Genomic DNA, 115,343 nt, shown 5'->3' on the forward strand with positions numbered 1-115,343 from the left:
GTTCCTTCTCTGTCTCCTGTCCGTATTCCGGGTTCTGGATTACCGGATCGTGCTGGCCGTCACCGTCGTCTGTCTCCTGCTCTTTGACAGAAAGCTGTTTCTCACCGCGGATTACCTTCTGCTCCTCACCTTCGTCTGCTTCTTCCTGTTCGCAGGCAACATGGGGCAGCTCGACTGGTTAAAGCGCTTTATGGCAGAGATTCTGAACCGGAATCCAGTGCTGTTCTCCGCTCTGACGAGCCAGTTTATCAGCAATGTTCCGGCGGCGGTGCTCCTCTCCGGTTTTACTAACGACTGGAAACCGCTCCTGCTCGGGACAAACCTGGGAGGTCTGGGAACGCCCATTGCCTCGCTGGCCAGCCTGATTTCTCTGAAATTCTACATAAAAGAACTGCCAGATAAGGTTTCCCATTATCTGGCAGTGTTCACCGCAGTCAATATAGCATTTTTTCTCATTCTGTACGCGGCGGCCAGCTTCCTTTAGAAGCGGCCGCACGCAGTTCTACATAAGTGGTGCAAACAGCCGCAGCACGCGCCCCGCAAACTTCTTATACCACGGATAGTGCCGGCACTCCTCCAGAGTGATTACCTGGCTCTTGGCCAGCGTCTCCTTAAAGTCCCTCTCCACATCCTTAATCACCTCGTTGCGGTAAATATAGGCCGCACACTCAAAATGCAGATACAGGCTTCTGTAATCCATATTGATCGTGCCGACCACCGCCTTCTCGTCATCGCTGGTAAAGACCTTGGCATGGACAAAGCCCGGCGTGTACTCGTAAATCTGCACACCCGCACGGATCAGCTCCTCATAATGCGCCTTGGCCAGCAGGAACGCGTACTCCTTGTCCGGAATATGGGGCATAATGATGATCGTCTCGACGCCGCGCTTGGCCGCAAACTGCAGGGCCTGTACCAGTTCGTAGTTGAGAATCAGATACGGCGTCATAATATGCACGTAGTTTCTGGCCGTATTGATGATATCGAGGTACACCAGCTCTCCCACGGTCTCCTGATCCAGGGGACTGTCGCCGTACGGGATCACGAAGCCCTCCATGGACAGCTCCGGCGGATAGAAAAATTCCGGATCCCTCAGATACCGGCCGTAATCCTCCGGCTCCTTCTCCGTAATATTCCACATCTGGAGAAACATCATCGTAAAGCTGGTGACCGCGTCGCCCTTCACCATGATGCCGGTATCCTTCCAGTGGCCGAAACGCACCTTCCTGTTGATATACTCATCCGCCAGGTTAATGCCGCCCGTAAATGCCGTGTGCCCGTCTATCACCAGGATCTTTCTGTGGTCCCGGTTATTCTGATAGGTGGACAGGGCCGGTCTGATCGGCGCAAACATCTTGGCCTTTAAGCCCTTGGACCTCAATTCTTTGGGGTAGCTGTACGGAAGGAGGACGAGGCAGCACATGCCGTCATACATAAACCGGACTTCCACACCTTCTGTCACCTTACGCTCCAGAATCTCCAAGATGCTGTCCCACATCTCACCGCGTTCCACGATAAAATATTCCATGAAAATGAAGCGTTTCGCCTTCTCCAGCTCCTTCTTCATGTCCTCGAACATCTCTTCGCCTACCGGATAATACTTCACATTGGTGCTGCCGTAGACCGGATAGCTGCCCGAGTTCTCGATATAAGCGGCCAGATTGGCGTTGCTCCTGCTTGTTTTTGCCAGCTGCTCCATATAACGGGGATTCTGTTTCAGATACGGCTGCGTATCTGAGATATTCTCCCGCAGCCTCCTGTTTATGATCTTCCCTTCCCACTGCAGCTCCAGAAAGAGATAGAGCAGCGTGCCGAACACGGGAATCACCGTAATCGGAATGATCCACGCCAGCTTAAAGCTTGGATTCTCATCCTTATTTACGACATAGAGGATTACAAATGCGCTGAGCAGCGTAAATCCTCCGTAAATATAGACCATGTAATGACTCAGGAAGCGGAAACCTGCAAGCAGTATCGATATCTGCAGCAGCAGTGACATCACCACAAACGCAGTTCGCCCGAATATGATCCTCAAAAGTTTTCTAGCCTTCTTCATCCTTTGTCTCCTCTCCTGTATAAATCATTACACATTATACACCATGTGACTTTAATGTGCAACAATCCCAGAGAGAAGACCGCCTGCCAGCCCCCTTGAAGTTACAGTTCACTCCCCACCAGGGGCACCGCAGTCCGTCATAATCCGTATAATCTCCCGATCCGTCTCTTTCATACCGTCTTTGCCCAGACGGCCGATATTCCGGATCGTGTTTTCTACCCCTTTTGAGACAATTCCATCCCCGCCGTAAAACTGCTGGCCGTTTAAATACATGGAATATCCCAGGATACCGGCATCCACAGAGGCCGCGATCTTCGCAGCGCAGGATGGCTTCGCCCCGTCACAGACAATTCCTGAAACAATAGCCAGGCTGTTGACCAGCGTATGTGCGATCGCCTTAAAATCCGCGCCTTTCAGCCATACGATGCCGCATCCTGCCCCGCTGCCGGCACTGACGGCACCACAGTATGCGGACAGGCGGCCCAACCCCGTCTTCAGATGGATGGCAATCAGATTGGAAAGTACCAGTGCCCGGTAGAGCCGCTCTTTGCTGCACTTCAGTTCCTTCGCGTATTCGATTACAGGCAGCGAGGCAGCCAGACCCTGATTCCCACTTCCCGAGTTAATGACGACCGGCAGCTCATAGCCGCTCATCCTGGCATCAGAAGCCGCCGCGGCCGCCGCCCTGGCTCTCACCTCAACTCTATTTCCGTATGCTTTTAAGATGGTCCTTCCGATGTTGGCTCCGTAGCTGTTCCTGAGCCCTTCCTTTGAGATTGCCGTATTATATTCAATCTGGCAATCCAGAATTTCACTGATTTCCTCCGTATCCACCGAATTGGAAAACTCACAGATGGATTCCACACTCAAAAGAGTCCGGTCATAGTCCGGTCTTCTTGCGGCTTTCTGTTCAGCTATTTCCCACAGGACTTCTCCATTCCGTTCCATCAGCACAATCTTTGTATGGCAGCCGGTAATTCTTACCCTGGCCTGATTAGATCCGCAGTATACGGTCACCGCCATATCCAGCACCTCCTCTGTCTCCAGAGGCCGCACCTCGATATGGTTCTCTTCCAAATAGGCTTTGATCTCCAGCTTCTGCCGCGCGGTCACATCAGAGAGTACCTCCAGTTCCCGTTCTTCATTCCCCGCCACGATCCCTGCCGCTGCCGCTGCCTCAATCCCTTTCAAGCCGCCCGTATTGGGAACTACGACGCTTTTTACATTTTTAATGATATTTCCGCTGGCCTCTACCACACATCGGTCCGGTACGGCTCCAAGAACCGCTCTCGCCTTCGCGCAGCAGTATGCCAGAGCAATCGGCTCCGTACAGCCCATAGCCGGCACCAGCTCCTCCCGCAAAATCTTCATATATGCCTGATATCTGATATCGTCTTTTGTCATCTCCAGGTTCCTCGCATTTCATCTCTTTATTATTTTTGAATCTCCCCATGTACTGTTTCCCATCTGTCATTCAGACCGTACTTTACCTATCCGGTCGCATATCCGATTTCCTGCTTTACAAGAAGAAATGGACAGAGTATGATAGTTATATTGTTACTTAAAACAGGAGATGGGCCCAATGTTCCAGTATCACGGTTATTTAGTCGAATTAGAATACAGGGAATACAAACTTCCCGAAAGCTTTCCCTGCATAGCTCTTCTGCAAGGCGAATTCTCCTTCTCCCCCGGAAGCAGCGGTCCCCTGACCTACCTCCATTTCCACAACTGCGTGGAAATCGGAATCTGTCACGCCGGCGGAAAGGACCTTTATGTAGAAGACAGTCATGAGCGCTTCTGCACCGGTGATATCAGTGTAATCCCGCCTTATACCATCCATATCTCTCAAAACCGGGAGGGGCAGGAAGGGGAAGACTGCGAATATCTCTATTTCAGTCCCGAGGAACTTTTAAAGCCGTTCTATCCAAATGGTATACCGGAGCATCTTCTCTGGTATAACAGAAATCAAGGCTGCTCCTGTGTATTTCCCATGGAGCGTTTTCGTGTTCTGTATCAGTTGATCATATCTGTCTTCGATGAACTGCGCCGAAAGCGTCCCTACTATCATAATACTGTCCGCGGACTGATTCTGGCCATGATGGTAGAGCTATCCCGGATCAACGGACTGGAAAATACCGTTCATTCCTTCGAGAGACTGCGGGATATGACGCCGATTCTTCCGGCGCTGGAGCTCATTGGCAGCAATAACGCCACTTTTATAACTACCGCTCAGCTCGCCGGCGCCTGCCATTTAAGCGTCGCCCAGTTTGGCAGGATCTTTAAACAGATAATGACACAGAGTCCTGCGGATTACATTCGAATGGTAAAGCTCCAGAAGGCGTGCGAACTGCTCTACAGCACGGAAATGAGCATCCTGGATATCGCATTGGAATCCGGTTTTCAGTCTCTCTCCGCCTTTAACCGCGCGTTCCTCAAGTCTTACCAGAAAAGTCCCAGTAAATGGCGCCAGGAAAAGTGCAGCGTCCGGAAGAAAAATGTCAGATATTCCCCCTATCTTCCCAGCGTACGCTCTAACCTTTGATGCCGCCCGCATTAGCCATTCCTTTAATAATCTGCTTCTGTGCCATCACGTACACGATCAGGACCGGAATAAGCGCCATTAAGGTGCCCGCCATTAAAAGTGCAAACGAAGTACTGTGTTCCGCCTGGAAGTATTTCAGTCCCAGCTGGAGCGTTCTTTTGCTGTTGGAGGTAAGGAAAATCAGTGGGGCCAGGTAGTCGTTCCAGCAGCCCATAAATGTGAATATGGTCAGTGCCGAAAGCCCCGGTTTTACCATAGGCAGGATGATCCTGAAACAGATTTCCAGATGGGTACAGCCATCAATTTTTGCCGCCTGGGAGTACTCCTCCGAAATCCCCATAAATGCCTGTCTGAGCAGGAATACTCCAAATGGAGTGAAGCTCTGGGTCAGGATTAATGACAGATGGGTATCCGCCAGCTTCAGCTTCGAGATTACCATAAACTGAGGGATCATGATGACCTGCCACGGCACCATAAGTGTGGCCAGATATAAAAGGAATAGCTGGTCCCGTCCGCGATAGCGGAGTTTTGCAAAGGAATAGGCTGCCAGCGAGCTGGTCAGCAGTGTCAGTACTGTAATAATGACCGACAGCCTGATTGAATTCCAATAGTAATTTAAATACGGAATTTTCGTAAATACATCCTGAAAATTCTTCCAGCGGATCGAGGAAGGAATCCACTCGATGGGAAACCGGAAAACGTCCTGCTCGAATTTAAACGCGGTGGAGGTCATCCACAGAAATGGCAGGATTGTCACTGCCGCAAAACAAAAGAATACGAGGTAAGATAATACCTTACCGGTAATGCGTTCTGCTGTACTCTTGTTCATAGGAATCTCCTCTCTAATAATTTACCCATTTTTTCTGTCCCTGGAACTGAATCATAGTCACAATAAATACAAGTACAAATAACACTACGGCATAGGCCGAGGCATAGCCAAACTTGTAGTTCTGAAAAGCTTCCTGATAAATCCTGTATACCAGAACATTGGAGGAACGTCCCGGACCGCCGTCTGTCATAATATTTACCAGGTCGAATACCTTGAAGGAATTGATGATGCACATGACAGTACAAAGAAACGTGGTTGGTGATAAAAGAGGCAGCGTAATGCTTTTAAACTTTTTCCATGGACCTGCCCCGTCAAGGGAAGCCGCCTCATAAAGTTCTTCTGAGACAGACTGTAAGCCCGACAGAAACAAAACCATATAATACCCCATATTTTTGATGATTGAGACAATGGTAATCGTCGTCATGGACCATGCTGTCGAAGTCAGCCATTTCGGCGGATTTGCCATTCCCAGTATGGTGAGAACACTGTTCACCGGGCCTTCTCCGCGAAACAGCGCCATAAAGATCACGCCAAAGGCCACGCTGGACGTCAGCTGCGGGAAGAAAAAGATTGTCTTAAATACTTCGCTTCCCTTTAGCTTCTGCTGAAGCAGCACGGCCAGCAGCAGCCCAAATAATAGTGTGAGTGTCACACTGACTATGGAATAATAAATATTATTTCGCAGCGATGTATAAAAATAGTCGTCGCGAAACAGCTTCTTAAAATTAGCAAGACCTACAAATGCCGCATCACTGAATCCGTCGTAATTTGTCAGTGACAGCAGCAGTCCCCATACGACCGGTACCAGTGTAAATATGAAAAAACCGATCATATTTGGCAGCAAAAACAAGTATCCGGCTATTTCCTCTCTCCTGGCCATTTTCGAAATTTTGATTTTTGTTTTCTTCTGATTCTTCAATCGTACCACTCCTTCCTGCGTAAACCCGTGCAGACGGATATCCGGCTTATCAGCCGGACATCACGTCTCCCACACGTTTAATTGATCACATCAGCTCTTCTCGATTCAAAATTTTTCATCGTGGTATCGATATCCTGCTCACCTACCATATACAGCTCCATCTCCTCCTTCAGAATCGTCTCTACCTCAGCATACTTGGGATGGTATTTTGTATCGATGGCATTGTTTTCCGAGAATACAATTTTTGCAAGAGTGTCGTCGGACTGCTCCGCTGCCTTTAAGTAAATATCCTTGATCTCGTCATCATTGTACGCGGTCAGCGTACTGTTTTCTGCAATGATCTTAGCTCCGTCATGGGTGCACATCCACTGAATAAAATCGTAAGCCTCGGCCGGATATTTGCTGGTTTTTGATACAGAGAGAAAATTCATGGAGCACGGCGCCGTATAGTCCCTGGAGCCTTCCGGAATAGGCATTGGCATTACTTTATACTTGAATGGCATTTCACCGCTCTCATACTTTAGATTGTAAGCAGCGACACCCCATGTACCATTCTGGAACATGGCGACAGTCTCAGCCGGAGCTGTGGTGAAAAGTGATCCCACATTCTGCCCCATCTCCAGTTTTTCCTCAAACGGTACGTGACTTCCATCCTCGTGGAGCGCTTTCCAGAGTTCCAGATTTTCCCGGATAATTGTGGTGTCCTCATCCATAACACTTCCGCCCATCTGCTGCATATAGACAAAGTTATCCATGCCAACCAGGCCGCCGTACGTTTTGTCCTTCGTCAATTTTTTTGCCAGCTCCCGGTACTCGTTCCAGGTAAGCTGCTCTGTAGGAACGTCTAATCCGGCTTTCTCAAACAGTTCCTCATTGATAAAAAGCAGCCATACCGCCTGACGGTAAGGAAGGCCGAAGATCCCCTCCTGATTGCACTCCTCGAATACCTGTCCGTATACAGAGGTATCCAGACCGGACTGCTCTACGTAAGAAGTGATATCCTGAATTGTCTTTTTATTCTGATAATCTCCGTAGGGAGCAATTCCATTGACACCCAAAACGTCGAACTCCACCCCGCTGGAGAAGGACGCCAGTATCTTATCCGCGTACTCGGTCGGCGGGAAATAAACCACCTCCACCTCGGCCACGTCGCTCTGGGCATTATACGCCGCCACGGCAGGATCAAGGTATGACTGCTCGTCACTCCAGTCATAGAATGTCAGCTTTACTTTTTCACCGCCGCCCCCGGCGGTCCCATTCTCAGTCCCCGCCTCAGCCTCGGTTTTGCTCTCCGTCTTCGCGCCCCCCTCTGTTCCTGCGCTGCCGTTTCCCGATCCGCATCCTGCCAGTGAGAATGCCATCACGCCTGCCATGCCAAGTGCCAGTAATCTTTTTTTCATCATCATATACCTCTCCTTTTTTTATTTGAGGATCTCTTCGATCCGTCTTTTCTCTTCCGATGTAAATTCCCTGTTCTTCAGTGCAGCCACATTTTCCTCCAGCTGTGCCAGTCTGCTGGCCCCCAGGATCACGCTGCTCAGCCTCCCCGCTTCCAGAGCCCATACCAGAGCCATCTGAGCCAGAGACTGCCCACGCTCCGCAGCTACTTCATTTAATGACGAGGTCATCTCCAAAGTCTCAGGCGTAATCTGCTTCTCAGACAGGAACACACTGTGTCCGGCCGCTCTGGAATCCCCTGGAATCCCGTTTAAATATTTACCGGTCAGAATACCTTGTTCCAGAGGACAGAATGCGATCGCCCCCATCCCCGACGCCTCAATGACAGGCAGCAGTTTTTCATTTTCTCTGTACACCATAGAATAGTGATGCTGATGAATGGTGCACGGAACCTTCAGTTCCTTCAAAATTGCCACTGCTTCCATAAGCTCTTCCCGGTTGTAGTTCGACAATCCTATGTAAAGTGCTTTCCCCTGGTGCACCAGCCCAGCCAGCGCATCCATTGTCTCCCACAACGGCGTCTCTTTGTCGGGCCTGTGATGGTAGTAGATATCCACATAATCCAGTCCCATGCGTTTTAAGCTCTGGTCTAAGGAAGCCGTCAGATATTTTTTGGAACCGCCGTCTCCGTAAGGACCAGGCCACATGTAGTACCCTGCCTTTGTGGAAATAATCAGTTCATCCCGGTATTTTCCCAGATCGCTCTGCAAAATCTTTCCAAAGGTCTCCTCTGCGGATCCCTCCGGCGGCCCATAATTGTTGGCCAGATCAAAATGTGTAATTCCCATATCGAATGCGCCCAGCACCATTTCCCTGGCATTGCTGTATGTGCTGCCATATCCGAAATTATGCCAGAGGCCAAATGACATGGCCGGAAGCTTTAATCCGCCCGCTCCGCACCGATTGTAAACCATGGTGTCATAGCGGGTATCCTTTGCCGCATAATTCATAACCTATTCTCCTCTCCCATATTTCCCGACTGCTTCGACTACCCAGGAAATCCTGTTTAAATCAATATTTCTCGGAAGTGTACAGTCGGCGCCGATAACCACTCCTCTGGTTCCGTGTTTTTCAAGAAGTGCTGCGGTATACGCCTCCACTTCCTCCTTCGTCCCGGAGCAAAGCACTCCCTGAGGCCTGTTATCAAATCCGCCCAGCACACATCTGCCGCCGAAGAATGCCTTTCCCTCTGTCAAGTCCATGTCTTCGATGAAGGTGGCCCAGTTGATCACCTTTGCCGGATAATCCTGCCACACCTCCACCCGGTTTTTATCCCCGGCCCATCCACAGCAGTGCAGAATATTACTATCACTGAACCGGTTAGCGTGCTCTAAGACCTTTAAATCCCCCGGTCTCACGTACTTACGGTACTCCTCCGCCGTAAAACGGTACTCCTCCGCATTCTGTACACAGTAATAAATTCCCGTACAGCCAGCTTCCCGGATCAGCAGTTCGGACAGAAGCGCCGCATCCTGGGCGATGACGTCCATGGCATAAAGTACTGCCTCCGGATTCTGCCGCAGATGATTCATCAGCAGTTCATCGGATGTCGCGAACCGCAAATATGACATGGGGCAGAATACGTTATAGAAAGCGCACGCCTCTCCGTCCAATCTCTTCACAATCTCCTTCGCCCGTTTCACCTGACCGGTAATAAATGGATGATCCTGACCCATGGGGATCATTTTAAACCAGTCTTCCGGCTCTTTTATCTGGGAAATTATGGAATTCGGATAATCAAAATACCCATCGCACATAATTTTCACCATATCTACATTACATCGATGGAAATAATCAATATGTGCATCCACACACTCCTGATCCAACTCCATATCTTCCGGCAGATGGAACCAGAATCCCACTGGTACCCGGTCTGCTTTCTCATTCTCAAATGCCTTCATCAGGCGCTCTGTCTTTGTCATACTTTCCTCCAATTTTCTGTCTTAATTATTTATATAACCACATACACAGCTGCAGGCAGTCATATATGTCTGTCTAAGTCAATCAGGCACATGGTATAAATGGCCATGGCTTCCAAAAGCTGGCTGATACAGATCGACTCGTCCGCCTGATGAAAGTCACCGACCGGCCGTGCCGGATCCGGACGGTATACCTTCTTTCCCGGCAGCGCCATGCCAAACCCCAGACCTCCCGGCAGTTTTCTTGCATAGGTACCGCCGCTCATCGTGTATGCCGGATTATCATAGCCAGAATATTTATGGTAGCTGTCTGTCAGACACTGCACCACCGGATTATCAGCAGGGCAGTACATGGCTCCCGAATTCTTCCTGACACACAGCTTTAGACCGTAACGGCGGGCCGCCTCCCGCATTTTTTCCAGAGTCTCCGAACCGTCGGAGCAGGCGCCCCGGCTGTCCAAAACAGGATACCGGTAGTCTGCTGTGATTTTAAGCCTTCTCTCACTGCCGTAAGTGACTGCCAGGCCGGTAATTCCCCCCACCAGACAGCCGGATACCGTGTCCGATACCGCAGCGCCGATTCCTGTCCCATAGCCGTCGCGTCCGCAGTCACGCAAAAACTCTATCCATTGATTTTCTCCGGCACTCCTCTCATTCAGGCCGCAGGCCATCAATTCTTTCGCCAGATTTGTCACCGCACTTTTTCCCTGCTCCGGACTGATGATGTGGGCCGCTCTTCCGGAAGCTTCCACTACAGTTCCATGTTCCCCATCCATAACCGTTATTTCAGGAGATAACCGGAGACGCTCCTTCTGCTCTTTTGTCACTACGCCGGAGCGATATACGATACGAGCCTGATCGGGGATCGAGTTGGCACTGCTGCCCCCTTCCACGGAAATGATTGTTTCGGGCAGAAGCTCCCGTGTCTCAAACACCAGACTTAAATTCCCCTTTTCCCCATGGCAGACCGGAAATCCGCAGTCGGCCACCAGAGACACCTCCGGCATTGGCACATGAGCAATCATATAGGCGGCATCATCCATCGTATTTTCCTCACTGCATCCCACATAGAGACTGTAATTACAGTTAAGGGAAACGAATTCTTTCAGATAGAGCAGCACATAGAGGATTCCCACTGCCGATGATTTATTGTCCTGAACGCCTCTCCCTATGAGGAAATCATCCACAACAGTCATTTCATAGGGCGGATAGGTCCAGCCGTTTCCCTCCGGCACCACATCCAAATGAGACCAGATTCCAATTTCCTTCCCACTGCCGGAAGCAAACGATATTTTCCCGCCGTAATAATTGAAGCAATCCGTTTTAAAGCCTTTCCCGGCCGCCAGTTCCAGCATGGTATCCAATACCTTCCGGCATCCCTTTCCAAACGGAAGCACATCGGAGTCCGGTTCTGAAACACTGCGGATATTTACAATTCTTCTCATATCTTCTATAATGTCATTGCGATGACTCTCCATCCATCGCCTTACAGCATCGATTCCAGTTTCCGTCATATAACCTCCTTTCCTTCTTTTACAGGTATCATTCCTTTCATTTTTGCAGGAAGGATTGTCTGTACTGATATGAGAAGTATAGCGGATGTAATATAAAAATTCTTTGCATGAAGGAGCGAAAACTATGCAAAATCGATCACCGTCATCGACTGATCTTCAATATCGCCATTATAATCTTCCATTGGAATTCCCTTCCTTTGCTTTCCTGGGAGACCGGTGGATTCTTCCCGATCATGCCGATTCCATGCATTTTCACAACTGCATGGAGATCGGATACTGTTTAAGCGGTCATGGCACATTCTACGTCGAGCAGAAGGCTCTTGCATTTTCTGAAGGTGATATCTGCATCATTCCAGAAAATACAATTCATATTTCCTGCAGTGACAGCCGCGTGGTCAGCCACTGGGAGTATATCCTTTTCGATCCCAAGCTTATGTTTCCTACCGGCGATTTTCACTTAATCGCAAAAGACAGCCGCCTTCTCTTTGACGATCCGCAGTTCTCCAATTTATTTTCGAAACAGGAGCATCCCGCTCTGATTTTCTTTGTATGCAGGATGTTCGAGGAATTCTATCACCATGAAACCGGGTACCGGGACGCCTTAAGAGGCCTTTTCATGGCCTTTATTACAGAGTATCTCCGCATCTGTCCCGATCGGAAAATCAGCGGCGAGGCCAGGCAGAATCTGCGTATCTATCCAGCTATTCTGCACATCCGGAGCTTCTACAGCCAGAAAATAACCGTGCCCGGTCTGGCGGCACTCTGCGGACTGAGCGAGCCACATTTTCGCAGGATCTTTGAGGAAATCATCCATTTGCCGCCGCTCGACTATATCCATCATCTGAGGATCCGGCAGGCGTGCTACTTTCTGGTACATACAAATACACCCGTCAGTGAGATATCCAAAATGGTGGGGTTTTCCACACTCTCCAGCTTTAACCGCCAGTTTCAGATGGTAACGGGCACTTCACCGCGGAAATGGAAGGCAAAAAACAGGGACAGCATGGAATCCCACCGGATAACGTCACTTGATTCCGGAGAAGATATGGGCTTTTTTGCGAGATAACTAGTACAGCATTCACTGTTAATTACGCAATGCTGTACTAGAGCTCCCGGCGCACAAAAAGAACCCGGCAGGCATAAAAATCATGCCTGCCGGGTTCCTCTGTACCGACCAGATACCTTATTCTTTTCGTTTCTGCCGCCTGTCTCTATTCCAGTGCCTGGCGGATATCTTCAATAATATCATCCACGTTCTCGATTCCAACACTGAAGCGGATCATAGAAGGATCCACGCCCGCTTCCACCAGCTGCTCATCGGTCAGCTGTCTGTGGGTATGGCTTGCCGGATGAAGCACGGAAGTACGCGCATCCGCAACATGAGTCACGATGGCGGCCAGCTTCAGGCGGTCCATAAATGTAACGGCCGCGTCGCGTCCCCCCTTCAGTCCAAAGGAAATTACGCCGCAGGTTCCGTCCGGCATGTACTTCTGAGCCAGATCATAGTACTTGTCCCCCTTTAATCCCGGATAGTTTACCCACTCCACGTCATCGCGGGTTTTTAAGTATTCCGCCACGCGCAGCGCGTTCTCACAGTGGCGCGGCACACGTAAATGCAGCGTCTCCAGGCCAAGATTTAAAAGGAATGCGTTCATCGGGGACTGGATAGAGCCAAGATCACGCATAAGCTGAGCCGTCGCTTTCATAATATAGGCCATCTTTCCGAATTTCTGTGTATAAACGATGCCGTGATAAGATTCATCCGGAGTGGTCAGTCCGGGGAACTTCTCCGCATTCGCTTCCCAATCAAAATTGCCGCTGTCCACGATGCAGCCGCCCACGCAGGTTGCATGGCCGTCCATGTACTTTGTGGTAGAATGGGTCACAATATCGGCGCCCCACTCAAACGGACGGCAGTTGATCGGAGTTGCAAACGTATTGTCAATAATCAGCGGCACGCCGTGTCTGTGTGCTGCCCTCGCAAACTTTTCAATATCCAGAACCACCAGGGCCGGATTGGCGATAGTCTCACCAAATACCGCCTTCGTATTCGGCTTAAATGCCTTCTCCAGCTCTTCCTCTGTCGCATCCGGATCCACCAGAGTCGAATCAATTCCCAGTTTCTTAAGTGTCACGGTAAAGAGATTGGTCGTTCCGCCATAGATTGCCGCAGAACTGATCACGTGATCTCCCTCCCCGCAGATATTTAAAATAGAGAAAAATGACGCTGCCTGTCCTGAGGATGTCAGCATCGCAGCCACGCCGCCCTCCAGTTCACATATTTTCGATGCCACCGCGTCGTTCGTCGGATTGGCTAAGCGGGTATAGAAATATCCCTCGTCCTCCAGATCGAACAGTCTGCCCATCTTATCGCTGTCATCATATTTAAATGTAGTACTCTGATAGATCGGAAGTACTCTGGGTTCTCCGCTCTTCGGCTGCCATCCACCCTGAATACAAACTGTCTCTCTGGAACGCTTATTCTGGCTCATGATTCTTCCTCCTGTGTTGTTAAGTCATATTTTCTCCCTAGTTTATCACAAAATTTTCCATAATTCAATATCCTGTCTGCGGAGTGTAACAGTTCAGCCTCCGCCGGCCTTTGCTGCGGAGTTACGGAAACAAAGAAAACATCTTGAACTCCTCACCCATTTACAGTATAATATCTAAATGGAAATTTTTATCAATCACGCACAGGAGGTGCACATGGATAAATCAAAGGTTTACTATACGAATTTTCACACCACATTTTCAGAAAATCTGCCGCAGAAGCTAAAGAGGCTTATTAAAACTGCCGGCATGGAGGAGATTGATTTTCAGAACAAATACGCGGCAATCAAGATTCATTTTGGAGAACTGGGCAACTTATCTTTTCTCCGTCCAAACTACGCAAAGGTCGTCGCAGACCTGGTTCGTGAAAACGGCGGAAAACCGTTTCTGACCGACTGCAACACGCTGTATGTCGGAAGCCGCAAGAACGCTCTGGATCACCTCGACACCGCTTACGAGAACGGTTTTTCCCCCTTCTCTACCGGCTGCCACGTTCTGATCGCCGACGGTTTAAAGGGCACCGATGAGGCTCTGGTGCCCATCGATGGTGACTACATAAAGGAAGCAAAGATCGGACGCGCCGTCATGGATGCCGATATCTTCATCTCCCTGACCCATTTCAAGGGCCATGAGAGCACCGGTTTCGGGGGCACCTTAAAGAACATCGGCATGGGCTGCGGTTCCCGCGCCGGCAAGATGGAGATGCATAACGCCGGGAAGCCCCACGTCGCGCAGGATACCTGTGTCGGCTGTCACGCCTGCGAGAAAAACTGTGCGCACGGAGCCATCTCCTTCCAGGAGAAAAAGGCCTCTATCGATCATAATCGCTGTGTCGGCTGCGGGCGCTGTGTCGGAGTCTGTCCGGTGGATGCTGTGGAGACAGACTGTGATGAGTCCAACGACATCTTAAACTGCAAGATCGCGGAATACACGTATGCAGTCGTGAAAGACCGTCCCTGCTTCCATATCAGCCTCGTTACAGACGTCTCGCCAAACTGTGACTGCCACTCCGAGAACGATATCCCGATTATTCCCAATGTCGGCATGTTCGCCTCCTTCGATCCGGTGGCCCTCGATATGGCTTGTGTGGACGCCGTCAACAGCCAGCCGGTTATTGCGGGAAGCATTCTGGAAAAGCACGGCAGCGAGCACCACGACCACTTCACAGACGTTCACCCGGATACCAACTGGAAAACCGCAGTAGAACACGGTGTAAAAATCGGTCTTGGAAATAAGGAATACGAGTTGATTAAAATTTAAATACGGAATGCCTTGTAATCAGTGGAATCGCAATAAAAAGAATGCCTGAAGCAGACCGGATCAACGTATGATCCCTGGGTTTGCTTCAGGCATTCTTTTTTTAACAGATTGATCTTCGACCAATTTCCAGCCTGTTTCCTCTCCTACATCCCCCGCTTATACTTCCCGCACAGCTCTCCTTTTTGCAGCACATGCCCTTCCATCGCCTTCAGAAGCTCCTTTTTTCCCGCAGTTCCCTCCAGCGGAAGAAGGCAGTCAAGGACGTAAAACCGAAAAACATATCTGTGCGTATTCCTTACAAAAACAGGCTGCTTCGGTCCCCGGTATCTGTTTTTTCCATACCCGCGCCCCTGCACGGCATTTCCCAGTTCTTTTACAACCGCTCCACAGGGGATATTTTCCGGAATCACGGCCATTGCCGGAAGGTTCCAGATCAGCCAGTGATTATAAGCCGGGATAAACGGGATATCCAGATCATCCATAATCACGGCAATCGAAACCGCATTGTCACAGAGATTCTCTAACTCAAACCCCGGTGATATATCTCTGCCAAAGCCGGTATACTCCCTGGGTATATTTCCATTATTCTCAAATGCCCGGCACACTGCCTTCAATTCCCTGTTGTCGCTCATGATCCTTTCCCCTTTTCCCTGACTCCCTCTCCCAGCGGAATCTTGTCCCTTCCGATCTGCCAAACCGTAATATCAGCATCCGTGACTTTTTTCTCCGGAATATTCCTGGCAATGATCAGTTCCGGCCACACGAATGTGGTCTCCACCGCCTTTCCGTCCAGGCAGATTTTGGAATACGGTGTAAAATTCTCGCCGTACACCAGAATATTGGAATCGTTATACACAATATCATCAATGGTGATGGGATCGATTCCCATCTGTAAATCTGTGGTCTGGTAGGGATTTTCCCTGCCATACACCTCCCTGTCTCCGTACAGGATATCGTATTCCAGCGCCTTCATATCGGCCAGATACGTCTCCTCATCCTCCATGCCGCCATCCAGATAGTTCTGATGGAACCGCATCATGGTTCCCTCATGAATCCCCAGCATATCCAGCACGTGGGCGGCCAGCTGATACGCCTCCACATCCACCTTCTTCTTCGGAAGATTCATGTTGTTCCAGACCACATACTCCGTCTGGTACAGGGATTTGTTGATCATCTCATCTTCCGTCCATTCGAAACTGGGAAGATGGTCACCATACATGACAAGCACGATCGGTTCCTCCCGCGTGCGGAGCGTATTGACAAGAGAACGGATAAAATCATCCATCTCATTAATCTGCTCACAGTAATACTCAAAATCTGGATACTTTCCGTGACCCTGAACCGATATGGTATAGATAAAGTCCGGTCCTTCTGTGGAATCCAGCGTCTTAATGATCTCCTTGACCAGGATCTTATCCTTACACCAACCGGCCGGATTTCTCTCGATATTGTTCATGTACTCAATGGGCGTAAACGTATCAAATCCGATCTGGGCAAACACATTGTTCCTGTCATAGAATGTCGCCTCATTGTTATGGATGGCATGAGCCGTATATCCGAGATTTTTTAAATCGAAGGCTACGCTCTCACAGGAGGTCTTCTTCAGCACGGTTTTATAGGGATACTCTCCCGGTCCGAAGAAATCCAGATTCATCCCGGTGATGGCTTCAAATTCCGTATTGGCTGTGCCCGCCCCAACGGATGGCACATTTAAATATCCGTGTGGATAGCTCTTCTGAAGACGGTGAAAAAATGGGATAGGATCGTAGTCCTCCCCCGTACCGGATTTAAGATTGCCCGTCACCGGATTCTTCTTCCACAGAAGCGGGTCGAAAAAGGACTCCAGCTGGATCATAATGACATTCGGCTTCGTACTGGCCGAGACCGCATATGTATTTTCCGGAACCAGCTCCTCCGCCTTAATCACCTCGATCGTCTCCGTACCATAGTCCTCCGGCTTGGAGATTCCCGTGTTGAACATGGAATTGGCAAAGCAGTAGGGGAACCCGTATGCCTGAAACGCCGCTCCGATATTGCCGAAACGCACCGCCACCAGCCCGGTGTTCATGGCAGCTGTCGTCAGTCCCAGAACCACCGCCGCGCTGATCCCCACAACCGCCGTGCCCTTGACGTAATTGACCTTTTCCCGGCTGACCGGTGCAATCCGCCACACAAACACGCAGAATACCGTCACCACCACCAGGGCCGCCGCTATCATAACCAGCTGCATCCAGGTGAAATACGTGGTCGCAATATTGGCCGCGTACTTGATCAGCCTGAAATCCGCCGCCGTAAACGGAGTCGTCCGAAAAATCAGGAGTATTCCGTTCACGACTCCCATTCCCAGCCAGACAATCGACAGCACGATTGCCCCAAACACCCTGCGCCTCGTAAGAAACAGCACCGTAAACGGCAGGGCGATAATGCATGTATTCAAAAGGAAGACCAACGGACTTTCCAACACATAGGCCAAAAGCACTGCAAACGACTTCCTGCTGATAAACTCGATCAAAAAATTTAAAACAGCTGCCAGAATCACAATCTTCCCCAGCCGTTTCCCATATGCCTTCATGGCGGATCTCCTTTGTACCTCATCGTACTTCATTTCTTTAGAATCGGATTTAGTCTACCACACTTTACTTGAAATTTACATACCTGTTTGCAAAATTTAGGAAAAATGTAAAAAACAGGTTACGGTTCGCGGCCCCTTTGTCCGCTCCCGCCGTCCGGTCTGTTCTGGCGGGAGCGGACAAAGGGGCCGCAAACCGTAACAAAAAACAGAGTGCCATACGGTCCCCCGCACAGCACTCCTGATACCTTCACTCTTTTTAATTATGTTTAATACTCTTCCGTCGGAACAAATGCATCCTCTTCCGCAGCAGGAACGCCTGCCGGGCGCTCTGCTTCTTCCTCAGAAGCCGCCTGTTCTTCCGCAGCAGCATCCACGTCTTCGCTTTCCGCCGCTTCTTCCTTAATCGAAGCACCGCATTTGCCGCAGTATAAGGAATCCTTCGGAACCTTTGCGCCGCAGACTGCACAGATCCGGCTGCCTTCGCTCTGGGTCAGTTCAATCTCCAGGGCTGCTATCCGTTCCCTGCAGGCCTTAACAGCATCGTATACCTTGGCATAGGCCTCTTCCGGCTCACGGTTGGATTCGTAATAAATCCGTCCGATGGCGGCATAGGCTTCCTCCAGCTTCGTCTTCTCCGTGCTGATCTGCGTCTTTAACTGTATCGTCTCCGTAAGTGCCTTTGCCTTTGTGGCCACTTCTTTACCGGTATCCGTAAGGGTCTTTCCCAATTCTTCCAAAAATGCCATACGTAGTTCCTCCTTTGACTTGTCACTCTTACTATTTTATCGTCATTGGAGGAAAAAGTCAATCAGAGACTGTTTCCACTTCTCTGTTAAAACGCTCCGACTCCTTCTTTAAGAATTCCGGCATATCTGCTTTGCGGATGCTGTAATCGTGGCTGATCTGCCCGCTGCTGCCCTTCACCACCGCTTCAAATGTGATCCGGTCATCCCATTCACTGAACGGGTTCATATTCGAATAATCCTCCAGCCTAGCCGTCTCCATCAGAGCTGCCACTTCTTCTTTATCCGTAACCGTAAGCTGAGAAGTAATATCCTTATCGTAGTATCTCGAGTCGTCCTTCTTCGCCAGCTGATAGAGATCAATATCGGCTCTTATCACCTCGCCCGCATCGGTCACAGTAGTCAGCCTGATGCCGCAGTCCTCCAGCAGTCCAATGGTCTTCTGAAAGGACGGGTATACCGGGTAGTAGCCTCTGTCCATCACATTGTTGTATCTCCAGGAATAACCGTTCTTTTCCTTTGATTTTTCCGCCTGCACCTGTATATCAGTCATAAACTGAATCTGGGCGATCGGATTCTGCTGCTCCATCACGTCTGAAGTCAGGCCCGCCATCTCCTCCTGATAGGTGCGGAGTATCAGATCGACGTAATCCATTCCCTCTTTACTGCTGCCCCGTGTCACATCTCTGGTCCAGCTGTTCTGTACTACCTTGATCTTTCCGGTATTCTCCGGAGTCTGTTCCAGCACCGGATAAGCCGCCATGCGGTAATCCTGGCTGTCATAGATCTTCCTGATGAGATCGTACTCCTCATCACCGTAAACAGCATAGGAACGGTACACTTCTCTGCCATTCTTCAGTTTAAACTTCACCGAGAAACTGACGTAATGATCTCTATCCTCAGAATCCCACTGATACTGACGCTTTTTCTCTTTTTCCACCTGGCTGACCGCCTCTGAGACGAGATCCAGCGCCGTGTCCATATCGGAGAGCTGCATACGGGAGAAGATGTATGTGTCGGAAGACTCGTAATCCCAGTAATACTCATCTTCATCGTCCATTTTCGCACTTCCGTAGTCCACCCAGTATTCCATATTCGTCAGGGAGACTGCCACGGATTCCAGATCCGACTGCTTCGGAATGTACTTGTCGTAGCCAAATAAGTCAAAGCGGAACCCACAGAATATCAGCGCCGCGGCAAGTGCGCACACCGCCATGGAAATCCTGCTGGAGAACAGCTTCCTGAAATCAAAGTGGTAAATGATTTCGATTATACAGTGCGACAGCAGCAGGCCGCAGATCAGTCCAAACACCGCCCATCCGATACTGTCATGCAGATACCAGAAGAACAGTCCGCCGCAGAGTGCGGAGAGGATTACAATCGGAATGCGGATGATTGGCTGGCTTACCTTAAACGCCATCGCCTTTCCGGCCGCCTCCGAACCTCTCACACGGTAAAGCAGAACCGCTGCCGCCGTTATCGCCGCGATAACGAGAATCACCGCGCAGATCCTTAATACAAGGCTTCCGCTCTTCGCCCCATCCATAAATGCCGAATAGTTGCTGATATACAGCGTCAGCGCAGAGCATTTATCGAGCAGCCTGTATGTGATACTGCTTCCGCCGTTATAGCTGGTCTTAAAGAATTCCTGATACAGCGCATCCAGAAGCAGGAGCAGCGCCGGAAAATACAGATGGAACACGCCGGTTCCCAGGATTCCCACCAAAATATTGCCGGTCATCACCATGGCCAGCACGGTCACGGAATACAGCATGATAAAGTGAAGCAAAAGGAAGCCAAACGCCCCCAAAGCCTCCGGAACGATATCCCCGGGGACGATTCCGTTCAACAGGGCAACCAGTATGCCCAGCAGTAAATTGACCGCATATGTAGAAAACAGGATCAGCACTCCGTCCAGATAATTCACAAAAAACAGCTTTTCACGCTTTACCGGAAGCGAGTGGTAGAAATCCACTTTTTTTCTGGAATGCAGCCAGGAAAAACTGGTCACGCCCAGAATCAGTGACAGCAGCACGATAATCACTGCTATGAATCCATTTTGAAAGCCGAGGATCGACCGGGCGCCATACATCAGGCCGTAGTACGTTTCCTCCATGTTTCTGCTGCCGCTGAGACTCAAAGCCGTAGCCACCGGCATCGCAAAGAAGAAGGTTAAGAAGGTGAGCGCCACCGCCCAGAGGCGCCGCTTCAAGTCCTCTTTCATCAGATTAAAGAATAAGTTTTTTGATGTCATATCCTGCCACCTCCGTCTCACTGATAAATATCTCTTCCAGGGACAATGGAATAATCTCATAAAATACCGGACTATAGGACTCCATCAAAGCTTCTGCCTCTTCCCGGCTTCCCCTCACGGTGATGGTTATAAGCTTTCCTCTCCGCTCCGTCTTAAGCCGGTCGAATGCCACTAAATCATCCGCGTCCATTCCCTCTCTCAATACGCACTGAATCTTATGAATATTGAGTTTCATATCATCCAAATCCCTGGACAGCAGGATTCCTCCCTTGTGAAGAAGTCCCACATGGTCACAAATATCCTCCAGCTCCCGCAGATTATGGGAAGCAATAATAGGAGTCAGATTCCGCTCCGATATGTCGCCTGCAAATATGCTCTTCACCGCCTGCCTCATCACAGGGTCCAGGCCGTCAAACGTCTCGTCACAGAATAAGTAATCCGTATTCGCACAGATTCCGCAGATCACAGACAGCTGCTTCTTCATACCCTTGGAAAATGTATTGACCTTTCTCCTGCCGTTTAATTCGAAACCAGACAGCAGCTTGTGAAATCTGGTCTTATCAAACTTCGGATAGACACGGCTGTAGAACTCCATCATCTCCAGCGGAGTCGCATTGCTGAAAAAATACTGTTCATCCGATATGTAGAAGAACCGCTGCTTGACGTCCTCCCTCTCAAATACATTCTTCCCATCGATCGTGACGCTTCCCTCATCGGGTTTTAAAACGCCGCTCATCATCCTTAAAAATGTGCTCTTCCCCGCCCCGTTCGTCCCGATTAAACCGAACACGGAGGCGTCCTTAATCTCTGCATTAATATGATCCACGGCAATCATATCATCAAACCGTTTCGTCAGATTCTCCGCTTTTATCACGCTGCTCTTCCTCCCTTACCATAGATTTTTGTCCCTTCCAGTCCTCAGCAACCCAGCAGTGAACCTTATCTTCCGTCACCCCTGCGTTCCTCGCCTCACAGAGCCAGCCGCCCAGCTCTTTCCGCAGCTCGCTCACCTTTAGAGCCCTGATGGAACTCGTATCCGATACGAAGCTTCCCCGCCCCTTTACGGAGTAAATAAAGCCGCGTCGTTCCAGTTCCGCGTAAGCCCGCTGTATCGTGTTGGGATTAATGGACAAATCCGTGGCCAGACTCCTGACCGACGGAAGCTGGCTGTCCTGTTCCAGAACACCGCATATCATCAGGTCCTGCAGCTTTTCCACGACCTGCTCGTAAATCGGCCTGCGGTCTTTGTAATCCAGCAGAATCATATGGCACCTCCTATACTGTATTAATACATCTAATACACTCAGTATACACGAACACCCCCGGTTTGTCAACCGGAGGTGCAAAAAAAACAGTAACAGGAGTCATCCATTAATTTCGTCTGTCTTCCACAATCAGAATCCGGATCGCATCCTGAGAATTGTTCCAGTTAAACACATAGAGTGTATAGGAGACATTTCCTCTGATATAGATATTGGAGGTCAGAAGCGGGCTTCCCGCAAACGCCGAGCTGTTGGAGACGGAAACCGTATAGTATCCGGCCGGCAGATATCGGAAGCTGGTCACCTCGCGGTAATTCACATTGCGGAAGGTAACCGCGCCGCCGTTCAGGGTGACGTTGACGCTGCGGTTCGTATTGGATAAGTTGCATACACGGAAGCATCCTGTATTCACTCCGCCGTTGCAGTTCATATCCGTGATCTCCATTAAATCCAGGCCGGTATTCGTATTGATGATGGCTACGGTAACTGCACCGTTTAACGGAACGTTGATCTGCTTCTGGATGTAGACGTAGCCGTTCTGTCCCGATACGGTGACGGTCTGCATGCCGGCGGATACGCGGCCGTACTGGCTGACCTCCGCGTTGTCCAGACCGTTTACCACCATCTGATTGTTGATGTAAATTATGAATGGATTATATCCGGCGGCGGCATTTAAGAACCGTACGACGCCGTACTGAGTGGTATTGCAGAAGTAACAGGGAATGATCGGTCTCGGGAAAACGGTGATGATCGAACCCCAGATGCCATTGTTCGGTCTCTCGGGAAACGTTGGAATCGGTCCGCCCTCTCCGGGGTTTGGCAGCGGAATCACCGGAGTCTGGCTCTCGTCAAAATCAGGAATCGGCCCGCCTTCGCCTGGATTCGGCAGCGGAGCTACCGGGAAATTTCTCTCGTCTTCTCCATCCGGTACCGGTCCGCCCTCGCCTGGGTTTGGCAGCGGAATCACGGGTGTATCTTCATCATTCTGCATATAAGATAAAGTGTCCATATTGCCCCTCTTTTATGTTTATTATACTTTAAGTTTATTCCACCTTATCTTCCCAGTGCCTGTACCGGAGCAAATTTATCTTAAATTATGTAAAATATTTTCTAAGAGGCCGTAACTGCGTCCCCATTTTGATTATTTCTGCCCATAAGCCTGCGCAGACGCCCCATCACATGGCGATAGGCCGGAAGCAGAAACAGATCCGCCGCCACCCAGGCGATGGGATTGGCAAAGCATACAGCTGCGTATCCAAACACCGGAACGAGACAGAATCCGACAAAGGACCGCGCCGCCATCTCACAGACTCCCGCGATGATGGCAAATTTCGAATAACCCAGCCCCTGAATCATGAATCTCACGATATTGACGAGGGCCAATGGGAAATAGAACAGGCTGTTGGCAACCAGGAACTGCTTCGTATTCGCTAAAATCTCCACTTCCCCCGTATCCACAAACAGCAAAGCCACCACATCGCTGAAGAGCCAGAGCCCGGCCAGCGCAATCACCGAATAGACAGCACCGATGATAATACAGGACTTGATCCCCTTGTCGATACGGTCCAGCTTTCTGGCTCCGATATTCTGGCCTCCATAGGTAGCCATGGTGGCTCCCATGGCATCAAAGGGGCAGCAGAAAAACATACTGATCTTTCCTCCGGCCGTGACAGATGCAACCGCCACCGAACCCAGGGAATTGACCGCGGTCTGTAAGATAACGCTTCCGATGGCCGTAATGGAATACTGAAGTCCCATGGGAATTCCCATGCCGCACAGCGTCATCATGGCATTCTTATCCGGCTTCCACTCGTCCCCCTGCATTTTTAAAATCGTAAACTTCTTTCTCATGTAGAGCAGGCAGAGAACGCCGGAGACGCCCTGAGATATCACCGTCGCCCATGCGGCTCCCGCCACGCCCATATGCAGGACGAGAATCGTAAAGAAATCCAGGAAAATATTCATAATAGAGGACATCAGCAGAAAAATAAGCGGCGTGGTACTGTCCCCCAGAGACCGGATAATTCCGGACAGAATATTATAAAGGTATGTAGCCGGTATTCCCAAAAATATAATAAAAATGTAAGAGTATGCCCCATCGATAATGTCCGCCGGCGTATTCATCCAGATAAGGATATTCCTGCACAGCACACAGACCACGGCTGTCATCACGACCGCAAAGATCAAAGCCAGCCAGCCTCCATTGGCGACAAACCGCCGGAGCGCGACCTCGTTCTTCTCTCCGAACTTCTGTGCCACCGGAATCGCAAAGCCGCTGCATACACCGACGCAGAACCCGATAATCATAAAATTGATCGAGCCGGTGGATCCCACCGCCGCCAGCGCATTCACGCCCAGATACTTTCCAACGATAATGGTATCAACCATATTATACAGCTGCTGAAACAGCAGACCGAACAGCATGGGAATCAAAAAGCTCAATATAAGCTTCATCGGCGAGCCGGTTGTCATATCCTTTGTCTGCTTCTTTGCCATCGTTTTCTGTCCTCACTTGTTTATTCAGATTTTCTGTTCACCGCACCACAAAAGCATGATGCTACATCAACATAATTTACACGCAGTGCGAAGAATTTGCAAGCGAAATTTTTCCATTTTACCCCGTATTTTTCCATTTTCGTGAAATTTATCACATTACACAAAATATCCGCCGGATCCGCCCAAAATATAGGACTTCTTTCGTGTCAAAAAAAACGCCCGGGCATACCGCCCGGGCGCAGTCCTTCAAATCTTATTTATCACCATACAGTGTAACAAGCTTTGTCAGATAATCATATCTTTCCTTCGCATCTGCCTCGTTCTTAGCGAACAGATCAGCTGCTCTCTCAGGATTCTTCATAGCTAAGGAAGCGTAACGAACCTCGCCCTTTAAGAATTCCTGATAATCTCCTGTCGGAGCCTTGCTGTCCAGAGAGAATTTCTTCTCAGCAGCCGGGTTGAAACGGAAGTTATTCCAGTATCCACACTCAACAGCCAGTTTCTCTTCTGTCTGAGCCTTGCTCATGCCCTTCTTGATACCATGGTTGATACATGGAGCGTAAGCAATGATTAAGGACGGGCCCGGATAAGCCTCTGCCTCTGCAATGGCCTTAACGGTCTGTGCATAGTCAGCACCCATGGAGATCTGTGCTACGTATACATAGCCATAGCTCATTGCGATGCTTGCAAGGTCTTTCTTCTTAACTTCCTTACCGCCGGCAGCGAACTGTGCAACAGCGCCTGTCTTGGTAGCCTTGGAAGCCTGTCCGCCTGTGTTGGAGTAAACTTCTGTATCGTATACCATGATGTTGATATCCTTGCCGCTTGCAAGAACGTGATCAACACCGCCGAATCCGATATCGTAAGCCCAGCCGTCACCACCGAATACCCACTGGGATTTCTTTCCTAAGAAATCTTTGTCTTTCACGATGGCTTTGCAGGTCTCACAGTCACAGCCTTCTAATGCAGCAACTAACTTATCGGTTGCAGCACCGTTGGTTGCGCCGCATGTAAAGGTATCTAAGTATTCCTTGCATGCTGCTTTCACTTCCTCAGAAGCTGCTTCAGAGTTCATAACGGACTCAACTTTTGCCTTTAAGCCGTCTCTGATCGCGTTCTGAGCTAATAACATACCGTAACCGAACTCAGCGTTATCTTCAAATAAGGAGTTGGACCATGCAGGACCCTGTCCCTTTTCGTTTACTGTGTAAGGTGTGGACGGTGAAGAGTTGCCCCAGATAGAAGAACATCCGGTTGCGTTGGCGATGTACATTCTGTCACCGAATAACTGGGTAATTAATTTTGCGTAAGGAGTCTCGCCACAGCCCGCACATGCGCCTGAGAATTCAAGTAATGGCTGTTTGAACTGGCTTCCCTTAACAGTGGTAGGTTTGAATTTGTCGATAACTTCCTGCTTGATCGGAAGAGTCTGACCGAAGTCATATACCTTCTGAGATTCTGCGTAGTTTGCTTCCATGTTGACCATGGTAAGAGCCTTCTCGCCCTTCTTGCCAGGACATACGTTCGCACAGGAGCCGCATCCGGTACAGTCAAGAGCGGATACTGTCATGGAGAACTTGTAGCCAGGCATGCCTGTCATATCAAGCATCTTTGTTCCTTCTGGAGCCTGTGCAGCCTCTTCAGCTGTCATGGCAGCCGGACGGATTACTGCATGAGGACAAACGTATGCACAGAAGTTACACTGGATACAGTTGTCTGGATTCCAGTTAGGAATATTAACAGCGATACCACGTTTCTCATACGCGGAAGAACCGGATGGTGTGGAACCGTCTACATACTCTGTAAATGCGGATACTGGTAAGGAATCGCCCTCCTGAGCGCTGACCTTAGCCTGGATGTTGTTAACGAAGTCTACAACGTCCTTGCGGCCGGTGGTTGCGTGAGTCATGTCAAGACCTTCGTCTCCGCAGGACTTCCAGCTCTCCGGAACCTCTACCTTAACAACGCCCTTAGCGCCTGCATCGATCGCTGCCCAGTTCTTCATAACAACATCTTCGCCCTTACGTCCGTAGGTAGCCTTTGCAGCTGCCTTCATCAGTTCATTTGCCTTCTCAGCAGGAATGATTCCTGTCAGCTCGAAGAATGCGGACTGTAAGATTGTGTTGATACGTGTCGGGCCCATGCCGGTTTCGATACCGATCTTAACACCGTCGATGGTATAGAGGTTGATGTTGTGATCAGCGATGAACTTCTTAACCTGTCCAGGTAAATGCTTCTCAAGGCCTTCTGCATCCCATGGGCAGTTCAGTAAGAATGTACCGCCGTCCACTAATTCCTGAACCATGTTGTACTTACGTACATAGGACGGATTGTGGCATGCTACGAAGTTTGCCTTATGGATTAAATAGGTAGATTTAATCGGCTTATGTCCGAAACGCAAATGGGACATGGTAACACCGCCAGACTTCTTGGAGTCATAATCGAAGTAAGCCTGCGCGTACATATCCGTGTTGTCACCGATGATCTTGATGGAGTTCTTGTTAGCACCTACCGTACCGTCGGCGCCAAGACCCCAGAACTTACAGTTGGTTGTTCCTTCCGGAGTAGTAACCAGCGGAGCACCTGTCTCAAGAGATAAATGAGTAACATCATCAATGATGCCGATGGTGAAAGGTGTCTTTGTCTCGTTATCGAATACAGCAACGATCTGAGCCGGTGTTGTATCCTTGGAGCCTAAGCCGTAACGTCCGGTTAATATCTTAACCTGATCGAACTTGGTTCCTCTTAAAGCTGCCACTACGTCTAAGTATAACGGCTCGCCAAGGGATCCTGGCTCTTTTGTTCTGTCTAATACGGAGATCGTCTTAACGGTATCCGGGATTGCTTCAACAAGAGCGTCTGCGCAGAATGGTCTGTAAAGACGAACCTTCACAACACCAACCTTCTGTCCCCGTGCTACCATGTAGTCGATGGTCTCTTCGATTGTATCGTTTACGGAACCCATGGATACGATTACGTGCTCTGCATCCGGAGCGCCGTAGTAGTTGAACAGCTTATAATCGGTACCGATCTTAGCATTGACCTTGTCCATGTATTTCTGAACGATAGCCGGTAATGCTTCGTAATATGGATTACATGCTTCTCTTGCCTGGAAGAAGATATCCGGGTTCTGAGCAGAACCTCTCTGGCAAGGATGGTTTGGATTTAATGCATGACGACGGAACTCGTCCACTGCGTCCATGTCAACCATCTCTTTTAAATCTTCGTAATCCCAGGTCTCCACCTTCTGGATCTCATGAGATGTACGGAAACCGTCAAAGAAGTTGATGAACGGAACTTTTCCTTCAAGAGCTGCCATATGTGCAACAGGAGTTAAATCCATAACTTCCTGAACGCTGGATTCGCATAACATTGCGCAGCCGGTCTGACGGCATGCGTATACGTCGGAGTGGTCACCAAAGATTGATAAAGCATGGCTCGCAACTGCACGTGCGGAAACGTTGAATACACCCGGTAACTGCTCGCCTGCGATTTTATAAAGGTTCGGGATCATTAATAACAGACCCTGGGATGCTGTGTAGGTGGTGGTCAGCGCACCTGCAGATAAGGATCCGTGAACAGCACCTGCTGCACCTGCCTCAGACTGCATCTCTGTAATCTGTACTGTATGACCGAAGATATTGGTTCTTCCGTCGGTTGCCCATTCATCTGAAGCTTCCGCCATAGGTGAGGATGGGGTAATCGGATAGATAGCCGCTACATCAGTAAATGCATACGATGCATGTGCTGCTGCGTGGTTACCATCCATGGTTTTCATTTTTCTTGCCATTTTTGATTTCCTCCTACAAATGTGAATATTGTATAGTTTGGTTCCCCGAAGGGATAGTGACCTGTTTACTATTATAACAATTATTTAACAAATTGCAAATAAGAAAAATGGAAAATTACGTACTATTTTAGGAACAATTCCGCGAAACACCGGGAACTGCCCGCTGCAGGCGGCTGCCTGTCGTTTTTAGGCCAGTAAAAGGACCGGATAAAAATTTTATCCGGTCCATAAATCGTCCTTTAACTCAGCGGACTCGGAGGAACTACGTTCTGTCCCGAGCTGTTTCCGCCCGGCCCCTCCGGCTGTACCGCCTGGGTCGTGGTTGGCTGTGGTGCCGATGTCGGCTGCTCTCCCGGCCCTTGTCCGGGTACCGTATCGGGCTGGGCCGTAGTCGGCTGGGTCGGCGCTGTCGGCGCCGGAGTATCCGTTCCTCCGGAAGGTGATGTCTCTCCCTCCGAGGTGGCGATGGTGCTGCCTCCTGAAGAAGACTCATCCGTGGCAGGGACTACCACGCCTGATGTGTTGCGCTTGATTGTTGCGGGCTTGCCGCGGTATGTGCTGTTGTGGAAGAACTCGTCGCTTACCACAACGCCGTCCTTTTTCGTCACCATATTCGTCACCCAGCGGCTTCCCTTTGTCTCTGCCTTGACAATCTTCTCTTCTCCCGGCTGAAGGGTCTGATCCTCTTCGTAAACCGGCGCCGGAGCATCCAGTTCCGCTGTCTTCTTGGAGGTCATGGAAAGTGTAACTCCCTTTTCCAGAATCGGGATTCCTACAACGGAAATCTTCAGCTTCCTGTCTGCAAAGCTGGCTCTGAGGGCAATTGCCGTCGAAGAGGTGTTGATAAATTTCATATCGGGTCCGCCAAAGCTTACCATAGCGTCCTCGCCCGGCGTTACATAAGAGGGCTCATAGCTGTGCGCATGGCGCTCTGTCGTCGTAAGACCGGAGAAAATGACTGCGTTGTAGAGCGTGGAGGAAACCTGGCATACGCCGCCGCCCGGCTCTTCCACCAATTCGCCGTTTACATAGGCACCGGCCGGCCGATACCCCTTGGCCTCGGAACGCTCTCCCGTGGCCTTATTGAAAGAAAACTCCTCGCCTGGCTGTAAGATCAGGCCGTTAAGCGCTTCGGCAGCCAGTTCGATATTCTTGTTTCTGTCCTTGTTAGCCGTGGTTGTGGTGGTATAGGTTCCAATCACCTGATACAACTCCTTGGCCTGTGCCTCCGTGATCTCTGGAGCCGTCTCCTTGCCGGTAGCTTCAATCACAGCGCTGAAATTTTTATCCTTTAACTGAGCCAGAATATCGGAAACCAGCTTCTCCTGGTCGATCACCAGACCATTCTGCTCTCCCGAGTAGATAAACTTCCCTGCTTCCTTGTCAAAACCGGATACGGAACCGTTCTTGGCCTTCACGTCCCACTTGGCGGCGGCCTTTTTGGCCTCTTCCGCGGCCGCTTCGTCCAGTCCGTTCATATCCAGGGTATAGCTTTCCTTCGGTTCGCCCGTATAGATATCGCCTAAAAGGGTATCCACCTTCGTCTCCAGCAAATCGGCGACCTCATACGTATCATCCTTATACGTAATCTTCATGCCCCACTCATACTTGTCCAGAATCGCCTTTTTCGCCTGTTCTCTGGACATTCCGGTGATGGAGATCCCGTCTACGGAAACCTCCTTCTTAAGCTCCGGCTCCGGCTGGCTCGTCGTCTCGCCCGTCTCCACCTCGGCAGGCCTGCTTCCTACGAACTTCACTGCCGCCATAATCACGATCACGGCAACCACCGCGATAATGATCCCCAGCAGAATCTTCGTGATATCATACTGCGGACGCTTCTTCCGCTTTGACCCCCTTCCCGAACCGCCCCGCGGCTGGTAGGAACTCTTATATCTTGAGGACTGGCCCCTGCTTCCCTGGCTTGTCTTTCTGGAAGCTCCCGTTCCTGTCTTCCGTGTTCCCTGAGAGGAATAAGATCTTGATGTTCCACTCTGTCTGTTGCCTGTCTGACTCATCTATTTCACCTTTTCACATGATAGTGTATATTACATTGAGTAGTATACCATACTTTGTGGGAAATGCTATTACAAATTTATGAATTTTCTTAATTATTTTTCGTCGTTTTTCAACATTTTACAGAACGTAAAAAACATGTTACTATAGTATTACTAAAGTATTTCAAATTGGAGGTAACTCATGGAACTCATCGATCTGCACGTTCATTCTAATGCCTCGGATGGCACGCTATCCCCGGCCGCCGTCGTCGCTCTGGCCGTGGAAAAAGGGCTTACCGCCATCGCTCTGACCGACCACGACACCATTGCCGGCATCCCACAAGCTATGGAGGCCGCCCTAGGCCTTCCCATCGAAATCATTCCCGGCATCGAGCTCTCCTGCCACTATGAGGGCGAAGAGATCCACGTTCTGGGACTGTATGTAAATCCGGATGATCCCGCGTTTCTCCGGGAAACCGACCGTCTCCTCATACTCCGTGAAAAACGCAATGACGAGATGATCCGCCGTTTTTCGGAGAACGGCATGGTACTGACCAGGGAAGAGCTTACCGCCGGCAATCCCGATACGGTCATCACGAGGGCCCATTTTGCCCGCGTCCTGATGGAAAAAGGATATGTCTCCTCCATGGACCAGGCATTTAAAAAGTATTTAAAATACGGCGGCCGCTGGTGTCCAAAGAAAGAGACCATCGAGCCCTCCTACGCGCTCAGGATCCTGACCGACTGCGGAGCGTCTCCGGTCCTCGCCCATCCATACCAGTACCATCTCGGCGATGCAAGGCTGGAAGCACTGGTCGCTTCGTTAAAAGAAGACGGACTGGCCGGCCTGGAAGTCTACCACTCGTCCAACAATCAGTACGAAAGCGGAAAGCTCAAGAAACTGGCCGTCAAATACGGTCTGTTCCCCACCGGCGGCTCCGACTTTCACGGGGCCAACAAGCCGGATATCGACATCGGATGCGGCCGCGGCAATCTGCGCATTTCCGCACTGCTTCTGGACGACATCAGGCAGGCGCGGGCCAAGAACATAAATTCAAGAGCATAAATTCAAGAATATAAATATTGAGAGGATTTTTATTATGGAAGAATTATACAGAACCATCGAAGATACGATCAAAAACTCCGGCTGCCCGTTCCCTGCCAACGGAGAAGAAATTTACAATGAAATCTGCGACGAGATCGAAAACAGGGAACCGGGTGCCTACGTCTTTTTCTCTAAGAAGACGGATGATACATTTTTTGAATACAGACTTCAGATTTTTGAGGACAACTTTAACTTAAGCAGCATCGATATCCATATAGCGGACAAGAACTACCACGTTGATTTCGATTAATTTATCGAATCTGCCGCTGCCAGATCCGCGGTGCTGAGTCCTGACAGCCATAAGTCCGTCAGGGAGTATCGTATCTCCCCCTGATAGCCGACTGTTGTCGACGCCATGGCCAGTGAATTTAATACTGCTTCTTCCACAGCTTCCGCCGCGGCCGTAAAGGCCGTGTCCAGGAGGCTTTCTTTTAAAATCCGGATGGTCAGGATCTCCGGTTCCCTCTCTTCCGAAATCCGGTTTGCCGTCGTAAAACCGATCATTATGTCGCCGCTCCCGTGTCCCATGAAGGATCCGATCCGGCTGAGCCCTACTCCGGCTCTCTTAATCACCCGCTTTAACTGCCGGTCGGAGAGCGGCAAATCTGTCGCAATTACAGTCATGATGGATCCCCGGTCCAGCAAAGCCGGCTTCGTCTTCTTCTCCAGTTCTCTTCCCACCATCGCCCCGCAGATCATTAAATTCTTCGTGCTGCCAAAATTCGACTGCACCAACGCACCAACCGTATACGTCTTTCCTCCGAGCGGAAACTGCCTGGATGCGGAACCGATACCGCCCTTTAAGCCGAAGCAGACGGTTCCCGTTCCGGCACCGACAGCGCCCTCTTCAAAATCCCGTTTCGCCTCCCGGACCGCCGTCCGAACCTCCTCTAAACCGATGATCCGCTCTTTTATCAGATTTAAGCCGGAATCGTTGCACTCTCCCACCACTGGATTGATGGTGGTTACCTGGATTCCCTCCCGCTCACACTGCTCCGACATCATGTCGACCACCGCGTCATGCACCTTGCCCACATTGAGCGTATTGGTCAATGCGATAAATGTCTCTAACGTACCTAGTTCTTCCATCTGAACCAGCCCCTGGCTCTTTCCGAAGCCGTTGTGGATGTAGGCGGCGGCTGTCAGCTTGTTTTTATAAGGGTTGTCTTCACACGGCAGAATCACCGTGACTCCCGTCTTGTGCTCCGCTGTATTCACGGTGGCATGGCCCACCGTCACGCCTGCAACATCGGTAATCTTATTAAGGGGTCCCGGCTCCATTTCGCCCGGAATAATCCCGTATGCGCGGATTCTTTTCATCACTCTTTCCTTTCCAATGCGTATTTTCTGTTCTTATTATACATAAAAGTGACCGGCTAACCGGCATTTTCGGAATCTTTTCACCATGTATCCCGGAAAAACGTTGTTATAATCCAGACGTAAGAAATGGTATGGTTACATAGCATCGAACTCGTAGCCCATGAGCCGGAAGACGCAGACCGCCTGATCAAGTACATGTATCAGGGGGAATAAAACCTGGCCCGTGTATGAAAAGCCTGCCGGATAAAGCGGCCGGAAGCAGACCGATTTTATCGTTCTGCTTCCGGCTGCTTTATCATTTTGCACGTCCGGGCTCCGGCTGCGGCTGCGCCTTTCCACGGTTCTTTTTCTGCTCCTGATTTTTCTTTTCCAGTCTCGCGTAAACCGTTCCGCGGAGCAGAGAATACAGAACCGAACAAAGCGGAATAAAGATCAGCATGCCGGCGATTCCCATAGCGCTGCCGCCGATGGTAACCGCAACGAGGACCCAGATGGACGGAAGTCCCACCGAGTTGCCCACCACATGGGGATAGATTAAATTTCCTTCAATCTGCTGAAGGATAAAGAACACCGCCACAAACAGAAGTGCATCGAGCGGCTTCACCATCAGCATCAGGAACGCTCCGATCACGCAGCCGATAAACGCTCCGAATATGGGAATCAGCGCGGTAAACGCGATCAGCACTCCGACTAACAGCGCATAGGGCAGCCGCAGAACGGACAGCGTGATGAAGAACATGGTTCCCAGAATCACCGCCTCGAGGCACTGACCGGTCAGGAAGTGGGAAAATGTATTGTATGCCAGATCTGCAACTGACAAAATATTTTCCGTGACCCGGTCCGGCAGAAACGCCCGCATCAGCTTCTTCATCTGAGCCGAAAGCGTCTCCTTCTGAAGCAGAATATAGATCGCGAATACCAGGGCGATTCCAAATGTGGTCACGCCGCTGACTATGGAGACCGCCGCTGTGATCGTTGAATTCAGCACTGTGCTGGCTCCTGAGGAGAGAAATCCGATCACATCCTCGGAGAAGGATTTCCAGTCAATCTGGATTCCATTGATATAATCCAGGATTTCCGGATTCTGGGCGAATAAGTCTTCCGCTCCCTTCTTCACCCCTGCCAGGAAGACCGGTATACTGTTCTGCAGACTCATAAATGTCTCGAACAGCTGTGGCATAACGACGAAAATAACTAAAAGCAGCAGACCTACCACAAACAACAGGGTAAGAACCAGGCCGATCGGACGGCGCAGTCTGTTATTTTCCTTCATGGGAAGCAATTTCTCAATCCTGCGCATGGGGACGTTTAAGATAAACGCCATGACTCCGCCCAGTAAAAACGGTGAGATGAACCCGAAAATCATCATAAACACCGCAAAAACACGCCGGTAGTTCACGCCGATCACTACAACCGCCACGGTAAATACGATAAGCCATCGCAGCTTCTTTATGTTGCTGTCATTTAATTCCATAAATTTACTCCTTTACCCGTTCTGTAAATGTTTCCAGAATCTCCTGTTTCGCTGCCTGAAAGGTACCCTGGGCCATCAGGGAGCTTCCGCCGCCTTTTCCGTTTAATTCTTTGTTTAAGTATTTGCTCAATTCCCGCATGTCGGAACTGCTGCTTCCTGCCGCATACTGGTAGCTGCCTTCCGTACCGGAGCAGACCAGGACCACGCTTCCTCTGCCGCCCTCATAGAGCATGGTGCAGTACTGGCGAAGCTGAATCGGCGCCAGCCCCTCCTCGAATACCGCCAGAGGCTTTTGGCTGCGCTCAAGCTGTTCCATTCTGGCCGCAAACAGTTCCTGATACAGCTGGTTGATCTTCCCATCCTTCATACCGCTTTCACTCTTTAACTTCTCCACGGTTTCCGTGACTTTCTCCGGCTTGGCTGAAAGCAGCACGGACAGCTCCGTCACCGTCTTCTGTTTCTTCTGGTAATCCTTAAGGGCGTCCATACCGCAGAGCATGGAAACCCGGATACCGCCTTTGTAGTGAATCATGCCGGTGATCTTAAAGATGCCGATCTCTCCGGTGGTCATGACATGGGTGCCGCAGCATGCGCAGACATCGCCGTCCGGAATCTCGATGATACGCACCTGTCCGGTCAGCTCCTTCTTGCTTCTGTACTCCATGGCGTCCAGCTCCCCGGCGGTTGGATACAGCTCCAGAACCGGCAGATTCTCTGCGATTTTCCGGTTGACCTCATTTTCTACCGCCTCCAGCTCTTCCGCCGTGAGCACTCCGTTAAAGTCAACGGTCACCTCTTCGCTTCCCATATGAAATCCCACATTATCGAACCCATACTTTTTATGTACCAGTCCCGAAAATATATGTTCTCCCGAATGGTTCTGCATGTATCCGAACCGCCTCTCCCAATCGATGGTACCTGTAACGGCTGTCCCTGCCTCTATGGGTCCGTCGGTCTCGTGAATAATCTCCCCCGCCTTTTCATGGACATCCAGTACCTTCACGGATCCCAGGCTTCCGGTATCTCCGGGCTGACCGCCGCCCTCCGGATAAAAGCCTGTCCGGTCCAGAGTTACCTGGAATCTGCCGTTCTTCCCCGTCCGGCAGTCTGTCACCACCGCCTCGAACGATTTTACATAGGGCCGTCTATAATATAATTTCTCCATATAATCTACCTCTTTTCCCGTTTGTAACTAATTATACACAAGTATTGGATAAGTTCAATCATATGAATTCTAAAATTTTACGAAAAATGTGGAAACAGTGGCAAGCAGGGTCACATACATTTAAGTGTAAACAATTTATTTGGAGGAACAAATATGAGTGATCTGGCAGCAACAAATTGTGGATGTGGATGTGGCTGTGAATGCAACAATGGAGGAAGTGGATGCAACTTTATCTGGTTGATCCTGATTCTGTGCTGCTGCGGCGGCGGTGGTTTCGGAGGCGGCTGCGGCTGCGGCGGCGGAAGTAACTGCGGCTGTGGCTGTGGCGGAAGCAACGGATGTGATTTCATCTGGATCATCCTTCTTCTGTGCTGCTGCGGAGGCGGCGGTGGTGGATTCTGCTGCTAATACATGCAGAGAAAACATTTCCACAAAACATAAAGACTGCGGTCCGGATATTCCGGGCCGCAGTTTTTTTGGTGTAACAGGGCAATTTCCTGTTACACCAAAATCCCTTCGGGCAGGATGCGCGCTCCGGGCAGGCGGCGGTATATCACCGCCTCTGATTCTTCTCCTGCCCCGGCGCGGCCAGCGGATTTTCTCCATTTCCCCCGCGGCCGGGATTTCTGCCCTGTTTTCTCTTTACGCACTCGTCGTCAATTTCATATACTGCATTGCCATCTATAATTAAACGATTTCTCATGTTTATCACTCTCCTGTAATACTAATATATGCGGCCGCATATATTGTCAACAAGAAAAGTAAGGATATCATGTTATGAACAACGAAAAAAATTCCCAGCCAGTTGACCTGGATTCCTTAATCGGTGATAACCATTTACAGATGATGAAGGCCGCCCTCCCCTATATGAGCGTGACCGAGCAGCGTTTTATCTCTCTCTTTGTCAAATTCAATGAGCTTCGCCGCACCGTAAAGCTGTTTGAGGACGAGGAGGTGGCTGCCATGGGCATCTGCTCCACAGGAGAAGACACCGAGAAGCCGGCTTCCCCCATCGATATGCTGGGCGCCATCAAACCGTTTGGTACACCGACAGAACAGGATTTAATCGATCTGATTATGAACTTTTTCCAGGGCTTTAAGCTGGCAGGAGCAGTATCCGACGCGGTTCCCGGGTCCATGGTACCGGATCCCGAGCCCACTGAAAATACGGCCAGGCAGGCACAGTCACAGACACCGCCTCCTCACCGCTCCGGCGGACCGTTCGGACGCATGTCCTTCGATCAGATCAAGAACTTTATTCCTCAGGAGCAGCAGTCCCGTCTGGAGACCATGCAGCTCATGATGTCTGCCATGCAGCAGATGAACTAATTCACCGCTACATACAAAGAAAGGAAGTTTACCGCCCTATGAATACCAACTGGAAACAGGATCCCCGCTTAAAAGGCATGGACCAACAGAAACTTGAGCTGCTGACTACATTCGCCCAGGAGGTGGAATCCGCGCCGAAGGAACAGCTGATGTCCACGATCCTCACTCTCAATTTAAAGGCCAATGAAAAAGGCATCCATTTTTCCGATCAGGAGACGGAGCTGCTCGTCTCGATCTTAAGCGGGGGAATGAGCCCCGCCGAACGGAAACGCATGGATACCTTACGCATGATTTCTAAAAATTTGTCAAAACGGAAATAAGACTCACGCCATTACTCCTGCTCCAACTGGCTGATATCGGAAACAATGACAATCCTGGTCTCTTCATCGACGCTCGTCACCAGCTTTTTCATGTACTCCTCGGACACCTTGACACAGCCCGAGGTTCCGGTGTCAGCCGCTCCATTCATGCAGTGCAGAAAGATGGCGGAACCCTTCCCAGGCACGCGGTCACTGTTGTAGTCGAGCGCCAGTCCATAGTTGTAGAACGGAACCATGGCGGCCATATGCTCCGCCGACTTCCAGTCTTTTTTTGTGCTGCTGGAATCCACCAGCTGGTTATAATGGCTGCTGCCAGGGTCATCCACCCAGTAATCGGTATCCGTCAGCTGGTGATACGGCAGAATACTGCCCGGGTTTTCCTTCACGCCAAAGGCCATGGTAAAACGGTACGTTCCGAGGGGAGTCTTCTTATCCCCTTCCTTCTTATCGCCCGTCGCTCCGTTCTTTCCATATCTCCCCGCAGTCACAAATTCTTCCGTCCAGATACCCTTATCATCCTTCGTATGATAGGAAAGGCTGATATCCGCCTCCCCCTGTCCCACCACCAGGATCAGACTGTCCGTTTCCGAGGCGGCCGGTATGTTTCCCATAAGTTCCTGCTCCTTATCGGACGCCTCTGTGTTGATATCCTTCAGGCCGATTCCAGGACCTGTCTCCCCTTTTCCGTTTATTCCCACCATGGCCTGTCCAGTCAAGCGTCCATCCGTCTGACCATACACAGCCGTTCCGGCGGCGCCGGCGTACGCAAAAAGGACCGCCCCTGTCATGACCAGCAAATATTTCTGATATCGTCTCATTCGTAATTCCTCCGATTATCATATCTTATGCTGTCATTATACACGGTACGGTCCCTTTTGTCATGCCTGAACGGCTATTTTGTAACAGTTCATACGGCTTATCTTCTTGACCGAAAAAGCCGGTCAAGAAGCATCGGATTTCCATCCGATGTAAAAATCAGTGCAAAAACGGTCTTATAAGCAAGCTTAACGCCCGCCTTTGCACTGATTTTTCCGCCGTCTGAACTGTTACGTTATTTTAATCTTACAACATGCTGACAATATATGTACACATTCTTAATTTTTTTAGCCTGCTCTCCTTCTTCCCCCAAAATGATCGGCTGTGTGCCGGATGGTGTAATGTACAGCTTAAATGCAATTCCATCCTGACCTACCTTCATCTGCCTGACCGGACGGTACTCGAACGTCCTGCGCTCAATTCCCAGATATTCGTAAATGGCATTCTCCAAATCCTTGTCTTCAAAGCATTTGGCAATATCCTCTTCCGCATTCATATCCAGAATAGCTTTCGCTTCATCAAACGTCAGATTTGCAAACCGGAAATCCCCGTCTCCCAGTATATAGGCCAGAGTCTCATTATCAAGAAGCAACAATGGGTAACCTACGCTCGACTGCTCCATAAAATACCTCCTTATCTCCGTTTATTATAACAAAGTTCTCAATTATCTGCTAGTATTATCATATCTATTTTTCTCTCATTTGTCAATATTTTCTGATTTTTTTATTTTTGTTCGTTAATTATCAAACTATTATGTTTGATTTATTCTCACAACACAAGACACCCTTCGGCTTCCGCCTCCGGGTGTCTGTAACTGCTATTTGCAAACAATATTGATAATTCTTCCTGGCACATAGATTTCCTTGACAATCGTCCCAGTCAATTTATCCGTAACCAGCGCCTTGCCGGCCTCGATCGCATCCTCTTTGGCTGTACCGGCCGGAAGCGTTACGACCGCTTTCGTCTTTCCATTCACCTGCACGGCCACGGAAATCTCATCTTCCTTCATGGCTTCCTCATCGCATACCGGCCACTGGGCATGGAATACCGTATCGCTTCCCCCCAGCTGCTGCCACAATTCCTCTCCGATATGAGGCGCGAACGGAGCAAGCAGAATCACAAAGGTGCGGAGCGTCTCCCTGTCAATTCCTCCGGTCTTCTTCGCCAGCTCGATGAATTTGTTGTTATACTCCATAAATCCGGAGATTACCGTGTTTAAATTGAACTGGTTAAACCGCTGTTCGATATCAAAGATCAGCTTATTGCGGAGACGCACCATCTCTCTCGTCGGTTCGGTCTCCTTATCCTTGCTGTCCATGACGAGATTCCAGAAACGGTTCAAGAAACGGCTGACGCCTTCGATTCCCCTGTCGTCCCATTCCGCGTCCAGCTCCGGCGGACCGACGAAGAGTTCGTACATTCTCAGGGAATCACAGCCGTAATCACGGACCAGTTCATCCGGAGATACCACATTTCCCTTGGATTTGCTCATCTTGATACCGTTCTTGCCGGTGATCATGCCCTGGTTAAACAGCTTAGTAAACGGTTCGTCGAAATCGATGACGCCGATATCACAGAGGAATTTCGTGTAGAACCTGGAATAGAGCAGATGAAGCACCGCGTGCTCCACGCCTCCGATATACATATCGACAGGAAGATATTTATCCGCCTTTTCGCGGGAAACTAGCTCCTTCTCGTTATGGCTGTCCACATAGCGCAGGAAATACCAGGAGGAACCGGCCCACTGCGGCATGGTGTTCGTCTCCCGCCTGGCCGGAGCGCCGCAGACTGGACAGGTGGTGTTCACCCACTCGTCGATGGCAGCCAGCGGAGATTCTCCCGTTCCCGTCGGCTGATAACTTTCCACCTCCGGCAGAGTTAAGGGAAGCTGATCCTCCGGAACCGGGACATTGCCGCAGTGCGGACAGTGGATAATCGGAATCGGTTCGCCCCAGTAGCGCTGTCTCGAAAATACCCAGTCGCGCAGCTTGTAATTGACCGTCTTCTTACCAATTCCGCGCTCTTCAATCATCACGGGGGCTTCTTTCTTTAAGACGGAAGACTCCATTCCGTTCCACTCGCCGGAATTGATCATAATTCCGCTCGCCTCGGTATAGGCCTGTGTCATATGCTCGATCTCCACTCCGTCTTTCGCAATAACCTGAATAATCGGAAGATCAAATTTCTTTGCAAACTCAAAGTCTCTGTCGTCGTGAGCCGGCACGCACATGATGGCTCCCGTGCCGTAATCGGCCAGCACATAGTCGGAGAGCCAGATCGGCACCTTTGCACCATTTAACGGGTTGACGGCGTAGCTGCCCGTAAATACACCCGTTTTTTCCTTATCCTGAAGACGGTCCACATTCGACTTCATGGAGGCTTCATAGATATACTTCTCCACCGCCTCCTTCGTCTCCGGCACGGCGAGACCGGCCGCCAGCGCATGCTCCGGGGCCAGTACCATGAAGGTCGCGCCGTACAGCGTATCCGGCCTGGTCGTATAGACTTTAATCGCGTCTTCCCGTCCGTCCACTTTGAAATCCACTTCTGCGCCGTAGGACTTGCCGATCCACTCTGTCTGCATCTTCTTGACCTTCTCCGGCCAGTCCAGCTTATCTAAGTCATCCAGCAGGCGGTCCGCGTAGGCGGTAATCTTTAACATCCACTGCCTTAAGTTTTTCTTCGTAACCGGTGTCTGGCAGCGTTCACAGCAGCCGTTCACCACCTCTTCGTTGGCAAGGCCTGTCTTACAGGAGGGGCACCAGTTAATCGGGAATTCCTTCTCATAGGCCAGCCCCTTCTTAAACATCTGAACAAAGATCCACTGCGTCCATTTATAGAATCCGGGGTCGGTCGTGTTGACCTCCATATCCCAGTCATATACCGCGGCGATCTCATTAATCTGACGCTTGATGTTGGCTACATTTTCAGCCGTGGATTTGGCCGGATGAATGCCCATCTTGATCGCATAGTTTTCCGCCGGAAGGCCAAAGGCATCCCAGCCCATCGGATGGATGACGTAATGTCCCTTTAAAATCTGATACCTGCTCCAGACGTCGGAGATCACATATCCCCTCCAGTGTCCCACATGAAGTCCGCTCCCCGACGGATACGGAAACATATCGAGACAGTAATACTTCGGTTTCTTCCCGTCATTGATATTTACGGGATTCTTTTTCCAGTTTTCGCGCCACTTCTTTTCAATTGCGCTGTGATTGTATGATGATGCCATAACAAACCATTCTCCTTCCTGATAAAAAATAAAATCCGGCTCCCTGGAATTCCGTAGGACAAACTTTCTTAGAAATAAAAAACGCGTCTCCACCGTCCAGGCCGCTCAGGCCATAACGATAGAGACGCGGATTCCTTCCACGCGGTACCACTCTATTTCATACAGAAGCTGTATGCACTTATCGGATACGCATTCATATCCTTCCCCCGATAACGGCTGGGATGCCGGCTGCACCTACACAAAAGCATCGCTTCCTTCAGTGAGCAACTCCAAGGCGAGTTCAGCCATCCTTCCCAACCGGCTCGCACCATACGCCGGCTCTCTGCATGTTCCAGACCGCTTACTGTTCCTCTTCACAGTATTTATGCTGACCATAAATGTATCACACTTGTGGGAACGTGTCAACCGCTATTTATCATTTCCCTGCAACTCCCACTCCTGCTTATGAAAACAGAAACAGTCCCACGGAGACAAAGAAAAAGAGGATCATGCCCAGATTTAAAAACAGGGTCTCAAACCGCCTTCCTCTCGGGATCGCCAGCATCGCGGGTTTTAAGTGGATCTCACGGCGGTAAAGGATCAGGAATACAACTCCCAGCACAACGGCCGCAATCATGAAGATGCCATAGGCCATGGCAAACCAGATATTATCTGCTGCATGAAGCGCTACAATCGATCCCATAAAATTGATCACCGCATGGAATATTACGGTATAACGCAGCTTTCCCGTGTTGATGTAGACGTATGCAAATACGACCCCCAGCCCGAAGGCATAGAAAAACTGATAAAAATTTCCATGGCTGAGCCCGAATAAGACACCCGACAGAACGATAGCCACCCGGTCGCCGTAATGAGCCACCCGGTCGATCAACAGCTTCCGGTACAGAAGCTCCTCAAATATGGGAGCCGCCACCACCGTCAACAGGAAAATTACCCACGTATCCAGATTCTCGATCAGCTCATTTACCGGATTTAAGAGAGGCTTGCCCTGGATTCCATTCACGATGCTCATGAGGACGGTTCCTATAATATTTCCAATGTACATAATGCTGATGCAGGCAAAAAAAGCAACCACCAGCCGCCCCGCGCCGAACGGCTGCCTCTGCGGCCTGCACGGCGTTCTCATGTCTTTCACAATGAGCCAGCATATCAGCGTTCCGAACAAATACATGGGAATCGAGCCCAGGAGCACGATCCACGTATTCCAGTCCCCCTTCCACCCCATTTTACCAAGAACTCCGAGTATCAGCCCCGCCTCCGCCTGCACCATAAGTCCCACCAGCAGAAATGCCGCGTATCCCACTCCGAGCCTTGAACACGTTTTCTTTATTTCTCTTAAGTAATCCATCCGGTCACTACCTCCTGACTCTTCTTACCATCACGATTCCAAGTTTATCACATCTGTCTCATGTTGACAAGAAATCTCAGGGGAAAGGAGAAAACCTGCGCAGGCCGGGGTAACAGTTCACTCCCCGCCTGGGGCACCGCAGGCGGAAAATGAACTGTTACAAGTCGGGAATGGAAATGAGGCGGAACGATCTTCCGTCCCGCCTCTCAATATCTTTATTCTTTTTCTTATGCCTCGGTTCTGTCAACCTTGGAAGCACGCTCTTCCACTTCACGCTTCTGAACATCGCCAGGAGCCTGCTCGTAGCGGCTGAACTCATATTCATACGTTCCCATACCGCCTGTCATGGAGCGGAGGTCTGTATTGTATCCGAAAAGCTCAGACATCGGAACATCTGCTTCGATGATCTGCTTGCCGTTATGGTTGGAATTCATACCCAGTACACGGCCGCGTCTGCGGTTTAAGTCACCCATAACATCACCGGTGAACTTATCCGGAACAGTAACCTTTAAGGAGGCAATCGGCTCTAACAGAACCGGGTTCGCTTCCATAAAGCCCTTCTTAAACGCCAGGGTGGCCGCCATCTTAAACGCCATCTCGGAGGAATCTACCGGGTGGTAGGAGCCGTCTGTCAGCGTTGCCTTCAGTCCGACAACCGGATAAGCTGCGAGAGGTCCTCTTAAAACACACTCTGCAACACCCTTTTCAACAGCCGGGAAGTAGTTCTTCGGAACAGCGCCGCCGAATACAGTCTCCTCGAATACGTAAGGTGTCTCTAAATCGCCGGATGGCTCAAAGGTCATCTTAACATCGCCGAACTGTCCATGTCCGCCTGACTGCTTCTTATATCTTCCCTGAACCTCAACTTTCTTTCTGATGGTCTCACGGAACGCAAATTTCGGTTTGCTTAACTCGATCTCTACTTTATAGCGGTTTAACAGCTTGCTGACTACAACGTCCAGCTGCTGGTCGCCGATTCCGTATAACAGGGACTGACGGTTCTCTGTATCGGTAACTGCCTTTAAGGTCCAGTCTTCTTCTGTCAGCTTCGACAACGCGCTGGATACCTTATCGTCATCGCCCTTCGTCTTTGTTTTATAGCGCATATACGTATACGGCGTGGAAATCTCCGGCTTATGGTATACGATCGGCGCGGAACGGAGCGCAATAGTATCTCCCGTCTGGGTTACGGATAACTTGGATACAGCGCCGATATCGCCGGCCTTCAATTCCGGAACCTCGATCACGTCTTTTCCTCTGAGCAGATAGATCTTTCCGATCTTCTCCTCTGTATCCTTGTTTACGTTATAGATATTGGAATCCGGTTTTAAGGTACCGGTACAAATCTTCATCAGAGAGTATTTGCCGATAAACGGGTCCACAATCGTCTTAAATACACGAGCGGAAAGTGATACGTTATCGTTATATTTGGCTGTAAAGCGCTCTCCTGTGGATACGTCCACACCGATACACTCGTAACGGTCCGGAGTCGGGAAGTACTTGTCGATTCCCTGAAGCACCATCTTCGCACCCTGTGCGTTAATGCCGGAGCCCAGCATAACCGGTACGATATTGCCTTCTATTACATGTTCCCGAAGTGCAGAAGAAATCTCTTCCTGAGTGAACTCATCGCCTGAGAAGTAGCGTTCCATATACTCTTCGCTCGTCTCCGCAACGGCCTCCATCAGCGCTTCACGCGCAATCCCCAGGTTCTTCTGTGAATATTCAGGAATCTCACATTCTTCATAGTCACTGTTCACCGTGAATCTGCGGCCCGCCATCTTTACGACGTTGACAAATCCGACGAACTTTTCATTCTCACGAATCGGAAGATGGAACGGTGCAATCTTTCTGCCGAACTCTTTTTCCAGTCTCAGCAGCAGTTCACGGTAGCTTGCATGATCGTCATCCATATTCGTTACAAAAATAATACGCGGCAGCTTATACTTTTCACAAAGTTCCCAAGCCTTATATGTACCAACCTCTATGCCTGCCTTGCAGTTCACTACGATAACCGCGGCGTCTGCAACGCTGATTGCTTCTTCTACTTCACCAACAAAATCGAAATAACCCGGCGTATCCAGCAAGTTAATCTTGATCGGACCGTCTTCACCCTGATACTCCAGCGGAATCAGAGTTGTGGAAATGGAGAACTGTCTCTTAATCTCTTCCTTATCATAATCGCTGATGGTGTTTCCATCGGTGATCTTTCCCATTCTGCTGACAGCTCCTGTAATCAGTGCCATCGCCTCTGCGAGTGTCGTCTTACCCGCGCCTCCGTGGCCGAGTAATACAACGTTACGGATTTGTTTGGTTCCATACACGTTCATAAACATTCCTCCTGTTCAGTATTTAAGTCTATGAGGATATTTTACTAAAAGTGTCGGAAAATTGCAAGTAGAATGTGCATTTTGCACAAATAATTTTACTTACCAAAATATGGGTATCCTACAGAGCCGGGCACCAGGCGGCCAGGGGTCTGCTTTCTCCTTTAAAATCAAGGAAAGACGCGTGATACGGGGCTTCATTCTGCTCCGCTTCATTGGCTCTGTTCCATATCTTTAAGGCGGCCTGCAGAGTGATCTCCACATCATGATAGTAATAGATACCGGCCTGAGTATGAGAAACCACGTCCTCAATCAATAGCCTGGCATCCTGGTTTTCAAACATAACTTCATTTAAATTATTCCTCGTCAGCTTCATAGTATTGATCTTCTCCTTCCTGTCAGGTTTTTACTATTTCGAACATACGTTCTTCTACTTGTTTTTATCATATCAGAACATACGTTCTTTGTCAAATCTTTTCGCACCGTCTTTGCTAATCTGCGTTAAAGCGTCGAAGTTTAACGTATAAAAGCGTTGACAACTTCTATTCTTTCGATTACAATGGTGCTTAAGCTGTTTTTGAATACTTGTTAAAGAGAGGAAACCGATATGATTATTATTATGAAACCGAACGCTTCCGAAGAGGCGGTTGGGAAAATAAAAAACCTGATAGAATCCAAAGGCCTCCAGGCTCATCTTTCCAAAGGAACGGAGGTCACCATCGTAGGCGTTGTCGGCGACAAGACGAAGCTCCAGGGCGCCAACATCGAGATGGCGGAGGGCGTGGATAAGATCGTTCCGGTCACCGAGACGTATAAACTGGTAAACAAAAAGTTTCACCCGGAGGACTCAGTGATCGAGGTCGGAAATACCAGTATCGGACCTGGCAGGCTGACCATGATGGCCGGCCCCTGCGCCATCGAAAATCACGACATGGTCATCGAGACAGCGATCGCCGTAAAGAAGGCCGGCGCAGAATTTTTAAGAGGCGGCGCCTACAAGCCGAGAACTTCCCCCTACGCCTTCCAGGGGCTGGAGGAAGAAGGCTTACAGTATATGAAGGAAGCCCGGGATGAGACCGGCCTTAATATTGTCTGCGAGGTCACCAGCTTACGGGCGCTGGAGACTGCGGTGAAATACGTGGACATGATCCAGATCGGCGCCCGCAACATGCAGAATTTTGAGCTGTTAAAGGAGGCCGGACGCGCCGGTATCCCGGTACTGTTGAAGAGGGGCTTATCCGCAACCATCGACGAATGGCTGAACGCGGCGGAATACATCGCCTCCGAAGGCAATCCCCGCATCGTGCTCTGTGAGCGCGGCATCCGCACCTACGAAACCGCAACCAGGAACACGCTGGACATCAGCGCCGTGCCGGTTATCCGCGCCAAGAGCCATCTGCCTATTCTCATTGATCCGAGCCACGCAACCGGTGTCCGCGCCTACATTGAGCCGATCTCCAAAGCCGCAGTCGCAGCAGGCGCCGACGGTCTGATCGTGGAGGTTCACCCGTGCCCGTCCTGCGCGCTGTCCGACGGCCCGCAGTCGCTCACCTTTGAACAGTTTGAGCAGCTTACCGAAAACCTGAAACCTTACGCAGCGCTTGCAGGGAGGATATTTTAATGACTGATTCCACCATTGCCTTTATTGGGCTTGGTCTCATCGGCGGTTCCATAGCCAGAGGGATCAAGCGTGAAAAACCGGATACGAAGATTATGGCATACATGCGGACCCGTTCCAGGCTCTTAAGCGCCCTGGATGAGGGCGTGATCGACGTGATACTCGACGGAGTCAATGAACAGTTATTCGATTGTGATCTCATCTTTCTGTGCACCCCCGTGGAATATAACGCCCGCTACCTTGCCGAAATCAAACCATTTTTAAAGCCGGGCGCCATCATCACCGACGTGGGGAGCACCAAGACCGACATCCACGAGGCGGTCATCCGGCTCGGGATGGAGGACTGCTTTATCGGAGGCCATCCCATGGCCGGATCCGAAAAGACAGGCTTCGAGAATTCCACGGATCATCTGCTGGAAAACGCCTACTACATCATCACCCCCACCCGCACCTCTTCCCCGGAGGCGGTGGATCGGCTGATATCCGTCGCTTCGCTGATCGGGTCCATCCCCATCGTCCTGGACTACCACGAGCACGATTCCGTCACGGCGGCGATCAGCCATCTGCCACACGTGATCGCCTCCAGCCTGGTGAATCTGGTCAGGGATGCCGATAATCCGGAGGGTCTGATGAAACGTCTGGCCGCCGGCGGATTTAAGGATATTACCCGAATCGCCTCCTCGTCTCCCGAGATGTGGGAGCAGATCTGCATGACGAACCGGGCGCCTCTGGCCGCCGTTCTGGAGCAGTATATCGCCTCCTTAAACGGAACTCTGGAAAAGCTCAAAGCGGGTGACAACCAGTATCTCTCCCGGCTGTTCGAGACTTCCAGGGACTACCGGAACTCCATTTCCGAGCGGAACCAGGGCTCTGTCACACCGGAATATTCGTTTACCGTAGACATGGCGGACGAGGTCGGCGCGATCTCCACGCTGTCCGTTATCCTTGCGGCCAAGGGCATCAGCATTAAGAACATCGGCATTAACCACAACAGAGAGCACGGGGAGGGCACGCTCAAGATTATCTTCTACGACAAGGAAACCATGGACATGGCGTGGAAGCAGTTAGAGCGCTACCATTACGACCTGGTGCGTGTCTGAAAATTGATATACGGAGGAACACCATGAAATTTAAAAAGGCAAGCCCGCTTAAGGGTGAAGTACATATTCCCGGCGATAAATCCATTTCACACAGAAGCGTCATGTTCGGATCGATTGCAAAGGGGACGACGCAGATCAGCCATTTTCTTCAGGGGGCAGACTGCCTTTCCACCATCTCCTGCTTTCAGAAGATGGGCGTGGCCATCGAAAATAACGGCGATTCCGTCATCGTCCGCGGCAATGGGCTGCGAGGCTTAAAAAGGCCGGATACCGTTCTGGACTGCGGCAACAGCGGCACCACCACCCGCCTGATATCCGGAATCCTGTCAGCACAGAATTTTGACGTGACAGTGACCGGCGACGAATCCATACAGAAACGCCCCATGAAACGAATCATAGAGCCTCTTTCCCTGATGGGCGCCCAGATTGAGAGCCTCCGTCAAAATGGCTGCGCGCCCCTGCATATTACAGGCAGGCCCCTTCAGGCCATCCATTACCATTCCAGGATACCGTCCGCCCAGGTAAAATCGGCCATCCTTCTGGCCGGACTCTATGCGGACGGTGAGACAAGGGTGACGGAAGACTATGTGTCCCGCAACCATTCGGAGCTCATGCTCCGCTCCTTCGGCGCCGATGTGAGGTGCGAGGGCACGACAGCCATCATCCGGCCGGCCGGGGAACTCTACGGAAAACAGATTACGGTTCCCGGCGATATTTCGTCTGCCGCCCCGTTTCTTGCTGCGGGCCTTTTGGTGCCGGGTTCCGAACTGCTGATCCGCCAGGTGGGAATCAATCCCACCAGAGACGGCATTCTCCATGTCTGCCAGGCCATGGGCGCCGGCATAACGCTGATGAATGAACAGGATGCCTCCGGGGAACCCACCGCTGACATTCTGGTTAAAAGCAGCAGCCTCCACGGCACGGTCATCGAAGGAGCCATCATCCCCACTCTGATCGATGAGCTTCCCATGATCGCGGTGATGGCCTGCTTCGCGGAAGGCACCACCATCATCAAAGATGCGGCGGAATTAAAGGTCAAGGAATCCAACCGTCTTGAAGTCATGGTGAAGAACTTATCCGCCATGGGGGCCGATGTGACCGAAACTGAGGATGGAATGATCATCCGCGGCGGCAAACCGCTGCACGGTGCGGTGATCGACAGCCTGCTGGATCACCGCATCGCCATGACCTTTGCCGTCGCAGGGCTCTGTGCGGAAGGCGAGACGGAGATTCTTGGGGCAGAATGCGTGAACATCTCCTATCCTGGTTTTTATGAGGATCTCATGAAGTTAATGAGATAATACTAGTGCCGCAGTATTTTCAGTTAAAACAGTCAAACAAAAATGAGCAGAGAAGACGCCATGCTTTCCGTCTTCTCTGCTCAAGTTTCTATTCTCTTACAGGACTCTGTTCAGAAGTTGTACTCCGGTACAAGAAGCCTGTCCCTGATACTCTTTCAAAAGCGTTTTCACAGCCTCTTCCGCCTCCATAAACCAGACGTCTCCGGGTGTTACGGACAGGACGAATCCGATTTTCCCTAACAGGGACATCAGATATTTCACCTCTCCGGCCTCTCCCAGTTCCAGATATTTCTTCTCTGACCTGCTCCTTATATGCTCCCGCACGCCAAATTTCCGGCAGTAATAAATATCCTGCCTCAGCTCTCTCCGGTAGGCGGATGGAACCGAAACGCTGTCGTTGACCACAATTCCTGTCACCGTCTGTCTGGTATGGCGGGTAAGGACCTTTGTCTTTGACCGGTTGAGTTCAAAACCCATGGCGTCCAGAAATCCTTTCACCTTCCCGATCACCTCCGCCGCTGCAAAATCCCCGGAAAATGTCATGTCATCACAGTAACGGCTGTATACAATATCCCGCTCCCGGCACCACGCCTCCATGTATTCGTCAAACGGCTTCATCACCAGATTCGATATGGCAGCCGAGGCCGGCGATCCCTGGGGAAGCGTGTCCCTTAAGCAGCAAAGCGAGGTCAGAAGCGTCCCTACCGGGACAGGAAAATACCTGCTGTTAAATGCCCTCTGCTGCACCATGGAAAACGTAATAGTTCCGAAAAAATCTTTGATATCCAGCTTCAGCACCACGTTTTTACCCGTATGGCGCGCTGCATTATCCCGGATAGACGCGCCTCTGTGGTAAGCCGCCGCGCAGGGCGACAGCTCCAGCCCCTCCAGAATATGGTGAAGGATATTCCGCTGTATCGTCTTAAGCAGAGGGTCCGGCGCCTGAATCTGCCTCACGCCTCCGCCCTTCTTCGGAATCCGCAGCCGGTTATAATGTTTTTCTGTATGATTGCTCACGGCATACAGGCAGGATATAACCTTATCATCGGTCCACTCCTCCCCCTCCAGAAGCCGGAAGGAAAGAAGCATCTCCCTGCAGTGCTCCGCCGTGCAGTATTTCCACAAATCCGGTTCGTGCATAGGTAGTCCCTCACTCAAAATGACATGGCAGCTTTCCTGTCTTTCAGCCGGCTGCCCGGATTCAAAAGATAAAACGACAGGAAATCATACGAAAAAGGATGCCGTAAGATGCGAAGATGTACAAGCCGCAGGCGTAAGCACATGAAATGTGCGGATGTACTTCGGAGCAGATTACGGTCTCTTGACCTTAAAATAATGACATTCCTGACAGCGGCTCGCTGCCCGGCCGGATCTCCTTTATGGTTCCGGAAAAGCTATGATTCCCTGCCGTCTTATATTTCTTTATTCTAACACACAATGAGACCGCTTGCAACCGTCCGCCTCCCGGCCCTGCTGTAACACGTTACGATTCTGCGACTGCCTTTTTCAGCATCACGAAATAGAGAATAATCCCGACACCTGTCATAATATGGCCGAGGCCGGCGATTCCCGATATGGATGCATCCATGGCACGGCTCAGCTCTAAGGCGCGCACCTGGGCAATGCCCCTGACAATCAGCATCACCACCGTTACGGCGATGCCCGCATTATAGATTCCAAAGAACAGACCAAACCGCTTCTGCTCAGTCACCGCCGCATGAAACTCAAACAGCGCGGCCACAAGGAAAACTATCATTCCCAGCAGGAATAAGTGAGTGTGCACGAAGGCCAGCGTCGTTCTTCCGGAAAAGCCGTTAAACTTCGTGAATTCACGGTAGAATACGCCTCCCGCCATGGCCAGCAGCGCATAGACCAACGCGGTGTTTACCAGCTTTAATACTGCTTTCTTTTTTCTGTCATTTGTCATATTACTTCTCCTTTCTCTGTCCCGGCTGTTTCATCTCCCGGTATCCCATGACCACGATCCACACGTAAGCGCAGGTCTTGGGGATCATAAGCGCGCCCACCGCCGGGATGGTATCCGCCCACAGCACAACCGGAATATAGAATCCAAAGCTGAGTGCAATCGCCAGCCACATAAAGCCAAAGCCCGAATCCGCCGTCTCCTTTGCCTTCCGGTAAAAGAGGACAATCATCAGAAGTCCCAGAACCGCAAATGGAATATTGCGGTAAATTCCCCAGGAGAGCGGTGCGCTGGCGCTTAACCAGTCATTGCCCGGCATGAAGCACAGGAATATCCTTACAAGGGCCAGCCCCCATACGACGGCAGTCAGACCGTTCTTTCCCTCCACGCGGTACCGCATCTTCCATATGTAGTACAGAATCACATAAAATACGGTCATCGTCACAGAGGTTACCAGCTTTCCAAATCCAAGGGCCGCGGCGTGATTCGCCAGCCCATCCGTACAGAGGGCGTAAGCGCGGGGCACTAAGTGAAATGCGTCGCCGCATCCCAGAACCACTGCCATGATTCCAAACAGCTTAATCTGCTTTCTCTCTCCCGCTCCTGTGATCATACGCACTCCCAGCGCAATCACCGTACATAAATATACAATGTCAAAAATTGTTTCCATTACTGCCTGCATCGTCATACTTCCTTTCCTGTGTCTGCATCTGTCTTATAGATCAGACGCCTCATAATCTCTTCAAAATAAGCCGGATCTTCCTGATTCTTCAGAAGAAGAACCATGTTGGAGAAGGCAAAGGATACGAACCTTTCGGGTGTAAATGTCTCGTTCCAGACCTCCGGTGCCACCCTGTTGTCGCGCTCCAGAATACGGAGCATCCCTTCCTTCATATGTCCTAAGTAAAATGCCTCCAGCTCTCTCCCTCTCTTCTGATCGGTCTTGCTGAGCACCTCCATCTCCTTTAAAAACTCCTCACGGAAGCTTCCCAGGTTTTCGCGCAGGCGGAAATGGATATCGTGGACACTTCCGATAAAATCACCGCTCTCTGTGTCAAAATGACTGCCATGAAACACATTACGCCAGAAATCCTCCATAACCGCCCCTATTAAATCCCCTTTGGAAGGGTAATAATTGTAGACCGTACCGATCGCGATACCGCTCTCTGAGGCCAGACGGCGTATATTCAGATTTCCAATTCCTTCTCTGCCCGCGATCTCTTTCGCAATCGCAAGCAGCTCTTCTTTTGAAGTTGCTGATTTCTTCATATGGACCTCCTTCAATATGAACATTGTTCATTATACTCCGTAACGGCCATTTTGTCAAACAGTTCTGTCGTACTTTTTCTTGACATCCCGTCTTCTTTCGGATAGAATGTAATGAAAGTAAGTACTTGCATGGAGGTGGAATACATGGATGATACCAGCCAGAGAATTGTGGACGCGGCCATGGAGCTGATCCGCGACAAAGGGTATGTCGCCACTACCACAAAAGACATTGCAAAGCAGGCAGGCGTCAACGAGTGCACGCTCTTCCGCAAATTTGCAGGAAAGAAGGACATCGTGCTGGCCGGCATTGACCAGGAAAAGTGGAGGGCGGACGTCACCCCCCTGGCCTTTGAAAACGTCACGTGGGACTTGCGAAGCGATTTAGAGATGTTCATGAACGCGTACATGGACCGGATAACCCCGGATTTCGTCAACCTCTCTATCGGCCTGCGCGCGCCCCAGATCTACGAGGAAACGGCCCCGTTCATCATGATGATTCCAAAGGCCTTCGTCTCCTCTCTCATCCGGTATTTTGAACAGATGGTGGAGAAGGGGAAGCTGAGTCACGGAAGCTATGAATCATGGGCCATGACAATTTTCTCCGCGACCTTCGGTTACACGTTTCTGAAAGCGTCTTTCGACGACAGTCTGTCCAAAATCTCACGTCACGATTACGTCAGAAACAGCGTCACGGTCTTTCTGGAAGGAATCGGCAGGTGGGAAAATCCCGAACAGTGAAGAGCGATCACTCGCACGCTCTGCGTACGAGTCACCGTGACAATCATACACGGTACCGCCATAAAACCGCGGTACCAATTTTATCCCGCATATGACAGCAAGTACTTGCATTCACATTATATTTTAGAAGGAGGCAGTGATCATGCAAATCACAGGCGCACAGCTTTTTGTAAAAGCACTGAAGGAAGAAGGTGTCGAAGTCCTGTTCGGCTATCCCGGCGGGCAGGCCATTGACTTATTTGACGCGCTTCACGGAGAGACCGGCATCCGTTTCATTCTCCCCCGCCACGAACAGGGACTGGTTCACGCCGCCGACGGCTACGCCCGCTCCACCGGCAGACCCGGAGTCTGTCTCGTAACCAGCGGCCCTGGCGCGGCCAACTTAGTGACAGGCATCGCAACGGCCAATTACGACAGTGTTCCTCTCGTCTGTTTTACCGGCCAGGTTCCCACCAGCCTGATCGGCAACGACGCCTTCCAGGAGGTCGACATCACGGGCATCACCAGAAGCATCTGTAAATACGCGGTAACCGTCCGGACGAGGGAGAGTCTGGGGGAAATCATCAAAAAGGCATTCCATATCGCCACGACCGGAAGACCCGGCCCTGTACTGGTAGATTTGCCCAAGGACATACAGAGGGAATACGGCAGCAGCTGCTATCCCGACCAGGTAAAAATCCGGGGATACCGGCCAGGTTTCGCCGTACACGGAGGCCAGATAAAAAAAGCCTTAGAACGTTTAAATCAGGCGAAGCGGCCGGTCTTTCTGGTGGGAGGCGGCGTCAATATCGCCCGCGCGGAAGAAGCCATGACACGGCTTGCCGAGCGTACCGGCGTGCCCGTTGTGACCACCATCATGGGAAAGGGCGCCATCCCGTCCACGCATCCGCTGTATGCGGGCAATATCGGGATTCACGGAAGCTTTGCCGCCAATTCGGCGGTCAGCGGCTGCGACGTCCTCTTCTCCATCGGCACCCGCTTCAATGACCGCATCACCGGTAAGAACGGGGAGTTTGCCAGGCATGCATCCATCATCCACGTGGACATCGATCCCGCTTCCATTTCCAGAAATATCGCCGTCGATATTCCCATAGTCGCCGACGCCGGAGCCGCCATCCGGGCCCTCCTGGAAAAAGCTGTTTTGCTGGACACCGGCGCCTGGAGGAAGCAGATCGATGGCTGGAAAGAGGCCCGTCCCATCACCATGAAGCGGGAGGGACTGACAGCGGAATCCGTCATCCGGTCCATCAACCGCCTGAAGGGCCCGCTCTTCGTCGCCACGGATGTCGGTCAGAACCAGCTGTGGGCAACCCAGTTTCTGGAGCTGAGCGAGGACCGGCGCCTTCTGACCTCCGGCGGGCTGGGAACCATGGGATACGGCCTCCCCGCCGCTCTCGGCGCAAAAATCGGGAACCCGGATAAGACGGTAGTGCTTATCACAGGGGATGGCGGGTTACAGATGAATATGCAGGAACTGGCCACAGCCGTGGTCTGCGGGCTTCCCATAATCATCTGCGTGCTTAACAACGGCTGGCTGGGCAATGTGCGCCAGTGGCAGGAGATGTTTTTCGATCACCGCTATTCCGCCACCTGTCTGCGCCGGAGAAGCAGCTGCCCTGCGGTCTGTCAGGAGCCCGGACCGGACTGTCCGCCGTACACGCCGGATTTCATCAAGCTGGCCGAAAGCTTTGGAATTATGGGGATCAGGGTGACGAAGGAGGAGGATATCCAACCGGCCCTTCAGACCGCAGAAGCCAGCAAGGACGCGCCGGTTCTGATCGAATTTCTGATCGCCTGGGATGACAACGTGCTTCCCATCGTACCACCGGGCAGTCCGATCGACCACATGATTCTGGAAAATGAGAGGGGAAGATAACGATGAAAAAGCGTTGGATCAATCTTTACGTAGAAAATGAACCCGGCGTCCTGGCCTTAATTGCCGGCCTCTTCTCCGGAAAATCCTATAATCTGGAGAGTCTGACCGTGGGACCTGCCGAGGATGAGACGGTTTCCCGCATGACCATCGGGCTGACCAGCGACGACCAGACCTTTGAGCAGATAAAAAAACAGCTCGCCCGGCGTGTGGAGGTCATCAAGGTCGTGGACCTTACGGAGACCGCCACGCACTGCGAGGAGCTGATGTTCTTAAGAATTCATGACTGTTCGGAGGACGATATCCGGGAGCTGTTTCGCATGGCCTCAGTCTTTCATGCCAGTGTCATCGACTACTCCCCGTCTTCCGTTCTGTTGAAAAGTGTGCGGCCGGAGGAGGAAAACAGCCTTCTCATCAGCCGGATGCAGAAACGGTTTCCGAACCGGATCTTTTGTCTCCGCGGAGGCAGCGTCGCCATACAGGCTCTCAGCCCTTCGGATTAGTGCAGATCTTCACTAACGCTGAACTGCTTATACACAGGGCCATGCACCCGGCTGCGGACCTCTTTTTCCTTTTTCGGAGTCCCCTTCTTCCCGATATGGAGGGAGGCAACCGCCAGGCCGCTGACCGCAAGAAAGCCATAGAAGCTGATGCCCCGGCTTAACACCATGACGGGGAGCAGCTGGGATGAGCTTAAGAAACCGCTGAACATCACCAGGAAGCCGCTCTCTGACGCCCCCACCGCTCCGGGCAGGGGGACGGCCGACACTGCAAGGCTCACGATGGACTGAAGCATAATGAAGTTTACCAGACCCACGCTGCCCAGGCCGAGGGCCAGACAGGCACAGTAGGAGGCCATATACAGGAAGGTGAGCTGGCAGAAGGTAAACACCGCCGTCTTCACCGCAGCCATCGGATATTTCCTTAGATATGCGCCGCCCTGGCTGTACTCTTCGATCATGGAACCGGCTTTCTGTGCGGCCTTTTCCCCATCAAAGGAAGGAAAATGGGCAAGCAGACGGAGTACTCTGTATACCAGCCGCTCCACAAGCGGCCTGCAAAACAGAATCAGCAGGATAAATGCCACGGAAATCCCGTTTGCCAGAATCCCGAAACAGATCAGGAGCTTAAGCGCCAGCGGCAGTCCCATGAGATACGAAAACTTAAGCAGCCCCATACCCACACCGTAAGCCAGCGCCATCAGCTGATACATGGCCGTAATCGTCAGCAGCGCGAACGAGCTTCTCGCCGCGCTCATCCCGTCGCGGACCATGTAGTACAGCTGCATGGGCTGGCCGCCTGTGGATGAGGGCGTGATCGAGCTGAAATAAAAGCCTGCGAAGGAGTACTGCATGGCTCTCTTCCACGGCACACTTCCTCCCCACGTCCCCGCCAGGAGCCTGATCACGGCTGCCTCACAGCCGACAAACAGAACCATGAGAAAAAGCCCCAGCAGCACAAATCGTAAGTCCGCGTTCTTTAAAACCGCCCACAGGGTTCCCATGGAATGGTCCTTCAACAGTATGTAACACGTCACTCCCGCCAGCACCACCATGGCCGCCGTGCAGAGGAGTGAATTTTTCCATTTCATGGTTTTCTGCTCCAAATCGATTCTTCCTTTCTTTATCTGAAATCACTTATGTGGCAATCATCTATCTGAATACAGCTTCCGAAGGAAGTATAAACCGGCAGCCCGCCTCTTTTAGCGCGGGGATCACATAAGTAAGCGCTTCCAGCGTCTTCTCCGGAGCTCCGGGCGCGCCTCCCGTACGTCTTCCTCCGTCGTGAAGGCAGAGGATGGATCCGTCCTTTACACGGCTCAGACACTTCTTCCGGATCGAGCCTGTCGTGGCTCCCTTCTCCCAGTCCTCGGCCATCACATCCCACAGAACCATCTTCATCCCGTATTTTCTCACAAAATGCCAGGAAAACAGGTTCGTCAGCCCCCAGGGCGGACGGTACCAGATGTCGGATATGCCTTTTCTCTTCATAAATTCGCTTCCTGTGCGAAAATCTTTTCTCGTGTGCAGATATCCTCTCACCATGGCGTTCTGGTGGTCCATGGAATGAAAGCCCACCACATGGCCTTCGGACAGCATACGGTCGATCAGCGCTTCCTCTTTTACCGCCTCTCTTGTCACCACAAAGAAAGCCGCCTTCACCTCCTCCTTCTTTAAAAGGTCGAGAAGCCGCCCGGTATAATCCGGATCGGGACCGTCGTCAAAGGTGAGCATCACCGTCCCGGGAACTCCGGTTCTTCGCAGTACCGCCGGATTTCTGTGTTTATGATACAAGGACGGAATTACGGAATGCACTGTAAATCCGCCGGCCAGCAGTCCGAGGGCTGCGGCCAGTCTGCTCCATTTCCATTTTCTGTTCCATTTCATCCCGTACATAACGCTCCTTCCGGTCCTTCGATCAGGGCGAGCACCTGGCCAATTACGGTCTGGTCGTACTCTCTCTTCAAACGGTCTACATTTGCCTTCATGGCGTCCAGAAGCGTATCATCCTGTACGATCTTGCTGATCTCCCGGACACAGTCCATGGGATTTTTCTCCAGTATCATCCCGATACCGCGGCCCACGATAAAGCCTGTGTTGTTGATCTCCTGCTGGAGAAACGGTTCAAATACCAGAAGCGGCGTTCCCGCATGAATCGTCTCAAACAGGGTGATTCCGCCCGGCTTCGAGATCACCACATCGGCCTCCTGCATATAGCGGTACACCTCGTTGGTATATCCGATCACATCGATATTCTCGTATTTTCCATGAAGCTTCTTGTAGATTTCCTGATTCTTTCCCGTGATCACCGTAACCCGGATGTGACCGGAATCGTTCAGTTCCTCGTAGAATTCATTGCTCTCAGGCAGAATTCCGAGACCGCCGCCCATGATCAGGATGTGCTTCTTCCCATCCGTCTCTTCCGGCCGCTCTTCCCCGTAATCGAATTCCGGCCTGACCGGGATTCCATAGACGTAAATCTTCGTTTCCTCTACGCCCTTTTCCGTCAGCTTCGTCCTCACCATGCGGTCGGGAACGAGGTAGCAGTCTGTGGCGCCGTTGATCCACTCGGAATGGCTGCTGATGTCCGTAATGCACGTTATTAACGGCATCCGGCTGCCCGTCACCGCCTTATACCAGGACATGATCTGGGAACAGAGGGGCAGGGTTGAGATGACCGCATCCGGCTGTTCCTCCTCCAGCAGATTTTTTATTTTCTTTAAAAACCATGGAAGAAAAACCGGTTTCAAATCGGGTCCCTTACGTTCCATATGATTATAATACTTATTATACGTTCCGCTGCAGTGAGTGACCATGACGCCAAAGGCGTGATAAACCTTGTCGGAATAATAAGGCATTGCATACTCAAAAATATCGCGGATCACGATGTCAGCCTCGGGATTCACCCTCGAAACACGCTCTGCCAGCGAAAAAGCGGCAGAATAATGGCCCATACCAAATTTTCCAGTCAAAAAAAGAAGCTTCATATCCGCACCTCATTTCATTCTTCTTTATCCTGGTTTTAGTATGAGCCATAAATCTTTAGAAACGGCTGTAAAATTTCTGAAATTTTCTTCAGAAATTCTTATCATGTCTGCTGTTTTTTCTTTTTGAAACAGAAAACTGCTCCTCGCTCTATTCTTTCTCCGGAAGCTTCATCGATGTGTGATAGCGATAGTCATGGCTTTCGTAAGTAAAGCTTCCTCCCATCTGTTCAATCATCTGTTCCGACGCCTTGACGCCGATTCCGTAGCTTTCCACCTCGATCTCCTCGTCCCGTATGGGATTCTCGATGTTCAGGCAGACGAAGCCGTCTGAAAGCCTGACCTCCACGGACACGATGCCGTCTCTGCGCGCGTACTTTTCGATATTCGTTCCAATATTATTCAGAACACGTTTTAACTGGACCACATCGGTCTCCACCGTAAACGGCGTCTCAATCTCGTAGCGCACCTCGGTACGGAAGCCGTGTTCCTCCAGGGATTCCGTCAGATCACCGATCAGCTGCCCGAACAGCTCATTTCCGTCGTACTCCTCATTTTTCAGGGAAAAACGGTCTCCTGTGGCATAAGAATAGCTGAATAAATCGTCCATCAGGTTCTTCATATGGTATGCCTGGCGCTTCGCCTTCTCCATATAGAGGACGGACTCATCCGCCGTGCATTTGCCGGCCGTAATCAAATCCAGGTAGAACAGAACCGAGGTGAGCGGTGTCCTTATATCGTGGGACAGGGCTGTCACAATCTCGCTCCGCTCCTGTTCAATCCGGTCCTTTTCCTCGATCTCCTTGTGCAGGCTTTCACTCATCTGGTTGATGCTGTCTGCCAGGGAATAGAGTTCATCCCGGCCTTTTAAGGGAATTTCATACCCTACAGAGCCGGTCTCCAGGATGTGGATCCCCTTCTCGATCTGACGGATGTACGCCAGTTTTTTCTGAAGCAGTACAAGGAATACCACGACGAAGCAGACCGCGCTCATGCCCGCTCCCAGAACGAGAATCAGCGTCCGGAACCTGGCCTCAAAGTAAGCCCGGATCAGGATCTCCCCGTCCCCGTCGGCAAACCTCACCGGATAGGTAACTGCTGTCCCGTGGCGGTATAAATACCCGTACTGAAACCCCGGGTGCTCGTCCTTAAGCTCGGTCTTCAGCTTCTCATTATCCCGGTCCATGGTATTATAGTAGATGCGGTCCCGCTGATATACCGTCAGGAACACATACCAGTTCTCGGAATTCCAGTCACCGATGGTCTCCCCGTCTCCGATCTCCACATGATTTTCCGTGACGAAATCCTGAAATTCCTCTGCCAGAAGCTTCGTATGCCGCTCATAATAGTTCTTCTGGTCCGTCATCATGCCGGCCAGAAGCCCCATGGCGTTCGTCACCGCCACATAGCAGAGAAAGGCGGCCGCCGCCGCGATCACCACATCATACAGCGTGGCAAGGCTTAAACGCGTGGGATTCGCCATTTTCTTAAGGAAATTATTCAATATAATACCCCCGCCCCCACATGGTCTTTATGTATTCCGGATTCTGCGGGTCCTTCTCGATTTTCCTCCGCAGATTCCTGATGTGGACCATCACATTGTTGTTGGCGGAGTAAAAATACGGTTCATTCCAGACACTCTCGTAGATATTTTCCGAGGAAAAGATCTTTCTCCGGTTCTTTAACAGGAGGACGAGAATGCAGTATTCCCTGGAGGTCAGATTCACATCACGGCCTTCCACGGTCACGGTCCGTGTGTCCTGATCCACGGAAAGGTCCCCCAGCACCAGACGGTTGTCCGGCACGGCGAAGCTCTTTCCCTGGTAGACGAGATACCGACGCAGAAGCGATTTGCACCTGGAAAGAAGCTCCGAATAGGAAAAGGGCTTCGCCAGATAATCGTCTCCTCCCGCCGAGAAGCCCATGGATTTATCGGAATCCTGGGTGCGGGCCGTTAAAAACAGGATGGGCGCCATGGACTTTTTCCGGATCTCGGAACATGCCACATAGCCGGACTTAACCGGCATCATCACATCGAGAATAATTAAGTCGATGGTGTCGTCCGCCAGCATGACCGCTTCCTCCCCGTCTCCCGCCGTCACCACCTCGTACCCTTCTCCGGTCAGAAGTATCTGCAGAATCTCGATGATCTCCTCGCTGTCATCCGCAATCAATATTCGCTGTGCCATCGCGCAGACCTCCTTCCCCGATCCGCCGCTTACTGCACGGCAATGTGGCACATCTTCATCGCGTTTAAGGCATTTTTATGGCTCTCCGGCGAGACTCCCGCACAGCATGAGGAATCCACGAGAACCGGCACCTCCGGGATCGCGGCCTTCACCAGCAGCGCGTTGGAGATGACGCAGATATCCGTACAGACTCCGATCAGCATGACAGACTCATACGGCCGTTCCTGAACGTATTCCATAAGGGCGGTGCTTCCGAAGGTATTCTTCTCAAACCGCTTCCCCTGAAATTCCTTTAAGGAGGAATCCAGCTCCCAGCCATCGGTGCCCCTGATACAGTGGGGAACCGGCAGATTCTTTCCTTCCTGGGTCTCCATATACTTTTCATCGTGGGTATCCAGCGTGAAGATCACATCCTCTCCCGCTGCCTGATACTCCTCGATCATCTTTTTTACATTGGGCACAATCGCCTGCGCCTCGGGACTTCCCAGCGCGCCGTCTATAAAATCCTTCTGCATGTCCACAACAATTAAGAGCTTCATTTGTCAAACCTCCATTTTTACAGATATTTGCTTTAGTTTACCACAATTTGATATCCTTAGGAAGATATTTCCTCGATTTTTCCCGCAGGCCGTAGTATACTGAAATCAGAAACGGCTGCTGTGCCGTAACGAACCAGAAAGAAGGATATTTGTATGGAAGAGAAAAAAAATCCCTTTGCATCCCTGTCGGACAAAGAACTGGAGGCCATGTTAAAAAGGCTGGAGGACTCCAACGAACGCCAGGCCTCCTACGCGAAAAAGCAGTACCGGATGTCGCAGATTACCGCGCTGGCCAGCATTCTGATCCTTGCCATCGTCATCTATACCTCTGCAACCATCATCCCCCGTGTCAACCGGCTTTTCGACGATGTGGAGACGGTGATGGACAGCGTGAACGTGGTGGCAAAAGAGCTGGAGGAGGCGAATTTGGGCCAGATGGTAACGGATATCGACAACCTGGTAACCTCCAGTGATCAGAGCGTGAAGGAAGCCCTCCAGCAGATTAATTCCGTGGATATCAAGACACTCAACCAGGCGATTCAGGACTTATCCAACTTAATCAGCCCGCTGGCGCGCTTTTTCGGAAAATAGAGGAAATACGAAGGAATTTAAAAATAGTTGTTGACAAATCCATTTTGACGCATTAATATAATAAGCAATAAAATAAACCGTTGAAAAAGAGGAGTAAGCTATCCCGCAATATTTCAGAGAGTCGCCGCCGGTGTGAGTGCGATATAGAGCAGACAGCTGAATGGACTTTTGAGGGCGGTCCTGAACCATCAGGTAAGTAGGGACCGACGGAGACCACAACCGTTATCTTCGTGGCATATATGTTGGTATATGAAAAGCGGACTTCTATGGAAGTCAATTTGAGTGGCACCGCGGATTTGTTAATTCGTCTCAAGTATGTTTTTAGAACATACTTGGGACTTTTTTTATGTTTAAATTAAAATATATGATTCATGAGGAGGAAACAATTATGAAAAAAACAATGAAAGCACTCTTACTCGCAGCGATGACGGTAACCGCACTCGCGGGCTGTTCTTCCAAACCGGCGGATCCGACGACCGCCGCCACCGAGGCTGTTACGACCACTGCCGCCGATTCCGCGGCCGACACCGCCGCCGATACGACAGCCGCAGAAGGAGCCGCTGCCGAGGACGGCAAGTCCTACACCATCGGCATCGGCCAGTTCGCGGAGCACGGCTCCCTGGACAACTGCCGCGAAGGCTTCTTACAGGGACTGGCAGACGAGGGAATCGTCGAAGGCCAGAACTTAACCATTCTCTACGAAAACGCACAGGCGGACGGCGGAACAGCCAGCCAGATTATCAATAATTTTATCTCCAAAAAGGCCGATTTAATCTGCGCCATTGCGACTCCGATTGCACAGGCTGCCTACGGCGGAGCGAAGAAAGACAACGTTCCTGTCATCTACACGGCTGTAACCGATCCGGTTGCCGCGGCGCTTGCAAACGAAGACGGAACACCTGTCGGCGAAGTAACCGGCACCAGCGACAAGCTTCCGGTAGAGAAGCAGTTAGAGATGATCCGAAAGATTCTTCCGGACGCGAAGAAGATTGGCATTCTCTACAGCACCAGCGAAGTAAACTCCGAAACCGCCATCGCCGAATACAAAGCCGCAGCTCCGGATTACGGATTTGAGATCGTGGAAGGCGCCGTAACCTCCACCGCCGATATTCCGCTGGCTGCCGACAGCATCCTGGAAAAAGTGGACTGCTTAAACAACTTAACCGACAACACCGTCGTAAGCTCTCTCCCGATGATCTTAGACAAAGCCTCCAAGAAAAACATTCCGGTATTCGGAAGCGAGGTGGAGCAGGTCAAGATCGGCTGCCTGGCTTCCATGGGTCTCGATTACGTAGATTTAGGAATTCAGACAGGTAAAATGGCCGCCAAAGTGTTAAAGGGCGAAAAGAAGGCCAGCGAGATGAACTTCGAGGTGATCGAGGAAGCTGCATTCTACGGCAACAGCAAAGTGGCCGGGAACCTGGGCATCACACTTCCGCAGGAATTAACGGATTCCGCGGCTGCTGTCTTTGATGAAATTACACAGTAATATACTACTTCTCCTGGAGGAAAGCTATCATGTCAATCATACTTGGCGTTTTTGAAGAAGGCCTGGTCTATGCCATCATGGCACTGGGCGTCTATATCACATATAAGATTCTGGACTTTCCGGACTTATCCGTGGACGGAACATTTCCGCTTGGCGGAGCCGTAACGGTCACACTGATACTGGCCGGGGTTAATCCGGTGCTCACGCTGTTCGCCGCATTTGCGGCCGGCGTCCTGGCCGGATGCGTGACGGGATTCATTCACGTAAAATTAAAGGTCCGGGACCTGCTGTCAGGTATCATTGTCATGACCGCCCTCTACTCCGTCAACTTAAGAGTTGCGGGTAAATCTAACGTACCGATCTTCACCAGCGATTCGATCTTTGAAAATGATTTTGTAAGCCGTATTTTTCCGGCCGGCATCAGTAATTTCACCGTCGTTATCATTCTCGCCGTGATCGTAATCCTGGTAAAGCTTTTGCTGGACCTCTATTTAAAGACACGGTCCGGCTACCTGCTCCGGGCAGTCGGCGACAACGACACGCTGGTTACCTCTCTTGCCAAAGACAAGGGTATGGTAAAAATCGTGGGGCTAGCGATTGCCAACGGCCTGGCCGCACTGGCCGGCTCGGTCTACTGCCAGCAGAAGGGCTTCTTTGAGATCAGCATGGGTACCGGCACCATCGTCATCGGCCTGGCAAATGTTATCATCGGTACGAAGCTGTTCAAACGTGTGGGCTTTGTCAAATCCACAACGGCTGTCGTCATCGGCTCCATCATTTACAAGGGCTGCGTCTCTCTCGCTATCTATATGGGCATGGAGGCCTCCGATTTGAAGCTGATTACGGCCGCGCTGTTCCTCGTCATACTCGTACTCAGCAACGGCAGGGAAAAGAAGGTGAAGAGTCATGCTTGAATTAAAACAGATCAATAAATACTACAATCAAGGAACCGTCAACGAGATGTGCCTCTTCGAGGACTTCAGCCTGACCATCAAGGACCGCCAGTTCGTCTCCGTGGTCGGAAGCAACGGCTCCGGCAAGACTTCCATGTTAAACATCATCTGCGGAAGCATTCCGTTGGACAGCGGACGCATCATCATCGGCGGGAAAGACATCACCAGCATGCCGGAATACAAGCGTCAGCGCCGCATTGGCCGCGTATACCAGAATCCGGCCATGGGAACGTGTCCGCACATGACAATCCTGGAGAATATGGCTCTGGCCGACAACAAGGGCAAGCCCTTCAATCTCCTTCCGGGTACGAACCGCCAGCGAATCAATTACTATAAAGAACAGCTTCATTCTCTCGGACTGGGTCTAGAAGATAAGCTGCATGTAAAAGTCGGCGTACTCTCCGGCGGCCAGCGCCAGGCCATGGCGCTCTTAATGTCCACCATGACTCCCATCGAGTTTCTGATTCTCGATGAGCATACAGCCGCGCTGGACCCTAAGACAGCCGAGGTCATCATGGAGCTGACGGACCAGATCGTAAGGGAAAAAAACTTAACCACGATCATGGTTACACACAATCTGCGCTACGCCGTGGAGTACGGCGACCGCCTGATCATGATGCATCAGGGCAGCGCCATCATTGACTCTGCCGATGAAGACAAGGCTTCTCTGAAGGTGGACGATATTCTGGACAGATTCAATGAGATCAGCATCGAATGCGGAAACTGATCTCTATTCCAGAAACATTTTTCTTTTTATAAAGCTTTTCATTACAAAGAAATACCGCTGCCAGAGGAATCTTCCATTTGAAGAAATCCTCCGCCAGCGGTATTTTACTTTTTATCCTTTAATCCAGCCTTTCCAGGATCATCATCTCTTCCTCTTCCCCATAAAACGCGATCTGGTTCTTGCCCCGCCCTTTGGCCATATAGAGCGCCTCATCCGCGTGTTTATAGAGTAATTCAAACGTATCCCCGTCACGAGGGCCAAAAGCCATTCCAATGCTGATGGACACGATGCGTTCCTCTTCGTTCAGCGTCAGGGCGTGAACCTGGCGGCGTACTTCCTCAGCCCGTAAACTGGCGCACTCACAGTTCGGTATATGTTCCAGGAACACAACGAACTCATCGCCTCCGAACCGGGCAATTAAATCGTCCGACCGGAACGCACCAGAAAGAATCCGCGCCATCTTCTTTAAGACCGCATCTCCCTCCTGATGGCCGTATTTGTCATTGATCTCCTTGAAGCCGTCTAAATCCAGCATGATCAGACAGGACAGGCTGTCCTCATTTTTCAGGGCCTGTTCTACCTTCTCTTCAATATTCCTTCTGTTGTAGAGACCCGTCAGCGGATCCCGCTCTGAGGAATACATAAGTTCCATCTTCCGCTTCGTCTCCTCATCCACATCCCTCACATAGGCGAATGCCACCGGATTTCCTGAGACCGGCTCCGTCAGCAGGGAAATCGTACACGTCATCCATTTATAGTCCTCCGAGCCGGGGTACGTCGCGCGAAACAGCTCCTTTTGCTCCCGCTCTCCGGTATAATAAGCAGCCAGCAGCCGGTTGGCCTGCATCTGCCCGGCGATCCTGTCATGATCCGCCGGATGGATGTAACAGCACATCTTCTCGATGAATCTTCCGCTGTACAGAAAGCCCTTGCCTCCTTCCAGCCAGTTTTTTCCATGGATGGTACAGGCCATCACCTGCTGCCTTACGAGATCCACGGACCACATGGCGACTGCTTCCGAGAGAAGTGCCGCACGGTACTGCTCCTCCTGGGCGAAACGCCTCCGGATCCGCCGCTCCTCCGTGATGTCCTCCAGCGTTCCAATGGCCTTAGCCACCTCGCCCTTACCGGCTCTCACCGGAGTCACAGACAGCCGGAAATACGTGTCCTCCGAAAAGGAGGTTCCGCCCGCAAATTCCAGTGGTCCCGGTTCCTTGCCCTCGGCGATTCTCTTTAAGATCATCTTCCATTTTTCCAGATCCTCTGCGGCTACCAGTCCTAGGGCGGCCCCTTTGGCTGATATCTGTTTCAAAACAGTCGGAAATTCCACTTCTTTTACAACTGGAGGTGATATAAAGCTGAGGCTGTCCTCTTTCGGCACATACTCGAATGTGGTTCCCGTGGAATGGAGCAGCGCCAGTTCCAGCTTTTTCTTCTCCAATTCCAGGGCCTCCTTCGAGTCCAGAATGATATTTCTCGTCTTTCTTGACCAGAGGATGATAACCGCCAGTTCCGCCAGGAAAAGTACAAACATCTTCACCGTAAGGAATAAGGCTGTCTCTCGAATGTGCTCGCGGTACCAGTTGGAAACCGTATAGGGAACAACGGTAAGCACATACCAGTCGTTGATCTCGGCAGGTGCATAGTATACGATCCGCTTCTCATTCCCGACTGTAAACAGGAAAACGCCCTGCTCTTTTCGTTCCATCTTCTTCTGTAAATCGCTGACAGCTTCTGCATCCATATCCGTATCGCTGCGCAGAAAGCTGAAATATTCACGACCGCTGTACAGGCTGTCTTCATGGCTGGTCTGCATGATCACTGTTCCGTCCGATTTTAACACATAACTGTAGCTTCCAGAATTAAACCCCTTGGTCGTTACCATATCCACCATCTGATCCACGATCATGATTCCGGCGATTCCGCCTTCCACAGTCTTTCCCTGCATAACAGGTGCGTAAAAAGCGAACACCTCCTGCCCCGTTACACTGGAGAGAAAAACGTCCGTCATTCCGCTCTCCCCTCTGCAGATTTCTTCCACATAGCCTCCTACAGACGGAGGAAGAATCTCATGTCCTACGGTATAAAGGCCTCCGTCAGCCGAGACCAGCCTGATATTGGCAAATCCACACTTCTCTTTCAGCTGTTCATAAACTCTTTGACGGGATTCTTCGGTCAGTTCAGGTGTTTCCGACAGAAAGTCTGCCGCATATCTCACTTCTTCAAACACTCTGGTCAGTTCAGTCTTAACCGCAGTCTGGGACTGGTCATTGACGTCCGCAAGGTGTTCTGTCGTCATGTCTGTCATCAGATGATCGACACGCCTGGAAAAGTCATACAGAAACAGATAGATAAACGCCAAAACCAGCACAACGAGCAGCATCACCGCTCTCACATGATTCCTGCTGAAGCTGTTTTCCTTTTTCACATTTTCCCTCCTTGTTTCCAACAGGTCGCCATTTACGAATCAAGCAGCAGAAATATGTCAGGGATGGCCCCTTTAAAAACACTCTGTGAAAGAACATCGTTTGGTCTGACAGCTTTTCTCCAATACACGAAAAAAGGCTTCAGTCAGATTAATCTGGCTGAAGCCCCAACATATCGTAAGGTTTTAGCAGCTGGCTGCCCATACGGCCCTTTAGCTTTGCGTCGCTGCCTTTCGACAGTTTTGCCATTACTTAATATAATAGATTCAGAACCCCGTCTTGTCAACCATAATTTTCCAGTTTTACCGGCTCATTTCGCTCTGCGGGCCTTTCTGGTTGTGCTCACGGATAATCATGTTCATTTCCTCTAAATCCGAGGTCGGCAGGTCGCCGGGGATGGTATTTTTCAGGGCGCTGGCCGCGTTGCCGTAACGCACCGCCTTCATGCAGTCGCCGCCGCTGCTCAACAGTCCGTATAAAGCGCCCGCGATATAGGCGTCCCCGCTTCCGATCCGGTCCACCACGTCTATATTGCGGTAGGGTTCTTCCTCGTAATACTCATCTCTGGCCGCGTCGTAAATCACGGAGCCGAAGGTATGGCTCTTCGGGCTGTGCACCACTCTCTGGGTGGATGCCACGATGGAGATCGGGTAGTCCTCTGTAAAGCTCTTCATCATCTCCCTGGCCGTTCCCGTCTTCTGAAAAGTCAGCCGGGCGGTATCTTCCGAGCAGAAGAAAATATCCACATAGGGAAGAATCTGCTCGATGCACTCTCTCGCTTCCTCTCCCGTCCACAGATTCCCGCGGAAATTCACATCGAAGGAAATGATGGTGCCGGTGGATTTAAACCTGCGGATCATGTCAATGGCAGTCTTTCTCGTGTTTTCACACAGAGCCAGGGTGATTCCCGTCGTGTGGAAACAAGTCGCCGCACGGTACATGTCCTCCGGGAACGAGTCCACACTGATGCCGTAGAAGGAGCTGTTCTTTCTGTCGTAAATAACCTTCGGTTTTCTGGGATGGGCGCCGTATTCATAGTAATAGAGGCCCAGTCTCGCATCGGAGCTGTGGTCATAGACAAAGAAATCATCGCTGATTCCGTAGGAACGCACTTTATTTTTCACGAAATTGCCCATGTCATGGGATGGAAGCTGGGTCACCACGCCGGTGTGAAGTCCTAAAAGGGCTGCGCCGACTGCGACGTTTAACTCTGCTCCGCCCACCTGCTTCTGAAATGAATCACCGCGCACCAGGCGCTCCACTCCGGCCGGAGATAAACGCAGCAGCAGTTCGCCTAAACTTAACAAATCAAATGGTCTGTTACTCATGATCGATCTTCCTCACTTCCAGATTGTTTTGACCTCTAAAAAGGGCCATTCTGCAAAAGCTTATAAAAGCTGATTAGAATGACCCCGCTGTCTTAATTATCTCTGTACACGTCCTGAACCGTCCCCGCCTGCAAGGCTTTCAACGTCTTCTCTTGTAACCAGGTTGAAGTCGCCAGGGATGGTGTGCTTTAATGCTGAAGCAGCTACCGCATACTCCAGTGCACTCTTATAATCCTTGCCGTCAACCATGCCGCAGATCACGCCGGCTGCAAAGGAGTCGCCGCCGCCTACACGGTCTACGATTGGTGTGATGTGGTACTTTCTGGAGTGATAGAACTCACGTGTTGCGCCGTCCATGATGCAGGCTGACCAGCCGTTATCGGAAGCGGAATGGCTCTCACGTAAGGAGCTGATAACATACTTGAAGCCAAACTTGTCGATCATCTGATTGAAGATGTCAACATAGCCCTGTAACTCCAGCTCGCCGGAGGTTACGTCGGTGTTGCCCGGCTTGAAGCCGAGAACCTTTTCTGCATCCTCTTCGTTGCCGATGCATACGTCAACGTACTGCATTAAATTTGTCATGACCTTCTGAGCCTTCTCGGAAGACCATAATTTCTTGCGGAAGTTCAAGTCTACGGAAACAGTAACTCCGTGAGCCTTGGCAGCCTTGCAGGCCGCTTCTGTCAGTTCAGCCGCAGAATCGCTGACTGCCGGTGTAATTCCTGTGAAATGGAACCAGTCAGCGCCCTCAAAGATCTCATCAAAATTGAAATCAGCCTCGGTTGCTGTGGAAATAGAAGAATGAGCTCTGTCATAAACAACCGTAGACGCTCTCATGGCGGAACCGGTCTCTAAGAAGTAGATCCCCAGTCTCTCGCCGCATCTTGCGATGTGCTTTGTGCATACGTTGTACTTTCTCAATGCCGCTACTGCGCATTCACCGATCGGGTTCTTCGGAACTGCTGTCACAAACTCTGCGTCATGGCCGTAATTAGCCAGGGAAACTGCTACGTTTGCCTCGCCGCCGCCGTAATTTACGTCAAATTCATCTGCCTGGATAAACTTCTCATTGTTCGGGGTAGATAATCTTAACATGATTTCGCCCATTGTTACTACTTTTGCCATTATTTAATCTCCTTTTTTAATCTATATTCGTAACAGTTCAGACGGCTCATCTTCTTGACCGAAAAATCCGGTCAAGAAGCATCGGATATTCATCCGATGTGAAAATTAGTGCAGGAAGCCGCTTACAAGCAAGCTTGGCGCTGCTTCCTGCACTAATTTTCCCGCCCTCTGAACTGTTACCCATTTTCTGTTTTGATGCCAGTGCCGGGTATTGTCTTATGCGCGTGCTGCCGCAACTGCCTTTACAAATTCCTGAGCCTTTGCTGTAACTGCCGCGAAGTCGCCTGTCTTGGCGCCCTTTGTCAGGCTGCTGCCGGTTCCTACTGCGTAAGCGCCTGCCTTGATCCACTTGTCCACGTTGTCCACGTCAACACCGCCGGACGGCATGAACTCACCCTGAGGAAGCGGGCCCTTGAAGGAGCTGATGGCTGCCGGTCCCATGATGTTGCCCGGGAAGATCTTGATAACGTCACAGCCGCACTCTAATGCGGTGATCGCCTCGGTTGGTGTCATAACGCCTGGAAGCATCGGAACTCTGTAGCGGTTGCACATTCTGATGGTATCTGCGTTTAAGCCAGGGCTTACAACGTAGTTGGCGCCTGCCAGAATAACGGCTCTTGCTGTCTCCGGATCGAGTACAGTACCTGCGCCGATAACAACGTCTTTGTTATCTCTATATTTTTCAGCCATCTTTGCGATGAATTCAACCGGGTTGCCTTCATCCATGGTCATGGTAATCTCAATAAAGTTAATGCCGCCTGCGATGATGGCGTCAACCACTTTCTCGCCCTGCTCCAGATCCTTTGCACGAACAACGGCTACCAGGCAGTCTTCTTTCATCTTTGCTAAAACCTGTTCTTTTTTCATGATTGCTCTCTCCTTCTTATTCGCATATACGAATGTCTTTCATAATTGCGATTCTTATACTTGAATATTAATCGTTTCTCTTCATTTTGTCAACAGGTAATCTTTATATTTTTCCAAGAAACCCTAACAGTCTTGAAACCTCCTGTCCTTTTTCCGCGACAAGGGCTCCCAGCGCCTCGTAATCCTCGGTCGGCTTATATAAGCTGGACACGCTGATCGCCCCCAGACAGGAACCATCCCGGTCGAATACGGGGGCACCCACACACTGCATATGTTCTTCCATCTCCCGCGCATCGAACGCGTACCCGCGCTCCCGTACCTTCTCCAGCTCCTTTAAAAGCGATTCTCTTCCCAGAATCGTCCGATCCGTATGCCTGACAAATTTGATCCTGTTTATCACCTGCTCTCTCGTCTCCTCGTCACTGTATGCAAGAATGACCTTTCCCAGCGAGGTACAGTACATGGGATTCTTCGAGCCGACCGTCGCCGTGGTAATGATCGGGTTTTCCGGCTCAAACTTGCATATGTAGACAACGTGGTGGTCGGAAGGGATTCCGAAAAACACGGTCTTGCCCACTTCCTTTGAAAATGCCTTGAGCACCGGTTCAATCGTGCTGATAAAATCCAGATTATTCGTATAGTTAATTCCAATGCGGTAGGCCATCAGCCCGATAGTATAGCTCTGCTTCTGCCCCCTGGCCACATTGACCATCCCCATCTCGGCCAGCGTCGTCACAATATCGTAGGCGCTCGTCTTCGGGAGCTTCAGCTTCTCGCAGAGATCATCGAGCGTCGCTCCCTCCGGTGTTCTGGAAATCATCTTTAAAATTTCCACGGTTCTCTGTGTCGTTCTGTTCAGTTTCATGTTATGCCTCCGTTCTTACTCCTCTAGTATACCTCCCCGGGCCTTTAAAAGGCAATATGAAATGCTCTCCTACGAAGTATTTGTAAGTATTTACAAAAATATAACACGTTTCTATGCAAAATGTCAAAATGATTTGGTTACGCCCAAATTCTTGCGGGGAGGGGGAGGCGGGGAAGAGGGCAGACTTCTTGTTTCCTCGGCGGCAGGAACTAAAGCCGGAAGACAGGAAAAAAGGGTGGATCGCGCAAATTACGGAGAACTCCTGAAGGACTTCTCCTCCATGTGCACTTGAAATCTGGCTTGGAGGCCAGATTTCACCACCCTTTTTTCCTGCCTTCCGGCTTAAGTTCCTGCGAGCCTCGGAAAAGGAAGCCTGCCCTCTTCCCCGCCTCCCCCTCCCCACAAGAATTTGGGCTGTGTACTGGCTGCTCCGGAAAAAAAGCAAAAACAAAAACAATACTATTTCATAAATATAAAGCACTAAAACCTCCAACACACCAGCGGGTCTGCCATCCTGGCTCCCGAGGTACACAGCCCCGTGCCATTGCGTCAGGCCCAGGCTGCGGGCGGATAGGGGCGGGAGCGCTATGGTTATTCCAGTGTGCCGGCATCTGGATACGAATCATAAGAAAGTCCGAGCCTGGCGAACGCGCCCGCATTTGGCGTGTACGACAGGTTCGGACTTTCTTATGGTGAGTAGGAAGCAAGACGGACACGGAATAATCATAGCGGTCCCGCCCCTATCCGCCCGCAGCCTGGGCCTGACGCAATGGCACGGGGCGTACCCCCCCATCACTTAACGGAGCCCAGCATTCCTTCTACGAAGCTTTTCTGCATGATGAAGAAAATCGCTGCGGTCGGGAAGGTCGCCGTTACGATGGCTACCATGATCATTCCAAAGTCCGGTGTGTAAGCGGAGTTCATGGCGGATATGATCAGGGGCAGGGTCATCTTGTCGTCGGTCTGAAGGGCAACCAGCGGCCATAAGTAGCTGTTCCAGATGTTCATAAAGGTGATAATGGTGGCCGCCGCGAAGGTCGAACGCATGACCGGGCAGTAAATGAGGAAAAAGGACTTCATTTCTCCCAGTCCGTCTACCCTGGCAGCCTGGAGGATTTCCTTCGAGAAGGACTTCGTGTTCTGACGGAAGAAAAAGATCAGGAACGCGGTCGCCATGGACGGCAGTATGACAGATAAAAATGTGTTAAGCAGTCCCCATTTTGCAAACATGCGGTAGCGGGGTATGAGGAGCGTTGCCATGGGTACCATCATGGACATCAGAAGGAGCGCCATGACCTTATCCTTGATCCGGCTCTTATAAATCTCAAATCCATATCCGGCCATGGCGGCTACCAGGACCGTTAGAACCGTGGCGATTACCGTAATGATCATGGAATTCTTGATGCCCGTCACAATATTCGTCGTGGTAAACAGCGTGTGAATGTTTGTAAACAACTGGTTCCCCAGCATCATCCTGCCGCTTGTGATATCGACGGAGGCATTGGTCGCACTGATGATCATCCACAGAAACGGGAAGATGGACAGAAAAGACGCAATGCATAAGAATACGTATTTTGCTGTTTTTTTAATCATGTTTCTTCCCTCCCGTCACTTTAAACTGGATTGCTGTGAGAACGACAATCATCAGGAGAATTGCATAGGAAACCGCGGAGGCATATCCGAAGTCGGGCGTGTATTTAAAGCAGAGGTTATAGATGTACTGTGACATCGTAATCGTCGCGTTGCCCGGTCCTCCCTGGGTTAAGTTTACCACCTCGTCAAACAGCTGGAGTGTTCCGCTGATCGACGTGATACTGGTAAACAGAATAATCGGCTTTAACAGCGGCGCCGTAATGGAAAAGAACTTCTGGACCACATTGGCTCCGTCGATCTCCGCAGCCTCGTAAATCTCGGGATCGATATTCTGAAGCGCGGATAAAAAGAAGATCATGTTGTATCCGGTCCAGCGCCAGGTGATTGCGATAATGATCGTAATCTTCCCCCAGAAGGCGTCCGTCAGCCAGTGGATCGGCGACTGGATCACATGAAGTGTCATCAGCATCTGATTGATAAAACCGCTGTCGGAAAAAAGGCTCTTAAAGAGGACTGCATAGGCTACCAAAGAGGTAACACACGGCAGAAAGATCGCAATGCGGAAGAAGCTGCGGCATTTCAGTTTCTTATCGTTTAAGAGCACTGCGTACAGCATGGCCAGAAAAAGCATAACCGGCACCTGGACAATCAGGTAGAGAAATGTATTTTTAACTGAGGACAGAAATATGGGATCGACCAGAAGCCGTTTATAGTTAGCCAGCCCACAGAAATGGAGATTCATCCCCATTCCTGTCTGAAATGAATTGGCTAACGCTCCTATCATGGGATAAAAGCAGAATATCACTATAATCAGCGTGCCGAAACCAATGAATAACCATCCCTTTATAACGCTGGATATTTTCTTACTATTCATTGTTTTCCTCCCAAAGGTCTTACCGGGCCTGTGCTTCCGCCTGAACCTGCATGCTCTTCATGGCGGCGTCGATGTCCTCGCCCTGCAGGATTTTCTGGATTTCCGCCATCACGATATCCTGGAACGCATAGGTATAGGTACCATAGTTTACATTCGGAATTTCTTTTGTAATGGAGGCAATCTCCTGGTAAATCTTCTGGTTGCCGAAGAACGGAATTTCTTTATTATAGACATCGCTCTCCTGAGACGGTAAATACGTTCCTACGATTCCCTTCTCATCCAGCAGCTGGTTGTAAAGCTCTTTGTTCTCGCCGAAGGTGGTTTTTAAGAAATCCAGGGCGATATCGGAATTTTCAACGCCGTTTAGGATGTACCAGCTGCCGCCGCCTAAGTTGGAAGCATTGGTTGCATTGGGAACGCTGTCCAGTCTCGGGATCTTTGCAACTCTCCACAAGCCATCCTGACCTTCCCCTTTCATAATAGAAGGAGTAAACCAGCAGCCCTTCATCTGAAATGCCACTTCGCCTTTGTTCACGCCTTCCAGAAGGCCCGCCCAGCCGCTGTACGTTCTGACCAGATCGTCATCGGTGATGGTCTTGATGATTTGCAGGCATTCCTTAAGCGCTGGGTTATTCTCCATGTCTGGAGTCGTTCCATCCTCTTTCGTGAACCAGGTGCCGGCCGACTGCATGGTCAGCTTCATTAACTCGATGTCACTCGGGTCCATGGAGATCATCTTCTTCCCCGTGGCCTCTTTGATCTTTTTGCCCATTTCGATAAACTTGGACCAGGTTAAGTCCTGCATGTCTTCCTCGGTATACCCCGCCTGCTCGATCATGTCCTTGCGGTAGTAGAGGACGGCGGCTCCATTGTCCCACGGAATGCCGTAGGATTTTCCCTCCAGCGTCATCGGTCCCTTTTTATATGCGGCAAAATTGTCGTAATTAATCTCGGAAGTCAGATCCATAAATGCTCCCGGATAAGATTTTAAGAAAGACTGGATCCGGTAATCCTCGATGGGAACCGCATTCGGAAGGCCCTTTAAGGAGCCTGATCCCAGGCCGGTGTTCAGCTTCTGTACCACATCATTCTGGCCGACCTCCACGATGTTGATCTCCACATCCGGATGGTCCGTCTCGTAGATTTCCTTCGCCATCTCCAGCGCGGCAATATTGAATTCCTTATCCCATGCCCAGAAGGTCACCGTCTTTTTGTCCCCCGAGGAGGTGCCGGCAACTTCCTGTTTCGTCGTCCCCTCCCCAGTCTGCGTTCCCGCATTGTCAACCGGTGCCTTGCTCCCACAAGCAGTCAGGCTGGCAGCCAGGGCTACTGCTGCCGCAAACAAATACATTTTTTTCATCTCTGTCTTCTCCTTTTCTATATGATGCCTTTATTTTATCGTTATAACTCACAAAAATATCGTATTTTATTTGGAATAATACAGCATCATGTGATTAAATTCATGCGAAGGCAAAAGGAAAAAAGTACTTTTTTATAATTTTGGTAATTTTTTCGTAACAGTTCAGTCGGCGGGAAAATTGGTGCAGGAAGCGGCGTCAAGCTTGCTTGTAAGCGGCTTTATGCACCAATTTTCACATCGGATGAATATCCGATGCTTCCTGACCAGCCTTTTCGGTCAGAAAGATAAGCCGTCTGAACTGTTACATTTTTTTCAGGTGATAAGGAAGTCTCAGGCTGACCGAAGTGCCGGTTCCGATTACACTGTGTATGGTCACGCCGTACTCCTCCCCGTAGATCAGCCGGAGCCTTTCATGGACATTGGGAATGCCGATTCCGGTCAGATGGCGTCTCCTGTCGCTGCTCAGCAGGTCCGCCGTCTCCTCCTGTGACATGCCGTCTCCCTCGTCGATAATTTCACAGATCAAGTCATCCCGCTGCTTCTTTGCAAAGATCCGGATCTTCCCCTCCTTCTTATTCTGGAACGCATGGAAAAAGGCGTTCTCGATAAATGGCTGCAGAATCAGCTTGGGCACCATGCATTCCATGCCCTCCTCTGCCAGGAAATACTCCACCTCGATGCGGTCGCCGTACCGCACCTGGTTGATAAACACATACTGCCGGACCAGATCGATCTCCTCCCGCAGCGTGATCTCCTCCTCCATGTTTCCGATCGTCTTCTTTAAAATAGCGATCAGCGCATTGATGGTATCCGAGGCCTTCTCCGTGTTGTTCTCCCAGGTGAGATACTTGATGGAGGCCAGAGTATTATACATAAAATGCGGGTTGATCTGCATCTGCAGCGCCTCAATCTCCAGACGCCGCCCCCGCTCCTGCTCCTCCATCAGCTGTTTGACGTAACTGTCAATCTCATCCACCATCCGGTTGTAGACATCCGCCATCTGCCTCACCTCCGAGTTGCCTTTCACAGGGCTCACCTTTTCGAATCTGCGGTTTTTAAATGTTTCCAGCTGCTGGATGAAGAAATTAAGGGGCGATACGATGCGGCGCATGATGAGGAATACCACGGCAATGGCTGTCCCTGTGATTAGAAAGCCAGTCACAAGGATATTGCGGCGGACTCCCGCGTAGGATTTTAAGAGGGCCGCTTCCTCCACCGTGTTGACCATGTACATATCCAGCTCCGGTATGTATCCCGATATCACAATCTCCGGCTTATGGTTCTCCTTAACGGTCCGGTATGTGTCTCCGTTCTCCCTCATCGAACGGACCAGCGAGAGCAGCTTCGTCTCCTCGCTTCCCAGACTGTCTTTCATATTGCCCGACACAATCTGGCCGTCGGAAGACAGGATTACCATGCGGCTGCCCTCCGGAACGGCCTCGCTGAACATCTGATAGAATTCCTCCTCGGGAATCGTAATGTAGGCTGTGGCAAAGCTTTCACTGGAGGACGGAAGAAACAGCCGCCGCGCTGCTATCACACATTTCCTGTCCTTAAAATCATCGGTAATGCCGTAGTCCTGATACGTATACTGGAGCCGTCTGCTGGTCTCGCTGATCTTCAGGGAGCAGGGCATGTTCTCTATCTCTTCCACAGGAACCGATATCCTCTCCCCTGTAAAGGAAAACGCACTGCCTTGATTGCTGACCGCGACCAGGTTCTGAGCCGTGCCGGAAGGCACGGAATCGTGGTAGACCTTCAGGATGTCGTACGTCTTAATAAATTTCTCCGTGCCGCAGGCGTCGGCGGCGAGAAAGTAATTCTTCAAGGCCGGTTTCGTCTCCAGGAGCCTTAAGAGCATTAAATAGGAGTTGTTGTTTTCTTCCACCTTTTTCTTGATGTTGTCCATCAGCTTGGCATTTAAAAAGGTGGACGACTGGATGAAAAGATTCTTCGTGATCCAGTCCGAACTGGCGATGGTGCAGAAATTGGTCAGGACAATGCTGCTCACCACTACCAGAGAAAGCTTAAAAAAGGTACCCCACCGAATCTGACTCTTCATAGTTTTTCCCCCTGGCGCCTCGCCCGGTTCCGATATGTATGCGGAGAGTAGCCGGTCTGCTTCTTAAAGACCTTTCCAAAATAGCTCTGGTCCGTATATCCGATCTCCTGCGCAATCTCCGACAGGGAAAGCTCTGAGGCGGTAAGCAGCTCTTTCGCCTTTTCCACCCGGACCGAGTTTAAGAATTCATTGATTCCCTGCCCCATGTGAGAGGAAAAATACGAGGAGAGGTACGAATAATTCATGTTAAAATCCGCAGCCAGAGTTTTCAGCGTCACCGGTTCGCTGTAATGCCGGTACAGATACTCCGTGATCCTCAAATAAAGGCCGCTCCCCCTCGCCTCCTCCGTAATCTGCCCGATCTCCTGATAGATGGCGGCAATGGCTCCGATGAGTCCCTCCAGGCTGTCGGTGATGCCAATGGCCGTCAGGAAGGACAGCTTGCGCTCTTCCAGCTGGGGCGGACAGAAATCATTTTCATTCAGTTCAAAAATCGTGTTATAGAGCGTACTCTCCATCAGCTTCTTCACGGCCATCTCGCTGACCGCCATGCCCCGCAGAGAGCTTAAGTACTCCACCAGCACGGCTCCCGCGGTTCCCGCCTTCTGCTGGCGCACCAGATCGCACACGGTCTTCTGGTCCAGGGCCGGAAGCTGCAAAATCCCGTTCTCTCTCAGATCGAGATAATCTTTCCGGCTGTCGAAAAACCGGTAGGAGAACAGTTCCGAGAGTTTCTGTGCCTCCGTCTCCAGCGAAACGCCCTTACCATAGGGCGGGCTGATAATCATCTCAATGTTGCGCAGATAGGCGGTGCCCTGCCCGGTCACCGTGCGCAGCTTTTCGTCAAACATTTCCGGGTAAAAGCAGCCGATCGTGTAGATGTACACCTGGCTTTTTTTCAGTATAAAACTGTCAAGATAGAATCGCCCGAACGCTTCCTTTATCATCTCCTCCATGTGGCCGATGGTAAGCTCCTGCTTGTTGGTTGCCCCCTGGAGGATCTTCCCGGGCTGTATGGCGATCAGATAATAGGTGGTGCAGGCGTCCCCCTGCTCCGGACACGCTTCCTCTCCGCCGCTTCCCCCGTGATCCTTGGCATGGATGACCCCCTTCTTTCTGCCTAAGAGGCGGAGCGCCCTAAGCAGATAGTCGGATTCCAGCTCCGGTTTCAGGATATAATCAAAAACACCGTATTTAAACGCACTTTTGACGTATTCAAAATCCTGATATCCGCTCAGAATGATGGTGGACACCTCCGGATACTTTAGATTTACGGCACGCAAAAGCTCCAGCCCGTTCATCCGAGGCATCATAATGTCACAGATCATCATGTGGGGCAAACTCTGTTCCAGAAACTCCAGCGCCTCCTCCCCGTTCGTCACTTCCCCGATGATCTCGAATTCATCGCTCTCCTGTTCGATGATGTAGCGCAGCGCCTTTCTGACCAGCAGCTCGTCCTCCACGATCAGAATTTTACATTTATCACACTCGTATCCCATTTCCCGTATTCCTCCCTGTATTTTCCCATAATGATCACCTGCTTATACTGCGCAGGAGTCACCGCGGCATTCAAACACCCGCTTTTTGCGGAAATATCCCTGCTTTCTAGTATAACTCCTGTAAGTATTTACAAACAACCACAGTTCCTGGTAACCGTTCAGGCGGCTCATCTTCCTGACCGAAAAATACGGTCAGGAAGCATCGGATATTTATCCGATGTGAAAATTGGTGCACAAAGCCGCTTACAAGCAAGCTTGCCGCCGCTTCCTGCGCCAATTTTCCCGCCGTCTGAACTGTTATTTAAAATTATATTCTGGGGATTGTATTATTTATCAGATGATTGTATAATAAAAGCAATATGTAAATACTTACATTTTCCAAGGAGGTGATGTTTTGAATATCTACGATGTTTCAGAACGGGCTAACGTTTCTATCGCTACCGTTTCCCGTGTCATCAATGGAAATCCCAATGTCAGTGAGAAGACGCGGAACCGGGTTCTGGCGGTGATGGATGAACTTGGCTACACGCCCAATGTCTTTGCCAGAAGCTTAGGACTTAACACCATGCGCACCATCGGCATCATGTGCGCGGATTCCTCCGATCCCTGGCTGGCCGGCGCCATCTACTATCTGGAGCAGGAGCTGCGCCGCAGCGGATACGATTCCCTCCTCTGCTGCAGCGGCTACTTGCCGGAGACGAAAAAGAAGTATTTGGAGCTGCTGCTCTCCAAGCGGGTGGATGCCGTCATTCTGGCCGGTTCCCACTACGTGGAGGCCAGGCAGAAGGATAATGCCTATCTAATAGAGGCCTCAAAAGAGCTTCCCATCATGCTGGTCAACGGCTGTCTTGACGGCAAACAGATCTACAGCACGGTATGCGACGACCGGACCGCGGTCTATGAATCGGTCACCAGGCTGATCCGGTCAGGCCGTACTTCCGTCCTCTATCTGTACGCCGGCAGTTCCTACAGCAATCTGCAGAAGCTGGCAGGCTATCACGATGCCTGCGCGGCAGCCGGCTTGAATATCCGCGACGATCTGGTACGCATCTGTCCCAAGGATTTAGACGGCACGGAAGAACTCCTGCGTTCTCTCGCCTCCGCCGGTTTGAAATTCGACGCAGTCTTCGCCGCCGAGGATGTCATGGCGGTGGGCGCTGTCAAATATGCAAATAAAACCGGAATCAAAATTCCGGATGAAATGAATATTATCGGGTATAATAACTCTATTCTGTCCCGCTGCACCGATCCGGAGCTGACGACCGTCGACAACAAGGTGGAATCGCTCTGCACCACTACGGTCACGACTCTGATGAAGGTCCTGGGCGGCGGAAACGTTCCGGTGAAAACCACCATCTCGGCAGAGCTGATCAAACGAGGCACTACTGATTTTTAATGAATGCAACAAGATTTCCCCGCCTCTGCAGGTGATGGGATTCATTGTATAAAGAAGCAAAAAGGAGGATTTTATCATGAAACAGTTTATGGACAAAGATTTTTTACTGTCTACGGATGCGGCCAGGGACCTCTTCCACAACTATGCAGAAAAAATGCCTGTCGTGGATTACCACTGCCACATCAATCCGCAGGAAATTTACGAAGACCGTAAGTTTGACAACATCACTCAGGTATGGCTGGGAGGTGACCACTATAAGTGGCGTCAGATGCGTTCTAACGGCGTAGAAGAACAATACATCACCGGAGATGCCTCGGACCGTGAGAAATTCCAGAAATGGGCGGAGACCCTGCCGAAGCTGATCGGCAACCCGCTGTACCACTGGAGCCATCTGGAGCTTCAGAGATATTTCGGCTTTACGGGATATTTAAACGGCGACACCGCAGAGGAAGTGTGGAACTTATGCAATGAAAAGCTCAGCCAGGATTCCATGAGCGTCCGCAATCTGATCCGTCAGTCAAACGTAACCCTGATCTGTACCACCGATGATCCGGCCGATACACTGGAATGGCATCAGAAGCTGGCCGCGGATGATTCCTTTGAAGTGAAGGTGCTTCCGGCCTGGAGACCGGACAAGGCCATGAACATTGAGAAAGTGGATTTTGCTGCTTACATGGCGAAGCTCTCAAAGGCCGCAGGCATCGAAATCACCGATTTTGCCTCCTTAAAGCTGGCGCTTAAGAACCGTATGGAATTCTTCGCCTCCAGAGGCTGCAGCGTATCCGACCATGCGCTGGAATACGTGATGTACGTTCCGGCCGACCCGGTTGAACTGGATACCATTTTCGCAAAGGGACTGGCCGGCGGACCGGTTACCCGCGAGGATGAATTAAAGTATAAGACTGCATTCATGCTCTTCGTGGCAAAAGAATACAATCGCATGGGTTGGGTCATGCAGCTTCACTATGGCTGCAAGCGCGACAACAACGCGATGATGTATGCAAACCTCGGACCGGACACCGGCTTCGACTGCATCAACAACTACGCTCCATCCGCTCAGATGGCCGATTTCTTAAATGCGCTCAGTGCAACAGACGAGATCCCGAAGACGATCATCTACTCCTTAAACCCGAATGACAACGCCTCCATCGGCACCATCATCGGCTGCTTCCAGAGCCAGTTCCCAGGCAAGATCCAGCAGGGTTCCGCCTGGTGGTTCAACGACCACAAGACAGGCATGACCGAGCAGATGACTTCTTTGGCAAACTTAGGCTGCCTCGGCAACTTCATCGGCATGCTGACAGACTCCAGAAGCTTCTTATCCTACACGAGACATGAGTATTTCAGAAGAATTCTCTGCGAACTTGTGGGCGGCTGGGTAGAAAACGGAGAGTATCCGGACGATCAGAAGGCTTTGAAGGAGATTATCGAAGGAATTTCTTATAATAATACGGTGAAGTATTTCGGATTTGATTTATAAATTCATAGCCTGAAGCTTTGTCTGAAAAGGAAGCTTACGCGCTGGCAGACAGTGTCTGCGGTGCGTAAGCTTCCTTTTTTCAGGTTATATGTATGGAGGCATCATGAAATTGCCTGGAGTTTCCCACTGTGTTCAGTAACAACTATTTTCAGCAGATCAATGTCAGCCTGCATTGCCTCTATTTTATCACTTGTATCTTCATACCGTTTTGAAGCAGGGACGTAATTTTCCAAAATTAAGTTTATATTGGGATTGATTTCATTTTCGATCCTCAGATTGATTTTCCGGATATCCTGTTTTATGTTCTGGATATCCTGCTTCATATCCCGGCTTTCCTGTTTTAATTCCTGGATATCCTGCTTCATATCCCGGACATCCTGTTTCAAAGGTTGAAGCTGTTCTGTCATCTTTTTGTCAATTAAATCTGACATTGCCAGCAGTAACTCATTATCTGTCATGATATCCCCTCTTTCCTATCATACTAACAGTCCAATTGCGGTATAGAAAAGTTTATCACAGTTCCAGGAGGAACACAAGGATTTTTTATCCCTGCAGTTCCCGCACAATGCTCATCTGCCTCTGCAGCAATCCGGTTCCGTGTTCATACATCTCCATGGTCTCATAGCGTCTGTATTCACATTCCAGAGACTGGAGCACCGCCATATAGATATCATACCACAGCGCCCGGCGTTCCTCGGCTTCTGTAAGCGTCTCTTTTCCATATCCTGCCATAAATTCTCTGTTGCTGCCGAATGTCCGGAATCCTACTTCCAGCAGCGGATCGCCCCACAGGCTTCTCTCCCAGTCGATGATTCCAGTCACGTGTTCTCCGTCTGTGAAGATGTTTCCGGCCCAGATATCCCAGTGCACCAGGCGGGGTTCTGTTACCTCTTCGAAAAACCGGCGGTCTTTTTCCAGACGCTCCCGGATCTCGCTGACGGGCAGCTTCAAATCAACCGCTCTCGTCTCCGCGTCACAGAGGCCCATATCCATCATCCTTTTAAAAACGGGATACCACGCATCCCCCTGGCATTCCGTCTGTCCCTGAAGGCCGAAACGGGAGCAGGTAATCTCATTGATTCTGCGGTTTATCGCACCAGTCTCCCTCATGAGCGCATGTACGGTTTCCTCCGGCAGCTTCTGACTCTGTGAATAGAGACTGTTTCCCCTCCGTTTCTCCATAAAGAAGTAGAAGGACGAACAGATACTCCTGCTGTCATCATAACCATATATCTCGGGAACCGGAATGAGCGGGTCTGCCGCCGCCATCTTCATGGCTTCCACTTCGGCAAACATGATATTTTTTTCGTAGGACATCACAGGGACGCCTTCCGGGGGCGCCACTTTTAAGATTACACGTCTACCGCTCTCAAGCGCCACTTCGTATGCCACATTGAAGTAGCCTTCCGTCAACTCCTCATAATCCTTCAGAGGATCATATGGGAAATACTTATCTGCTATCTTCCGAATCGTCTCTCTGCTCTGTTTATTCTTTGTCAGACTCTCCAAATCCCGTTTTCCTCCCTGAACTCTCCCATGAAACAAGGAACTCTGCAATCAGATCGATACATCCTTCCACATCCTTTTCATCAGCCATCTCGGCCGGATGGTGCATGTAGCGGAGCGGAATCGACACCAGCACAGTGGGAATTCCTTCTCCTGCAAAATGAATCTTGTCCGCGTCGGTATAGCTCAGTCTGCTGGCTGCCTCCGTCTGCACTTTCACTCCAATTCTGGAAGCGCATTCCCTCATCTTACGGTTCAGCCGTTTGGAGACGATGGGGCTGTTGCAGAGTGCCGGACCCCCGCCTAAGGTTACCTCGCCGGAATCCGCGGCGTTCATGCCGATACAATCGCTGGTATACGTCACGTCCACCACCACAGCCAGATCCGGTTTAACGCGGCTGGCCGTCCAGTACGCGCCGTTCTTCGTGGTCTCTTCCCCCACGGTGGCCGCGCTGTACACGCCGCAGGCGCATCCGCGCTTCCTGGCCTTTTTGAAGGCCTCCATAATAATAAATACGCCGAGCCTGTCATCCAGCGCCCGGCTTAAGAAACGGCCTCCCGCCGCCTTGCAGAATCCGGTGTCCAGCACAACGGGCGCGCCAGGCTCCACCAGTTTGCACGCTTCTTCCTTCGAATCTACGCCGATATCGATCAGAAAATCCGATGTCTTTAAGCCGCCTTCCTTTTTAAAGAAATCACGGTACGATTCCACCACTCCGTATACCGGTCCCCGCTCTGTCATCACCTTGACGCGGTGGCCCGGATAGGTTGCCGTAACAATCCCGCCGCGGTCGATCACCTGGAGGCGTCCCCGCTCGTTTACCGTCGTCACCATGAGGCCGATCTCGTCCAAATGGGCCGTCATCAGGATCCTGAAATCCCGGTCCGGCCCCAACACGCATACGGTATCCCCAATATCGTCGGTTCTCACCTCGTCGGCCAGTGGTTCCATATATTTTCTGATGACGGCCTGTCCCTCTTCCTCATAGCCGGATACCGTCACCGCACCTAAAAGTTCTTCCAAAAATACCTCGTCTGTCATCTCTATTCTGTCCTTCCCAGTCTTTTTACACTTTCTCTGATCACCAGCTTCGCGGGGATGAGCGTCTGAATGGAGATCTCTCTGCCGGTCAGAATTCGCTCCGCCAGGACTAAAACCGCCTGTTCGCCCATAAAATCCATGTACAGGTGGACGGTAGTCAGCGGAGGCACCAGATACTTTGCGGCAGGGATATCGTTGTATCCCACCACGCTGATGTCCTCGGGAATTGCAAGTCCATTTTCGTGAACCGCTTTATAACAGCCGATGGCAAGGGAATCGTTGGCCACAAACACCGCCGTCGGCCGGTCCGGAAGCTCCAGCAGCTCCTTCATCATCTGATATCCATACTTGGGCGTGTAGCCGCCGATCTTTAGATACTCCTCGTGAAACACGCCCTCCTGCTTCATGAAGCGCTGATAGGCGTAAGTCCGGTTGTCCACCACCTCCGCGCCATCCGAGTCAGTCTCGTAGCCGCCGATAAAGGCAATCTTTTCATGGCCCTGATCCATCAGGTATTTCATCACCTTCAGTACAGACCGCTCGATATCGTGGATAACGGAATCGAATTTCTCAGTATCGGGTACCGCATCTGCGAAGACCGTAGGCTTCTGATACGACTCGATCCGTTCCATCATGGACTGGCTGAACGTTCCCAGGCAGATGATTCCGTCCAGGACCGATAAGTCCTCTTTCGTATCGCCGCTGTTAATCCGGTACTTCTTGTATCCCTCTTCCGCCAGCTTCTTCTCAATGGCCACACGGACAGAGAGATAATACGTATCCTCCAGCTCCTCTTCCAGGGAATAGGAATAAAGGACGCCGATTTTCAGCTTCCTCTTTCTCTTTTTCTTATCCTTTACCTGGTAATCCAGCTGTTCCGCAACCTCGAAAATCCGTTTTCTCGTCTCATCCTGCACATTCAGTGTCTCATCGTAATTCAGGACTCTGGAAACCGTGGCGATGGAAACTCCCGCTTTCTCCGCAATATCCTTGATCGTAGCCATAACGTTATTCCCCTCTTATCCCCCATAAAAGTCAAAGATCACGGCAGGCCAATGTCTTACAACGTGTTCCTGCCGTGATATTAGTGCCGCCGGACCTAGTGCCGTTTCTGAAGACCTCACTAAGTGTTTTTAGTATACCTCGAAGATTTACGAATTGCAAGCCTCCAAAAGCTCTTCAAAGGATTTCAAATGGTAAGCCGCAAGCTCACAGTCCGATGCGTCGCCTATCCCGGCGCCATCCATGCCTCCGGCTTTGGCCGCCATGAGACCGGCTCTGGCGTCCTCCACCACGAGGCAGTCTTCCGGCTTCTCATGGATCAGCTTCGCGGCCAGCAGAAAGACTTCCGGGTCCGGTTTGGAATGGGTGATCTGATTGCCGTCCGAAACGGCGTCGAAGTAACCGTCAAGCCCCAGCTGTCCCAGGATGAAACAGGCATTTCTGCTGGAAGAACCGATAGCCAGCTTTAGGCCTCTCTTTCTCAGTTCATCCATGGTCGCCTTCACCTCCGGCGCCAGATCCGCCGGTGACATATTCTTAAGCAGTTCTTTGTAGATTTCGTTCTTTTCCGCTGTATAGCGTTCCTTCTCTTCTTCGCTCATGGCGCCGTCATATCTCTCGAGAATAATCTCAAAGCTTTCCATACGGCTCACGCCGCGCAGACGGTTGTTGATGGTCTCGTCAAAGTAGATTCCCAGCTGATCGGCTACCTGTTTCCACGCCTGATAGTGGTATTTGTCTGTATGGCAGATCACGCCGTCCAGATCGAAGATAATTCCGCGGTATTTCATAATTCCACCCCCACTTTTTCTTTCTTTGGTTCTGTTTTCCCCAGCTCCTTCTTCTCTCCGGAGTAGTTGGATAAGATCACGGCCGCCAGAATCAGTACACAGCCGCCGATCATCCGCATCGTCACATTTTCATGGAGCAGGATTACGGAAAACAGGGTGCCGAATACGGATTCCATGGAGAGAATGATGGCCGCCTTCGTCTCATCCACATACTTCTGACAGTTTGTCTGAAGAAGGTACGTAAGCGCAGTACTCACTGCCCCCAAGTATAACACACTGAGCCAGCCTGTGGAAGTAGCATGTACAGAAAATTGTCCCTGCGCCGCCAGAAATACGGCAGACAGAAGAAATGCCGTTGCCATCTGTACTGTATTTAAAACCTTAACCCGGTATTTCGGTGCAAACTCGCCCGTCAAAAAGATCTGGAACGCAAAGCCCACGGCGCCCACCAGAGTCAGCGCGTCGCCGGCGCCCAGGGAGAAATTCCCGTTCAAAGACAGAATTCCCACTCCCACAATGGCCATGACGGCTCCCACGATTCCATTCAGCCCTACCGTCTTCTTATAGACCAGGAAGGCGATAAAGGGCACCATCACCACATTTGTGGCCGTTAAAAACGCGTTTTTCGATGGTGTCGTGTACTGGAGACCCACGATCTGCAGGGCAAATCCGGCAAACAGCGCGCATCCCATGAAGAATCCGGCCCGAATCTCTTCTTTTTTAATGTCTTTCATGCCGGGCAGAGAGATTCCGCCCAGGATTACGGTTCCCAGGAAGAACCGGAAGGTCATAATCTGGAACGGGGTCAGGCTCTCCAGCGCCATATCGCTGGCTACGAAGCCGCCGCCCCAGATCACGGTCACGAGGATCAGTCCGAATATTGCCAGATATTTCTTCATGACCGTCCTCCTGCTGCCGGGCCGAAGCCTTCCAGAATCATCGCCTCACCATTTATGCGAACCGACACCGGACCGCCCTCCAGTACTGTCACCGTCACGCTGTTGTCCGGCAGGACAGTAATCTCCATCTTGGATCCTCTGTGGTGCAGCTTAAAGGACAGGCCTTCCCACTCCTTCGGCATATGCGGACAGATATCCACGACGCCGTCTTCCGAAAATGACACGCCTGCGAAACCGAACACCACGGTCTGCCACACACCGCCTGCGTTGGCCGCGTGGATGCCTTCCCTCGTGTTCTTCTGTAAATCGGTCAGATCGATAAACGCCGCCCTCCTCAAATAGCGGTAGGCCTTCGTCTCATCGCCCACATGGAGTCCCATGACAGAATAGATGCTGGGGCTTAAAGAGGAGCCGTGAAGCGTCCGTTTTTCATAATACGTATAGTTCTTTCGCTTCGTCTCCTCGTCGAATTCTTCCCCGAGAAGATGGAGAAGCATCACCACATCCGCCTGTTTGATGATCTGGGTCTGCGTCTTTGGGACAGTCCTCAGAATCTCCGGGCGAATAGGCCAGTCGTTCTCATCGTAGGCCTCTATCGTCACTTCCTTCAGATCGAAGTATCCCTCGAACTGCTCCAGCAGGCCATTTTCCTTACCCTTTGGAAGGTACATTTTCTCCCTGACGTGAGACCAGCTCTCCAGTTCCTCGTCCCGGATATTCAGGCGGGCCTTCAGCTCCTCATAGAGCCCCGTCCCGTCTTCCTTCCATTCCGTTAAAAGCTCCAGGACATAGCCTAAATTCCACCTTGCCAGGTAGTTGGTGTATAGATTGTTATCCACCGGTTCATGCCATTCGTCCGGCCCCGTGACGCGGCGGATCTCGTAGCGGTCCATCTTCCGGTTGTATTCGCACCGGCTGGCCCAGAATCGGGCTGTCTCGATCAGGATCTCCGCGCCTTTTTCACGCAGGAAACACCTGTCTCCGGTTATCTTCACGTAGTTGTAGATTCCATAGGCCACAGCGGCGGTCACATGGTGCTCGTAAACCGCCACGTAGCACCGGTAGCAGGTGCCGTCCGGTTCGATGGTCCAGTCCGGGCACTGCTCCGTGCCGTCGTCCGCCGATTCCCAGGGATACTGGGCCCCGCGGTAGCCATTCTTTGACGCATTGGCTCTTGCCGCATCCAGAAGGCGGTACCGGTAGTTTTCCAGATTCCTGGCCGTGTCCGGGAACACGCAGGCAAAGAACGGCAGCATAAACAGCTCCGTATCCCAGAACGCATGGCCTCCGTATTCCTCGCCGCTCAAAAGCTTGGCTCCCACGTTGACCCTGTCGTCGTGCTCGCTGCCCGTGCTCATCAGATGGAAGAGGGTAAAACGAACGGCGCGGTCCAGATCAAAATCGCCCCGGATCTCGATGTTGGCCTCACCCCACATGCGGGCGTACACCTCGATGTGGCGGCTCATCTCCGTCTCGAAGCCGTCGGCGGCAAAGCCTTTTATCTCGTCTCTCACACGGCAGTGAAGCTCATAATCCGGGACTTCGCGTTCCGTATAGACGGAGGCGTATTTTACTACCTCCACAGCCTTTCCCTCTTCTGCGTCAAAGTCCTGAAATTCCACGGCGGTTTCGCCAAACGCCCCGAAGCTCCGGTTCTTCATCACGGGTCTGCCCCCGGCGTAGGCCTCCATAAGGCTTCCGGTTCCCACGCAGAGCTTCCGGTCTCTCGTCGTCGCCTCCACATAGGCGCCTTTGTCGCTAAGCGGGCAGTTTGTGAGCAGCCTGGTATGCTTCACCTTAAAGCGAGGCGCATCGCAGAAGTTTATGACAGAGCCATCGATGATATTTTCCACCTCGATGATCCCGCTGTAGTTTAACGGCGTCACGTAGAGGCGGATTCCCATGCGGTGGACGTTTGCCCGGCTTACCATCCGGATTCCCTCCACCTCGGTCCTCCTCCCCTTCTTATCTTCCAGGACAAACCGTTTGGCCAGCAGTGCGTGCTTCATATCCAGAGCCCTGGAAAATTCCAGGACTCTGCACGTCTCAATGCCGATCAGCTCCTTCTCCACATAGAGCTTTATCCCCAGCCAGTCCGGTAAATTGGCCAGTTCTCTCATGAAGGTCTCTGATTTATCAAAAACGCCGTTAATATAGGTACAGGGAATACTCTTCGCCGCCCGTTCCTCGTAGGCGCCTCTCGTTCCCAGATATCCATTGGAAAGGCAGAAAAGGCTTTCGTATTTTAAATTCTCCTCCGGATCGTAATGATCCTCGAGGATCATCCACGAGTCATCGCTTAAGTAATTCCTTATGTGTTCTGAAAATCGCTCTCTTATCACGTCTTTTCCACGCTTCCTTCCTTTAATCCAGATATTTTATTTTCGACTGTGCTACATCTTCCGCCGCATCGACTGCCCGCATGGTAAAGCTCAGGACAAAATCCTGGCGTTTTACCTTATACGCCTCTTCCTGTTCCTGGCCGCAGCTGTTGCTTCCCAGACCGGAATGGAGGTAGTCCATATGGATGATCACATCCTCCGCCTCTTTGATCTGCCACGGATACTTTGCTTCTTCCAGGCTCTCCTCCGTGTAATTGTGGATATTCAGCCCCAGAGGCTGATCCGCCGTCACCAGAAGACTGCGTTCCCCGTCGCCAAGCGAGTACCAGGAGACCTCTTCCCGATGACCGTTTTCCTGCGGATATACGTAATTGGTGGACATGCCATCCACATCGGAACGGTAGACTCCCATAAATGCCGCTTCCCTGCTGTCCGCATAATTCTCCTGGAAGCCAAGGCCGTACCAAGCGGCCTTCTGAAGGTCTTTTGACGCCTTCATCCGGATTCCGATGCGGGGCAGAAATCCCGGCTCCGCTTTCCCGCGCTGAATCTGCTTTCCTTCCAGGCGGCAGGTCACAGCGCCGTCTCCATACACTGTATAGTGATAGTCGCACAAAAATCCCCACGACTGGTTTAAGCAGCCAAAATACGTACCGATCATCACATCGACACGGTTCTCATGCTCTTCGGTCCTGAAATACTCCATCTGCTCATCCGGAAGCTGTATGAAGTATTTGTTCATCCAGTCATCCTTCTTATACATATCGTTGTCTATGGTTGCCCGGTAAACCGTCACCTCAGGCCCCGCCGTCACGCATGGCTTTCCAGCCACCGTCCAGCGATCCAGCCGGCCGTAGATCTTATGGAACACCACCTCCGACGATTCGCCCTTTACTTTGAAGAAGATACCGTCCTCCTCCGTCACAAGGCGGCCGCCTGCCTCATGGAGCACGGCTGTCTCCAGATGCTCCTTAAGCAGAAACTGCCCGCGGGATACTTCGTGGCCCTTTCCGGCGTAGGGGGCGTCTTCCTTCAGACAGACCGACACATTTAAGTAGTAATCCGTATTGCTCTCCGGCATAAACGGCCGGTATGGAATTTCCAGACGGCAGACCTCTCCCGGCCCGGCATTCAGATCTTCGATCACGCCCTCTTCCTGTACGGTCTCGTCACAGGAAATCCACCATTTTGCGCTAAGATGGGACAGGCCGCTAAAATCATACCAGTTTTTTAAAAGAATCTCGCGCCCGCTGCCCGTCTTCTTCCGGATTTCCACCGGGGCAATCACCTGCCGGTACTCGAAAAGCGCCGGCGACGGCGTGCGGTCCGGCATCAGAAGGCCGTCGATACAGAAATTCCCGTTGTTGGGGAAATCTCCGTAGCTGCCGCCGTACCGGTAATATTCATGGCCTTCCTCATCCTTTGTGAGGAATCCGTGGTCGTACCATTCCCAGATAAAACCGCCCTGCAACCGTTTGTATTTGCGGAACAGGTCCTGGTAGGCCTTTAGACAGCCGGCTCCGTTTCCCATGGAATGGCCGTATTCGCACATGACATGGGGTTTTTGATTTCCCTTTTCGCCGCGGCCGATCTCTTCCAGCTTATCCAGCCAGGTGTACATGGTGGAGTAGACGTCCGCCGCCTCCGCCTCGAAATCGCCCTCGTAGTGGACCAGTCTGGACGGATCCATCGTCCGCACCGCTTCCGCGCTCTTCACGAAATTACAGCCGAAGGCGGATTCATTGCCGAGGGACCACATGATGATGGAGGGATGGTTGAAATCCCGTCTTACCATGCGGACGGCACGGTCCACGTAGGCAGTCTCCCACGCAGGATCATCGGAAATCCAGGTATAATTTTCCACCCATTCGAAACCGTGGCACTCCAAATCCGCCTCGTCAATCACATAGAGGCCGTATTCGTCACACAGATCGTACAGGCAGTCGGCGGCCGGATAATGGGAACACCGCAGCGCGTTGATATTGTGCTGTTTCATCAGAATCACATCGGCCTTCATCTGCTCATACGTGACGGTGCGTCCCTCGGTCGGACTGTAGTCGTGGTGGTTGACACCATTTAACAGGATGGCGGTTCCATTGACGGTAAAATTACCGTCTTTGATCTCTATGGTACGGAAACCGGTCCGGACCGTAATCTCATGGTCCTCAAACCGGATTCTGATCCGGTATAGATAAGGGGTCTCCGCAGTCCATGGCCGCACCTCTCCGGCTTCGGCTGTGATTCTTATCTCCTTCTGGTCTCCGTAGGAGGTAAAGTCCCCCTCTGCCATCAGGCGTTCCCCGTCAAGCAGGCTCCAGGTTCCGCTTCCGGCTCCCTTTACTGTCAGGTCGATGGCGGCCCGGCCGCATTCGCTGGCCGTATCCAGAACCGTCGTCACGCGGCAGTCCAGGACCGCCTTCTTAGGCTCGTTAATCAGTTCCACGTCCCTGTAAATTCCGGAAAGCCACCACATATCCTGGTCCTCCAGATACGTTCCGTCCGACCACTTGTATACACGGACTGTGACGTCATTTTCTCCCGGCTTCACCAGAGAGGTGACATCAAACTCTGCGGGCAGACGGCTCACCTTGCTGTAACCGGCGTGGACGCCATTGACCCAGATGTCACAGGCGCTGTCCACCCCGTGGAATTTGAGAATCGTATCTCCCGCAAACCAGGCGTCGTCCAGAACAAAGCTTCTCTTATAGATGCCCGTAGGATTCTTCGACGGTACGTATGGGGGATTGACCGGGAATAAATACAGGACATCCGTATAGTGCATATGATCGTATCCGCGCATCTGCCATACGGAAGGGACATCGATAGTATCCCATCCCGTCCCGCTTCCCGGCTCTTCAAATCCAGCCGGAGAAAATTCCGGCGCTTCCAGATACAGAAACTTCCAGTCGCCGTTTAAGCTTACATGTCTGGCGGAATCCCTATAAAATGAGGTTCTGGCTCCGCGTCTTTCGATTCCTGTGATTGTCTCATCTTCCCATCGTTTCTTTTTACGTCTTTCCATAGTTGTCTCCTATTATTTAATGTAACAGTTCAGATGGCGGGGCATTTGGTGAAAAAAGCTGCGTCAAGCTTGCTTGTAAGCGGCTTTCTTCACCAATTGCCACATCGGATGAATATCCGATGCTTCTTGACCGGCTTTTTCGGTCAAGAAGATGAGCCGTCTGAATTGTTACTATTTAATCGCTCCGCTCGTTCCCTCCACGATGTGTTTCTGTGCAAAGAGGAATACAATGATCGGGGGCAGAATCATGATGACTGTGATACAGAGCATCGGTATGATCTTTGTGCTGTGAACACCCTTAAAGGATGCCAGCCCGAGAGCCAGGGTGAATTTACTCCTGTCCTGTAAGAAAATGAGTGGCCCCAGGTAGTCGTTCCACACGGTGATCATATTCAAAACGCCGACTAAGATTAACTGCGGCTTCATGATCGGCATAAAAATCCGCCAGTAAATCTGGAATGCATTGGCGCCGTCAATTCTGGCCGCCTCCTCAAAGTCCTTCGGCACGCCCATCAGGAACTGCCTCATCAGGAAAATATAGTAGGCAGAACCGAACCAGGCCGGTACGATCAGCGGTTTTAAGGTATTGATCCAGCCAAATATCTTGAATTCCATATACTGCGGGATCATCGTCACATCCCAGGGGATCATCATGGTGGACAGCAGAATCATGAACAGGACATTTTTGCCTTTGAAATTATATCTTGCAAAGCCATAGGCCACCAGCGAACAGGAGATAATCTGTCCCGCCGTGGTTCCGACCGTTACCACAATGGAATTCCAGAGGTAACGTCCGAAGGGCTGTGCGTTCCATGCGTTTAAGTAGTTTTCCACCAGCCATTTCTTCGGGAACATCTTAGGCGGATAGGCGATGGCTTCCGCCTCCGTCTTAAATGTGGTAAACAGCATATAGACGAACGGTGACAGGAAATAGAGGGCCATAATGGTCAAAAGCACGTAGATGATGATCTTTGATTTTTTCGACATACTCATAATTACTTCCTGCCTTTCTTGGTCTTCTTGGAATTCTTGGCCTCGGTCTCATAGAATACCCATGCAGAGGAGGACTTGAATACGAGGGCTGTCAGGAACAGGATAATGACAAACATCACCCATGCGTTGGCACTTGCGTATCCCAGCTTGTGGTGCTTGAACGCGTTGTTGTAGGTAAACATCCCGTAGAAATATGTAGATTTTAACGGTCCGCCGTTTGTGAGCAGCATGACGAGGGTCAGCTGCTGGAATGAGCTGATTAACGATGTAATCAAGTTAAACAGAATCGTCGGCGTGATAATCGGCAGTGTGATGGAAAAGAACTGTCTCGCCGGGCTGGCGCCGTCCAGGGAAGCAGCCTCATATAAATCGATGGGAATGCTCTTGATATCTGTATAGAATATCAGCATCATGGTCCCCACGCCGAACGCACTGGCCAGAATAACAGCCAGAAGCGCCCAGGAAGGATCCACCAGCCAGTTGGGGCCTTCGATTCCCAGCAGGGAGAGCAGATAGTTTAACACGCCGTAGTTGCCGTTTAAAATCCATCCCCAGATGATGGAGATGGCAACGCCGGATACGACTGCGGGGATATAGAAAATGGTTCTGTAAATTTTGACACCCTTTACCGGCTGCGTGATCAGCATGGCCAGGAACAGGGCAATAATCATGTTAAGGGGTACGAAGATTGCGGCATATTTTAATGTGATGACCAGAGATTTGTAAAACTGTTTATCCTTTGTAAACATTTCCACATAATTCCCCAGTCCCCGGAACGTGGGCGTCGACGTGATCGGCCAGTCAAAAAAGCTCATCACCAGCGACAGAATTAAGGGGCCTGCTGTAAAGACGATGAACCCGATGATCCACGGCAGGATGAACAGATAGGGAGTTGCCTTTCTAAGGAAACTTTTCTTCTCCATGATTTACCTCCATTTAAGTTCCCCGCGCAGGGTTTGCCTGCCGCGGGGAATGTCTGCAGTTTACTGCATCTCGGATACCGCCTCATTCAGTACGGCTGCCGGATCTTCCATGGTACTCGGGTTATAGACACGCTCAAAGGTCAGATCCAGGGTGTCCTTAAGCTCGGACCAGTTGTCTACAATAAAGCTTGCAGGTGTGTAACCGCTGCTCTGCTCCAGCATGGAGTAGAATGGAGCGTTGGCCGGATCGTCCAGGATCTTTTCGGACTCTACGACAGACTTTAAAGCAGGGAGCTCATAGCCGATTCTCGCCTTGTTCATCTCCTCGCCTGTCCAGTATTTCACAAACTCCCAGGCGGCGTCTTTGTTCTTGGAATCCTTGGAAATCGATACGCCTGAGGAGCTTAAGATGCTGACGGAATCATGGCCCGCTCCCGCAAATGCCGGAATATCGACGATACCGTAGTTTAAGCCATCCTCATTAAAGGAAGCGATTGACCATGCGCCGTAGATATACATGGCAGTCTGGCCGCTTCTGAACTCGTCTGTACCGTTCTTCTCCGTAGCCACTGCGTATCCGTCCTTTTCCATATTCTGGAACATGGAGACAGCGTCAACTGCCTTGTCGGAGTTTAAATTTCCATCGAGGTTTCCGTCCTTATCCACAAACGCGGTTCCGTTGCTCCATAAATACATCTCATAATCGTATGGATCCGGCTTCATCTGGAAGGAAAAGCCCTTCACGCCGTCCACCTTATCGGTGATCGTCTTCGCTGCCGCCATCAGATCGTCCCATGTCCAGTCATTGGTCGGTTCAGCGACTCCCGCCTGTGCGAAAATATCCTTATTATAAAACAGCGCGTGTGTGGTAAAGCCTACCGGAATGCCATAGACCGAATCTCCCTTGGAGTTATATGGCCATAACGCGTCGTAGTAGTTGTCCTTATAATCCGCGCCCTCTTTTTCTATGTAGGAATCCAGCGGTTCCAGGCCTTCATAGTAGGATGGGTAATCCCACATGTAGAGCACGTCCGGCGTATCTCCCGATCCCATGCCGGCGCTGATCTTTGTATCATACTCACTTCCGTAAGCTTCCAGCGAGACCTCGATGTCATCGTGGCTGGCGTTAAACTGGTCTACCAGCGCCTGCTGCTTATCCAGATCCTCTGCATTATCCCACGATGCAAAACGGATCTTTACCTTGCCGCCGTTTGCCTGGCTGTCAGCCTTCGCCCCACACCCGCTCAGTACTGTCACAGCCGCCACAGAAAGAGCCGCAATCACCGCAATTGTCTTTTTCATATAATTATTTCCTCCTTAACTTTTGGTAAATACATCGTAACACACATTAGTAAAATATTCAATATTTTACTAAGTAAAAATCACGTTTTCAATATTATGCATGATTTCGCTGCCTCATTTTTGTGCATTTATCATAATAGAATTGACTATTTTTTAACCAAATGTGCTTGCAATTATATTTTACCGTTTTTCTCCAGTAAAATTTTACCGTTTTTATCGCAATAATATTATTTTTTTACCGCCGCACTCCTCTCCCCATTGAAGATTTTCAAATCATTGGATTCGGTAACGAGCGGGCGTTAATTATGCTGATTAACAAGCTGCAGCGTTTCTCCACCAGTTGAATGTATCATGGAATTATGACAGGAATTGGGCGTGGTCCTGGCGTGAATAGCGAGTGCAGAATTCACCGGAACTTATGCAATGCTGTACTAGCTCCCGTCTGCCATAAAAATGACCGTGAGCAGCGGACACTCACATTCTGTGTCCGGCACTCCCGGTCATTTTTATGTATATTCGGGTAACGAAAAGTTTCGGCGGGCCGTAAGCGGTAATCCTAAGACGGCCTCACATATCATCAGAATCTCCGATTATCTTATTTCAATCCACGTTCTGAGTCCAGAATACAAAACCCAGAATAACACAGCAGCTATGCTGCCATTTTAAATCTTCCTCTCGAGTATCTGTACCTCATATCCATTAAGCTTTCCTGCCTCTTCGCCATAGACCAGCCGGTAGGAGGAATCCACGGAGTAAGTCCTCTCCCTGTCTGTATGATTCAAAGCAAATATCCATCTGCGATCAGCTTTTTCTCTGGCGGCAAGCTCTACACCTTTATCCGCATTTCCCAACGCTGCGACCCCCGCTGCATCTGTCATATACCGGACCAGGGCCGCCATGAACGCCTCGTCAGGCTCCGTTCCGATGTAGTAACAGCAGCCCTGTCCGTATTCATTCTTAGTAATGCAAGGCTCTCCAGCATAAAATTCACAGGCATAGACTGCAAGGACCTCCGCTCCCTCCTTCACGGTTATGATGTCACACCAGTTTCGGGCTGTGTGGCTTTCATTTTGAAAGACCGCCGATACTCTTGCATCTCTTAAGCAGTCATAATCCAATACCTCCGAACCCGTAAGTTCAGACAACCGTCCCGGAAGTTCCCGGTCGGTCATACAGATATTGGTCTCATCCTTCACTCCGGTTCGCATGGTAAGGACTAAATGGCCGCCGTTTTTCACATAACGGAAGTAACGTTCCTCCAGTTCGGAATTCATCAGATACTGAAGCGGCGCGACAAGCAGCTTATATTTGCCGAAATCCCCGTCATCCGGCACGAAATCCACCGGAATCTGTCTGTCGTAAAATGCCCTGTAGTACTCCTGAATCTGCTCAGTATAAGACATATTGGGATTCTGCGGCTGAATCTGAAGGGCGTAATTCTGCCGGAACGAATATACGATGCCGACTTCCGGAGCGGGCATGGAGCCCTCCATCTTTTCCATCAATGGAGCTGCCTTCTGTATCATCTCCTTCAGCTCGTAATATCTGCGGCCGGGATTACCGCTGTGAGGCAGAATTCCATGCCAGTACTGCTCCGTCCCCATTGCGCAGACTCTCCAGCGGAAATACACCACCGCGTCGGCTCCGTGAGCCACCGACTGGAGGGACCACAGGGAAAGCTGCCCCGGCGCCGGCGCACGCCCCATCACTTCCCAGCCGGTGATTCCTGACTGCTGCTCCATGATCCAGAAGTTTTTATTTTTGTAGCTTCTTACCACATCCAGGGTGGATGCCAGGATATCGCCGCGTCCATGGGACTCATCGGCAAAAAATCCGCCGGGATACTGGTCATGACTGACAAAATCCAGTTCCTTTCCCAAATCATAGTAGTCCACCTTATCGGCAAAGCCCATGTAATTGTGGGTAATAAAATGGTTCGGGCAGTATTTGCGGATAATATCGGTCTGCTCCTTCATGAAATCCACAATCAAGTCAGAACAGAAGCATTTCCAGTCCAGCATAGCGGATGGGTTCTCACCTGTCACTGTAATCCTTGGTGTAAATACTTCCGAAAATTCATTGTACTCCTGGCTCCAGAAGGCATTGCCCCAGGCTTCATTCAAGCGGTCCACAGTACCGTATTTCTTTTCGAGCCATCCCTGGAAGTTCTTCCGGCAGCTTTCGCACATACACAAATCATGATGGCTGTTTCCCAGCTCATTGTCCGGCTGCCATCCGATGACATTCGGATTATCTTTATAATGAAGGGCCATAGCGGTCACAATTTTCCGCACAAACCCACGGTATACGGCATTGGACTGGCAGTCATGGTGACGCCCCCCAAAACCTCTTATCCGTCCCTCCCGGTCCACCGGAAGAATCTCAGGATAGCGGTTTGCCATCCAGGCAGGCGGAGCAGCCGTAGGCGTTCCCACAATCGTCCTGATTCCGTAGCGGCCCAGCAGGTCGATGGCATCGTCCAGCCATGCAAAGTCATACTTTCCTTCCTGCGGTTCCAGCTTGTGCCAGGAAAATTCAGCCATTCGGACTACCGTAAGCCCCATCTCCTTCATCAGTTCAGCATCGGTCTCCCACCGATCTCTCTGCCAGTGTTCCGGGTAATAATCGACTCCAAAATGAATGCCCATAGTATTTCGTCTCCTTTATGTATAATTAAACTTATCTTATTTTTTATGCTGCACCTACTCTTTTACCGCTCCCGACGTCAGCCCTGACATGAAGAACTTTGACGCACACAGGAAAGCCGCCAGCAAAGGCAAAACCGCGCAGGTACTGGCAAGCATAATCGCGCCGTAGTCATTACCGCGGTCAGAGACCATAGATTTCAAAGCCAGCGGCAATGTCTGCATGCTTGGTTTACGGAGTATCAGCAAAGGCTGCATAAAGTCATTCCATGTATTTACAAACTGCATAATCCCGAGAGCTGAATACGCAGGAATCAGTATTGGGCTTATAACCCTGAAGAAAATCGTCCACTCGCTGCATCCATCAATCTTAGCCGCTTCTCTAAGGGAGATCGGGACATTGTTCTGACAATACTGGCGCATCCAGAAAATACCAAACGCATTGGCACAGTTCGGAATAATAAGTGCCTGATAGCTATTGATCCAGCCGAATTTCGACATCATCATAAACCATGGTATAATACCGGCGGTAAACGGAATCATCATCGTTCCCAGCAGAGTGGCAAACAGCTTGTTCTTTCCCGGAAAATCATACGTTGCAAACGCATAACCGCCCATAGAACAAAACAGCAGGCAGAGAAATGTATAGGAAATCGAAATGATACAGCTGTTGATAAATGCCTTTACAATATCGATCTGCCCCATCATGGTATGAAAATTCTTCACCAGACTGCTGCCGAACCAGATATGAGGCGGAAAAGAATAAATCTCGTTGGTCGTGAGGCTGGACATAACAAACATCATATAAAATGGAAGCAGCATAATCAGCGCAATGAGCCCCAATACCAGATACAGAATTGCTTTTCTCACATACTTCATCGTTTATCTCCTCCTCTTCACCGGCTGTCTGTCCTTGGACATCTTGTTAAAGATTACGGAAAACAGTACAATGAACACTGTAATCACATAGGCAACAGCCGACGCATAGCCATAAGCTGTACCTCCCTGAGGCGCTTTATTAAGCAGATACATCATCAGTGTAAGGCCGCCATTGTTGATTCCCCCTGTCCAGCTGGAATTCGTCAGAATAAATGGTTCCGTAAAGAGGTTAAACATTCCTATGGTGGATTGGATCAATGTGAAAATTATAATCGGTTTAAGCAGTGGAATCGTAATTTTGGAGATTGTCTGTATATGGCTTGCCCCATCGATTCTGGATGCCTCATAGATGTCATGGCTGATCCCCTGCATCCCCGCGAGGTAGATAACCATGTTCCAGCCAATCCACTTCCATGCAAACATAACGATTACTGCCACTTTAATGAGCGATCCGTCACCTCCCAGCCAGTTCACCTTACCAAACCCGAAAAAGCTTCCAATAAAGTTAATCAGTCCGTAGTTATTACTAAAAAGCTGCATAAATATAATTGAAATTGCAACGGAACTGGTAACCATGGGCATAAAATAAATTGTCTTAAAAATGTTCTCTCCCCGAATCAGCTTTGCATTCAGGATATAGGCCAGCACCAGTCCTCCAAATAAAATAGGAATATGAGCAATAATTCCAATAACCAGCGTATTTCTAAGCGCCTTCCAAAACAGCACATCCTTAAATAAGTTCAAGTAATTTTCTAACCCGATAAAATGCATAGCTGACATTCCATCCCATCGGAAGAAACTGAGTCCGAAGCCCATGGCGATCGGAAATAAACTAAATATCGCAAACAGCAGAAAAAATGGTGCTATGTACACGTATGCGACTCTGTTTTCATAGAGGACTTTTAAGAATCCTTTTCTCCCTCTTCTCTTTTTCCCCATCGCTGCTCCTCCTTCTATTCATTCCATAAACCGGCATCCTTATATACCTGGATCTGCTGATTTTTAAGCTCTGCGGTAGCATCTTCGATATCCTTTGCGAGAAGATCTTTGATCCCCTGAGCATCAAGGCCCTGATTAAGACCGGCATTAACGGAATTGTAGATACACCCCTCGGCCGTTACATCCATAATAGTATTAAATACAGGTTCCAGATCCTCGGAGATGGAGGCCCAGAGTGCTTTTGTCTTCTGTCCGCCAAAATATGGATCTTCCGCATCATAGATCGCCGTGTTGTCATAGGCGGGCGTATATGCGGGAAAATAATCAACTGCTTCCAGCATCTCATTCTGCGGTTCCGCGCTGCAGAGCATGTACTCAATAAACGCCCACGCCGCTTCTTTATTCTTGCTCTGTTCCGGAATTACAAGGAAAGAACCACCCCAGTTACAGTGAGGAATTCCACCTGGCAGTTCGGCAACTCCCCAATGTCCGGTACCGTCCGGATCAATATCTGTTTTTAAAAATCCACCAAACCAGCCTCCGGTTGCCACTGAAACACAAGCGCCGCTTGCATAGGCCGCATAAGCCTCCGTGCTCCACATATCCACGTTCATATCCAGTTGATCCGCTCTTAAATCGATAATCGCATTTAAGCAGTCAAGATCACCCTCACGATCCAGTTTCAAATTCATTTTCTCATCATAGTAATCCCTGTTACAGTACATCAGCTGATAGAAGTAGGCTGCATTGGGAACGAGCCATCTCTCGCCCGGCTTATTGACGGCTTTTGCAGCTTTCAAAACGCCATCCCAGGTACTCATAAGTTCTGCCACCTCAGCCGGGTCGGTAGGAAGTCCACATTCTTCAAACACATCAGTGCGGTAGAAATACGTGCAAGGTCCCACATCCCACGGTACTGCAACAAATTGGGACTTATCAACAGAATACGCCTGATCCCATTTTAAAGCAACAAAATCATTTTTATATTTTTCCGCGTTGAAAGGCTCGTCCAAAAGATTGGTAAGAGCTTTGGAATCGCGGTACTGGGCAATGTAAGCGCCTTCAACCATCGCCACATCAGGAGCCCCTGAGCCTGCTGCCAGGGAGGTAGCCAGGGATTGGTGGTGGCTGGTTGTATCGGTAAACTGGAATTCCACTTCAATATTTGGATATTTATCATGAAATCCATTCAGAGCTGCTTTAAAGCCATCATCTCCAGAAGGCCAGCCACCCACGATGATAGATCCCTTTAAGTCCGCCGGATCTGCGGGCATACTGGCAGTCTGCTGGCCATCACCCGACACCGTTGTCTTGTCACTACCGGTATTTGATGATGTGCCGCAGGCAGTCAAAGACAACGCCATAACCGCAGCCATGGTCAGCGCCAAATTTCTTTGTAGTCCGTTCTTTTTCATAGTTTAAATTCCTCCTTTAAATTTATAAATCATAATTATTGAGTTACAATTTTTTTTACCGAATCCCCCTCACTCAGATGCGGTTTGAAGGAGTTAAAATAGTTTACTCTACGCCCCTCAATCATATCCAGCAAGGTACTGACGCAGCACTCAGCCTGCTCCCTGATATTTAAAGACACAGAAGAAAGAAACGGTGTCACATACTTTCTGTTTTCAATACCGTCAATGCCGAGAATTGATATATCATCAGGAACCTTGATATTCAGTTGTTCAAAGCGCCTCAGCATACCCATAGCAAATTCATCATTAAAGCAGAAAATGGCAGTCGCCTCACATTTCCGTTCAAGGAACCGGTCAGCACAGCTCATTCCTTCCTCGAAAAAATTCTCTCTGGCAAAAGCTGGTCTCGTATTTCCAATATTGTCGATTATATAATCCCTGAATCGTTTTCCATAAACAGGCTTCATCAGATTACTGAATGCCACATGCCTCGGATGTAAACGGCTGTCATAAAAGAAATCATACAACGTAGCAAAGGCAATCTTTTTATGCCCCATCTCTCTTAGATAGGCAAGTCCAATCTCCACAGCATCGTACGTATCTACATCCACATATGGAATCCTTTTTAAATTTTTGACAGGTACTCCGTAGGAGGCGGTAACAATCGGCATATAAAACTGTTCTCCTAAAAATGCCTGTACCTCCTCTGCCACATTGTCGTTTTCTACTATCATTCCATCCATCAGCATGGTTTTTACCCGTTCCACACTGAAATTAGAAAAGTAGAACAACGTGTACCCGCGATCCATGGCATAATCGGACATTTTATTGAACAGCTCTGTATAAAAGGAATTGTAGATATCCGAACCAAAAAAGCACAGCTGATAAGTCTGTCTGTTTTTCAGGGAATTGCTCAGGGGATTCGGCCTGTAGCCCAGTTCCTCCACCGCTTTATAGATCGCTTCCTTCTTGTCCTTTGAAACATATCCTCTGCCGTTCATTGTTCTGGAAACCGCACTGACCGATACGCCGGCCCTTTTTGCTACATCTTCTCTTGTAATCACTGGATTATTTCCTCCCTAACCATTATTCTAAAGAATTCGTCATTTATTTCAATGATTTCTCATGTGCACAGATGAGTCATAGTGCATATTGTACTATTTTATATGACTCACGTGAAGCATATTTCTTGTCTTTTTGATGTTTATTTTTATATTTTGCACAAAGCTTATAGAACTATTTTTAAATAATTTTTAACTTGTACTGTAAACAGGCCATACAGGGTTTAACTTGTATGTCTATGATTTTATCAAAAAAGCATACGGAACGACGCCGGATGGTGGAAATCCAGAGCGAGATCACAAGAATTAAAGCGGAAGCCTGATACACACAAAAAAAGAACGCTGTGCTGTCCCTTTCCTCGGACAGCACAGCGTTTTTTTCTTCTATCAGCTTTCATACAGATTCGCAGCCTTCTTTACCAGCCTTTCCAGAAGCTTCTGCATATTTTTGATCACCGGGTGATCTCCCAGGCTGTATTCCTCCGCCACTGGTTTCATCTTAGGAAATGCCAGCCAGGTGCTTCCCGCTTCATCTTCCCATACCGCGATCTTCAGAGGAAGCTCCAGCGCGATGCTCTGGTCCGCCTGCATGAGACCGGTTCCAACCTTCGGTGCTCCGAACACGAGAACCGTTGTCGGTCTCAGTTCCAATCCGGCCTCCGCTACGTTCCCTGCATGATCGAATTTGGCAAACACCGGGATATCCATTGCATTTAACTGCTTCTCCAGCCTGTTTACCGTCTCATCTGCCGAGAACTGGCCTTCCATCAGGAACAGCCGCGTATCATCGTAATTGGTGGACAGGAGATCTCCGAAGGCGCCGGCAATCTTTCTTCCCAGATTCGTGAAATCCACGCCCTCCTTGTTTGCCATCAGGGTGACGCATACCAATTCCTCCGGATGGGTAAAGCGGCTTAAGAAAGAGGAAAAGCCGGGTACGGAGCCTTTGATATCCATCAGGCCTCTGTGATGGTAGAACTGCCATCCGGCGCTGCCCGGAACGGTCCGTCCATCGGGAAGCGTCCATGACGCATAGACAACCGCTCTGTCTTCCGGTTTTTTGATCAGGACACCGCCTGCAAGACCGATATCCCAGAAGGAGATATCCTGCGCCGACGCCCACACGTCCCCAAAACCGCGGAGAGCGGAGGAATGCATCTGCGGAAACGCACTTCCGTCGCTCTGGTAGCTGACAGCCGTCTCCGCCGGATCAATATACCGGCCGTCGGTCTTGAAGATCTGGTGAACGTATTCACTCAAGGATAAATCCTCCTGATGAAATGCTGAGAGGCCCTCCGAAAACGATGTATGCTTAAGCCCAAGGAGTTCAAACTGATTCTTCCTGACGAATTCCTGGTACGCCATATTGCTCACTCTCTCGACCACTTCGGTCAGAAGAAGGAAATTCGTTGCACTCTGAGCCACCTCTGTTCCGGGTTCAAACTGAAGAGGCAGATCTGCAGTCAGACCGACCAGTTCTTCAAACGTCCACTCTCTCGTAAAACTGAATCCCTCCTGCTTCCTGTAATCCGCAAGCCCCGAAGCGTGATGAAGCAATTGACGAACCGTAATGCTCTTCCACTGTTCCGGGAGTGAATCCACATACGCTGCGGCAGGCGCGTCCAATTCCACGCTTCCGTCCTCGTACAGCTGCATGACCGCCACCGCCGCATATCCCTGGGAAATAGGGCCTGCCGGCCAAAGTGTATTCGCCGATGCAAGACGCTTCTGTCCGGCATCTGAAAATCCGTATCCCACAACCCGCGGAATATAGGGCGCCTGAACAATCGCCAGGGTCAGTCCCGGGATCTCCTGTTCCTCCATAAACTCCCATACCATCTCATCCACGGTTCTTCCAAGATACGATACATCCGCGCTGCCCCTCATCTTCATCTCTGTGTGTTCTCTTGTGTTCATACTGAATACTCCTTTCGCTTTGTACCGGTCGCCTCCCTTTTCACGCGCTGACAATCCCGCCAGCTTTCTATGGTGAGCTCTGTGGCCGTATACTTAGACTTGTTTTGCTGTTGCTGGTGTGTTGCTGCTGCGATTACTGTTGCGATTACTGCTATTGTTACTGCTGTTGCTACTGTTATCACTACCGGCGCCACTACTGTTATAATTTAAGTTACAGTTTATACTGTAATAATACATGTTACAGTATAAACTGTCAACAGTTTTTTATATTTTATCGATTAAAAGAATAGAAAACGTATTGCGTCACAACTCCTTACCGCACATTTTGGGAAAGTCTGGCGCCATTTTGGATACCACAGGCATTACAAAACAACTTGTCCCGTTACTTCATTCCGTCCTTTCAAAAAGTATGACTTGATTTTGTGCGGGGAAAACTACGGACTTGATAGACTACTGCAAATCATTACTTCTGAGGAATATTTGGCCTGGATTATGGGTAATTCACGTGAGGCCGCAGACTTTGAAATTGCGGAGTTGATACGGCTGTCCGGCGACAAGAGAACAAGTGCGCGTGAACCGACAGCACCAGACGGCAGAGGCCCGCGGTTGGGCCGTGAATTGTAACGTGCTCCCCAGCGGATGCAGAAACGGAGCACCGTCTCCGGTACTCCGTTTCCCATCATGCACACAAAACTGCGCATTCTCTTTTATGCATTAAATAATAACCTTCACCGGACATTTCGCCGCGCACTTTCCACAGTTGGTACACTTCTCGTAGTCGATGACCGCCACATTATTATCCATATGGATCGCATCAAACTCACACTGCTTCGTGCATAAGGTACAGGCGATACAGCCTGATTCACATTTTGCCTTTACATCTTTGCCCTTGTCATGGGAGTTACACTGAACGAGGTGCTCCGCCGTATACGGCACGAGTTCGATCAAATGGTTCGGACATGAGGCCACACATTTTCCGCAGGCCACACATTTCTCCTTATCGACAACAGCCACACCGTCAACCACGTGAATCGCATCGAAGGCGCAGGCCTTGACACAGGAACCGTATCCCATACAGCCATAGACGCAGGCTTTCTCTCCGGCGCCCGGAACGACTGTGATCTTCTTGCAGTCATCCATGCCGTAGTAGTTGTACTGGACCTTCGTCTTATCGCAGGTACCCTTACATTTTACAAAAGCCACTTTCTTCACAGCGTTTCCGCCGTCCACGCCCATGATGGCGCCGATTCTTCCCGCAGCAGCCGCTCCGCCTACCGGACAGGCATCCACGGATGCTTCACCCGCGGCGATTGCCTTTGCCAGAGCGTCACAGCCTGCGTATCCGCAGCCGCCGCAGTTATTGCCTGGCAGCTCGTTGCGCACGAGGATCTCTTTTTCATCTGTTTCTACTTTAAATTTTTCGCTGGCTACACCTAAGAAGACACCAATCAAAATACCGAGGATACCTACTACGGCTGCCGCTATGATAATACCTGTTATCATTTTCGTCTCCTCCCCCTAAATTAATCCGGAAAATCCGAAAAACGCGATTGCCATCAGTCCCGCGGTGATGAGCACGATCGGCGATCCCTGGAAGGAATACGGAACATCGTTATGCTCGATCTTCTCGCGCACACCAGCCAGCATTACGATGGCGATGGTAAATCCAACGGAAGTACCCACGCCGTTGATAACGCTCTCTAAAATGCTGTAAGACTTCTGTACATTGGTTAACGCCACACCGAGTACGGCACAGTTGGTCGTAATCAGAGGCAGGTACACGCCCAGCGCCTCATAAAGCGGCGGCATGGACTTCTTTAAGAACATCTCCACAAACTGAACGAGTGCGGCGATGACCAGGATAAACACGATGGTCTGTAAGAATTCCAGATTTAAATTCACCAGAATTCCCTTATAGATCACGCTGGTTACAAACGATGCAATGGTTATTACGAAAATAACGGCTGCGCCCATACCGGCAGAAGTTTTTACGTTCTTGGAAACGCCAAGGAATGGACATAAACCGAGGAACTGGCTTAAGACTACGTTATTCACGAGTGCAGAGCCGACCGCGATTAAAAACAATTCTTTCATCTATCCATCCTCCTATTCTTCTTTTTTCGAGGTAGCGGCCTTTAATTCCGCTTCCTTCTTAGCCAGGTCGGCCTTCTTCGATGCCAGGGCATCCTCCTCTGCCTGTCTCTTTCTTGTCTCCAGAATCTCATGGTTGGACATACAGGAAGAGCCGGAACAGTTCATACAGTCGCCGCCGCATGCCAGTCTGGACTGGGGAACGGAGCCGTTGGTCGCCGATGGAGCCTTGAACTTATTCTGGAGCGCTGTTAAGACAGCCAGCACGAAGAACGCGCCCGGAGCCAGAATAAAGATGGAAATATGGAAATCCTCCGGAATAAACACCTTTCCGAAGACCGCGCCTGCGCCCAGAATCTCACGCACAAGGCCGATTGCTGTAAGGGCAATGGTAAAACCAAGACCCATACCGATTCCGTCGAAGGTGGAAGCCATCACCGGGTTCTTGGATGCATAGGACTCTGCACGGCCAAGAATGATACAGTTTACCACGATTAACGGGATATAGATACCGAGAGCCGCGTTTAAGCTGGGCACATAGGCCTGTAAAAGCAGCTGCACGATGGTAACAAGGGTTGCCACGATGACGATGTACGCAGGAATCCTGACACGGTCGGGAATAATCTTGCGGAGCGCCGCGATGAGCATATTGGAAAACATCAAAACCACGGTTGTGGAAAGTCCCATACCTAATCCGTTGATGGCCGAAGTCGTAACAGCCAGCGTCGGACACATGCCCAGCATCAGGACGAAGGTAGGGTTCTCTTTTACGATGCCGTTATATAAACGTTCTGTACATTTATTCATGATCCCACCTCCTATTGCGGTATGCAGTTAGCTGCGAAGTAAAGAGCCGCATCTACTGCATGAGTCACTGCGTTTGAAGTAATGGTCGCACCGCTGATCGCGTTGATCTCGGAATCGGAAGTGCTGCCTGTCTTCGTCACAGTAAATTCTTCTACTGACTTATCTTTATACTGATCCTTGAACGCAGGCTCTGTCGCCTTCATTCCAAGTCCCGGTGTATCACTGATTTCCAGGAGCTCCACGCCGGTAATCTGTCCTTCATTGGTGATTCCGACGGAAACCTTGACGGTTCCGCCGTAGCTGTCGTCGGAGGAGGCCGTTATGATGTGTCCGATTACGTTGCCGGAAGCATCCACTGCCTTTAAGGCCACGCTCACCGCAACATTGCCGTACTCAGGCTTCTGCTCCTTTAAAGTTTCTTTGGATACAGCCACCTGATCCTGGATCGCCTGATCAAATACAAAATCCACCGCATCCGGATAGGCAATCTGATACTTATGGAGACTCTCTTTCGCCTCGGCCATCTGGATCGGGACCTTGGTGATCTGATAGACAGCGCCCAGAAGCAGACCGGAAATCAAGGTAATTGCAAATAAAATCCATGCGTCTTTCATGAATCCGCCTTTTTTCATCTTACTTGCCCTCCTTTCCAAACGCCTTTGGAAGGGTAATCTTCTCAATCAGCGGCACCAGAATGTTGCTGATGATGATCGCATAGGAAACACCCTCTGCGGATCCGCCGAACAACCGGAAAAGGCCGGTCAGCACACCTAAGAGAATACCGAACAGGATCTGGCCCTTCGGTGTAATCGGGCTGGTTACATAGTCGGTAGCCATGAAGAACGCACCGAAGATGAGACCGCCGCCGCATAAATGTGCAAGCACATACATAAGATCATGCTGGCCGAAAATAAACACAAACACTGCAAAGGTGATTAAGTAGGCCGCCGGAATCCGGATGGTGATGACCTTCTTAATCAGTAAGTAAGCTGCGCCGATCAGCAGGGCGATCACGGATACCTCGCCGATGGTTCCCGGAATCTTGCCGATGAACATAGCCGGAATATCCACTGCCTGGCCTGCCTTTAAGGCTGCAAGCGGTGTCGGGCTTACTACCGCGTCGTTATATGTGAAGGTAGTCATCTTGCCCGCAAATGCGATGAGTAAGAAACATCTGGCCGCCAGAGCCGGGTTCATAAAGTTCTGGCCAAGGCCGCCGTATAACTGCTTTACAACAATAACAGCAAAGATACCGCCCAGTACCGGAATCCATAACGGGATGCTTGGCGGCATGTTGAGCGCCAGGATCATACCCGTTACCAGGGCGCTTCCGTCGCTGATCGTGACTGGTTTTCCCATAAGTGTCTCGTACACATATTCGCTGAGCACACAGGAAAGGACTGTCACAAGAATGACAAGTGCTGCTTTTATTCCGAACTGATATACACCATACGCAGTCGCAGGAATCATGGCAATCGCAACATCCAGCATGATATTACTCGTTGTTACCTGGTCCCTGACATGAGGTGATGATGATACGTTTAATAATTTACTCATTCTTCACCCTCCTACGCTTTCTTTCTGCTTGCCGCAACTACTTTACGCATTTCCTTGAAGGCCTGGGTTAAAGGTCTCTTCGCAGGGCACACATACGTACAGCAGCCGCATTCGCAGCATTCCATACCATTTAATGCGGTAAAACGTTCGATATCGGAGCGTTCCGCCGCGTCCATCATCATCTGGGGAACCACATGGCTCGGACAGACGCTTACGCATCTTCCGCAGCGGATACAGGCGGAAGGAGCATGAATCGCCACCTCGTCCTTCGTCATAGCAGTAAGGGCAGAAGAGGTCTTCGTTACCGGAATCTCTAAATTGAACAGTGCCTGTCCCATCATCGGTCCGCCGGAAATGATTTTTTCCGGTTCTGTCTTAAAGCCGCCGGAAGCCTCTAAAAGTTCCTTATAGCTGGTACCTGTCCGCACACTGTAATTCTGCGGATTTGCAATCGCGTCTCCCGTTACCGTAATAATTCTGCGGATCAGCGGGGTTGTCTTGCAGACTGCATTATAAATAGAAATAACCGTATCCACGTTGTCCACGATACAGCCGGCGTCTGCCGGAAGCATGGAGGAATTGATCTTTCTGCCCGTAACTGCATAAATTAAGGAACGCTCACCACCCTGCGGGTACTTCGTAAGAAGCGGACACACGGTAATTCTCGGTTCGTCCTTAACGAGCTCCGTCATCTTCTGAATGGCGTCAGGCTTGTTGTTCTCGATACCGATTACCCCTTTGGCGTTATCGAATAGCTGGAGGATGACATTCAGTCCCTTGATGATGCTTAAGGGTTCCTCCAGCATCATGCGGTAATCGGACGTCAGATACGGCTCACACTCCGCGCCGTTTACGATGATCGTATCGATGGCGGATTCGTCCTTCGGCGTCAGTTTTACATGAGTCGGGAAACCTGCGCCTCCCAAGCCTACGATGCCGGCCTCTTTTACGATATTACGGATCTCTTCTTTGGATAAGGTCTTTGGATCACGATCTTCGCCAAAGCCTTCCACCGTCTCATACATACCATCATTTTCCACAATGATGGACGGCACCATGGCGCCGTTTGCAACCATTCTCGGTTCCAGTGACTTCACTGTTCCGGAAACGGAGCTGATGATGCAGGCCGATATAAATCCGCCCGGCTCACCGATCTTCTGTCCAACCAATACATGGTCGCCCTTTGCCACAAGTGGCTTAGCCGGCGCGCCAATATGCTGGGACAGCGGGAAAACCATCTCGCCTTTTGGCTGCAGTACCGATACTGGTTTACTCATCGACAGTTCCTTACCCTCGTAAGGGTGGATGCCGCCTTTAAATGTAGCCAAACCCATCTAACTAACCCTCTTTCTATACATTCTTAATCTCTCCCGGCAAAATATGACAATCGCATTTTTGCCATCTTGTACAGTATAACATAATTCAGGAATCGAAACAATTGAAACTTACACATTGTATACTGTGTTCTTTATGGAAATTCTTCCATTTATCAGATAAATACAGGGATGGAACACAAGAATTCCTTGTTAAAATCGTGACGAAACTTATTAACCCAGGTTATGTCTTGTATTTATATAAATACAATTATCTTAAAATATTTCTGCTGCGGTGCCGCCGCCCCCCTTTTTATATGATAAATCGATTCTGCCTCCGAAATTTCCATTGTGAAAATTTTATTCAATTCCCCTGTCTAATTCCGGCTTCAGCGATGATAATCTAATAATTTTTCAGGTCTTTCAGGTAATTATATATTAGAAAATTTAATAAATACACCACTATCTGACAGAGGAAAGCAGCTCTGCCACCTTGTCTCTCGCCACCGCCTCAAAGCAGGCTGCGTGCTGGGAATCCGCGTAGGAGTAGGACACTTCCTCTCCCACCGTGGTTGGGTCAACGATCCAGTCCTTGCAGGAACTGTGGACCTGCGCAATGCCGGTTTTCTCTGTCAGCTCTTTCGCGTTGCCCGCGTTGATGCCGCTGCCTGCGAGTATCTCAATCCTGTCTCCAAAACGATCCTGTAGTTCTTTTAACATCTGCCAGCCATCGGGAGCCTTGCTTTTCAGCCCACTGGTCAGAATCCGGTCCACGCCCAGTGAAACCAGCTGCTCCGCAGCCTCAAACGGATTCTTCACACAGTCGAATGCACGGTGAAACACTGCCTCTCCGCCCTTTTCCCGGATGGCCTTCACCATCAGCTCCGTCTGAGATAAATCAATGGTTCCGTCCGCCTTCAGGCAGCCGAATGCGATTCCATCCGCTCCGTGTCCCATCATCATCTGGCAGTCAAAAAACATCTGTTTGAAGTCCGATACCCCATAACAGAAACCGGCGCCTCTCGGTCTAGCCATGGCGATGACTTTTAGAGGTGTTTCCCGTTTTACCAGCAGAAGTTCAGCCATGGAAGGGGTCAGCCCTCCCAGTGCCAGCGCGCTGTTTAATTCGATTCTCTCCGCGCCGCCAGCTGCCGCCTCCAGCGCATCATAATAGCTCCCGCAGCAGATTTCTACCGTAATTTGTCCCATTTTTTCCTTCCTTTCTCCATTTCGTCCGCCGGAAATAAGCAAGCATTTCTCAGGAAAATGCCCGCTTCCTTCCGGCTCATGCACGGCACACAGGGACAGTATATCAGGTTGAAAATACCATGTCAATTTTTGATGGGGGGTGTGGATTGAAGAAACGTGGACTTTTGCGTAGGGTATCGAGGAAAAGGGCGCGCGGGAGGCCGGGAGAGAAAGGTTCAGGGATTCCGAGGGGGTGGGACTAAGGGAGAATCCCCCCCCCTCCGCAGGGGTCCCGCACTCCCTTTTCCGGCCAGGTTGTGAAAAAGTCCGCTGGCACTTGGCTCCACAAAGAGGTGGAGGAACATAGATGGACTTCCGTCGGGGAACTGAGAACGCTGGAAAAGACTATTGTTTTTTAACTTAAGGAGCCAATACACAGCCAAAGAGCCTGAGGAGAGCAGGAGGGGGACGGGGGCAGACGAACAAAAGGGTTCCTTTTCCGAGGTTCGCAGGAAGTTAAGCAGAAAGACAGGAAAAAAGGGTGGTGAAATCTGGCCTCCAAGCCAGATTTCAAGTGGACACGGAGGAGAAGTCCTTCAGGAGTTCTCCGTAGTTTGCACGATCTGCCCTTTTTTCCTGTCTTTCTGCTTTACTTCCTGCCACCGAGGAAACAAGAACCCTTTTGTTCGTCTGCCCCCGTCCCCCTCCTGCTCTCCTCAGGCTCTTTGGCGCAGCATTCGCCCCCCCACACACTATTTTGTCAGGATCCGCATCGATCCATCATTTGCCGTCATAGCGATGTTTTTGTCCGCCCCGTTATTCTCTCTCAAATCTTTTTCACTCGTATTTCTGCCGTTTAAGTTAATATCTCCGTACTTCATCATAAGATCATAATTATAATCCTTCTCGGCGCCTGTGAGCTCCAGAGTGATGTCGCCGTACTTATTTTCAAAGTCTCCGTTCTTTATATCAGCCATTCTGATATCGCAGGACCCGTCTGACTGCTTCATGGTCAGCGAATCCGCAACTACTGCGCGGCCCTTGACGCTTCCATATTTGTTAGTCACGGTAATATTCCTGGACACGATATCCTTTAATACAATCTGGCTGTCGGAGGCATCAATATCCAGGCGGTCAGCCTCAATACTATTTAAATCCGTTTCTCCATACTTGTTGAGGATATCGAGAGAAGTAAACGTACCGCTGTCACAGTGAATGGTCCCGTCGGAAGCGGTAAAGTAAGCCGTCTCGGCCTTTATGCCATTTAAATCGATGCTGCCGTATTTCGATGTGATATCCAGTGTTTTGGTATCCGGACCGTCGTAGATTACGCTGCTGTCGCTGGTATAGAGTTTTACCGCCTCCATGGGAGTGTCCTTCGGCACGTAAATCGTTACGCTGCCATCCTCCCGGTCGTGTACATAGCTGCCCTCTATCACCAGGAAACCGGCCGATCCCCATGTCTCGCTGCTAGTTGGTTCCGGGACACAGGTAAAACTCAGGATTCCATTCTTTATTGTGTATTCAGGCTCTTTATTTCTTATATAGAGATGGTATTCCAGGTAGTAGGAATCATCTTCTGACGGCTTTATCTTAATACCGTTATAGTTCACCCGGACATCCATGGAGGTGAACGGGTCGATCTTTGTTTTCTCAAGCTCAACCAGCTTTTCAGCATTTAAATTCCGCGCCTGCTGGTTGGTATACATCCCATTCCGGCCGATCCAGAAGCCCGGCTCTCCGCCCATGGCATATCCGGCCAGAGACAGTCCCAGACCAGCCACGATGCAGACACCCGCAACAGCCATGGTAACCTTCATGATTTTCTTCATTTTTTGTCCCCCCTCGTCAGCAGTCTTTTTGTAAAACCGGCCATGCCCTGGTAAATATACTTACAGCTTGCACATCCGGCGCAGATCAGTAGCAGTCCCACTCCCGATTCTCCCAGTGCCGTGCCGAGTATGAAGATTCCGCTGGCCAGCTGAGACGGAATGAAATAGAAACCTGCCACGATACTCACGATTCCAACAGCCACAAATACTACTCCGCTGAGGAAAAGCGCAACGAAAATAGATAAGACCATAAGCACCATGGCCAGGCCGAAGACCACAACGAGCAGCAGGAGGGGCAGTCCGATGGGAGCCGCACACAGTGCCAGAAGCACGATCCAGAGCGTGGACAATCCTTTCCTGGCGGCCCGTTCCGGCTTGGGCTCCTCCAGACGCTTGAGGGCCAGTTCCTTTACGATCTGAGCCGCACTCTCCTTTGCGTCACCCAGCTCCTCTATGACTTCCGCTTCCCGTTCAGGTCCCGCATCATCAAAATATTCGTTATAATAGGAAAGAGCTTCCTCCCGTTCCGCCTTCGGAAGACGCCTAAGCGCCAGCTCCAGCTCTTTCATATACTCATTCCTGCTCATCTTCTTCACCTCCAACGAGAATTTCGTCAGCCGCAGTCTTAAACTCATCCCACTCTTTCCGGTAGAATAAAAGCTGCCCTCTGCCCGCCTCTGTAATCTTATAATATCTTCTGTTTCTTCCCTGGTACTCCTGGTCATACGTCTCCAGAAACCCCGCCTCCAAAAGTCTCTTTAAAACCGGGTACAGGGAGGACTCCTTCTGACTCGCTATGTTTCTCAGCCGCTGGGCGATCATGTAGCCGTAGGCATCTTCTCCCTCTGCGATCGCCAGTACCATGGCGTCCAACAGCGTCGGCGTCAATTGATACACCATACCATCCTGCCTCCTCTCATTATTTCTGAACAATTAATTCTGAACAGCCGATTTTTAATCACATTTATGTGTTTTATATATGCTTCATATACACATATTATATTTCATATAATATATATTGTCAACGGATATATCTAATGATAAACTATGCTTTTTCTTAAGTAATCCTTAATCATGTAAAGGAGGCGCGATTTCAGAATGGCAGTATCTTGAGAGTGGAGGTTAGTGCCTCCCGGCGTATTTACGAAGGGAGGTACCAGTCTTACGGCAAAGAAAAAGCAGGCGGGACACGGCTGTCATTCAGCCGCGTATCCGCCTGCCTTCTATTACATACTTAATACACACTGTTCAAATTGATTTCGATCTGACAATATCTCATACGGCTCATATTCACCATAAGGGGTAACTGTGCAAAGTTATCATTAATCCAATTCCTTCACCCCAGTATAGAGTTCATAATACCGGCCCTTCTGAGCCAGCAGATCGTCGTGATCCCCGCGCTCAATGATCTCTCCGTTTTCCAGTACCATAATGGCATTGGCGTTGCGCACTGTGGAAAGGCGGTGGGCAATGACAAATGTAGTTCTGTCTGCCATCAGACGATCCATGCCGTGCTCGATATGTTTCTCTGTACGGGTATCGACCGAGCTGGTGGCCTCATCGAGAATCAGGATCGGCGCCTTGGAGATGGCTGCTCTGGCAATATTTAAAAGCTGCCTCTGGCCCTGGCTTAAGTTCGCTCCGTCGCCTTCCAGCACAGTGTCGAAGCCGTGGGGCAGACGCATGATAAAGGAATACGCCGAGGCCGTCTTTGCCGCCTGGATTACCTCCTCATCGGTGGCATCCAGTCTGCCGTACCGGATATTTTCCATGACCGTCCCCGTAAATAAATGGGTATCCTGAAGAACCATGGCGATATTCTGGCGCAGATTGTCGCGGCCTATATGACGGATATTGACACCGTCGATGGTGATGGAGCCGCTCTGAATATCGTAGAACCGGTTCAGTAAGTTGGTAATCGTCGTCTTGCCTGCTCCCGTGGAACCTACAAAAGCGATCTTCTGACCCGGTTTCGCATAGAGGCTGATATCCTTCAGAATCGTCTTTTCCGGGTTATAGCCAAAGGTAACATCCTTCAGCTCCACATAGCCCTTCATTGGATTCATCACCACCGCGTCGCCGTCATCCACCGGCTCCGGCTCCTCATCCATAACTGCAAACACACGCTCCGCACCGGCCAGCGCCGAGAACACGTTGCTGATCTGCATGGATATCTCATTGATCGGCCTGGAGAACTGTCTGGAAAAATTTAAAAATACGGTGAGGCCGCCGACGTCAAATCCTCTCAGCACACAGAGCAGACCGCCGATCGCCGCCGTCAGCGTGTAGTTCAACTGGCTTAAGTTGCTCATAACAGGCCCCATCATGCCGCCGAAGAACTGCGCCTTGATCATGTTGTCACGTAAATCTTCATTTAAAATCTCAAACTCTTCTTCCGCGATGTCCTCATGACAGAAGACCTTCACGACCTTCTGGCCGCTGATCGTCTCCTCTATATAACCATTTACGGCGCCGAGGGAGGTCTGCTGTGCAGAGAAATACTTCTGGCTCTTTCCTGCCACATAACCGCCTGCCTTCATCATCAACGGAATCATAAAGACGGTTACCAGGGTCAGCCAGATGTTGGTGTAAATCATCAGGGCCAGCGTGCCG

General features: G+C 50.6%; 99 protein-coding genes, 1 riboswitch and 2 other annotated features (2 of these 102 running past the window's edge). Of the genes, 21 read left to right on the forward strand and 78 right to left on the reverse strand.

What is annotated here, in order from left to right:
- Positions 1-484 carry the 3' portion of an SLC13 family permease gene (locus H8S75_RS08575; RefSeq protein ID WP_187020772.1) on the forward strand. 650 nt of this gene lie to the left of the window's left edge, so the window shows 484 of its 1,134 coding nt (coding positions 651-1,134); its start codon lies beyond the left edge, outside the window; it ends in the stop codon at positions 482-484.
- 18 nt (positions 485-502) lie between these two features.
- Here the strand turns inward: H8S75_RS08575 and cls are convergent, their stop codons facing one another.
- Together cls and H8S75_RS08585 are read right to left on the reverse strand one after the other, a co-directional pair.
- Entirely contained in the window at positions 503-2,053 is a 1,551-nt protein-coding gene (gene cls, locus H8S75_RS08580) for a cardiolipin synthase (RefSeq protein ID WP_187020774.1), read from the reverse strand.
- Between the two features lie 108 nt (positions 2,054-2,161).
- Positions 2,162-3,457, reverse strand: coding sequence for an L-cysteine desulfidase family protein (locus tag H8S75_RS08585; protein WP_187020776.1), 1,296 nt, complete (start codon positions 3,455-3,457; stop codon positions 2,162-2,164).
- Between the two features lie 178 nt (positions 3,458-3,635).
- Here H8S75_RS08585 and H8S75_RS08590 point away from each other — a divergent pair, with 178 nt between their 5' ends.
- Complete coding sequence (locus H8S75_RS08590; protein ID WP_187020778.1) at positions 3,636-4,595, forward strand: AraC family transcriptional regulator; 960 nt, start codon at positions 3,636-3,638, stop codon at positions 4,593-4,595.
- On the opposite strand, the gene H8S75_RS08595 is transcribed toward H8S75_RS08590, so the two are convergent.
- From H8S75_RS08595 to H8S75_RS08620, 6 genes are all read right to left on the reverse strand, one after another.
- Complete coding sequence (locus tag H8S75_RS08595) at positions 4,585-5,424, reverse strand: carbohydrate ABC transporter permease (protein WP_002600050.1); 840 nt, start codon at positions 5,422-5,424, stop codon at positions 4,585-4,587. The two genes, H8S75_RS08590 and H8S75_RS08595, sit on opposite strands and share 11 nt — an antisense overlap.
- 13 nt (positions 5,425-5,437) lie before the next feature.
- Positions 5,438-6,343 (reverse strand): carbohydrate ABC transporter permease, encoded by a 906-nt coding sequence (locus H8S75_RS08600; protein ID WP_025531018.1) that lies wholly within the window; start codon positions 6,341-6,343, stop codon positions 5,438-5,440.
- A 77-nt stretch (positions 6,344-6,420) separates the two neighbouring features.
- Entirely contained in the window at positions 6,421-7,749 is a 1,329-nt protein-coding gene (locus tag H8S75_RS08605; protein ID WP_187020779.1) for an ABC transporter substrate-binding protein, read from the reverse strand.
- A 15-nt stretch (positions 7,750-7,764) separates the two neighbouring features.
- Positions 7,765-8,751, reverse strand: a complete 987-nt coding sequence (locus tag H8S75_RS08610) for an aldo/keto reductase (RefSeq protein ID WP_187020781.1) — start codon at positions 8,749-8,751, stop codon at positions 7,765-7,767.
- A 3-nt stretch (positions 8,752-8,754) separates the two neighbouring features.
- Positions 8,755-9,723, reverse strand: a complete 969-nt coding sequence (locus H8S75_RS08615) for a uroporphyrinogen decarboxylase family protein (RefSeq protein ID WP_187020783.1) — start codon at positions 9,721-9,723, stop codon at positions 8,755-8,757.
- A 59-nt stretch (positions 9,724-9,782) separates the two neighbouring features.
- Entirely contained in the window at positions 9,783-11,234 is a 1,452-nt protein-coding gene (locus H8S75_RS08620; RefSeq protein WP_187020785.1) for a Sapep family Mn(2+)-dependent dipeptidase, read from the reverse strand.
- A gap of 124 nt (positions 11,235-11,358) precedes the next feature.
- On the opposite strand from H8S75_RS08620, the gene H8S75_RS08625 reads away from it, so the two are divergent.
- The gene (locus tag H8S75_RS08625) at positions 11,359-12,300 is read left to right on the forward strand and encodes a helix-turn-helix domain-containing protein (protein ID WP_002600056.1); all 942 of its coding nucleotides are present in this window, start codon (positions 11,359-11,361) and stop codon (positions 12,298-12,300) included.
- Positions 12,301-12,445: 145 nt separating this feature from the next.
- Here the strand turns inward: H8S75_RS08625 and H8S75_RS08630 are convergent, their stop codons facing one another.
- Positions 12,446-13,726 (reverse strand): O-acetylhomoserine aminocarboxypropyltransferase/cysteine synthase family protein, encoded by a 1,281-nt coding sequence (locus H8S75_RS08630; RefSeq protein WP_187020786.1) that lies wholly within the window; start codon positions 13,724-13,726, stop codon positions 12,446-12,448.
- A gap of 214 nt (positions 13,727-13,940) precedes the next feature.
- Here H8S75_RS08630 and H8S75_RS08635 point away from each other — a divergent pair, with 214 nt between their 5' ends.
- Complete coding sequence (locus tag H8S75_RS08635) at positions 13,941-15,044, forward strand: DUF362 domain-containing protein (RefSeq protein WP_187020788.1); 1,104 nt, start codon at positions 13,941-13,943, stop codon at positions 15,042-15,044.
- 143 nt (positions 15,045-15,187) lie between these two features.
- Here H8S75_RS08635 and H8S75_RS08640 read toward each other — a convergent pair whose 3' ends face one another.
- From H8S75_RS08640 to H8S75_RS08685, 10 genes are all read right to left on the reverse strand, one after another.
- Positions 15,188-15,676 carry a YbhB/YbcL family Raf kinase inhibitor-like protein gene (locus H8S75_RS08640; RefSeq protein ID WP_187020790.1) on the reverse strand — a complete coding sequence of 163 codons (489 nt, stop codon included), beginning with the start codon at positions 15,674-15,676 and terminating at the stop codon, positions 15,188-15,190.
- The gene (locus H8S75_RS08645) at positions 15,673-17,616 is read right to left on the reverse strand and encodes an LTA synthase family protein (RefSeq protein ID WP_187020792.1); all 1,944 of its coding nucleotides are present in this window, start codon (positions 17,614-17,616) and stop codon (positions 15,673-15,675) included. The genes H8S75_RS08640 and H8S75_RS08645 overlap by 4 nt, the downstream gene beginning before the upstream one ends.
- A gap of 266 nt (positions 17,617-17,882) precedes the next feature.
- The gene (locus tag H8S75_RS08650) at positions 17,883-18,362 is read right to left on the reverse strand and encodes a zinc ribbon domain-containing protein (RefSeq protein WP_002600062.1); all 480 of its coding nucleotides are present in this window, start codon (positions 18,360-18,362) and stop codon (positions 17,883-17,885) included.
- A gap of 58 nt (positions 18,363-18,420) precedes the next feature.
- Positions 18,421-20,613, reverse strand: coding sequence for a DUF6449 domain-containing protein (locus H8S75_RS08655; RefSeq protein ID WP_187020794.1), 2,193 nt, complete (start codon positions 20,611-20,613; stop codon positions 18,421-18,423).
- On the reverse strand, positions 20,588-21,487 hold the full coding sequence (locus tag H8S75_RS08660) for an ABC transporter ATP-binding protein (protein ID WP_187020796.1): 900 nt from the start codon (positions 21,485-21,487) through the stop codon (positions 20,588-20,590). The genes H8S75_RS08655 and H8S75_RS08660 overlap by 26 nt, the downstream gene beginning before the upstream one ends.
- Positions 21,453-21,878 (reverse strand): GntR family transcriptional regulator, encoded by a 426-nt coding sequence (locus H8S75_RS08665; RefSeq protein ID WP_187020797.1) that lies wholly within the window; start codon positions 21,876-21,878, stop codon positions 21,453-21,455. Before H8S75_RS08665 ends, H8S75_RS08660 begins: the two co-directional genes overlap by 35 nt.
- A 106-nt stretch (positions 21,879-21,984) precedes the next feature.
- On the reverse strand, positions 21,985-22,884 hold the full coding sequence (locus H8S75_RS08670) for a DUF4397 domain-containing protein (RefSeq protein ID WP_187020799.1): 900 nt from the start codon (positions 22,882-22,884) through the stop codon (positions 21,985-21,987).
- Positions 22,885-22,985: 101 nt separating this feature from the next.
- Positions 22,986-24,371, reverse strand: coding sequence for an MATE family efflux transporter (locus H8S75_RS08675; RefSeq protein WP_187020801.1), 1,386 nt, complete (start codon positions 24,369-24,371; stop codon positions 22,986-22,988).
- Positions 24,372-24,624: 253 nt separating this feature from the next.
- Positions 24,625-28,161: a pyruvate:ferredoxin (flavodoxin) oxidoreductase gene (nifJ, locus tag H8S75_RS08680; protein WP_187020803.1), complete on the reverse strand. Its 3,537-nt coding sequence runs from the start codon at positions 28,159-28,161 to the stop codon at positions 24,625-24,627.
- Positions 28,162-28,400: 239 nt separating this feature from the next.
- Positions 28,401-30,176, reverse strand: a complete 1,776-nt coding sequence (locus H8S75_RS08685) for a VanW family protein (RefSeq protein ID WP_187020805.1) — start codon at positions 30,174-30,176, stop codon at positions 28,401-28,403.
- A 181-nt stretch (positions 30,177-30,357) separates the two neighbouring features.
- Here H8S75_RS08685 and H8S75_RS08690 point away from each other — a divergent pair, with 181 nt between their 5' ends.
- Both H8S75_RS08690 and H8S75_RS08695 read left to right on the forward strand, forming a co-directional pair.
- Entirely contained in the window at positions 30,358-31,221 is an 864-nt protein-coding gene (locus H8S75_RS08690) for a PHP domain-containing protein (RefSeq protein WP_187020807.1), read from the forward strand.
- A 34-nt stretch (positions 31,222-31,255) separates the two neighbouring features.
- Positions 31,256-31,510 carry a hypothetical protein gene (locus tag H8S75_RS08695; RefSeq protein WP_187020809.1) on the forward strand — a complete coding sequence of 85 codons (255 nt, stop codon included), beginning with the start codon at positions 31,256-31,258 and terminating at the stop codon, positions 31,508-31,510.
- On the opposite strand, the gene H8S75_RS08700 is transcribed toward H8S75_RS08695, so the two are convergent.
- From H8S75_RS08700 to H8S75_RS08715, 4 genes are all read right to left on the reverse strand, one after another.
- Positions 31,507-32,580, reverse strand: coding sequence for a P1 family peptidase (locus H8S75_RS08700; protein ID WP_187020811.1), 1,074 nt, complete (start codon positions 32,578-32,580; stop codon positions 31,507-31,509). The two genes, H8S75_RS08695 and H8S75_RS08700, sit on opposite strands and share 4 nt — an antisense overlap.
- A 135-nt stretch (positions 32,581-32,715) precedes the next feature.
- Entirely contained in the window at positions 32,716-32,886 is a 171-nt protein-coding gene (locus tag H8S75_RS08705; protein WP_187020812.1) for a hypothetical protein, read from the reverse strand.
- The gene (locus H8S75_RS08710) at positions 32,876-34,054 is read right to left on the reverse strand and encodes an AI-2E family transporter (protein WP_187020814.1); all 1,179 of its coding nucleotides are present in this window, start codon (positions 34,052-34,054) and stop codon (positions 32,876-32,878) included. The genes H8S75_RS08705 and H8S75_RS08710 overlap by 11 nt, the downstream gene beginning before the upstream one ends.
- A 4-nt stretch (positions 34,055-34,058) precedes the next feature.
- Positions 34,059-35,219 (reverse strand): alanyl-tRNA editing protein, encoded by a 1,161-nt coding sequence (locus H8S75_RS08715; RefSeq protein WP_187020816.1) that lies wholly within the window; start codon positions 35,217-35,219, stop codon positions 34,059-34,061.
- A 153-nt stretch (positions 35,220-35,372) separates the two neighbouring features.
- Here H8S75_RS08715 and H8S75_RS08720 point away from each other — a divergent pair, with 153 nt between their 5' ends.
- Positions 35,373-35,627, forward strand: coding sequence for a keratin associated protein 6-2-like protein (locus tag H8S75_RS08720; RefSeq protein WP_081034236.1), 255 nt, complete (start codon positions 35,373-35,375; stop codon positions 35,625-35,627).
- A gap of 145 nt (positions 35,628-35,772) precedes the next feature.
- On the opposite strand, the gene H8S75_RS08725 is transcribed toward H8S75_RS08720, so the two are convergent.
- Entirely contained in the window at positions 35,773-35,922 is a 150-nt protein-coding gene (locus H8S75_RS08725; protein WP_167437694.1) for a hypothetical protein, read from the reverse strand.
- 74 nt (positions 35,923-35,996) lie between these two features.
- Here H8S75_RS08725 and H8S75_RS08730 point away from each other — a divergent pair, with 74 nt between their 5' ends.
- Both H8S75_RS08730 and H8S75_RS08735 read left to right on the forward strand, forming a co-directional pair.
- Positions 35,997-36,548, forward strand: a complete 552-nt coding sequence (locus tag H8S75_RS08730; protein ID WP_055655798.1) for a hypothetical protein — start codon at positions 35,997-35,999, stop codon at positions 36,546-36,548.
- 38 nt (positions 36,549-36,586) lie between these two features.
- Positions 36,587-36,868: a hypothetical protein gene (locus H8S75_RS08735; RefSeq protein ID WP_187020818.1), complete on the forward strand. Its 282-nt coding sequence runs from the start codon at positions 36,587-36,589 to the stop codon at positions 36,866-36,868.
- Positions 36,869-36,879: 11 nt separating this feature from the next.
- Here the strand turns inward: H8S75_RS08735 and H8S75_RS08740 are convergent, their stop codons facing one another.
- The 6 genes from H8S75_RS08740 to H8S75_RS08765 all read right to left on the reverse strand — a co-directional run bounded on the left by H8S75_RS08740 (position 36,880) and on the right by H8S75_RS08765 (position 44,967).
- Positions 36,880-37,686 (reverse strand): L,D-transpeptidase family protein, encoded by an 807-nt coding sequence (locus H8S75_RS08740; protein ID WP_187020819.1) that lies wholly within the window; start codon positions 37,684-37,686, stop codon positions 36,880-36,882.
- 233 nt (positions 37,687-37,919) lie between these two features.
- Complete coding sequence (locus H8S75_RS08745) at positions 37,920-38,306, reverse strand: hypothetical protein (RefSeq protein ID WP_002600082.1); 387 nt, start codon at positions 38,304-38,306, stop codon at positions 37,920-37,922.
- Between the two features lie 195 nt (positions 38,307-38,501).
- Positions 38,502-40,916 carry a leucine--tRNA ligase gene (gene leuS / locus H8S75_RS08750; protein ID WP_187020821.1) on the reverse strand — a complete coding sequence of 805 codons (2,415 nt, stop codon included), beginning with the start codon at positions 40,914-40,916 and terminating at the stop codon, positions 38,502-38,504.
- Between the two features lie 117 nt (positions 40,917-41,033).
- Positions 41,034-41,282, reverse strand: a binding site (T-box leader).
- A gap of 76 nt (positions 41,283-41,358) precedes the next feature.
- A complete protein-coding gene (locus H8S75_RS08755; RefSeq protein ID WP_187020823.1) occupies positions 41,359-42,264 on the reverse strand; it encodes a CPBP family intramembrane glutamic endopeptidase in 906 nt (301 codons plus the stop codon).
- Between the two features lie 227 nt (positions 42,265-42,491).
- The gene (locus H8S75_RS08760; protein WP_187020825.1) at positions 42,492-44,594 is read right to left on the reverse strand and encodes an elongation factor G; all 2,103 of its coding nucleotides are present in this window, start codon (positions 44,592-44,594) and stop codon (positions 42,492-42,494) included.
- 118 nt (positions 44,595-44,712) lie between these two features.
- Positions 44,713-44,967 (reverse strand): hypothetical protein, encoded by a 255-nt coding sequence (locus tag H8S75_RS08765; RefSeq protein WP_187020827.1) that lies wholly within the window; start codon positions 44,965-44,967, stop codon positions 44,713-44,715.
- Between the two features lie 231 nt (positions 44,968-45,198).
- Here H8S75_RS08765 and aroF point away from each other — a divergent pair, with 231 nt between their 5' ends.
- From aroF to aroA, 3 genes are read left to right on the forward strand one after another with little or no spacing between them, the layout of a single operon-like run.
- Entirely contained in the window at positions 45,199-46,212 is a 1,014-nt protein-coding gene (aroF, locus tag H8S75_RS08770) for a 3-deoxy-7-phosphoheptulonate synthase (RefSeq protein ID WP_187020829.1), read from the forward strand.
- Positions 46,212-47,309 (forward strand): prephenate dehydrogenase, encoded by a 1,098-nt coding sequence (locus H8S75_RS08775; protein ID WP_187020831.1) that lies wholly within the window; start codon positions 46,212-46,214, stop codon positions 47,307-47,309. The genes aroF and H8S75_RS08775 overlap by 1 nt, the downstream gene beginning before the upstream one ends.
- 23 nt (positions 47,310-47,332) lie before the next feature.
- Complete coding sequence (gene aroA / locus H8S75_RS08780) at positions 47,333-48,610, forward strand: 3-phosphoshikimate 1-carboxyvinyltransferase (RefSeq protein ID WP_187020833.1); 1,278 nt, start codon at positions 47,333-47,335, stop codon at positions 48,608-48,610.
- Between the two features lie 96 nt (positions 48,611-48,706).
- On the opposite strand, the gene H8S75_RS08785 is transcribed toward aroA, so the two are convergent.
- The 4 genes from H8S75_RS08785 to H8S75_RS08800 form a co-directional block, all read right to left on the reverse strand.
- Positions 48,707-49,750: a reverse transcriptase family protein gene (locus H8S75_RS08785; RefSeq protein ID WP_187020834.1), complete on the reverse strand. Its 1,044-nt coding sequence runs from the start codon at positions 49,748-49,750 to the stop codon at positions 48,707-48,709.
- A gap of 343 nt (positions 49,751-50,093) precedes the next feature.
- Positions 50,094-50,537, reverse strand: coding sequence for a DUF2871 domain-containing protein (locus tag H8S75_RS08790; protein ID WP_117630361.1), 444 nt, complete (start codon positions 50,535-50,537; stop codon positions 50,094-50,096).
- Position 50,538: 1 nt separating this feature from the next.
- The gene (locus tag H8S75_RS08795) at positions 50,539-51,216 is read right to left on the reverse strand and encodes a hypothetical protein (RefSeq protein WP_187020836.1); all 678 of its coding nucleotides are present in this window, start codon (positions 51,214-51,216) and stop codon (positions 50,539-50,541) included.
- Positions 51,217-51,218: 2 nt separating this feature from the next.
- Entirely contained in the window at positions 51,219-51,803 is a 585-nt protein-coding gene (locus H8S75_RS08800; RefSeq protein ID WP_187020838.1) for a TetR/AcrR family transcriptional regulator, read from the reverse strand.
- Positions 51,804-51,947: 144 nt separating this feature from the next.
- On the opposite strand from H8S75_RS08800, the gene H8S75_RS08805 reads away from it, so the two are divergent.
- From H8S75_RS08805 to ilvN, 3 genes are all read left to right on the forward strand, one after another.
- Positions 51,948-52,541, forward strand: coding sequence for a TetR/AcrR family transcriptional regulator (locus H8S75_RS08805; RefSeq protein ID WP_187021360.1), 594 nt, complete (start codon positions 51,948-51,950; stop codon positions 52,539-52,541).
- A gap of 142 nt (positions 52,542-52,683) precedes the next feature.
- Positions 52,684-54,417 carry a biosynthetic-type acetolactate synthase large subunit gene (ilvB, locus tag H8S75_RS08810; RefSeq protein WP_187020846.1) on the forward strand — a complete coding sequence of 578 codons (1,734 nt, stop codon included), beginning with the start codon at positions 52,684-52,686 and terminating at the stop codon, positions 54,415-54,417.
- A gap of 2 nt (positions 54,418-54,419) precedes the next feature.
- Positions 54,420-54,917 carry an acetolactate synthase small subunit gene (gene ilvN / locus H8S75_RS08815; RefSeq protein WP_187020853.1) on the forward strand — a complete coding sequence of 166 codons (498 nt, stop codon included), beginning with the start codon at positions 54,420-54,422 and terminating at the stop codon, positions 54,915-54,917.
- Here ilvN and H8S75_RS08820 read toward each other — a convergent pair.
- From H8S75_RS08820 to H8S75_RS08845, 6 genes are all read right to left on the reverse strand, one after another.
- On the reverse strand, positions 54,914-56,005 hold the full coding sequence (locus tag H8S75_RS08820) for a lysylphosphatidylglycerol synthase transmembrane domain-containing protein (RefSeq protein ID WP_187020855.1): 1,092 nt from the start codon (positions 56,003-56,005) through the stop codon (positions 54,914-54,916). The genes ilvN and H8S75_RS08820 overlap by 4 nt on opposite strands.
- 61 nt (positions 56,006-56,066) lie before the next feature.
- Complete coding sequence (locus H8S75_RS08825; protein ID WP_243270211.1) at positions 56,067-56,801, reverse strand: polysaccharide deacetylase family protein; 735 nt, start codon at positions 56,799-56,801, stop codon at positions 56,067-56,069.
- A complete protein-coding gene (locus tag H8S75_RS08830; RefSeq protein ID WP_002600099.1) occupies positions 56,798-57,901 on the reverse strand; it encodes an MGDG synthase family glycosyltransferase in 1,104 nt (367 codons plus the stop codon). The genes H8S75_RS08825 and H8S75_RS08830 overlap by 4 nt, the downstream gene beginning before the upstream one ends.
- 148 nt (positions 57,902-58,049) lie before the next feature.
- Complete coding sequence (locus H8S75_RS08835) at positions 58,050-59,402, reverse strand: HAMP domain-containing sensor histidine kinase (RefSeq protein WP_187020858.1); 1,353 nt, start codon at positions 59,400-59,402, stop codon at positions 58,050-58,052.
- Positions 59,395-60,087 (reverse strand): response regulator transcription factor, encoded by a 693-nt coding sequence (locus H8S75_RS08840; protein ID WP_187020859.1) that lies wholly within the window; start codon positions 60,085-60,087, stop codon positions 59,395-59,397. Before H8S75_RS08840 ends, H8S75_RS08835 begins: the two co-directional genes overlap by 8 nt.
- 29 nt (positions 60,088-60,116) lie before the next feature.
- Positions 60,117-60,626, reverse strand: a complete 510-nt coding sequence (locus H8S75_RS08845) for a cysteine hydrolase family protein (protein ID WP_187020861.1) — start codon at positions 60,624-60,626, stop codon at positions 60,117-60,119.
- 153 nt (positions 60,627-60,779) lie between these two features.
- Here H8S75_RS08845 and H8S75_RS08850 point away from each other — a divergent pair, with 153 nt between their 5' ends.
- The 4 genes from H8S75_RS08850 (at position 60,780) to H8S75_RS08865 (ending at position 64,386) form a co-directional block, all read left to right on the forward strand.
- Positions 60,780-61,217 (forward strand): hypothetical protein, encoded by a 438-nt coding sequence (locus H8S75_RS08850; protein WP_002600103.1) that lies wholly within the window; start codon positions 60,780-60,782, stop codon positions 61,215-61,217.
- 71 nt (positions 61,218-61,288) lie between these two features.
- Positions 61,289-61,532 (forward strand) — a binding site (T-box leader).
- Between the two features lie 73 nt (positions 61,533-61,605).
- The gene (locus H8S75_RS08855) at positions 61,606-62,706 is read left to right on the forward strand and encodes an ABC transporter substrate-binding protein (RefSeq protein WP_187020863.1); all 1,101 of its coding nucleotides are present in this window, start codon (positions 61,606-61,608) and stop codon (positions 62,704-62,706) included.
- Positions 62,707-62,732: 26 nt separating this feature from the next.
- Entirely contained in the window at positions 62,733-63,620 is an 888-nt protein-coding gene (locus H8S75_RS08860) for an ABC transporter permease (protein ID WP_187021362.1), read from the forward strand.
- The gene (locus H8S75_RS08865) at positions 63,613-64,386 is read left to right on the forward strand and encodes an ABC transporter ATP-binding protein (RefSeq protein WP_117623710.1); all 774 of its coding nucleotides are present in this window, start codon (positions 63,613-63,615) and stop codon (positions 64,384-64,386) included. Before H8S75_RS08860 ends, H8S75_RS08865 begins: the two co-directional genes overlap by 8 nt.
- Positions 64,387-64,504: 118 nt before the next feature.
- On the opposite strand, the gene H8S75_RS08870 is transcribed toward H8S75_RS08865, so the two are convergent.
- From H8S75_RS08870 to H8S75_RS08915, 10 genes are all read right to left on the reverse strand, one after another.
- Positions 64,505-66,814 carry a sensor domain-containing diguanylate cyclase gene (locus tag H8S75_RS08870; protein WP_187020864.1) on the reverse strand — a complete coding sequence of 770 codons (2,310 nt, stop codon included), beginning with the start codon at positions 66,812-66,814 and terminating at the stop codon, positions 64,505-64,507.
- 182 nt (positions 66,815-66,996) lie between these two features.
- Positions 66,997-67,069, reverse strand: a riboswitch (cyclic di-GMP riboswitch).
- Between the two features lie 45 nt (positions 67,070-67,114).
- Positions 67,115-68,140, reverse strand: a complete 1,026-nt coding sequence (locus H8S75_RS08875; RefSeq protein ID WP_187020866.1) for a sugar kinase — start codon at positions 68,138-68,140, stop codon at positions 67,115-67,117.
- Between the two features lie 96 nt (positions 68,141-68,236).
- Positions 68,237-69,268: a sugar kinase gene (locus H8S75_RS08880; protein WP_002600109.1), complete on the reverse strand. Its 1,032-nt coding sequence runs from the start codon at positions 69,266-69,268 to the stop codon at positions 68,237-68,239.
- A gap of 216 nt (positions 69,269-69,484) precedes the next feature.
- Positions 69,485-70,135: a bifunctional 2-keto-4-hydroxyglutarate aldolase/2-keto-3-deoxy-6-phosphogluconate aldolase gene (locus tag H8S75_RS08885; RefSeq protein ID WP_002600110.1), complete on the reverse strand. Its 651-nt coding sequence runs from the start codon at positions 70,133-70,135 to the stop codon at positions 69,485-69,487.
- A 103-nt stretch (positions 70,136-70,238) separates the two neighbouring features.
- Positions 70,239-71,000, reverse strand: a complete 762-nt coding sequence (locus H8S75_RS08890) for an IclR family transcriptional regulator (RefSeq protein WP_187020867.1) — start codon at positions 70,998-71,000, stop codon at positions 70,239-70,241.
- A 792-nt stretch (positions 71,001-71,792) separates the two neighbouring features.
- Entirely contained in the window at positions 71,793-72,593 is an 801-nt protein-coding gene (locus tag H8S75_RS08895) for a carbohydrate ABC transporter permease (RefSeq protein ID WP_002600112.1), read from the reverse strand.
- Positions 72,586-73,467, reverse strand: a complete 882-nt coding sequence (locus H8S75_RS08900) for a carbohydrate ABC transporter permease (RefSeq protein ID WP_187020869.1) — start codon at positions 73,465-73,467, stop codon at positions 72,586-72,588. Before H8S75_RS08900 ends, H8S75_RS08895 begins: the two co-directional genes overlap by 8 nt.
- A gap of 19 nt (positions 73,468-73,486) precedes the next feature.
- Complete coding sequence (locus H8S75_RS08905) at positions 73,487-74,827, reverse strand: extracellular solute-binding protein (protein ID WP_187020870.1); 1,341 nt, start codon at positions 74,825-74,827, stop codon at positions 73,487-73,489.
- Positions 74,828-75,128: 301 nt separating this feature from the next.
- Positions 75,129-76,889 carry a cache domain-containing sensor histidine kinase gene (locus tag H8S75_RS08910; protein WP_187020872.1) on the reverse strand — a complete coding sequence of 587 codons (1,761 nt, stop codon included), beginning with the start codon at positions 76,887-76,889 and terminating at the stop codon, positions 75,129-75,131.
- Positions 76,886-78,388, reverse strand: a complete 1,503-nt coding sequence (locus H8S75_RS08915) for a response regulator transcription factor (protein ID WP_187020873.1) — start codon at positions 78,386-78,388, stop codon at positions 76,886-76,888. The genes H8S75_RS08910 and H8S75_RS08915 overlap by 4 nt, the downstream gene beginning before the upstream one ends.
- 394 nt (positions 78,389-78,782) lie before the next feature.
- Between H8S75_RS08915 and H8S75_RS08920 the strand changes: the two genes are divergently transcribed.
- A complete protein-coding gene (locus tag H8S75_RS08920; RefSeq protein ID WP_187020875.1) occupies positions 78,783-79,784 on the forward strand; it encodes a LacI family DNA-binding transcriptional regulator in 1,002 nt (333 codons plus the stop codon).
- Positions 79,785-79,860: 76 nt separating this feature from the next.
- Entirely contained in the window at positions 79,861-81,264 is a 1,404-nt protein-coding gene (gene uxaC, locus H8S75_RS08925; protein WP_187020881.1) for a glucuronate isomerase, read from the forward strand.
- Positions 81,265-81,365: 101 nt separating this feature from the next.
- Here uxaC and H8S75_RS08930 read toward each other — a convergent pair whose 3' ends face one another.
- The 28 genes from H8S75_RS08930 to H8S75_RS09065 form a co-directional block, all read right to left on the reverse strand.
- Complete coding sequence (locus H8S75_RS08930) at positions 81,366-81,629, reverse strand: hypothetical protein (protein WP_243270212.1); 264 nt, start codon at positions 81,627-81,629, stop codon at positions 81,366-81,368.
- A gap of 178 nt (positions 81,630-81,807) precedes the next feature.
- A complete protein-coding gene (locus H8S75_RS08935; RefSeq protein ID WP_187020884.1) occupies positions 81,808-82,773 on the reverse strand; it encodes a phosphotransferase family protein in 966 nt (321 codons plus the stop codon).
- Positions 82,751-83,812, reverse strand: a complete 1,062-nt coding sequence (locus tag H8S75_RS08940; protein WP_187020886.1) for a M20/M25/M40 family metallo-hydrolase — start codon at positions 83,810-83,812, stop codon at positions 82,751-82,753. The genes H8S75_RS08935 and H8S75_RS08940 overlap by 23 nt, the downstream gene beginning before the upstream one ends.
- 2 nt (positions 83,813-83,814) lie before the next feature.
- Entirely contained in the window at positions 83,815-84,816 is a 1,002-nt protein-coding gene (locus H8S75_RS08945; RefSeq protein ID WP_187020888.1) for a LacI family DNA-binding transcriptional regulator, read from the reverse strand.
- A gap of 147 nt (positions 84,817-84,963) precedes the next feature.
- Positions 84,964-85,605, reverse strand: a complete 642-nt coding sequence (gene pgmB / locus H8S75_RS08950) for a beta-phosphoglucomutase (RefSeq protein ID WP_002600122.1) — start codon at positions 85,603-85,605, stop codon at positions 84,964-84,966.
- The gene (locus H8S75_RS08955) at positions 85,602-86,504 is read right to left on the reverse strand and encodes a DMT family transporter (protein ID WP_187020889.1); all 903 of its coding nucleotides are present in this window, start codon (positions 86,502-86,504) and stop codon (positions 85,602-85,604) included. Before H8S75_RS08955 ends, pgmB begins: the two co-directional genes overlap by 4 nt.
- Complete coding sequence (locus H8S75_RS08960) at positions 86,501-88,846, reverse strand: glycoside hydrolase family 65 protein (RefSeq protein WP_187020891.1); 2,346 nt, start codon at positions 88,844-88,846, stop codon at positions 86,501-86,503. Before H8S75_RS08960 ends, H8S75_RS08955 begins: the two co-directional genes overlap by 4 nt.
- A gap of 22 nt (positions 88,847-88,868) precedes the next feature.
- Positions 88,869-91,868 carry a glycoside hydrolase family 2 TIM barrel-domain containing protein gene (locus H8S75_RS08965; RefSeq protein WP_187020892.1) on the reverse strand — a complete coding sequence of 1,000 codons (3,000 nt, stop codon included), beginning with the start codon at positions 91,866-91,868 and terminating at the stop codon, positions 88,869-88,871.
- Positions 91,869-92,039: 171 nt separating this feature from the next.
- Positions 92,040-92,861 (reverse strand): carbohydrate ABC transporter permease, encoded by an 822-nt coding sequence (locus H8S75_RS08970; RefSeq protein WP_002600126.1) that lies wholly within the window; start codon positions 92,859-92,861, stop codon positions 92,040-92,042.
- Between the two features lie 2 nt (positions 92,862-92,863).
- The gene (locus tag H8S75_RS08975; protein WP_187020893.1) at positions 92,864-93,784 is read right to left on the reverse strand and encodes a carbohydrate ABC transporter permease; all 921 of its coding nucleotides are present in this window, start codon (positions 93,782-93,784) and stop codon (positions 92,864-92,866) included.
- Between the two features lie 60 nt (positions 93,785-93,844).
- On the reverse strand, positions 93,845-95,086 hold the full coding sequence (locus tag H8S75_RS08980) for an ABC transporter substrate-binding protein (RefSeq protein WP_187020894.1): 1,242 nt from the start codon (positions 95,084-95,086) through the stop codon (positions 93,845-93,847).
- A 662-nt stretch (positions 95,087-95,748) separates the two neighbouring features.
- Positions 95,749-97,734, reverse strand: a complete 1,986-nt coding sequence (locus H8S75_RS08985) for a beta-galactosidase (protein ID WP_187020895.1) — start codon at positions 97,732-97,734, stop codon at positions 95,749-95,751.
- A 54-nt stretch (positions 97,735-97,788) separates the two neighbouring features.
- On the reverse strand, positions 97,789-98,610 hold the full coding sequence (locus tag H8S75_RS08990; protein ID WP_187020896.1) for a carbohydrate ABC transporter permease: 822 nt from the start codon (positions 98,608-98,610) through the stop codon (positions 97,789-97,791).
- A gap of 3 nt (positions 98,611-98,613) precedes the next feature.
- Positions 98,614-99,549 (reverse strand): carbohydrate ABC transporter permease, encoded by a 936-nt coding sequence (locus tag H8S75_RS08995; protein WP_187020897.1) that lies wholly within the window; start codon positions 99,547-99,549, stop codon positions 98,614-98,616.
- Between the two features lie 14 nt (positions 99,550-99,563).
- The gene (locus tag H8S75_RS09000; RefSeq protein ID WP_187020902.1) at positions 99,564-100,964 is read right to left on the reverse strand and encodes an ABC transporter substrate-binding protein; all 1,401 of its coding nucleotides are present in this window, start codon (positions 100,962-100,964) and stop codon (positions 99,564-99,566) included.
- Positions 100,965-100,999: 35 nt separating this feature from the next.
- Complete coding sequence (locus H8S75_RS33330) at positions 101,000-102,028, reverse strand: LacI family DNA-binding transcriptional regulator (protein WP_187020904.1); 1,029 nt, start codon at positions 102,026-102,028, stop codon at positions 101,000-101,002.
- 384 nt (positions 102,029-102,412) lie between these two features.
- The gene (locus tag H8S75_RS09010) at positions 102,413-103,942 is read right to left on the reverse strand and encodes a serine hydrolase (RefSeq protein WP_187020905.1); all 1,530 of its coding nucleotides are present in this window, start codon (positions 103,940-103,942) and stop codon (positions 102,413-102,415) included.
- Positions 103,943-104,656: 714 nt separating this feature from the next.
- Entirely contained in the window at positions 104,657-105,445 is a 789-nt protein-coding gene (locus H8S75_RS09015) for an RnfABCDGE type electron transport complex subunit B (RefSeq protein WP_187020907.1), read from the reverse strand.
- 15 nt (positions 105,446-105,460) lie between these two features.
- Positions 105,461-106,036, reverse strand: coding sequence for an electron transport complex subunit RsxA (rsxA, locus tag H8S75_RS09020; RefSeq protein ID WP_002600142.1), 576 nt, complete (start codon positions 106,034-106,036; stop codon positions 105,461-105,463).
- Positions 106,037-106,048: 12 nt separating this feature from the next.
- Positions 106,049-106,840, reverse strand: a complete 792-nt coding sequence (gene rsxE, locus H8S75_RS09025; RefSeq protein ID WP_002600143.1) for an electron transport complex subunit RsxE — start codon at positions 106,838-106,840, stop codon at positions 106,049-106,051.
- 11 nt (positions 106,841-106,851) lie between these two features.
- Positions 106,852-107,472 (reverse strand): RnfABCDGE type electron transport complex subunit G, encoded by a 621-nt coding sequence (locus H8S75_RS09030; RefSeq protein ID WP_187020909.1) that lies wholly within the window; start codon positions 107,470-107,472, stop codon positions 106,852-106,854.
- 1 nt (position 107,473) lies between these two features.
- Positions 107,474-108,397: an RnfABCDGE type electron transport complex subunit D gene (locus tag H8S75_RS09035; protein ID WP_002600145.1), complete on the reverse strand. Its 924-nt coding sequence runs from the start codon at positions 108,395-108,397 to the stop codon at positions 107,474-107,476.
- 11 nt (positions 108,398-108,408) lie between these two features.
- A complete protein-coding gene (gene rsxC / locus H8S75_RS09040) occupies positions 108,409-109,731 on the reverse strand; it encodes an electron transport complex subunit RsxC (protein WP_002600146.1) in 1,323 nt (440 codons plus the stop codon).
- Positions 109,732-110,172: 441 nt separating this feature from the next.
- Positions 110,173-110,919, reverse strand: a complete 747-nt coding sequence (locus H8S75_RS09045) for a copper homeostasis protein CutC (RefSeq protein ID WP_187020910.1) — start codon at positions 110,917-110,919, stop codon at positions 110,173-110,175.
- A gap of 731 nt (positions 110,920-111,650) precedes the next feature.
- Positions 111,651-112,730 (reverse strand): DUF4097 family beta strand repeat-containing protein, encoded by a 1,080-nt coding sequence (locus tag H8S75_RS09050; RefSeq protein WP_187020912.1) that lies wholly within the window; start codon positions 112,728-112,730, stop codon positions 111,651-111,653.
- Complete coding sequence (locus tag H8S75_RS09055; RefSeq protein WP_187020914.1) at positions 112,727-113,317, reverse strand: DUF1700 domain-containing protein; 591 nt, start codon at positions 113,315-113,317, stop codon at positions 112,727-112,729. The genes H8S75_RS09050 and H8S75_RS09055 overlap by 4 nt, the downstream gene beginning before the upstream one ends.
- A complete protein-coding gene (locus tag H8S75_RS09060) occupies positions 113,304-113,630 on the reverse strand; it encodes a PadR family transcriptional regulator (RefSeq protein ID WP_002600150.1) in 327 nt (108 codons plus the stop codon). Before H8S75_RS09060 ends, H8S75_RS09055 begins: the two co-directional genes overlap by 14 nt.
- Positions 113,631-114,052: 422 nt before the next feature.
- Positions 114,053-115,343, reverse strand: partial view of an ABC transporter ATP-binding protein gene (locus tag H8S75_RS09065; RefSeq protein WP_187020916.1) — the 3' portion only. The gene runs 584 nt beyond the window's last position; 1,291 of the gene's 1,875 nt are visible here — the last part of the coding sequence; its start codon lies off the right edge, out of view; it ends in the stop codon at positions 114,053-114,055.

Source organism: Hungatella hominis, from assembly GCF_014288005.1.
GTDB lineage: Bacteria > Bacillota > Clostridia > Lachnospirales > Lachnospiraceae > Hungatella > Hungatella effluvii.

Bases quoted from the DNA above. Each gene is read 5' to 3' on its own strand.
- cls (WP_187020774.1), bottom strand. From the start codon at position 2,053: ATGAAGAAGGCTAGAAAACTTTTGAGGATCATATTCGGGCGAACTGCG.
- H8S75_RS08585 (WP_187020776.1), bottom strand. From the start codon at position 3,457: ATGACAAAAGACGATATCAGATATCAGGCATATATGAAGATTTTGCGG.
- H8S75_RS08590 (WP_187020778.1), top strand. From the start codon at position 3,636: ATGTTCCAGTATCACGGTTATTTAGTCGAATTAGAATACAGGGAATAC.
- H8S75_RS08595 (WP_002600050.1), bottom strand. From the start codon at position 5,424: ATGAACAAGAGTACAGCAGAACGCATTACCGGTAAGGTATTATCTTAC.
- H8S75_RS08605 (WP_187020779.1), bottom strand. From the start codon at position 7,749: ATGATGATGAAAAAAAGATTACTGGCACTTGGCATGGCAGGCGTGATG.
- H8S75_RS08610 (WP_187020781.1), bottom strand. From the start codon at position 8,751: ATGAATTATGCGGCAAAGGATACCCGCTATGACACCATGGTTTACAAT.
- H8S75_RS08615 (WP_187020783.1), bottom strand. From the start codon at position 9,723: ATGACAAAGACAGAGCGCCTGATGAAGGCATTTGAGAATGAGAAAGCA.
- H8S75_RS08620 (WP_187020785.1), bottom strand. From the start codon at position 11,234: ATGACGGAAACTGGAATCGATGCTGTAAGGCGATGGATGGAGAGTCAT.
- H8S75_RS08625 (WP_002600056.1), top strand. From the start codon at position 11,359: ATGCAAAATCGATCACCGTCATCGACTGATCTTCAATATCGCCATTAT.
- H8S75_RS08630 (WP_187020786.1), bottom strand. From the start codon at position 13,726: ATGAGCCAGAATAAGCGTTCCAGAGAGACAGTTTGTATTCAGGGTGGA.
- H8S75_RS08635 (WP_187020788.1), top strand. From the start codon at position 13,941: ATGGATAAATCAAAGGTTTACTATACGAATTTTCACACCACATTTTCA.
- H8S75_RS08640 (WP_187020790.1), bottom strand. From the start codon at position 15,676: ATGAGCGACAACAGGGAATTGAAGGCAGTGTGCCGGGCATTTGAGAAT.
- H8S75_RS08645 (WP_187020792.1), bottom strand. From the start codon at position 17,616: ATGAAGGCATATGGGAAACGGCTGGGGAAGATTGTGATTCTGGCAGCT.
- H8S75_RS08650 (WP_002600062.1), bottom strand. From the start codon at position 18,362: ATGGCATTTTTGGAAGAATTGGGAAAGACCCTTACGGATACCGGTAAA.
- H8S75_RS08655 (WP_187020794.1), bottom strand. From the start codon at position 20,613: ATGACATCAAAAAACTTATTCTTTAATCTGATGAAAGAGGACTTGAAG.
- H8S75_RS08665 (WP_187020797.1), bottom strand. From the start codon at position 21,878: ATGATTCTGCTGGATTACAAAGACCGCAGGCCGATTTACGAGCAGGTC.
- H8S75_RS08670 (WP_187020799.1), bottom strand. From the start codon at position 22,884: ATGGACACTTTATCTTATATGCAGAATGATGAAGATACACCCGTGATT.
- H8S75_RS08675 (WP_187020801.1), bottom strand. From the start codon at position 24,371: ATGGCAAAGAAGCAGACAAAGGATATGACAACCGGCTCGCCGATGAAG.
- nifJ (WP_187020803.1), bottom strand. From the start codon at position 28,161: ATGGCAAGAAAAATGAAAACCATGGATGGTAACCACGCAGCAGCACAT.
- H8S75_RS08685 (WP_187020805.1), bottom strand. From the start codon at position 30,176: ATGAGTCAGACAGGCAACAGACAGAGTGGAACATCAAGATCTTATTCC.
- H8S75_RS08690 (WP_187020807.1), top strand. From the start codon at position 30,358: ATGGAACTCATCGATCTGCACGTTCATTCTAATGCCTCGGATGGCACG.
- H8S75_RS08695 (WP_187020809.1), top strand. From the start codon at position 31,256: ATGGAAGAATTATACAGAACCATCGAAGATACGATCAAAAACTCCGGC.
- H8S75_RS08700 (WP_187020811.1), bottom strand. From the start codon at position 32,580: ATGAAAAGAATCCGCGCATACGGGATTATTCCGGGCGAAATGGAGCCG.
- H8S75_RS08710 (WP_187020814.1), bottom strand. From the start codon at position 34,054: ATGGAATTAAATGACAGCAACATAAAGAAGCTGCGATGGCTTATCGTA.
- H8S75_RS08715 (WP_187020816.1), bottom strand. From the start codon at position 35,219: ATGGAGAAATTATATTATAGACGGCCCTATGTAAAATCGTTCGAGGCG.
- H8S75_RS08720 (WP_081034236.1), top strand. From the start codon at position 35,373: ATGAGTGATCTGGCAGCAACAAATTGTGGATGTGGATGTGGCTGTGAA.
- H8S75_RS08725 (WP_167437694.1), bottom strand. From the start codon at position 35,922: ATGAGAAATCGTTTAATTATAGATGGCAATGCAGTATATGAAATTGAC.
- H8S75_RS08730 (WP_055655798.1), top strand. From the start codon at position 35,997: ATGAACAACGAAAAAAATTCCCAGCCAGTTGACCTGGATTCCTTAATC.
- H8S75_RS08735 (WP_187020818.1), top strand. From the start codon at position 36,587: ATGAATACCAACTGGAAACAGGATCCCCGCTTAAAAGGCATGGACCAA.
- H8S75_RS08740 (WP_187020819.1), bottom strand. From the start codon at position 37,686: ATGAGACGATATCAGAAATATTTGCTGGTCATGACAGGGGCGGTCCTT.
- H8S75_RS08745 (WP_002600082.1), bottom strand. From the start codon at position 38,306: ATGGAGCAGTCGAGCGTAGGTTACCCATTGTTGCTTCTTGATAATGAG.
- leuS (WP_187020821.1), bottom strand. From the start codon at position 40,916: ATGGCATCATCATACAATCACAGCGCAATTGAAAAGAAGTGGCGCGAA.
- H8S75_RS08755 (WP_187020823.1), bottom strand. From the start codon at position 42,264: ATGGATTACTTAAGAGAAATAAAGAAAACGTGTTCAAGGCTCGGAGTG.
- H8S75_RS08760 (WP_187020825.1), bottom strand. From the start codon at position 44,594: ATGAACGTGTATGGAACCAAACAAATCCGTAACGTTGTATTACTCGGC.
- H8S75_RS08765 (WP_187020827.1), bottom strand. From the start codon at position 44,967: ATGAAGCTGACGAGGAATAATTTAAATGAAGTTATGTTTGAAAACCAG.
- aroF (WP_187020829.1), top strand. From the start codon at position 45,199: ATGATTATTATTATGAAACCGAACGCTTCCGAAGAGGCGGTTGGGAAA.
- H8S75_RS08775 (WP_187020831.1), top strand. From the start codon at position 46,212: ATGACTGATTCCACCATTGCCTTTATTGGGCTTGGTCTCATCGGCGGT.
- aroA (WP_187020833.1), top strand. From the start codon at position 47,333: ATGAAATTTAAAAAGGCAAGCCCGCTTAAGGGTGAAGTACATATTCCC.
- H8S75_RS08785 (WP_187020834.1), bottom strand. From the start codon at position 49,750: ATGCACGAACCGGATTTGTGGAAATACTGCACGGCGGAGCACTGCAGG.
- H8S75_RS08790 (WP_117630361.1), bottom strand. From the start codon at position 50,537: ATGACAAATGACAGAAAAAAGAAAGCAGTATTAAAGCTGGTAAACACC.
- H8S75_RS08795 (WP_187020836.1), bottom strand. From the start codon at position 51,216: ATGCAGGCAGTAATGGAAACAATTTTTGACATTGTATATTTATGTACG.
- H8S75_RS08800 (WP_187020838.1), bottom strand. From the start codon at position 51,803: ATGAAGAAATCAGCAACTTCAAAAGAAGAGCTGCTTGCGATTGCGAAA.
- H8S75_RS08805 (WP_187021360.1), top strand. From the start codon at position 51,948: ATGGATGATACCAGCCAGAGAATTGTGGACGCGGCCATGGAGCTGATC.
- ilvB (WP_187020846.1), top strand. From the start codon at position 52,684: ATGCAAATCACAGGCGCACAGCTTTTTGTAAAAGCACTGAAGGAAGAA.
- ilvN (WP_187020853.1), top strand. From the start codon at position 54,420: ATGAAAAAGCGTTGGATCAATCTTTACGTAGAAAATGAACCCGGCGTC.
- H8S75_RS08820 (WP_187020855.1), bottom strand. From the start codon at position 56,005: ATGAAATGGAAAAATTCACTCCTCTGCACGGCGGCCATGGTGGTGCTG.
- H8S75_RS08825 (WP_243270211.1), bottom strand. From the start codon at position 56,801: ATGAAATGGAACAGAAAATGGAAATGGAGCAGACTGGCCGCAGCCCTC.
- H8S75_RS08830 (WP_002600099.1), bottom strand. From the start codon at position 57,901: ATGAAGCTTCTTTTTTTGACTGGAAAATTTGGTATGGGCCATTATTCT.
- H8S75_RS08840 (WP_187020859.1), bottom strand. From the start codon at position 60,087: ATGGCACAGCGAATATTGATTGCGGATGACAGCGAGGAGATCATCGAG.
- H8S75_RS08845 (WP_187020861.1), bottom strand. From the start codon at position 60,626: ATGAAGCTCTTAATTGTTGTGGACATGCAGAAGGATTTTATAGACGGC.
- H8S75_RS08850 (WP_002600103.1), top strand. From the start codon at position 60,780: ATGGAAGAGAAAAAAAATCCCTTTGCATCCCTGTCGGACAAAGAACTG.
- H8S75_RS08855 (WP_187020863.1), top strand. From the start codon at position 61,606: ATGAAAAAAACAATGAAAGCACTCTTACTCGCAGCGATGACGGTAACC.
- H8S75_RS08865 (WP_117623710.1), top strand. From the start codon at position 63,613: ATGCTTGAATTAAAACAGATCAATAAATACTACAATCAAGGAACCGTC.
- H8S75_RS08875 (WP_187020866.1), bottom strand. From the start codon at position 68,140: ATGAGTAACAGACCATTTGATTTGTTAAGTTTAGGCGAACTGCTGCTG.
- H8S75_RS08880 (WP_002600109.1), bottom strand. From the start codon at position 69,268: ATGGCAAAAGTAGTAACAATGGGCGAAATCATGTTAAGATTATCTACC.
- H8S75_RS08885 (WP_002600110.1), bottom strand. From the start codon at position 70,135: ATGAAAAAAGAACAGGTTTTAGCAAAGATGAAAGAAGACTGCCTGGTA.
- H8S75_RS08890 (WP_187020867.1), bottom strand. From the start codon at position 71,000: ATGAAACTGAACAGAACGACACAGAGAACCGTGGAAATTTTAAAGATG.
- H8S75_RS08895 (WP_002600112.1), bottom strand. From the start codon at position 72,593: ATGATTAAAAAAACAGCAAAATACGTATTCTTATGCATTGCGTCTTTT.
- H8S75_RS08900 (WP_187020869.1), bottom strand. From the start codon at position 73,467: ATGAATAGTAAGAAAATATCCAGCGTTATAAAGGGATGGTTATTCATT.
- H8S75_RS08905 (WP_187020870.1), bottom strand. From the start codon at position 74,827: ATGAAAAAAATGTATTTGTTTGCGGCAGCAGTAGCCCTGGCTGCCAGC.
- H8S75_RS08910 (WP_187020872.1), bottom strand. From the start codon at position 76,889: ATGAAGAGTCAGATTCGGTGGGGTACCTTTTTTAAGCTTTCTCTGGTA.
- H8S75_RS08915 (WP_187020873.1), bottom strand. From the start codon at position 78,388: ATGGGATACGAGTGTGATAAATGTAAAATTCTGATCGTGGAGGACGAG.
- uxaC (WP_187020881.1), top strand. From the start codon at position 79,861: ATGAAACAGTTTATGGACAAAGATTTTTTACTGTCTACGGATGCGGCC.
- H8S75_RS08930 (WP_243270212.1), bottom strand. From the start codon at position 81,629: ATGAAGCAGGATATCCAGGAATTAAAACAGGAAAGCCGGGATATGAAG.
- H8S75_RS08940 (WP_187020886.1), bottom strand. From the start codon at position 83,812: ATGACAGACGAGGTATTTTTGGAAGAACTTTTAGGTGCGGTGACGGTA.
- H8S75_RS08945 (WP_187020888.1), bottom strand. From the start codon at position 84,816: ATGGCTACGATCAAGGATATTGCGGAGAAAGCGGGAGTTTCCATCGCC.
- pgmB (WP_002600122.1), bottom strand. From the start codon at position 85,605: ATGAAATACCGCGGAATTATCTTCGATCTGGACGGCGTGATCTGCCAT.
- H8S75_RS08955 (WP_187020889.1), bottom strand. From the start codon at position 86,504: ATGAAGAAATATCTGGCAATATTCGGACTGATCCTCGTGACCGTGATC.
- H8S75_RS08965 (WP_187020892.1), bottom strand. From the start codon at position 91,868: ATGGAAAGACGTAAAAAGAAACGATGGGAAGATGAGACAATCACAGGA.
- H8S75_RS08970 (WP_002600126.1), bottom strand. From the start codon at position 92,861: ATGAGTATGTCGAAAAAATCAAAGATCATCATCTACGTGCTTTTGACC.
- H8S75_RS08975 (WP_187020893.1), bottom strand. From the start codon at position 93,784: ATGGAGAAGAAAAGTTTCCTTAGAAAGGCAACTCCCTATCTGTTCATC.
- H8S75_RS08980 (WP_187020894.1), bottom strand. From the start codon at position 95,086: ATGAAAAAGACAATTGCGGTGATTGCGGCTCTTTCTGTGGCGGCTGTG.
- H8S75_RS08985 (WP_187020895.1), bottom strand. From the start codon at position 97,734: ATGGGCATTCATTTTGGAGTCGATTATTACCCGGAACACTGGCAGAGA.
- H8S75_RS08990 (WP_187020896.1), bottom strand. From the start codon at position 98,610: ATGAAGTATGTGAGAAAAGCAATTCTGTATCTGGTATTGGGGCTCATT.
- H8S75_RS08995 (WP_187020897.1), bottom strand. From the start codon at position 99,549: ATGGGGAAAAAGAGAAGAGGGAGAAAAGGATTCTTAAAAGTCCTCTAT.
- H8S75_RS09000 (WP_187020902.1), bottom strand. From the start codon at position 100,964: ATGAAAAAGAACGGACTACAAAGAAATTTGGCGCTGACCATGGCTGCG.
- H8S75_RS09010 (WP_187020905.1), bottom strand. From the start codon at position 103,942: ATGAACACAAGAGAACACACAGAGATGAAGATGAGGGGCAGCGCGGAT.
- H8S75_RS09015 (WP_187020907.1), bottom strand. From the start codon at position 105,445: ATGATAACAGGTATTATCATAGCGGCAGCCGTAGTAGGTATCCTCGGT.
- rsxA (WP_002600142.1), bottom strand. From the start codon at position 106,036: ATGAAAGAATTGTTTTTAATCGCGGTCGGCTCTGCACTCGTGAATAAC.
- rsxE (WP_002600143.1), bottom strand. From the start codon at position 106,840: ATGAATAAATGTACAGAACGTTTATATAACGGCATCGTAAAAGAGAAC.
- H8S75_RS09030 (WP_187020909.1), bottom strand. From the start codon at position 107,472: ATGAAAAAAGGCGGATTCATGAAAGACGCATGGATTTTATTTGCAATT.
- H8S75_RS09035 (WP_002600145.1), bottom strand. From the start codon at position 108,397: ATGAGTAAATTATTAAACGTATCATCATCACCTCATGTCAGGGACCAG.
- rsxC (WP_002600146.1), bottom strand. From the start codon at position 109,731: ATGGGTTTGGCTACATTTAAAGGCGGCATCCACCCTTACGAGGGTAAG.
- H8S75_RS09045 (WP_187020910.1), bottom strand. From the start codon at position 110,919: ATGGGACAAATTACGGTAGAAATCTGCTGCGGGAGCTATTATGATGCG.
- H8S75_RS09050 (WP_187020912.1), bottom strand. From the start codon at position 112,730: ATGAAGAAAATCATGAAGGTTACCATGGCTGTTGCGGGTGTCTGCATC.
- H8S75_RS09055 (WP_187020914.1), bottom strand. From the start codon at position 113,317: ATGAGCAGGAATGAGTATATGAAAGAGCTGGAGCTGGCGCTTAGGCGT.
- H8S75_RS09060 (WP_002600150.1), bottom strand. From the start codon at position 113,630: ATGGTGTATCAATTGACGCCGACGCTGTTGGACGCCATGGTACTGGCG.